The organism is Segniliparus rotundus DSM 44985 (assembly GCF_000092825.1).
In the GTDB taxonomy this organism is placed as follows: Bacteria; Actinomycetota; Actinomycetes; order Mycobacteriales; family Mycobacteriaceae; genus Segniliparus; species Segniliparus rotundus.
In genome coordinates, this window is record NC_014168.1 from 1,737,056 (window position 1) to 1,851,208 (window position 114,153).

Annotated in this window: 101 protein-coding genes, 4 tRNA genes and 1 other RNA gene (2 of these 106 only partly in view); 36 read left to right on the forward strand and 70 right to left on the reverse strand. The window is 66.8% G+C overall.

The window, feature by feature from the left end; all coding sequences use genetic code 11:
- On the reverse strand, positions 1 to 3,786 hold the 5' portion of the coding sequence (locus SROT_RS08680; RefSeq protein WP_013138650.1) for a DEAD/DEAH box helicase. Its footprint begins 1,125 nt before the window's first position; 3,786 of the gene's 4,911 nt are visible here — the first part of the coding sequence; the start codon lies at positions 3,784 to 3,786; its stop codon lies beyond the left edge, outside the window.
- 42 nt (positions 3,787 to 3,828) lie between these two features.
- Complete coding sequence (locus SROT_RS15660) at positions 3,829 to 4,605, reverse strand: helix-turn-helix domain-containing protein (protein ID WP_013138651.1); 777 nt, start codon at positions 4,603 to 4,605, stop codon at positions 3,829 to 3,831.
- Positions 4,606 to 5,021: 416 nt separating this feature from the next.
- Between SROT_RS15660 and SROT_RS16490 the strand changes: the two genes are divergently transcribed.
- Positions 5,022 to 5,954: a hypothetical protein gene (locus SROT_RS16490; protein ID WP_013138652.1), complete on the forward strand. Its 933-nt coding sequence runs from the start codon at positions 5,022 to 5,024 to the stop codon at positions 5,952 to 5,954.
- The gene (locus SROT_RS08695) at positions 5,951 to 7,753 is read left to right on the forward strand and encodes a hypothetical protein (protein ID WP_013138653.1); all 1,803 of its coding nucleotides are present in this window, start codon (positions 5,951 to 5,953) and stop codon (positions 7,751 to 7,753) included. Before SROT_RS16490 ends, SROT_RS08695 begins: the two co-directional genes overlap by 4 nt.
- A gap of 206 nt (positions 7,754 to 7,959) precedes the next feature.
- Here SROT_RS08695 and ssrA read toward each other — a convergent pair.
- The 6 genes from ssrA to SROT_RS15665 all read right to left on the reverse strand — a co-directional run bounded on the left by ssrA (position 7,960) and on the right by SROT_RS15665 (position 12,224).
- Positions 7,960 to 8,331: a transfer-messenger RNA gene (gene ssrA / locus SROT_RS16090) on the reverse strand.
- A 55-nt stretch (positions 8,332 to 8,386) separates the two neighbouring features.
- Positions 8,387 to 8,875, reverse strand: coding sequence for an SsrA-binding protein SmpB (gene smpB, locus SROT_RS08700; RefSeq protein WP_013138654.1), 489 nt, complete (start codon positions 8,873 to 8,875; stop codon positions 8,387 to 8,389).
- A gap of 99 nt (positions 8,876 to 8,974) precedes the next feature.
- Positions 8,975 to 9,901, reverse strand: coding sequence for a permease-like cell division protein FtsX (gene ftsX, locus SROT_RS08705; protein WP_013138655.1), 927 nt, complete (start codon positions 9,899 to 9,901; stop codon positions 8,975 to 8,977).
- Between the two features lie 10 nt (positions 9,902 to 9,911).
- Positions 9,912 to 10,604, reverse strand: coding sequence for a cell division ATP-binding protein FtsE (ftsE, locus tag SROT_RS08710; RefSeq protein WP_013138656.1), 693 nt, complete (start codon positions 10,602 to 10,604; stop codon positions 9,912 to 9,914).
- A 59-nt stretch (positions 10,605 to 10,663) separates the two neighbouring features.
- Positions 10,664 to 11,782, reverse strand: a complete 1,119-nt coding sequence (prfB, locus tag SROT_RS08715; protein WP_013138657.1) for a peptide chain release factor 2 — start codon at positions 11,780 to 11,782, stop codon at positions 10,664 to 10,666.
- Between the two features lie 76 nt (positions 11,783 to 11,858).
- Positions 11,859 to 12,224 carry a hypothetical protein gene (locus SROT_RS15665; protein WP_013138658.1) on the reverse strand — a complete coding sequence of 122 codons (366 nt, stop codon included), beginning with the start codon at positions 12,222 to 12,224 and terminating at the stop codon, positions 11,859 to 11,861.
- A 24-nt stretch (positions 12,225 to 12,248) separates the two neighbouring features.
- On the opposite strand from SROT_RS15665, the gene SROT_RS08725 reads away from it, so the two are divergent.
- The 5 genes from SROT_RS08725 to SROT_RS08745 all read left to right on the forward strand — a co-directional run bounded on the left by SROT_RS08725 (position 12,249) and on the right by SROT_RS08745 (position 17,447).
- On the forward strand, positions 12,249 to 13,043 hold the full coding sequence (locus tag SROT_RS08725) for an inositol monophosphatase family protein (protein ID WP_013138659.1): 795 nt from the start codon (positions 12,249 to 12,251) through the stop codon (positions 13,041 to 13,043).
- 102 nt (positions 13,044 to 13,145) lie between these two features.
- A complete protein-coding gene (locus SROT_RS08730) occupies positions 13,146 to 14,513 on the forward strand; it encodes an acyl-CoA dehydrogenase family protein (RefSeq protein WP_013138660.1) in 1,368 nt (455 codons plus the stop codon).
- A gap of 33 nt (positions 14,514 to 14,546) precedes the next feature.
- Positions 14,547 to 15,695, forward strand: a complete 1,149-nt coding sequence (locus tag SROT_RS08735) for an acyl-CoA dehydrogenase family protein (protein WP_013138661.1) — start codon at positions 14,547 to 14,549, stop codon at positions 15,693 to 15,695.
- Positions 15,696 to 15,724: 29 nt separating this feature from the next.
- Positions 15,725 to 16,954 carry an acyl-CoA dehydrogenase family protein gene (locus tag SROT_RS08740; RefSeq protein ID WP_013138662.1) on the forward strand — a complete coding sequence of 410 codons (1,230 nt, stop codon included), beginning with the start codon at positions 15,725 to 15,727 and terminating at the stop codon, positions 16,952 to 16,954.
- 160 nt (positions 16,955 to 17,114) lie between these two features.
- Positions 17,115 to 17,447 (forward strand): GlsB/YeaQ/YmgE family stress response membrane protein, encoded by a 333-nt coding sequence (locus SROT_RS08745; protein WP_013138663.1) that lies wholly within the window; start codon positions 17,115 to 17,117, stop codon positions 17,445 to 17,447.
- Between the two features lie 122 nt (positions 17,448 to 17,569).
- Here the strand turns inward: SROT_RS08745 and proB are convergent, their stop codons facing one another.
- From proB to rplU, 4 genes are read right to left on the reverse strand one after another with little or no spacing between them, the layout of a single operon-like run.
- A complete protein-coding gene (gene proB / locus SROT_RS08750; protein WP_013138664.1) occupies positions 17,570 to 18,682 on the reverse strand; it encodes a glutamate 5-kinase in 1,113 nt (370 codons plus the stop codon).
- Complete coding sequence (gene obgE / locus SROT_RS08755; RefSeq protein WP_013138665.1) at positions 18,679 to 20,187, reverse strand: GTPase ObgE; 1,509 nt, start codon at positions 20,185 to 20,187, stop codon at positions 18,679 to 18,681. The genes proB and obgE overlap by 4 nt, the downstream gene beginning before the upstream one ends.
- A gap of 9 nt (positions 20,188 to 20,196) precedes the next feature.
- Positions 20,197 to 20,463 carry a 50S ribosomal protein L27 gene (gene rpmA, locus SROT_RS08760; protein ID WP_013138666.1) on the reverse strand — a complete coding sequence of 89 codons (267 nt, stop codon included), beginning with the start codon at positions 20,461 to 20,463 and terminating at the stop codon, positions 20,197 to 20,199.
- A gap of 51 nt (positions 20,464 to 20,514) precedes the next feature.
- A complete protein-coding gene (rplU, locus tag SROT_RS08765; RefSeq protein ID WP_013138667.1) occupies positions 20,515 to 20,826 on the reverse strand; it encodes a 50S ribosomal protein L21 in 312 nt (103 codons plus the stop codon).
- 168 nt (positions 20,827 to 20,994) lie between these two features.
- Between rplU and SROT_RS08770 the strand changes: the two genes are divergently transcribed.
- Entirely contained in the window at positions 20,995 to 22,083 is a 1,089-nt protein-coding gene (locus SROT_RS08770) for an NAD(P)-binding domain-containing protein (protein WP_041407122.1), read from the forward strand.
- A gap of 20 nt (positions 22,084 to 22,103) precedes the next feature.
- On the opposite strand, the gene SROT_RS08775 is transcribed toward SROT_RS08770, so the two are convergent.
- The 5 genes from SROT_RS08775 to SROT_RS08795 all read right to left on the reverse strand — a co-directional run bounded on the left by SROT_RS08775 (position 22,104) and on the right by SROT_RS08795 (position 29,838).
- The gene (locus SROT_RS08775; protein ID WP_013138669.1) at positions 22,104 to 24,587 is read right to left on the reverse strand and encodes a translation initiation factor IF-2 N-terminal domain-containing protein; all 2,484 of its coding nucleotides are present in this window, start codon (positions 24,585 to 24,587) and stop codon (positions 22,104 to 22,106) included.
- A 300-nt stretch (positions 24,588 to 24,887) separates the two neighbouring features.
- Positions 24,888 to 25,316 (reverse strand): nucleoside-diphosphate kinase, encoded by a 429-nt coding sequence (gene ndk, locus SROT_RS08780; RefSeq protein WP_013138670.1) that lies wholly within the window; start codon positions 25,314 to 25,316, stop codon positions 24,888 to 24,890.
- A gap of 24 nt (positions 25,317 to 25,340) precedes the next feature.
- A complete protein-coding gene (locus SROT_RS08785; protein WP_013138671.1) occupies positions 25,341 to 25,745 on the reverse strand; it encodes a DUF4233 domain-containing protein in 405 nt (134 codons plus the stop codon).
- Complete coding sequence (locus SROT_RS08790; RefSeq protein ID WP_013138672.1) at positions 25,742 to 27,133, reverse strand: bifunctional folylpolyglutamate synthase/dihydrofolate synthase; 1,392 nt, start codon at positions 27,131 to 27,133, stop codon at positions 25,742 to 25,744. Before SROT_RS08790 ends, SROT_RS08785 begins: the two co-directional genes overlap by 4 nt.
- Entirely contained in the window at positions 27,130 to 29,838 is a 2,709-nt protein-coding gene (locus SROT_RS08795; protein WP_013138673.1) for a valine--tRNA ligase, read from the reverse strand. Before SROT_RS08795 ends, SROT_RS08790 begins: the two co-directional genes overlap by 4 nt.
- A 185-nt stretch (positions 29,839 to 30,023) precedes the next feature.
- Here SROT_RS08795 and SROT_RS08800 point away from each other — a divergent pair, with 185 nt between their 5' ends.
- Complete coding sequence (locus SROT_RS08800; protein ID WP_013138674.1) at positions 30,024 to 30,632, forward strand: hypothetical protein; 609 nt, start codon at positions 30,024 to 30,026, stop codon at positions 30,630 to 30,632.
- A gap of 7 nt (positions 30,633 to 30,639) precedes the next feature.
- Here SROT_RS08800 and SROT_RS08805 read toward each other — a convergent pair whose 3' ends face one another.
- Complete coding sequence (locus SROT_RS08805; RefSeq protein ID WP_013138675.1) at positions 30,640 to 32,697, reverse strand: prolyl oligopeptidase family serine peptidase; 2,058 nt, start codon at positions 32,695 to 32,697, stop codon at positions 30,640 to 30,642.
- Positions 32,694 to 33,344, reverse strand: coding sequence for a molybdenum cofactor guanylyltransferase (gene mobA, locus SROT_RS08810; protein ID WP_013138676.1), 651 nt, complete (start codon positions 33,342 to 33,344; stop codon positions 32,694 to 32,696). Before mobA ends, SROT_RS08805 begins: the two co-directional genes overlap by 4 nt.
- A gap of 171 nt (positions 33,345 to 33,515) precedes the next feature.
- Between mobA and SROT_RS08815 the strand changes: the two genes are divergently transcribed.
- Positions 33,516 to 33,860 carry an RNA polymerase-binding protein RbpA gene (locus SROT_RS08815; RefSeq protein ID WP_013138677.1) on the forward strand — a complete coding sequence of 115 codons (345 nt, stop codon included), beginning with the start codon at positions 33,516 to 33,518 and terminating at the stop codon, positions 33,858 to 33,860.
- A 160-nt stretch (positions 33,861 to 34,020) separates the two neighbouring features.
- Here SROT_RS08815 and lnt read toward each other — a convergent pair whose 3' ends face one another.
- Both lnt and SROT_RS08825 read right to left on the reverse strand, forming a co-directional pair.
- A complete protein-coding gene (gene lnt, locus SROT_RS15670) occupies positions 34,021 to 36,435 on the reverse strand; it encodes an apolipoprotein N-acyltransferase (RefSeq protein WP_013138678.1) in 2,415 nt (804 codons plus the stop codon).
- Positions 36,422 to 38,053, reverse strand: coding sequence for an amidohydrolase (locus tag SROT_RS08825; RefSeq protein ID WP_013138679.1), 1,632 nt, complete (start codon positions 38,051 to 38,053; stop codon positions 36,422 to 36,424). Before SROT_RS08825 ends, lnt begins: the two co-directional genes overlap by 14 nt.
- Before the next feature lie 7 nt (positions 38,054 to 38,060).
- On the opposite strand from SROT_RS08825, the gene SROT_RS08830 reads away from it, so the two are divergent.
- Positions 38,061 to 38,990, forward strand: a complete 930-nt coding sequence (locus SROT_RS08830) for a 5'-3' exonuclease (RefSeq protein ID WP_013138680.1) — start codon at positions 38,061 to 38,063, stop codon at positions 38,988 to 38,990.
- Here SROT_RS08830 and SROT_RS08835 read toward each other — a convergent pair.
- Positions 38,981 to 39,607: a DUF4333 domain-containing protein gene (locus SROT_RS08835; RefSeq protein WP_013138681.1), complete on the reverse strand. Its 627-nt coding sequence runs from the start codon at positions 39,605 to 39,607 to the stop codon at positions 38,981 to 38,983. The genes SROT_RS08830 and SROT_RS08835 overlap by 10 nt on opposite strands.
- Positions 39,608 to 39,844: 237 nt before the next feature.
- On the opposite strand from SROT_RS08835, the gene SROT_RS08840 reads away from it, so the two are divergent.
- The 4 genes from SROT_RS08840 (at position 39,845) to SROT_RS08855 (ending at position 44,626) form a co-directional block, all read left to right on the forward strand.
- Positions 39,845 to 40,192 carry a hypothetical protein gene (locus SROT_RS08840; RefSeq protein WP_013138682.1) on the forward strand — a complete coding sequence of 116 codons (348 nt, stop codon included), beginning with the start codon at positions 39,845 to 39,847 and terminating at the stop codon, positions 40,190 to 40,192.
- 1 nt (position 40,193) lies between these two features.
- Positions 40,194 to 42,713, forward strand: a complete 2,520-nt coding sequence (nirB, locus tag SROT_RS08845) for a nitrite reductase large subunit NirB (protein ID WP_013138683.1) — start codon at positions 40,194 to 40,196, stop codon at positions 42,711 to 42,713.
- Positions 42,710 to 43,042, forward strand: coding sequence for a Rieske (2Fe-2S) protein (locus tag SROT_RS08850; RefSeq protein ID WP_013138684.1), 333 nt, complete (start codon positions 42,710 to 42,712; stop codon positions 43,040 to 43,042). Before nirB ends, SROT_RS08850 begins: the two co-directional genes overlap by 4 nt.
- A gap of 141 nt (positions 43,043 to 43,183) precedes the next feature.
- The gene (locus tag SROT_RS08855; protein WP_013138685.1) at positions 43,184 to 44,626 is read left to right on the forward strand and encodes an NAD(P)/FAD-dependent oxidoreductase; all 1,443 of its coding nucleotides are present in this window, start codon (positions 43,184 to 43,186) and stop codon (positions 44,624 to 44,626) included.
- On the opposite strand, the gene SROT_RS16095 is transcribed toward SROT_RS08855, so the two are convergent.
- The 3 genes from SROT_RS16095 to SROT_RS08870 all read right to left on the reverse strand — a co-directional run bounded on the left by SROT_RS16095 (position 44,623) and on the right by SROT_RS08870 (position 46,133).
- Positions 44,623 to 45,081, reverse strand: a complete 459-nt coding sequence (locus tag SROT_RS16095) for an arylamine N-acetyltransferase (protein ID WP_187288023.1) — start codon at positions 45,079 to 45,081, stop codon at positions 44,623 to 44,625. The genes SROT_RS08855 and SROT_RS16095 overlap by 4 nt on opposite strands.
- A complete protein-coding gene (locus tag SROT_RS16770; protein WP_041407131.1) occupies positions 44,988 to 45,239 on the reverse strand; it encodes an arylamine N-acetyltransferase family protein in 252 nt (83 codons plus the stop codon). The genes SROT_RS16095 and SROT_RS16770 overlap by 94 nt, the downstream gene beginning before the upstream one ends.
- 66 nt (positions 45,240 to 45,305) lie before the next feature.
- A complete protein-coding gene (locus SROT_RS08870; protein ID WP_013138688.1) occupies positions 45,306 to 46,133 on the reverse strand; it encodes a site-2 protease family protein in 828 nt (275 codons plus the stop codon).
- A gap of 161 nt (positions 46,134 to 46,294) precedes the next feature.
- Here SROT_RS08870 and SROT_RS08875 point away from each other — a divergent pair, with 161 nt between their 5' ends.
- Positions 46,295 to 46,723 (forward strand): DUF4189 domain-containing protein, encoded by a 429-nt coding sequence (locus SROT_RS08875; RefSeq protein WP_148223400.1) that lies wholly within the window; start codon positions 46,295 to 46,297, stop codon positions 46,721 to 46,723.
- 56 nt (positions 46,724 to 46,779) lie between these two features.
- Here SROT_RS08875 and SROT_RS08880 read toward each other — a convergent pair whose 3' ends face one another.
- The 5 genes from SROT_RS08880 to SROT_RS08900 all read right to left on the reverse strand — a co-directional run bounded on the left by SROT_RS08880 (position 46,780) and on the right by SROT_RS08900 (position 50,369).
- A complete protein-coding gene (locus tag SROT_RS08880; RefSeq protein ID WP_013138690.1) occupies positions 46,780 to 47,418 on the reverse strand; it encodes an urease accessory protein UreF in 639 nt (212 codons plus the stop codon).
- 11 nt (positions 47,419 to 47,429) lie between these two features.
- Complete coding sequence (locus SROT_RS08885; protein ID WP_013138691.1) at positions 47,430 to 49,151, reverse strand: urease subunit alpha; 1,722 nt, start codon at positions 49,149 to 49,151, stop codon at positions 47,430 to 47,432.
- Positions 49,148 to 49,507, reverse strand: coding sequence for an urease subunit beta (gene ureB / locus SROT_RS08890; RefSeq protein WP_013138692.1), 360 nt, complete (start codon positions 49,505 to 49,507; stop codon positions 49,148 to 49,150). The genes SROT_RS08885 and ureB overlap by 4 nt, the downstream gene beginning before the upstream one ends.
- 125 nt (positions 49,508 to 49,632) lie before the next feature.
- On the reverse strand, positions 49,633 to 49,935 hold the full coding sequence (locus SROT_RS08895; protein ID WP_013138693.1) for an urease subunit gamma: 303 nt from the start codon (positions 49,933 to 49,935) through the stop codon (positions 49,633 to 49,635).
- Positions 49,926 to 50,369: a PaaI family thioesterase gene (locus SROT_RS08900; RefSeq protein WP_148223401.1), complete on the reverse strand. Its 444-nt coding sequence runs from the start codon at positions 50,367 to 50,369 to the stop codon at positions 49,926 to 49,928. The genes SROT_RS08895 and SROT_RS08900 overlap by 10 nt, the downstream gene beginning before the upstream one ends.
- Before the next feature lie 198 nt (positions 50,370 to 50,567).
- On the opposite strand from SROT_RS08900, the gene SROT_RS08905 reads away from it, so the two are divergent.
- From SROT_RS08905 to SROT_RS08935, 7 genes are all read left to right on the forward strand, one after another.
- Complete coding sequence (locus SROT_RS08905; protein ID WP_013138695.1) at positions 50,568 to 50,969, forward strand: BlaI/MecI/CopY family transcriptional regulator; 402 nt, start codon at positions 50,568 to 50,570, stop codon at positions 50,967 to 50,969.
- Positions 50,966 to 51,901: a M56 family metallopeptidase gene (locus SROT_RS08910; RefSeq protein WP_013138696.1), complete on the forward strand. Its 936-nt coding sequence runs from the start codon at positions 50,966 to 50,968 to the stop codon at positions 51,899 to 51,901. Before SROT_RS08905 ends, SROT_RS08910 begins: the two co-directional genes overlap by 4 nt.
- Before the next feature lie 61 nt (positions 51,902 to 51,962).
- Positions 51,963 to 53,402, forward strand: coding sequence for an NADP-dependent phosphogluconate dehydrogenase (gene gndA, locus SROT_RS08915; RefSeq protein WP_013138697.1), 1,440 nt, complete (start codon positions 51,963 to 51,965; stop codon positions 53,400 to 53,402).
- A gap of 186 nt (positions 53,403 to 53,588) precedes the next feature.
- Positions 53,589 to 55,019 carry a hemolysin family protein gene (locus tag SROT_RS08920; RefSeq protein WP_245535275.1) on the forward strand — a complete coding sequence of 477 codons (1,431 nt, stop codon included), beginning with the start codon at positions 53,589 to 53,591 and terminating at the stop codon, positions 55,017 to 55,019.
- A complete protein-coding gene (locus tag SROT_RS15675; protein WP_013138699.1) occupies positions 55,016 to 56,224 on the forward strand; it encodes a hemolysin family protein in 1,209 nt (402 codons plus the stop codon). Before SROT_RS08920 ends, SROT_RS15675 begins: the two co-directional genes overlap by 4 nt.
- Positions 56,225 to 56,281: 57 nt before the next feature.
- A complete protein-coding gene (locus SROT_RS08930; protein ID WP_013138700.1) occupies positions 56,282 to 58,462 on the forward strand; it encodes a malate synthase G in 2,181 nt (726 codons plus the stop codon).
- The gene (locus SROT_RS08935; RefSeq protein ID WP_013138701.1) at positions 58,459 to 59,598 is read left to right on the forward strand and encodes a hypothetical protein; all 1,140 of its coding nucleotides are present in this window, start codon (positions 58,459 to 58,461) and stop codon (positions 59,596 to 59,598) included. The genes SROT_RS08930 and SROT_RS08935 overlap by 4 nt, the downstream gene beginning before the upstream one ends.
- 118 nt (positions 59,599 to 59,716) lie before the next feature.
- On the opposite strand, the gene SROT_RS08940 is transcribed toward SROT_RS08935, so the two are convergent.
- Positions 59,717 to 60,841, reverse strand: a complete 1,125-nt coding sequence (locus SROT_RS08940; protein ID WP_148223403.1) for a glycerophosphodiester phosphodiesterase family protein — start codon at positions 60,839 to 60,841, stop codon at positions 59,717 to 59,719.
- Positions 60,842 to 60,882: 41 nt separating this feature from the next.
- Here SROT_RS08940 and SROT_RS08945 point away from each other — a divergent pair, with 41 nt between their 5' ends.
- Complete coding sequence (locus SROT_RS08945; RefSeq protein ID WP_013138703.1) at positions 60,883 to 61,734, forward strand: alpha/beta hydrolase; 852 nt, start codon at positions 60,883 to 60,885, stop codon at positions 61,732 to 61,734.
- Positions 61,735 to 61,836: 102 nt separating this feature from the next.
- Here the strand turns inward: SROT_RS08945 and SROT_RS08950 are convergent, their stop codons facing one another.
- The 9 genes from SROT_RS08950 to infC form a co-directional block, all read right to left on the reverse strand.
- Entirely contained in the window at positions 61,837 to 63,606 is a 1,770-nt protein-coding gene (locus SROT_RS08950; RefSeq protein WP_013138704.1) for a family 2A encapsulin nanocompartment cargo protein cysteine desulfurase, read from the reverse strand.
- A complete protein-coding gene (locus SROT_RS08955) occupies positions 63,575 to 64,504 on the reverse strand; it encodes a family 2A encapsulin nanocompartment shell protein (RefSeq protein ID WP_013138705.1) in 930 nt (309 codons plus the stop codon). The genes SROT_RS08950 and SROT_RS08955 overlap by 32 nt, the downstream gene beginning before the upstream one ends.
- Positions 64,505 to 64,942: 438 nt before the next feature.
- The gene (locus SROT_RS08960; RefSeq protein ID WP_187288024.1) at positions 64,943 to 65,704 is read right to left on the reverse strand and encodes a phosphoglyceromutase; all 762 of its coding nucleotides are present in this window, start codon (positions 65,702 to 65,704) and stop codon (positions 64,943 to 64,945) included.
- A 70-nt stretch (positions 65,705 to 65,774) separates the two neighbouring features.
- Positions 65,775 to 68,264, reverse strand: coding sequence for a phenylalanine--tRNA ligase subunit beta (pheT, locus tag SROT_RS08965; protein ID WP_013138707.1), 2,490 nt, complete (start codon positions 68,262 to 68,264; stop codon positions 65,775 to 65,777).
- A gap of 4 nt (positions 68,265 to 68,268) precedes the next feature.
- Entirely contained in the window at positions 68,269 to 69,309 is a 1,041-nt protein-coding gene (locus SROT_RS08970) for a phenylalanine--tRNA ligase subunit alpha (RefSeq protein ID WP_013138708.1), read from the reverse strand.
- 38 nt (positions 69,310 to 69,347) lie between these two features.
- Positions 69,348 to 70,178 carry a TrmH family RNA methyltransferase gene (locus tag SROT_RS08975; protein ID WP_245535276.1) on the reverse strand — a complete coding sequence of 277 codons (831 nt, stop codon included), beginning with the start codon at positions 70,176 to 70,178 and terminating at the stop codon, positions 69,348 to 69,350.
- 53 nt (positions 70,179 to 70,231) lie between these two features.
- Positions 70,232 to 70,615, reverse strand: coding sequence for a 50S ribosomal protein L20 (rplT, locus tag SROT_RS08980; RefSeq protein WP_013138710.1), 384 nt, complete (start codon positions 70,613 to 70,615; stop codon positions 70,232 to 70,234).
- A 60-nt stretch (positions 70,616 to 70,675) separates the two neighbouring features.
- Positions 70,676 to 70,870: a 50S ribosomal protein L35 gene (rpmI, locus tag SROT_RS08985; RefSeq protein WP_013138711.1), complete on the reverse strand. Its 195-nt coding sequence runs from the start codon at positions 70,868 to 70,870 to the stop codon at positions 70,676 to 70,678.
- Positions 70,871 to 70,929: 59 nt separating this feature from the next.
- The gene (infC, locus tag SROT_RS08990) at positions 70,930 to 71,607 is read right to left on the reverse strand and encodes a translation initiation factor IF-3 (protein ID WP_013138712.1); all 678 of its coding nucleotides are present in this window, start codon (positions 71,605 to 71,607) and stop codon (positions 70,930 to 70,932) included.
- 224 nt (positions 71,608 to 71,831) lie between these two features.
- Here infC and SROT_RS08995 point away from each other — a divergent pair, with 224 nt between their 5' ends.
- Positions 71,832 to 72,185: a DUF1844 domain-containing protein gene (locus tag SROT_RS08995; protein ID WP_013138713.1), complete on the forward strand. Its 354-nt coding sequence runs from the start codon at positions 71,832 to 71,834 to the stop codon at positions 72,183 to 72,185.
- Between the two features lie 11 nt (positions 72,186 to 72,196).
- On the opposite strand, the gene pdxS is transcribed toward SROT_RS08995, so the two are convergent.
- The 16 genes from pdxS to SROT_RS09075 form a co-directional block, all read right to left on the reverse strand.
- Positions 72,197 to 73,096 (reverse strand): pyridoxal 5'-phosphate synthase lyase subunit PdxS, encoded by a 900-nt coding sequence (pdxS, locus tag SROT_RS09000; protein WP_013138714.1) that lies wholly within the window; start codon positions 73,094 to 73,096, stop codon positions 72,197 to 72,199.
- A gap of 98 nt (positions 73,097 to 73,194) precedes the next feature.
- Positions 73,195 to 73,965, reverse strand: coding sequence for a sensor domain-containing protein (locus SROT_RS09005; RefSeq protein ID WP_245535277.1), 771 nt, complete (start codon positions 73,963 to 73,965; stop codon positions 73,195 to 73,197).
- A 167-nt stretch (positions 73,966 to 74,132) separates the two neighbouring features.
- Positions 74,133 to 74,639 carry a LemA family protein gene (locus tag SROT_RS09010; protein ID WP_013138716.1) on the reverse strand — a complete coding sequence of 169 codons (507 nt, stop codon included), beginning with the start codon at positions 74,637 to 74,639 and terminating at the stop codon, positions 74,133 to 74,135.
- Positions 74,639 to 75,766, reverse strand: coding sequence for a glycosyltransferase family 4 protein (locus SROT_RS09015; protein ID WP_013138717.1), 1,128 nt, complete (start codon positions 75,764 to 75,766; stop codon positions 74,639 to 74,641). Before SROT_RS09015 ends, SROT_RS09010 begins: the two co-directional genes overlap by 1 nt.
- Positions 75,763 to 76,713 (reverse strand): phosphatidylinositol mannoside acyltransferase, encoded by a 951-nt coding sequence (locus SROT_RS09020; RefSeq protein ID WP_013138718.1) that lies wholly within the window; start codon positions 76,711 to 76,713, stop codon positions 75,763 to 75,765. The genes SROT_RS09015 and SROT_RS09020 overlap by 4 nt, the downstream gene beginning before the upstream one ends.
- A complete protein-coding gene (locus SROT_RS09025) occupies positions 76,710 to 77,456 on the reverse strand; it encodes a CDP-alcohol phosphatidyltransferase family protein (RefSeq protein ID WP_013138719.1) in 747 nt (248 codons plus the stop codon). Before SROT_RS09025 ends, SROT_RS09020 begins: the two co-directional genes overlap by 4 nt.
- Positions 77,456 to 77,908 carry a YbjQ family protein gene (locus SROT_RS09030; RefSeq protein ID WP_013138720.1) on the reverse strand — a complete coding sequence of 151 codons (453 nt, stop codon included), beginning with the start codon at positions 77,906 to 77,908 and terminating at the stop codon, positions 77,456 to 77,458. Before SROT_RS09030 ends, SROT_RS09025 begins: the two co-directional genes overlap by 1 nt.
- A gap of 48 nt (positions 77,909 to 77,956) precedes the next feature.
- The gene (locus tag SROT_RS09035) at positions 77,957 to 78,508 is read right to left on the reverse strand and encodes an ATP adenylyltransferase (RefSeq protein WP_013138721.1); all 552 of its coding nucleotides are present in this window, start codon (positions 78,506 to 78,508) and stop codon (positions 77,957 to 77,959) included.
- A 6-nt stretch (positions 78,509 to 78,514) separates the two neighbouring features.
- Positions 78,515 to 80,566 carry a threonine--tRNA ligase gene (thrS, locus tag SROT_RS09040; RefSeq protein WP_013138722.1) on the reverse strand — a complete coding sequence of 684 codons (2,052 nt, stop codon included), beginning with the start codon at positions 80,564 to 80,566 and terminating at the stop codon, positions 78,515 to 78,517.
- A gap of 231 nt (positions 80,567 to 80,797) precedes the next feature.
- Positions 80,798 to 80,869, reverse strand: a tRNA-Val gene (locus SROT_RS09045).
- A gap of 264 nt (positions 80,870 to 81,133) precedes the next feature.
- A complete protein-coding gene (locus SROT_RS09050) occupies positions 81,134 to 81,775 on the reverse strand; it encodes a hypothetical protein (RefSeq protein ID WP_013138723.1) in 642 nt (213 codons plus the stop codon).
- On the reverse strand, positions 81,772 to 83,214 hold the full coding sequence (locus tag SROT_RS09055; RefSeq protein ID WP_013138724.1) for a hypothetical protein: 1,443 nt from the start codon (positions 83,212 to 83,214) through the stop codon (positions 81,772 to 81,774). Before SROT_RS09055 ends, SROT_RS09050 begins: the two co-directional genes overlap by 4 nt.
- 165 nt (positions 83,215 to 83,379) lie before the next feature.
- Complete coding sequence (locus SROT_RS09060) at positions 83,380 to 83,799, reverse strand: YbaB/EbfC family nucleoid-associated protein (RefSeq protein WP_013138726.1); 420 nt, start codon at positions 83,797 to 83,799, stop codon at positions 83,380 to 83,382.
- A gap of 205 nt (positions 83,800 to 84,004) precedes the next feature.
- Positions 84,005 to 84,076: transfer RNA gene (locus tag SROT_RS09065), tRNA-Val, on the reverse strand.
- A gap of 84 nt (positions 84,077 to 84,160) precedes the next feature.
- A tRNA-Cys gene (locus SROT_RS09070) sits at positions 84,161 to 84,231 on the reverse strand.
- A gap of 176 nt (positions 84,232 to 84,407) precedes the next feature.
- Positions 84,408 to 84,480, reverse strand: a tRNA-Gly gene (locus SROT_RS09075).
- A gap of 499 nt (positions 84,481 to 84,979) precedes the next feature.
- Here SROT_RS09075 and SROT_RS09085 point away from each other — a divergent pair.
- Positions 84,980 to 85,183 (forward strand): hypothetical protein, encoded by a 204-nt coding sequence (locus SROT_RS09085; protein WP_013138727.1) that lies wholly within the window; start codon positions 84,980 to 84,982, stop codon positions 85,181 to 85,183.
- On the opposite strand, the gene dnaG is transcribed toward SROT_RS09085, so the two are convergent.
- The 4 genes from dnaG to SROT_RS09105 all read right to left on the reverse strand — a co-directional run bounded on the left by dnaG (position 85,180) and on the right by SROT_RS09105 (position 90,404).
- Entirely contained in the window at positions 85,180 to 87,039 is a 1,860-nt protein-coding gene (gene dnaG / locus SROT_RS09090) for a DNA primase (protein ID WP_013138728.1), read from the reverse strand. The two genes, SROT_RS09085 and dnaG, sit on opposite strands and share 4 nt — an antisense overlap.
- The gene (locus SROT_RS09095; RefSeq protein WP_013138729.1) at positions 87,036 to 88,346 is read right to left on the reverse strand and encodes a deoxyguanosinetriphosphate triphosphohydrolase; all 1,311 of its coding nucleotides are present in this window, start codon (positions 88,344 to 88,346) and stop codon (positions 87,036 to 87,038) included. The genes dnaG and SROT_RS09095 overlap by 4 nt, the downstream gene beginning before the upstream one ends.
- 6 nt (positions 88,347 to 88,352) lie before the next feature.
- Positions 88,353 to 88,856 carry a cold shock domain-containing protein gene (locus SROT_RS09100; RefSeq protein ID WP_013138730.1) on the reverse strand — a complete coding sequence of 168 codons (504 nt, stop codon included), beginning with the start codon at positions 88,854 to 88,856 and terminating at the stop codon, positions 88,353 to 88,355.
- A 150-nt stretch (positions 88,857 to 89,006) separates the two neighbouring features.
- A complete protein-coding gene (locus SROT_RS09105) occupies positions 89,007 to 90,404 on the reverse strand; it encodes a glycine--tRNA ligase (RefSeq protein WP_013138731.1) in 1,398 nt (465 codons plus the stop codon).
- A 124-nt stretch (positions 90,405 to 90,528) separates the two neighbouring features.
- Between SROT_RS09105 and SROT_RS09110 the strand changes: the two genes are divergently transcribed.
- Both SROT_RS09110 and SROT_RS09115 read left to right on the forward strand, forming a co-directional pair.
- Positions 90,529 to 90,936, forward strand: a complete 408-nt coding sequence (locus SROT_RS09110; RefSeq protein ID WP_013138732.1) for an ArsR/SmtB family transcription factor — start codon at positions 90,529 to 90,531, stop codon at positions 90,934 to 90,936.
- Entirely contained in the window at positions 90,933 to 91,346 is a 414-nt protein-coding gene (locus tag SROT_RS09115; RefSeq protein WP_013138733.1) for a Fur family transcriptional regulator, read from the forward strand. Before SROT_RS09110 ends, SROT_RS09115 begins: the two co-directional genes overlap by 4 nt.
- A gap of 75 nt (positions 91,347 to 91,421) precedes the next feature.
- Here the strand turns inward: SROT_RS09115 and SROT_RS09120 are convergent, their stop codons facing one another.
- Both SROT_RS09120 and recO read right to left on the reverse strand, forming a co-directional pair.
- On the reverse strand, positions 91,422 to 92,195 hold the full coding sequence (locus SROT_RS09120) for an isoprenyl transferase (RefSeq protein WP_013138734.1): 774 nt from the start codon (positions 92,193 to 92,195) through the stop codon (positions 91,422 to 91,424).
- Complete coding sequence (recO, locus tag SROT_RS09125; protein ID WP_013138735.1) at positions 92,192 to 92,935, reverse strand: DNA repair protein RecO; 744 nt, start codon at positions 92,933 to 92,935, stop codon at positions 92,192 to 92,194. Before recO ends, SROT_RS09120 begins: the two co-directional genes overlap by 4 nt.
- Positions 92,936 to 93,046: 111 nt before the next feature.
- On the opposite strand from recO, the gene SROT_RS09130 reads away from it, so the two are divergent.
- The 6 genes from SROT_RS09130 (at position 93,047) to SROT_RS09155 (ending at position 103,394) form a co-directional block, all read left to right on the forward strand.
- Positions 93,047 to 93,607, forward strand: coding sequence for an isochorismatase family protein (locus tag SROT_RS09130; protein ID WP_013138736.1), 561 nt, complete (start codon positions 93,047 to 93,049; stop codon positions 93,605 to 93,607).
- 41 nt (positions 93,608 to 93,648) lie between these two features.
- Positions 93,649 to 95,721 carry an ATP-dependent DNA helicase gene (locus SROT_RS09135; protein WP_041407137.1) on the forward strand — a complete coding sequence of 691 codons (2,073 nt, stop codon included), beginning with the start codon at positions 93,649 to 93,651 and terminating at the stop codon, positions 95,719 to 95,721.
- A gap of 611 nt (positions 95,722 to 96,332) precedes the next feature.
- Positions 96,333 to 97,517: a phthiocerol/phthiodiolone dimycocerosyl transferase family protein gene (locus SROT_RS09140; RefSeq protein WP_245535278.1), complete on the forward strand. Its 1,185-nt coding sequence runs from the start codon at positions 96,333 to 96,335 to the stop codon at positions 97,515 to 97,517.
- An 89-nt stretch (positions 97,518 to 97,606) separates the two neighbouring features.
- On the forward strand, positions 97,607 to 99,613 hold the full coding sequence (locus tag SROT_RS09145) for an alpha-1,4-glucan--maltose-1-phosphate maltosyltransferase (RefSeq protein WP_013138739.1): 2,007 nt from the start codon (positions 97,607 to 97,609) through the stop codon (positions 99,611 to 99,613).
- Positions 99,610 to 101,829, forward strand: a complete 2,220-nt coding sequence (glgB, locus tag SROT_RS09150; protein WP_013138740.1) for a 1,4-alpha-glucan branching protein GlgB — start codon at positions 99,610 to 99,612, stop codon at positions 101,827 to 101,829. Before SROT_RS09145 ends, glgB begins: the two co-directional genes overlap by 4 nt.
- Before the next feature lie 110 nt (positions 101,830 to 101,939).
- On the forward strand, positions 101,940 to 103,394 hold the full coding sequence (locus SROT_RS09155) for a neutral zinc metallopeptidase (protein ID WP_013138741.1): 1,455 nt from the start codon (positions 101,940 to 101,942) through the stop codon (positions 103,392 to 103,394).
- A 28-nt stretch (positions 103,395 to 103,422) separates the two neighbouring features.
- Here the strand turns inward: SROT_RS09155 and SROT_RS09160 are convergent, their stop codons facing one another.
- The 6 genes from SROT_RS09160 to SROT_RS09185 all read right to left on the reverse strand — a co-directional run bounded on the left by SROT_RS09160 (position 103,423) and on the right by SROT_RS09185 (position 109,614).
- Positions 103,423 to 104,358 (reverse strand): tetratricopeptide repeat protein, encoded by a 936-nt coding sequence (locus SROT_RS09160; protein ID WP_013138742.1) that lies wholly within the window; start codon positions 104,356 to 104,358, stop codon positions 103,423 to 103,425.
- Between the two features lie 29 nt (positions 104,359 to 104,387).
- The gene (gene hisH, locus SROT_RS09165) at positions 104,388 to 105,038 is read right to left on the reverse strand and encodes an imidazole glycerol phosphate synthase subunit HisH (protein ID WP_013138743.1); all 651 of its coding nucleotides are present in this window, start codon (positions 105,036 to 105,038) and stop codon (positions 104,388 to 104,390) included.
- Positions 105,035 to 105,652, reverse strand: a complete 618-nt coding sequence (hisB, locus tag SROT_RS09170; RefSeq protein WP_013138744.1) for an imidazoleglycerol-phosphate dehydratase HisB — start codon at positions 105,650 to 105,652, stop codon at positions 105,035 to 105,037. Before hisB ends, hisH begins: the two co-directional genes overlap by 4 nt.
- Entirely contained in the window at positions 105,649 to 106,776 is a 1,128-nt protein-coding gene (locus tag SROT_RS09175; protein ID WP_013138745.1) for a histidinol-phosphate transaminase, read from the reverse strand. The genes hisB and SROT_RS09175 overlap by 4 nt, the downstream gene beginning before the upstream one ends.
- A complete protein-coding gene (hisD, locus tag SROT_RS09180) occupies positions 106,773 to 108,104 on the reverse strand; it encodes a histidinol dehydrogenase (protein ID WP_013138746.1) in 1,332 nt (443 codons plus the stop codon). Before hisD ends, SROT_RS09175 begins: the two co-directional genes overlap by 4 nt.
- Before the next feature lie 457 nt (positions 108,105 to 108,561).
- The gene (locus SROT_RS09185; RefSeq protein ID WP_013138748.1) at positions 108,562 to 109,614 is read right to left on the reverse strand and encodes an NAD(P)-dependent alcohol dehydrogenase; all 1,053 of its coding nucleotides are present in this window, start codon (positions 109,612 to 109,614) and stop codon (positions 108,562 to 108,564) included.
- A gap of 159 nt (positions 109,615 to 109,773) precedes the next feature.
- On the opposite strand from SROT_RS09185, the gene SROT_RS09190 reads away from it, so the two are divergent.
- The gene (locus tag SROT_RS09190; protein WP_013138749.1) at positions 109,774 to 110,772 is read left to right on the forward strand and encodes a hypothetical protein; all 999 of its coding nucleotides are present in this window, start codon (positions 109,774 to 109,776) and stop codon (positions 110,770 to 110,772) included.
- Positions 110,769 to 112,088: a hypothetical protein gene (locus SROT_RS09195; RefSeq protein WP_013138750.1), complete on the forward strand. Its 1,320-nt coding sequence runs from the start codon at positions 110,769 to 110,771 to the stop codon at positions 112,086 to 112,088. The genes SROT_RS09190 and SROT_RS09195 overlap by 4 nt, the downstream gene beginning before the upstream one ends.
- A 6-nt stretch (positions 112,089 to 112,094) precedes the next feature.
- Here the strand turns inward: SROT_RS09195 and SROT_RS09200 are convergent, their stop codons facing one another.
- On the reverse strand, positions 112,095 to 113,258 hold the full coding sequence (locus SROT_RS09200; RefSeq protein WP_013138751.1) for a WXG100 family type VII secretion target: 1,164 nt from the start codon (positions 113,256 to 113,258) through the stop codon (positions 112,095 to 112,097).
- On the reverse strand, positions 113,258 to 114,153 hold the 3' portion of the coding sequence (locus SROT_RS09205; RefSeq protein WP_013138752.1) for a hypothetical protein. The gene runs 487 nt beyond the window's last position; only the last 896 of its 1,383 coding nucleotides appear in the window; its start codon lies beyond the right edge, outside the window; the stop codon is at positions 113,258 to 113,260. The genes SROT_RS09200 and SROT_RS09205 overlap by 1 nt, the downstream gene beginning before the upstream one ends.

The following is a 114,153-nucleotide window of genomic DNA, read 5'->3' on the forward strand; positions in this document are numbered from 1 at the left end:
GACTGATTTCCGGACCGTGGGGCTCGAGTAGTTATACACCCAGGCATCTCGTGCGGTCTCAAGTCCGCGGGAGAAGGTCTTGAAGACGGTGATCTGCCCAGGGCTTGGTTTCTTATCTCCGATCACCGGGTAGGAACCGAATTGGTCGTCGCGTTGGTTGGTCCAGTCGCCGTGTTGGTTCGGTGTGATCGATTGCCAGTCGATGGCCGTGAGAGAGTCGGTGTCGAGGATGCGGAGTTTGTCGTCGCGGCCGAGGTAGTCGCCGATGTCGCGATAGTTGATGACGCATGGACCGTTCGCTGTTGGGTCTTTGACTCCGATGAAGATGGCGACGGTGTTACGGCTGCCACCACCGAATATTTTGCCGCCCTCTTTGCGTGAGAGCTCTCCTGCTGTGCGCTGGTTTCCGCGTAGATTGTAGACGTATATGTGGGAGTATTCGTCGGCGAGGGTGAGGCGCATACCGTCTGCGGTGTTGCCGTCGATCCAGCCGCCGTTGGAGACGAAGGCGACGATGCCTTTGTCCCCGATGCGGTTCGTCGCCCATCTGAAGGCTCGGATGTAGGAGTCATAGAGGCTATTTTTGTTCGTCGCCGTCGAGCGTTTGGCGTAGGTGTTCTCGATGTGTTTGTCGAGGGTGGGGTATTTGACGTTGGCGTTGTTGTCGTTGGCGCTGTCCTGTCCCACGGAGTAGGGCGGATTGCCGACAACGACGTTGATCTTCGTGGCGAGTTGGCGGGTGATGCGGTCGTTGTTCTGCGGGAACATATCCGCGTCCATGGTGTCGTCGGACTCGCTTATCTGGAATGTGTCAGTCAGCACGATGCCTGGGAAGGGCTCGTACTCGTCGCCTGAGGTCTTGCCGGCGAGGGCGTGATAGGTGGATTCGATGTTGACCGCCGCGACGTAGTAGGCGAGCAGCATGATCTCGTTGGCGTGCAGCTCGCTCGTGTATTTCCGCGCCAGGTCGTGGGGTGTGACGAGTCCGGTCTGCATAAGCCGTGTGATGAACGTCCCGGTGCCGGTGAAGGGGTCGAGGACATGCACGTCCTCGCCGGTCAGTCCTTTTCCGAAATGCTCGCGGGACACGGCGTCCGCAGCGCGCAGTATCCAGTCTACGACCTGCACGGGGGTGTAGACGATGCCGAGCGCGTCGGCTTGTTTCGCGAACCCGATCTTGAAGAACCGCTCGTAGAGTTCGGCGATGACTTGCTGTTTGCCTTCCGCGCTGGTGACCTCCGAGGCGCGCACTCGCACGGAGTCGTAGAACTTCTCCAGCTCGTTTGTCTCGGATTCAAGCCCGCTGCCGCCGAGGGTGTCTACCATGCGTTGCATGACCCGCGACACGGGGTTGTGGGAGGCGAAGTCGTGTCCGGTGAACAGGGCATCGAAGACGGGTTTGGTGATCAGGTGCTGGGCGAGCATGCTGATCGCGTCATCGCTGCTGATCGATTCGTTGAGGTTGTCGCGCAGGCCTTTTAAGAATCGGTCGAACTCCTCAGAGATCTCTACGCTGCCGATGTCAAGGGCGGCTTTGATGCGGGTGATCAGGGCGGCGGAAATGTCAGCGACGTCGTGCGCCCAGTCTTCCCAGTAGGTGCGGGTGCCGACCTTGTCGACGATGCGGGCGAAGACCGCCTCGCGCCACTCGGAGAGCGAGAACAACGCGATCTGCGACGCGAAATCGCTGCTCCCGGTATTCGTGCCCGGTGTTTGGTCAGCGGATTTGAGCGATTCCACTTCGCCATGCGCATCCACAGGACCGATGTGCCCGCCAAGCAATGAGTCGCTGCCCTTGCCGCTCTTGGTCGCGTCTTTGCCCATGTTGAGGGCGATGGAGTTCACATGCGCGTCGAAGCGCTCGTCGTGGGCGCGCAGGGCGTTGAGCACCTGCCAGACGATCTTGAACCGCCTGTTGTCCGCCAATGCCTGAGACGGGCTGACCTCAGCGGGCACGGCAACAGGCAGGATGATGTATCCATAGTTCTTGCCCTCGGATGTCCGCATGACCCGTCCCACCGACTGAACCACGTCGACGACCGAGTTGCGCGGGTGCAGGAACAGGACCGCGTCGAGCGCCGGAACGTCCACGCCCTCGGAGAGGCAGCGGGCGTTGGTCAGAATGCGGCATTCATTCTCCGCGAGCGGAGCTTGTAACCACCCGAGCCGGGCGTTGCGCTTCAAGGCGTTGAAGGTGCCGTCCACATGCTCGACAGAGCAATACAGGTCAGGGTTGTTCGCAGCGGCGTTCTCGTCACTTTCGCCATGCTCGTCGTCGAGTGTGTCCCGGTAGGCGTCCACGACACGGGGGAACATCTCAGCGACCATCTTCGAGGAGTCGATGTCTCTGGCGAACGCGACGGCGCGGCGCATCGGGACCTCGCCGGGGGCGAACCCGGTGCCGTCCACAGCGGCTCCGGCTCGTTTCGCCAAACCGTTCCAGCAACCCACTATGCGGGTCGCGTCATCGAGGTTGAGCTCATGGTTCTGCCCCGCGAGCTGGGTCTGCATCGGCCCCGCGACCAAGGATTGATCGACGGTCAACACCAGCACCTTGTAATCGGTCAGAAGACCTTTGTCCACCGCTTCGCCGAACGGGAGGTGGTAGAATTCCGGGCCGAAGATTGTCTCGTCGTCCATCGACGCGATCTCAGCGGAGTGCTCGTCCGCCTTGCCCTTGGCCTTCTCGTCATAGATACGGGGAGTGGCAGTCATATACAGACGCCGCTTCGCTCGCAGATAGTCTCCGTCGTGGATCCGGACGAAGTTCGACTCGTCCTCCCCGAACAACGTGACCCCGGTGGTGCGGTGCGCCTCGTCGCACAACACCAGATCGAACTCCGGGACACCAAGCTTCTGCGCATCAGCGACCACAGGCAGCGACTGGTAGGTGGTGAAGACAACCGTCAGCCCAGGCGACTCCCCGTGAGCAGCTATTGCTGCAGCGAGCTGATCGGGTTTCGTCGTCACCGGGATCGCCACGTCATGGGCCTTCGAATCCTCCGCTGCGCGCGACACTTTGCTGTCCGAGCACACAGCGAACGCCCGCAGAGGCGTCGCGGTCTGGGCAGTCCATTCTCGCAGCGTCTGCGACAGCAACGAGATCGACGGGACGCAGAACAGAATACGAACGTATCCGCTGTTCTCGGCGGCTGCACGTTCCGCGATGCGCAGCGATGTGAAAGTTTTGCCAGTGCCGCACGCCATGACCAGTTTGCCGCGCTCATTGCCCAGCCCGAACCCCTCGAAAACCTTCTCGACGGCACATTCCTGATGCGGACGGGCGTTATGGCGTGCCGCCTCCCTTATCGCGACTTCAAAATCCTCGCCTGCCCACTCGACCCGCCAATCGATAGGAGATCCATCGAGTTCTGCTAACGACAACCTGCCCACCGGCTTCGACTGCCCGACCAAAGCGTCTTCGGCGTTTTTCCCCCACTTGTCCGTGGTGGAAATAATGATGCCCTTGACGAAAGGCTCCTTGCCCAGTTCCGTGAAGAAGGAGTCGATGTCCTCCTTGCGGAGTGTGTGCTCAGGCTCGTAAAACTTGCACTGCACCCCCGTCAACTCCCCCGTGTCGCGCGAGCGAGCAACCAGGTCGATGCCCATGTCCGCTTTGCTTGCACGATCCGGCCAGTCGATCCACCGCCACACCGCGTCGTACTCCTGCGACAACATCGGGTCGAGCGCGAAGTAACGGACCATGAGCTTCTCGAACTTCGTCCCCCGCTCCGAGTTCGACGGTGCTTGGCGGAACGCCTCGATGACCTCATGAATCGAACCCATACCTAACCTCCGCGTATCTCTAGCCGTGCCAATAGCCTGCAGCTATTCTGGCTCAGGTCTCTTCCGCGCTTGCAAGCGCGCTCTAGCCATTTCCCCTCGGGTCGGCCACTTCCTGCTCAGACCGCCTTCTGCGGGTTCGTCGCCGAGCAGCTCTCGCAACTCCTCCAAGCGTGCATGCGCAGCTTCTTCCTGGGCGCGCAGCGCAAGGACGGTCATATGGCGCGAAACAGTCGGGGCATCTACAGCATCCGCTCCGAGCTTCAAGTTCGTCATCCCTCCCCAATAATCCACCTGGACTTCGTAGCGAGAGTCCGGGGATGCGGCGTAAAAGTATCGATTCCCTCCCACCAGTAGCTCGCCGATGCGGACCTCGTCGTTTGTGAAACCTACGAACTCGGCGGGGACCACCGCAGCTATCGCGTCGAAAACATCGCCGACTGACACGCCGAGAGCGGTCGCGTACTGCACAACCTTCTCGTTCGGCACAGCAGACTTCCCGCGCTCCCAAACGGAGATCATGGACTTGTTCGTCCCAAGCTTCTCGGCGAGGTCGATCTGGGTGAGCCCTGCTGCTAGGCGTAGGTCCGCGAGGGTTGTCGCACGGTCCGGGTTCCCGCAGAGGTCCGCGATGCTGCTGTTCACAGCCGCCGCGACTTTGGGCAAATTCTTCGCTGACGGCTGGGTGATCCCGGTCTCCCAGTGGTAGACGGCTTCGACGCTGACATGCAATTTGTGTGCAAGCTCAGCTGTGGTGAGGCCAGAGGCGATCCGAGCGCGCCGAAGAGCCACGCCGTCGAGCTGTCGTTTAGTGGTCGCCATGTCTTTTCACCTCCATCCAACCTCGGTCAGCGCGGAAGAACTGATCCGGGCAGTGGTCTAACAACCGCGCACAGATGTGTGCATAGAACATGATTGTCTAGAAAAAAGGACGGATATCATTTAATCGTCCAGAATTCTGGACGATTAAATGTCGAACTATCTATGAGGAGACGGATGAAGTAATCCCAGAACGAGAAAAGGCACCCGCTTCCACACAGGTGCCTAACTCGTGAACGTATCTACCGACAGTCATTTTTGCTCTGGGTTCTCCGACTGTTGGATTTTGAACCGCTCAGACCTCTAGGAGGGCTTTCGCATGTTCATTTTAGCACGCAGCCTCATTCTGGGACAGCAGCTACCACCCGCCTCGCATCAAATCGCTGTCCACCGCTCGATCTCAGCGCCAGAGGCAGCAGATGGCCTCTGACCAGGACAGGACGAGAGGCACTGCTCTTGGGGCAGCCCGACGGTACGTCCCGCATCTCCCCGCCGAGGAGTGGGCCGCCGTTGAAGGTTTCGTCACGGCGGCGGTCGAGGACTGCTCCGGTCAAACCGCGCATTCAGACCGAGTGCTGTTGGGAACAGCAGTGCGGCTGGTGCATTGGGCGTGGCGGACCGGCTTGCCTCTAGAGCGCCCGGTGGTGTTCCACCGTTCCACAATCGTCCGGTTCATCGCGGTACGGTGCGGCTGCTGGACGAAAACGACACGCAACACGTACCGGTCCCGTCTGCTACGCATGGGCGAAGTGCTTGCCCCAGAATGCCAGACGACGACACTTCCTGGCCTGTCCGATAGTTCTGCTGTTCTCCCGTACTCCTCCGCCGAGCAGGCCGCTCTTCGTTCTTGGGCCACCGGTCAACGGACCGCAGGGCGTCGGGCCGACGCGAAGGTCTTGCTCGCGCTCGGTATGGGCGCGGGTCTCATGGGCGGAGAAATCGTGCCCATTCGGCGCAAGGACATTGTCTCGGACCAGCGGGGAATCCTCGTTCAGGTCGTGGGACGGCGGCAGCGGCTAGTGCCTGTGCTCGCAGCGTGGGAGGAGATGCTGCTCGACATTCTGTCTTCCCGCACAGATCCTGAGGCGTTCGTGTTCCGACCCGATGCCGCACGACCCAACCCGAACGTCATCGCACACTTCACGAGAGGCGACGGCGGCGAGCCGTCAACCTCCCGGATGCGCACGACCTGGATCGTCGGGCATCTCACGACAGGAGTTCCGGCGCGCGCGTTGATCGCTGCCGCAGGCGTGGACGGTTTCACCGCGTTCCAGCGATGCATCCCGTATCTCCCCGAGCCGGATAGCGAGCAAGCCGGGAAATTGCTTCGACGTCCGATGCCCTCCTCATGACCGCTGAGCTTCCACCCGACGAAGCATTGGAACGCCGTTGCGCGTCCCTGTTCCCAGCGAGATCAGGAAAGAAGGCGGGAACGTTCAAGGGCAAGCACAGCACTGACACGGTCCAGCTCGCCGCCGAGCTCGTCGACGAGTCCGGCATCGTGGAACTGTTGAACGTATGGCGGCGCGAGGATGATCCCGGCCACGGGACTCGCGGAGGTAGGCCCGCGATATTCTCGGACCGGCACGTCCTGATCCTGCAGATGCTCCACGCCATCACCGACGATCCCCTGCTGTTCACCGAGCTGGCGAACACCGTGCACAGGCGCTTGGATCCGAAAAGCTACGAGATTCTCGCCTTGCCCCCGATGCCGGATGCGGACTACGGCAGCATCTACACGAACCTGCGCCGAGCGGCAGGACGCTTTCTCGATGTGATCGACTCCGCTCCGTTCAACTCAGGCAAGCGACTCACCTACTCGCAGGTGCAAGAGATCCGCCGCCGACGTGCAGAGATCACCGACCATCTCGCGAAGAAGCACCAACGCGCCAGCTGGGTCACCAACCAACTCCTCCACATGACCCATCGGCTCCTGCCCACCGAGATCCGAGCCAACTGGAAGGGCACGATCTGCGTGGACGGCACAGCGATGCCAGTCTGGGGAGCCCGGGGCTCTCCCCGCAAAGCCGACTTGAGGCCAGACTCGATATGCAGCCCCGAATTCGACGCGGGCTGGCACGTGCGCAGCGCAGAAGACCACAAGGACGACAAGCGGTTCAAACGCAAGCGCGACAAGTTCGTCTGGGCCTACGAGGCCACCATCGCCGTCATGGCTGACGACCCCGACACCACCGGCCAGTTCCCCAAGCTCGCCCTCGCCGTGTCCCTGGAGAAACCCGCCGGACAAGTCTCCGAGAACGCGATGATCTGTGTCAATGAGATCGTGAACAGGGGTCTGCCGGTCAACTACTTCGTCGGCGACCGCGCTTACCTGCCCAACGCCAAGATCGAGAAACTCCAAGAGCCCCTCAAAGCACTCGGTTACAAACTCGTCGCCGACTACAACCGCGACCAACTCGGCATCCAAGACCAGCATGCCGGGGCGATCATGGTAGAGGGAGTCTGGTATTGCAAGGCCATGCCAGAAGCCCAGGTCAACGCGAGCATCGACTACCGCGACGGGAAGATCAGCAAGCAGGTGCACTACGAGAGGATCGATGCCCGCCGCCCCTATCAGCTCCAGGTCAAGAGCAATGCCGACCACAACGGTGTCGTGCAGGTACGCTGCCCTTGCGCTGGACCTTCGCCTACAGTGAACTGTTCACTCAAACCCCCGAAAAACGGCAAACCAAACCTCGGCATCCCGACCATCCTCAAACCACCCGAACACCCCGACCGGATCTGCACCAACCGCGAATCCGTCGCCTTCGGCCCCAAAACCGGACTGAAATACGGCCAAGCCGTTCCATACCACAGCAAAGAATGGCACCAGCTCTACGGCACACCTAGAAACACGGTCGAAAGCGGCAACAACAGGATCAAAGACGAAGCCAAAGCCGCGCTAAAGCTGCCAGGACGACGACGAGGACGTGGATACACCTTACAAATGCTCTACGCCGCGTTTCTCATCGCCGGAACCAACATCCAACTCATCAACAGCTTCCGCGCCAAAACAACCACGACAAGAACAACAGAGAAGATCGTGGTCAGAACCGACAGACGACGCAGGAAGACAACCCCCGACTCCTACCGTCAACGAGCGAACGCCCCACCGCTGGTCGGACCCGCAGCGGAAGCCGCCGCCAACTAGCCGCACCCGCTGGTGCGGCTACAAGTCGTTGGCCAACCTCGAAAACTCAGCCGCTCGGCGGTGAATGACAAGAGCTGAGAACCAGAAATCCCCTCCCGAAGTGAGTTCGGGAGGGGATTTTCCGTTGAGGCGATCCATTCAGATCGCTCTCCGTTTGAACTTGTGGGTTCTGCAACTAACCGCAGGTCAGTAATGCAAATAGCCCCCAGTGGAGCTGCCGAGAATCGAACTCGGGTCCTTCGTCGCTTCAAAAGGCCTTCTCCGTGCGCAGTCCGTCAGGTCATTGCTCGGGCCTCCTGGTCACACGGACAAGCCAGGAAGACGGCCCCAGTCACTGTGAGATGTCACCGCCAACCCCGTGACCGGGCTGGAAGTTGCATCCCTCTTGCTGATGCCAGGCTCCGGGCCGAGGGCTCTCCCGGTCTGACAGACACGCTATCGCTTAGGCAGCGAGGGCGTAGTCGCGCTGAGTAGTGTCGGCGCTTATATTTTTTACAACGACGCTTATACGGTGGTCAGTTGCCTGCACCGGCACGCTTCTCCTTCATCGACGTTCGAAGTCGAAACCTGTCAGCCCCTAACGCCGCCAGCCGCGGAGAACGGCTGACAGGACGAGTATACCATTTGCGCGGTTCAGGACATCCCTTTTCGGGCTCTTCCGATTGCCCTGACGACTTCGCGGTCCGCGTCTCGTTTGGCGAGGTCTTGACGCTTGTCGTGCAGCTGCTTTCCTCGGGCGAGGGCGATTTCCACCTTGACTTTGCCCGCTTTGAAGTACATCGACAGGGGCACCAGGGTGGTGTTTCCTTCTCTGGTCTTGCCGACGAGGTTCTCGATCTCCCGCCGGTGCAGCAGCAGTTTGCGGGTCCGCGTGGGCGTGTGGTTGGTCCAGCTGCCGTTGCGGTATTCGGGTATGTGGACCCCGCGCAACCACACTTCGTCGCCGTCCACGGTGGCGTAGGCGTCGGAGAGGTTGGCGTGGCCCTCGCGCAGGCTTTTGACCTCGGTGCCCTGCAGCACCACCCCGGCCTCGTACACGTCCAGGATGGAATAGTCATGCCTGGCTTTGCGGTTGCGCGCGATCAACGCCTCGTTCGGGTCGTTTTTCTTCACGCTCTTCATAACTCAAAGAGGTTACCAGCCTGCGCACATGCTTTTCGCGCCTCAGCTGGGGGCTTTTTCTTCCGGGCTCGGGTTCCTTCGGGCTCCGGCCTTTTGGGCTCAGGTGCGCACGTACCAGCGCAAGGTCACGTACGCGGTCGAGGCCGCGAGCACAGCGCCGATGACTGTGACGAAGGGGGCGAGCTGCCACACGTCTGCGACGGAGACAGGGGCGATGAGGCCGGCGAGTTGGAAGTCTTGCAGGGAGTTCTGGAAGAAGACTTTGCGGGAGACGAAGAGCCCGATGACGGCGAGGAAGGAGCCGAAGAGCGAGGCGATGACGGCTTCGACGAGGAAGGGCAGCTGGGTGTACCAGCGGGTCGCGCCGACCAGGCGCATGATGGCGATCTCGTTGCGCCGGGTGAACGCGGCGATCTGCACCATGTTCGCGATGAGGAAGACCGCGATGACGGCGGTGATGACGGCCATGGCGAAGGCGACGTCTCTCGCCCCGTCGAAGACGTGGAACACGCGTTTGACCAGTTCTCGCTGGTCGATGATGCTTTGGACTTTGCCTTTCAGCGCCGGGTCGTCGCGGAATTTCTCCACGAGCTGCCCGAAGGTCGCCTGATCGGCGGCGGTGACTTTGAAGTAGGCGAGAAGCGCCTCTTTGCCGTGCTGGGCGGTGAGCTCCTGAAGGTCGGGCTGGTCGGCGAAGACGCGGTGGATGGCGTCGTCGTACACCTGGTCCGGGGAGAGGTAGCGGACCGACGCGACGCCGGGTGTGGCTTTGAGCTTTGCTTCGAGGGCTTTGCAGTCGTGTTGCTCGCATGCGGGGTCCGGGTTGGTGAAGTCTTTGGACAGGTTCACCCGGATCTCCAGTTCGGAGAGGAACTGCTGCTTGCTGCGGTCGGTGAGGCCGACGACCAGGATGCCGGTGCCGAGCATGGTGAGGGCGATCGCGGAGGTCAGAATCATGGCGACGGCGATGGTGATGTTTTTCCGGAAGCCGGTGAGCACCTCGCCGATAAGGAACTTCAAACGCATATTTCTTGAATTACCTTCCGACTCCGTAAACGCCTTTGGCCTCGTCGCGCAGGACTTTTCCCAGCGACAGCTCGATCACCCGCTTGCGCATGGAGTCGACGATGTGATGGTCGTGGGTGGCCATGAGCAGCGTTGTCCCGCCGTGCCGGTTGATCCGCTCTAACAGGCTCATGATTTCGCCGGAGGTCTCCGGGTCGAGGTTGCCGGTGGGCTCGTCCGCGATGAGGACGAGCGGCTTGTTCGCGAAGGCGCGGGCGATGGCGACGCGCTGCTGCTCGCCGCCGGAGAGCTCGTGCGGCAGCCGGTCGGCTTTGCTCGCGAGGCCGACGAGTTCGAGCACCTCGGGCACTGTCTTTTCGATGATGGCGTGGGGCTTGCCGATCACTTCCAGCGCGAACGCGACATTCTGGGCGACTGTCTTCTGTTGGAGGAGGCGGAAATCCTGGAAGACGCAGCCGACGGTTTGCCGCAGCCGGGAAATGCGCCTCGCGGGCAGCTTGTTGACGTGGAAGTTCGCCAAATGGATGTCGCCCGAGTCGGGGATGTCATCTCGGATGAGCATGCGCAGGAGGGTGGACTTCCCGGAGCCGGAGGGCCCGATCAGAAACACGAACTCGCCGTCGTCGACTTCGATGCTCACCTTGGACAACGCCGGTCGGGTGGACTTCGAGTACGTCTTGGAGACGTTCTGGAGACTGATCACAGGGTGCAAGTGTAACGGCTGCGCCGCGCGGACCGGCCAGGCGCGGCGCGATCGGAGCGCTAGGAGACCGAGGCCCCGGATCGCCGCCAGCGGATTCCCGACTCCAGGAAGCCGTCGATGGCGCCGTCGAGGACGGCGCCCGGATTGCTCTCCTCGTATTCGGTGCGCAGGTCTTTCACCATCTGGTACGGGGCGAGGACATAGGAGCGCATCTGCGTGCCCCAGGAGGTGCCGCCGTCGCCTTTGAGCGCGTTGAGCTGCTCTTGTTCCTCGTGACGGCGGCGCTCCAGGAGCTTGGCCTGCAAGACCCGCATCGCCGAGAGCTTGTTCTGCAGCTGCGATTTCTCGTTCTGGCAGGTGACGACGATGCCGGTGGGCAGGTGGGTGATCCGCACAGCGGAGTCGGTGGTGTTCACCGATTGCCCGCCGGGGCCGGAGGAGCGGTAGACGTCGACGCGGATCTCGGCCTCGGGCACATCGATGTGGTCGGTGGTCCCGACGACCGGCAGCACCTCCACGTCGGCGAAGGAGGTCTGCCGCCTGCCTTGGTTGTCGAAAGGGCTGATCCGCACGAGACGGTGGGTGCCCTGTTCGACGGAGAGCGTGCCGTAGGCGTAGGCGCTTTTGACCGCGAACGTCGCGCTTTTGATGCCTGCCTCTTCCGCGTAGGAGATGTCGTACACCTCCACCGGATGTTTGTGGCGCTCGGCCCAACGGATGTACATGCGCATGAGCATCTGCGCCCAGTCGGCCGCGTCGATGCCGCCCGCGCCGGAGCGGATGGTGACCAAGGCTTCGCGCTCGTCGTACTCGCCGTTGAGCAGCGTGCGCACTTCGAGCGATTCGATTTCCGCGCGCAGCGTTTTGCGCTCCGTGTCGGCTTCCTCCAAAGCTTCCTGCCCTTGCGCGCCCTCCTCGTCCTCGGCGAGCTCGTAGAGCACATGCAAGTCGTCGAGCCGGGAGCGCAAGCCCGTGACGGCGCGCAGCGTGGCCTGTTTGCGGGCGAGCCCGCTGGTGACCTCTTGGCCCCGTTCCTGGTCTTCCCAGAGCGACGGGTCGGCGGCTTGGGTTTCGAGGTCGGCGATTTCGGCCCTGAGCTTGTCGAGGTCGAGCGCCGACTCCACTGTGCAGAGCGTTGTCGCAAGCCCAGCCAGATCTGCTGTGACGTCTGGATGCATAGGAAATGAGCTTACCGTGCTCGGCGCGAGCCGAATCCCACAAGCGCCAGGCTCGCGCGCGGCCTGGGGTCGGGGGTCACGGGCGCTCGTCGCGCCAAGGCTCCGCCGATGCGTCGCCGGCGATCTGCCAATGGGTCGCAGCCTTGCCGGGCAGATACGCGGCTTGGCATGCCTGCCCCACGGACGGCCACGGGGTTTGAGGCCCTATGACCAGGCGCTGGTAGACCTCGGTCGGCGGCAGCTCGGGGCCGCTGAGAATCCCGCTGATGGCGCAAAAAGCCTCGTCCGAACCCGCTGGCCGGTTCACTGGGCTCACCCCGGTGAACGTGAGCGTGGCTGGCCGGGCGTGTGCGCCAACACCACCGCTCGTTGTTGCGGCGAACCGCCGCCACAACAAAAAGCCGAGGAGCGCCAAGAGGACGATTGCGAAAAGCTCGACCATATGTCCAGGCTACGCTCGACAGCCATGAGCACTCCGACCCCATGGCGCGATGACCTCGGCGCCGCACTGCGCCTCGCGGAGGCCGCCGACGCCATCACGATGAGCCGTTTTCTCGCTTCAGACCTGGTCGTCAACGCGAAACCCGACCTCACGCCGGTGACCGAGGCGGACTTGGCGGTCGAGACTCGAATCCGCGAGCTTCTGGCCGAGGAGCGGCCTGAGGACGCCGTGCTGGGCGAGGAGTTCGGCGGGACGGCGGTTTTCGCCGGAAGGCAGTGGGCCGTCGACCCGATCGACGGGACGAAGAACTATGTGCGCGGCGTGCCGATCTGGGCGACGCTCATCGCCTTGCTCGTGGACGGCGAGCCGGTGGTGGGCGTGGTGAGCGCCCCGGCGTTGCACCGGCGGTGGTGGGCCGCGTCGGGCTCCGGCGCGTTTGTCTCGAGCGCGGGGGGCGCCCCTCGGCGCGTCCGCGTCTCGCAGGTGCGCGATCTTCACGACGCGAGCCTTTCGGTCTCCGACTGGCGTGAGGGGCGTTTCGGCGAGAGCATCCGCGCGCTCGAGGCTTCGGTCTGGAGGCTGCGCGGCTACGGTGACTTCTATCACTATTGCCTGCTCGCCGAAGGGGCTCTCGACCTCGCCGCAGAACCCGAGGTGTCGCTCTGGGACATCGCCGCCCCCGACGTGATCGTCCGCGAGGCAGGAGGCTTTTTCAGCTCGTTGGAGGGCCAAGCGGGGCCCCATGGCGGGAGCGCTCTGGCCAGCAACGGTATATTGCACGACGCGGCCCTCGGGGCCATGAGAGGAGCGGGGGCATAGCCGCTCGACGCCCCCGGACCACCCCCCCGGACGGGCATTGCTACTGCCGAGTAACATTACCTTCGAACCAAGGCAACTTCGGCGATAGGAACCTCGACGGACATGTCCACCAAACCCGCTTCTTCAGACGCTTCCCCCAAACCGCTCTCCACCAAAAAAACCAGCCCGGTCGGCTTGGGGCTGCGCGCCCTTTCTGCGATCACCGGCTCGGACCTGGTCAACAAGTACGACCTCAACAAGCAGCTCTCCTGGACCGCGTACAACGCGGGCAAGACCGGCTTCAAAGCCCTCGGCGTGGCCAACCGCGTCTTCAAACAGGTCGGCGGCAGCAGCAAAGGCTCCCGCCCCGCCCGCACCTCGAGCGACCTGTTCGACCTCACCCCCGAGGACGACCAGAAGCTGATCGTCGAGACCGTCAAGGAATTCGCCGACGAGGTGCTGCGCCCGGCCGCCCTGGCCGCCGACGGCGCGGCCGCCGCGCCGCAGTCCATCCTGGACCGCTCCACAGAACTCGGCGTCACGCTCATCAACGTGCCTGAGGAGTTCGACGGCGCGGCCAGCGAGCGCAACGCGATCACCAACGCCCTCGTGGCAGAGGCGCTCGCGCACGGCGATCTCGGACTCGCGCTGCCGATCCTCGCGCCGAGCGCGGTCGCCATCGCCCTCGGCGAATGGGGCACCGACGGCCAGCAGAAGACCTACTTGCCTTCCTTCGCCGAAGAAAAAGCCCCGCAGTCCGCGTTCGTCATCGCGGAGCCGCAGCCGCTCTTCAACCCCTTCGAACTGAAAACCAAAGCGGTGCGCACCCCGAGCGGCTTCAAGCTCAACGGCGTGAAGGCCCTGGTGCCCGCCGCCGGGTCCTCGGAGCTGTTCATCGTCGGCGCGCAGTTCGAAGGCAGCCCCGCGCTCTTCATCGTGGAGTCCGGCAGCAAGGGCCTCACCGTCGAGGGCGACCCCAGCATGGGCCTTCGGGCCGCGGGGATCGGCCGCCTGAACCTCGACAACGTCGTTCTGCCCTCGAGCGCTCTGCTGGGCGATCCCGAGCCGCAGGTCCGCGAGAACAACTACACCGAGTCGGTGCGCCTGGCCCGCATCGCTTGGGCCTCAGTGGCCGCCGGCGTCGGACAGGCAGTCTTGGACTACGTCATCCCCTACGTGAACGGGCGCGAGGCGTTCGGCGAGCCGATCAGCCACCGCCAAGCGGTCGCGTTCATGGTCGCCAACATCGCCATCGAGCTCGACGGCATCCGTTTGGTCGCCCTGCGCGGGGCCTCTCGCGCGGCGCAAGGCCTGCCGTTCGCCCGCGAGGCGGCGCTCGCCCGCCGCCTCGCCGCCGAGAAAGGCATGCAGATCGGTTTGGACGGCGTCCAACTGCTCGGCGGACACGGCTTCACCAAGGAGCATCCGGTCGAGCGCTGGTACCGCGACTTGCGGGCCGTCGGCGTCGCCGAAGGCGTCATCCTCGTCTAATTCCCCCACTGCTGATAGAGAGGATTTCGCGTTATGCCTATCAACCTCGAACTTTCCAAAGATCTCGAAGCCGCTGTGCAGAAGGCCCACAAAGTCGCCACGGATGTCTTCCGGCCGATCTCGCGCAAGTACGACATCGCCGAGCACGAGTACCCCTCGGAGCTCGACGCCTTCGGAGCGGATCCGGTGGCGAAGGAATTGCTCTACCCCGACAGCAACGTCGAGGCCGTGCTGAACATTCTCGAGCTGTGCTGGGGGGATCTCGGCCTGACGCTGACCATCCCCGGCAACGGGCTCGGCAACGCGGCGATCGCCGCCGTGGCAACCCCGGAGCAGCTGGAGAAATTCGGCGGCGAGTGGGCCGCGATGGCGATCACCGAGCCAGAAGCCGGTTCGGACTCCGCGGCGATCAAGACCACCGCGACGCTCGACGGCGACGAGTACGTCATCAACGGCGAGAAGATCTTCGCCACGGCGGGGGCTCGCGCGAAGAACATCGTCGTGTGGGCCTCGGTCGACCCGAGCGCAGGGCGCGCGGCGATCAAATCCTTCGTGGTCCCGCGCGACACCCCCGGCGTGAAGCTGGTCCGCGTCGAGCACAAACTCGGCATCAAAGCCTCTGACACAGCCGCGATCCTCTTCGAGAACGTCCGAGTCCCCAAAGAGAACCTCCTCGGCTCCCCCGAAGTGAACGTCGAAAAAGGCTTCGCCGGGGTCATGCAGACCTTCGACAACACCCGGCCCATCGTCGCCGCGCAGGCGCTCGGCGTCGCACGGGCCGCGTTGGAGCAGCTGCGGGAGATCCTGGAAAAGGAAGGCGTCGAGATCAGCTACGACAAGGGCGCGTACAACCAGCAGTCCGCCGCGGCGGACTTCCTGGCGCTCGAGGCGGACTGGGAAGCGGCGTACCTGCTCACGCTCAAATCGGCATGGCTGATCGACGCGAAGAAGCCCAACTCCAAAGAGGCTTCCATCGCCAAGGCCAAGGCAGGACGCACCGCGACGGCGGTCACCCTCAAAGCCGTCGAGCTCGCGGGCCTCTACGGCTACTCGCAACAGGCCCTGCTCGAAAAATGGGCCCGCGACGCGAAGATCACCGACATTTACGAGGGCACCCAGCAAATCCAGCAGCTCATCATTGCGCGGCGCACCCTGAACCTCACTTCCGCGCAGCTCAAGTGACCCGACGCTCCGAGAAAAGGCTCTAAATCATGGCGATCAACCTCGAACTTCCCAAGAAGTACGAACAATTCCTCACCCTCGCCCACGACTTCGCGGGCAACTATCTTCGGCCCATCGCGCGCAAATACGACCTCAACGAGCACGCCTACCCTGTCGAGATGGACGTCATCGGCGCCGCGTACGACGCGATGAACGAGACCAGCAACATGGGCGAGTCGGTGAACACGCAAGCCAAAGACGACGCGGAGGAAACCAAGTCCCCTGACGGCAAAGCGGCGAACAAGAACGGCGCGAACCTCAACTCCGTTCTCGCCATGGCCGAGAGCTGCTGGGGCTGCCCAGGGCTGACCTTGACCATTCCCGGCCAGGGCCTGGGCAACTCCGCCATCGCCGCCGTCGCGGACGCGGACCAATACCGCCGGTTCGGCAAGAAGTGGGCGGCCATGGCGATCACCGAGCCGGGATGCGGCTCGGACTCCGCTGCGATCCGGACCACCGCGACGCTCGACGGCGACGAGTACGTCATCAACGGCGAGAAGATCTACGCCACTGCGGGCTCACGGGCCAGCCACATCGTCGTGTGGGCCACCGTGGACAAAAGCCTCGGTCGCGCGGCGATCAAATCCTTCGTGGTCCCGCGCGACACCCCGGGGGTGAACCTGATCCGGGTCGAGCACAAACTCGGCATCAGGGCCTCCGACACCGCCGCCTTGATCTTCGACAATGTCCGAGTGCCGAAAGAGAACCTGCTCGGCTCCCCCGAAGTGAACGTCGAAAAAGGCTTCGCCGGGGTCATGCAGACTTTCGACAATACCCGCCCGGTGGTCGCCTCCATGGCGATCGGCGTCGCACGAGGCGCCTTGGAGGACCTTCTGGAAATCCTGACCGAGGCTGGTGTGGAGATCAGCTACGACAAACCGCCGCATGTGCAGCACGCAGCGGCTGCGGAGTATTTGCGCCTTGAGGCCGAGTACGAGGCCGCCTACCTGCTGACGCTGAAATCCGCGTGGATGGCGGACAACAAGATGCCGAACTCGCGCGAAGCTTCCATGGCCAAAGCCAAAGCCGGGCGCATGGGCTCGGACGTGACGCTCAAAGCCATTGAGCTCGCGGGCCTGTACGGCTACTCGCAGCGCGCCTTGCTGGAGAAGTACGGCCGCGACACGAAGATCTTCGACATTTACGAGGGCACCCAGCAGATCCAACAGTTGATTGTCGCCAGACGCACCCTGAACCTCACGTCCGCAGAGCTGAAATGAGGCGCCGGAAAAACCTGCCGCTTTGATTTTCGGCAACAACCGCAGGAGCATCGACACGACATTTTTCCAGTTCACATTCATATCAATGCAGTGATCCATACGATATAATCGATCTTGCAGCTCGTGGGAAACACGAGTTCTCAACAAGAAGGAGTCGACCATGTACACCCTTGCCACCGCTCCCCTCGCGAACACGACCCTGCTGGCGAACGAGGTGCTCGCGTCCGCGACAGAGTACACGAAGTACGGTTGGATCGGTTACATCATTATCGGCGGCCTCGCTGGTTGGATCGCCAGCAAGTTCCTCGGCACCGACGCCCAGCAAGGTGTCCTGCTCAACGTCGTTTTCGGTGTGGTCGGCGGCCTCCTCGGCGGCTGGTTGTTGAGCCTGCTCAGCATCGGTGGGACCGGCGGTCTCATTTTCACGTTCGTCACCGCTCTGATCGGCGCGGTGATCCTCATCTGGATCTGGAAGCTGATTAGCAAGAAATGATTTTTCGGCTTGGTGAAAGACGCTCTCGAAGCCTCTCTCACCAGAGCTGAGAACGAGTCCGGCCGGGTGGTCTGCGCGCAGACCACCCGGCCGGACTCGTTTTTGCGACAAGAAATTTAAATTTAAAAGGGGACCACGTCGTCCACATGGACCACGGGCTTGGCGAGTTCGGCGCGTCCGGCAAGAGCTTCGCTGAGGTCGACTGCGCCATACGCCGCCACCCCGCGGGCGACCTGCTGACCGTGCTGATCGGCGAACACGACCACGTCTCCTGCCCGGAACTCCCCCACCGCCCTTTTGACGCCGGCGATGAGCAGGGATCTTCGGTCGGTTGCGACAGCGCGGACCGCGCCGTCGTCCAGGAACAGCGATCCTGCTGGCTCGGCGGCGTGCCGGATCCAGAACTTGCGCGCCGACAATCTCTGCGCGCGCGGCGCGAAAGCTGTGCCGCTGCGCCCTTCGAGCAATGCCTCCGCGGCCCGCTCCGCCGAAGTGACGAGCACCGGGACCCCGGCGTCCGCGGCCATTCGGGCCGCGCGAAGCTTGCTGGCCATCCCGCCGGTGCCCAAGCCGCTGCCGCCTTTGGCAGTCACTCCGTCAAGGTCGGCCTCGGACGCGACCACGTCGAGCCGCACAGCTCCTTGCTCTTGCGGATTGCGGTCGTACACCCCGTCCACGTCGGAGAGCAGCACCAGCGCCTCAGCCCCGACCAGATGCGCGACCAACGCCGCGACGCGGTCGTTGTCGCCGAGCCGCACTGTCGCCGTGGAAACAACGTCGTTCTCATTGATCACCGGGACCGCGCCGAGCGCGATCAGCCGGTGCAATGTGCGCTGCGCGTTCGCGTTGTGCTCACGGATCGAGAAGTCGTGCACCGAGAGCAGCACCTGGCCGACGACTTTCCCGTAGCGGGCGAACGAAGCGCCCCAGGCAAGGGCCAATGCGGATTGCCCCACGCTCGCGGCGGCGCGCTGGGTGAGATGGTCCTGCGGGCGGCGAGGCAGCCCGAGCGGCGCGAGTCCTGCTGCCACTGCCCCAGAGCTGACGACGAGAACTTTTCCTCCGGCTTCGATCCGTCCGGCGATCACGTCGACCAGGGAGTCGAGCTTCACGGTGTCCACCCCGACCCCGGCCCCGGTGAAGGCGGAGGAACCGATCTTCACAACCAGGATCCGAGCGCTGCGAACCTGCTCGCGAACAGCGGCGGAGGCTGCCGCCGCGTCCAGCGTGTTCACTCTGGCAGCTCCTCGTCGTCTTCCTCAATGTCGTCGGGCAGCTCGTCGATCCACAGCTCGTCCTCTGGCGCTTCCAAACTCCGCTGCGCTTCGCCGACCCTGGTGTCCATGCCGCGCGACCCGTGTCTGCGCGAGGAAAGCCGTGGCTCCCACCCGAAGACGACTTGGCCAATGCGCACATCCGCGCCTGGTTCCGCGCCGAGCTTGGCGAGCTTTTCCTCGACGCCGAGCTTGGCGAGCCGGTCGGCGAGGTAGCCGATAGCTTCTTCGTTGTCGAATTGGGTCTGCCGGACCCAACGTTCGGGCCGCGCCCCGGTGACGAGGAAACCGCCGGCGTTCTCGGGGTCGGGTCGGACCTCGAACTTGGACTCGTCGATTGGTTTCGGCCGAATGATCTGACGTTTGGGCTCCACGTCCGCCATGCGCGCCCGATGCCGCTCGACCAAGTCGGCCAAAGCGAAGGTCAAGGCGCGCAACCCTTCGCCGCTCACGGCGGAAACCTTGAAAACCTTCGGCGCCCGCGGCTCGGCCCAAGGCTCGGGCTCGGCTTCCTCGCCGTCGCGCAGCTTCAGAGCGAGCTCGTCGGACACCATGTCAGCGAGATCGGCCCCGTCCGGAACGTCGACCTTGTTGAGCACCGCGATGCGCGGGCGGCGCAACAGATCCCCCAGGCCGAGGTCGGCGGCCAACGCGGGCTGATACGCGGCGAGCTCTTTCTCCACCGCCTCGAAATCTGACACCGGGTCTCGCCCCGAGTCCAGCGTCGCGCAGTCCAGAACATGCACTAACACAGCGCAGCGGTCCACATGGCGCAAGAAGTCGAGACCAAGGCCTTTGCCCTGCGCAGCACCAGGGATCAAGCCCGGCACGTCGGCGACCGTGAACGTGGTGTCCCCGGAGGACACCACGCCGAGGTTCGGGGCCAACGTGGTGAACGGGTAGTCGGCGATCTTGGGCTTTGCGGCCGAGAGCGCCCCGATCAGAGAGGATTTGCCAGCGTTGGGGTAGCCGATCAGACCGACATCGGCCACCGAACGCAGCTCGAGCGTCAGATCTTTGGTTTCGCCTTCTTCCCCGAGGAGGGCGAAACCGGGCGCTTTGCGCGCTTTCGAGACCAACGCCGCGTTGCCGAGACCGCCGCGCCCGCCTTGCGCCACAACGAACCTGGTTCCCTCGCCGGTGAGGTCGGCGAGGAGTTCGCCTTGCTCGTCGAAAACAACTGTGCCCGAAGGAACGGACAAAACGAGGTCTTCGCCTCGGGCTCCGTTGCGGTTCGCCCCCATGCCCATCTTGCCGTCGGAGGCTTTGATGTGCGGATGGAAGTGGAAATCGAGCAGTGTGTGGGCCTGAGAGGAGACCTCGAACACCACCGAACCGCCGTGGCCGCCGTTCCCGCCGTCCGGGCCGCCGAGCGGTTTGAACTTCTCGCGATGGACCGAGCAGCAACCGTGGCCGCCTGATCCGGCGCTCACATGCACCACGACGCGGTCGACAAAACGCGCCATGGGGGAGCCTTACGCTTCGACTGCCTCGGCGGATTCGATGTTCACTGTCTTGCGGCCACGCTTGGAGCCGAACAAGACTTTGCCCGCGACAAGGGCGAACAATGTGTCGTCGCCGCCGCGGCCGACGCCGTCGCCAGGGTGGAAATGGGTGCCGCGCTGGCGGACGATGATCTCGCCCGCGTTCACGAGCTGGCCGCCGAACCGCTTCACACCAAGCCGCTGGGCGTTGGAGTCGCGGCCGTTGCGCGAGCTGGACGCGCCTTTCTTATGTGCCATGAGCCTTCTGTCCTCTCGTCAGTCTTCTGCCTGCGCCCTGCTCAGCGCAGTTCAGGCGATGCCGGTCACCTTGAGCACCGTCAGCGGCTGACGGTGTCCCTGCCGCCGATGGTATCCGGTCTTGTTCTTGAAGTGGTGGATGCGGATCTTCGGGCCCTTGGTGTGCTCCACGAGCTCGGCGGTCACTTTCGCCTTGGCCAGCGCGTCCGCCTTCGTGGTGACGGTGGAGCCGCTGGCGATGAGCACCGGGGTGAGCGCGATGGCGTCGCCCGGCTCGCCGTCGAGCTTCTCCACGCTCACCACGTCGCCAACAGCGACTTTGTACTGCTTGCCGCCAGTCTTCACAACCGCGTAAGTGCCCATGTTCTCACATTCCTCAAAGCTTGCCCAGGTTTTGCCTGCGGGGTTTTCGACCCAGAGAGCAGGTCAGAAACAACTGATCGATTCTACGGGAGGTCCGCGCCGAGAGTCAACTTGGCGCGCTGGGGCCGCGCCCAGCGCGCCAAGAGCCTCGTCTGTTCCAATGTTCTCATGGGCGCCACCCCGGAACACACCAAGGTCGTCGTCATCGGCGCGGGCCAGGCTGGCCTGTCCGCGGGATACTTCCTCCGCAAGAAGGGCCTCGAACCTGGCTCCGGGTTCGTCATCCTCGACCACGCGCCCCGGCCCGGGGGCGCGTGGCAGCACCGCTGGCCGAGCCTGACGTTGCGCACCGCCAACGCGGTGCACGACCTGCCTGGCTTCCCGTTCGACCATTCGCAGCAAGAAAGACAGGCGGCCACTGCGGTCCCGGCGTACTACGCGGCATACGAACGCCGGTTCGAGCTGGACGTGCGCAGGCCCGCCCACGTCCGGGCAGTGGCGCGCGAAGGCAGCGGCTTCCTGGTCCGCGCCGACGTGGGCGAGTTCGCCTGTGCGGGAGTCGTCAACGCGACCGGGACGTGGGAGAAACCGTTCTGGCCGCGCTACCCGGGCGCGGACCTGTTCCACGGCAGGCAGCTGCACGCCCACGACTACCGCGCGCCCGACGAGTTCGCCGGACAGCATGTCCTGGTGGTCGGCGCGGGCGTGTCCGGCGTGAACATCCTCGTCGAAGTCTCGCGCCTCGCCCGCACGACGTGGGCCACACGCCGCGCCCCGGTCTTCCGGGACGGCCCTTTCACGCCGGAGCTCGGCCGGGCCGCCGTCGCATTGGTCGAGGACCGAGTGCGCCGCGGGCTGGTTCCTGGGTCGGTCGTCGGCTTCACCGGCCTCGTGTGGACTCCGCAACTGCGGGAGGCCGAAGCGCGCGGCGTCCTGGAACGTCTGCCCATGTTCCAGCGCCTCACGCCGTCTGGCGCGCAATGGGAGGACTGCACAAGGGTGGATGTGGACGTGATCCTCTGGTGCACGGGCTTCCGCGCCAACCTCGGCCACCTCGCGCCGCTGGGGCTGCGCTCCCCTGGCGGCGGGATTGCTCTGACCGGCAGGCTCGCGACACAGGTGGCGGCGGAACCGAGGGTGCACCTGATCGGCTACGGCCCGTCCGCGAGCACGATCGGAGCCAACCGCGCCGGTCGGGCCGCCGTCGCCGAACTGTTGGAAACGATCAATGCCGCGGACGCGCGGCCGAGCTCATAAGCCGCGACGCGCGGCGAGGCTCACACAGCCGCGTCTTCAGACACCGTCGCGCCGTCAGACGCCGTCGCGCCGTCAGACGCCGCGGCTTCATCGGACTGGGGGGTCTCCGACTGCGCCGCCATGGCGCGGAACATCGGATGCTCACCGTGATGGGCGAGGACCTTCGGCACGGGAACCTGCGATTGGGCGGCGTTGTTGTTCGAGCCGCCGCCTCGGGAGCGCCGCCCGCGGCCCGATCCGGAATCGTGGCGGTTCTCGTCGGGAAGTTCCGTGCCCAGAGGATCGGAGTGCACGACAACGCCTCGGCCCTCGCAATGCGAGCACTTGTTGGAGAACGCCTCCAGCAGCCCGGTGCCGATACGCTTGCGGGTCATCTGGACAAGGCCGAGAGAGGTGACCTCGGAGACTTGATGGCGCGTGCGGTCCCGCGCGAGGCATTCGGTGAGCCTGCGCAGCACGAGCTCGCGATTGGACTCCAGCACCATGTCGATGAAGTCGACGACGATGATCCCGCCGATGTCGCGCAGCCGGAGCTGGCGCACAATCTCCTCAGCGGCTTCAAGGTTGTTCCGGGTGACGGTCTCCTCGAGGTTGCCGCCGGAGCCGACGAACTTGCCGGTGTTCACGTCGACCACGGTCATCGCCTCAGTGCGGTCGATGACCAGGGTGCCGCCCGAGGGCAACCAGACCTTGCGGCCCAGCGCCTTGGCCAACTGCTCGTCCACGCGGTACGCGGAGAAGACGTCCTGGCCGTCTTCGGCCGGCTCGAAACGCTCAAGGCGCTCCCCGAGCTCGGGCGCAATGGCCGAAAGGTACTCCTGCACCACCTCGTACGGGCCTTCGCCCTGGACGACGAGTCTGGCGAAATCCTCGTTGAACACGTCGCGGATCAGTTTGACCAGCAGGTCCGGCTCCCGATACAACGAGCGAGGGCCGCCGCCTTGGGCTTTGGCCTCCTCGGCAAGCTGCTGGATGCGCTGCCACTGCTCGGCGAGGCGGGTGACGTCCTCCGTGAGATGCTCGGCGGACACGCCCTCAGAGGCGGTGCGGACGATGACGCCCGCGTCCTCGGGGACGATGCCGGAAAGTATTTCGCGCAAGCGGTTGCGCTCGGTGTCCGGCAGCTTTCGGCTGATCCCCTTGGCCGAGGCCCCCGGCACGAACACCAGATACCTGCCCGCAAGGGCGATCTGGGTTGTCAGACGCGCGCCCTTATGGCCCACGGGGTCCTTGTTCACCTGCACGAGCAGGTAGTCGCCTGGTTTGATCGCGTGCTCGATCTTGCGGGCGTCGCCGCCGAGGCCGACGCCTTCCCAGTTCACTTCGCCCGCGTACAAAACGGCGTTGTTGCCCCGGCCGATGTCGACGAACGCGGCTTCCATCGAGGGCAGCACGTTCTGGACCCGGCCCAGGTAGATGTTGCCGACCATGGAGGCCGACGCGGAGGTGGTCACGAAGTGCTCGACGAGGATGTTGTCCTCCAACACGCCGATCTGCGTGTACTTCCCGCCGGGGCTGCCGTCGGGGTTGACTTGGCGCTCGCGGACCACCATGACTCTTTCCACGGCCTCGCGGCGGGCGAGGAATTCGGATTCGGAAAGAATGACTGATCGGCGCCTGCCCCAGTCGCGGCCTTCGCGGCGGCGCTGGCGCTTCGCCTCAAGCCGGGTCGAGCCGGAGATGCCTTGGACCTCGTCCCTGTCCTTGTCTTTGGAGCGGCCGGAGCGCTCGCGCACGACGGTGTTCGGCGGGTCGTCCTCGTTCTCGCCTCCGCCTCGCCGCCTGCGCCGACGACGCTTCGCGGACGACGACAGCTCGCCCGCCTCCCCGTCCTCCGCGGCTGGCTCGGCTTCGGCCTGGTGCTCGGCTTCGGGCTCCGACTCGGCGGGCTCGCCGCTCTGGTCGTCATGGTCCTGCGCTTCCGAGCCGCGGCCTCGGCCTCGGCCTCGTCTGCCCCGACGACGGCGGCGGCTGCTCTTGTCATCGGCGTCGTCGTCCGAATCGCTTTCGGCTTCTTCTTTCGCCTTGGCCTCTTCGGCTTTGGCTTCTTTCGCCTTGGCTTCTTTCACCTTGGCGGAATGAGGGGCCTTGGCCTCTTTTGCCGTCACCGGATCGGGCTCTTGCGCCAAGTCCGGCAAGGCGTTGTTCGGCTCGAGGAAAAGCGGTGTCGAACCAGCCAGCTCCAGTTGGGCGACGGGCGGCTCCACGTCGCGCTCCTGCGCCTTGGGCGGCGTCGGCTCGAGGGTCTGCTGCGCGGCGGGCCCCGCGGCAAGAGCGGGGGGCTCGGCGGGTTCCGCAGTCTCCTGCGGGTTGGCCAATGCCTCCCGGACCTGGGTCGCGACAGTCTCGTCAATGCTCGACTGAGGACCGCGGACGGTGACGCCGAATTCAGAAAGTTTGGTCAGAACTTGTCGGGAAGTCACCCCGAGCAGGCGTCCAAGGGCATGGACCCTAATTTTTCCCTGCGGCGCAGATTCGTCAATGGGCGGCAGCTCTTCAGCCACGTGGCACTCCTTATACCAGCCCCCGGGCGCGCACAGGATGTCTTCTCACACCATAAGCACTGCCACGCGGGGGATCTTGTTTGTCTATCGCGCTTCGCCCGATCCAGAAGGACCGCCCGAGGCGGCATAGTCGCGTTTGCGTGGTCGTCGCGCACCGCCAGGCATCTGCCGCCAGCCGCGCGCCGACGACATCCACTATCGCACATCTTTCGCGCAGCGCGCGCCATCCCCCGCCGCAACGATCGACGAAAGGGCTTGAGCGCCAGGTCAACGGGGCGCAGAGAATTTCGGGATACCGGGTCAGTGCTGCGGGAAGAGGGTGAACTCTGGGAACCACAGCGCGATCTCCCGCTGGGCGGATTCCGGAGAGTCGGAGCCGTGCACCAAGTTGTTCTGCACAGTGAGCCCGAAGTCGCCTCGGATCGTGCCGGGCGCAGCGCTCTTCACGGGGTCTGTGCCGCCGATGATCTGCCGCATCGCCGCGATGGAGCCCTCCCCCTCGACCACTGCGGCCACCATCGGGCCGGAGGTGATGAACTCGACGAGCGAGTCGAAAAACGGCCGCTCGGCGTGCTCGGCGTAATGCTCGCGGGCAATTTCCACTTGCGCCACAAGCCGCTGCAGCGAAAGGATCTGCAGACCCTTGCGCTCGATGCGCCCCAGCACTTCGCCAATAAGGCCGCGGCGCACCGCGTCAGGTTTTATCAACACCAAAGTCCGCTCAGTCACGGATGACAGCTTAAAGCACGGCGCTCAGGTGTTGCCACGAGATCCCTGCGCCTTGCGCACGCCCCGCCGCATCCACCACACGAGGGACCAGACCACCACGAAAACCAGGCCTGTGACGCCGATGGCCGGATGCAGGAGCCACCCCGCGACAAGGACGAACTGCAACCCGAAGTCCAGCGCGAACGCCCACGGCTTGGACTGCACCGCGCACGCCCAAAACAGCAGCGCCGCCGCGCACAGCACGAACACGGTCGGCAACCAGCTCGGCCCCGGAATGTCGGAGAAGTTCACCGCCACGGGTATGGCGAGCAGCACAACGATCATTTCCAAGATCAGAATGCCGCTGCACACCCCCCGGAAACCCTTCCACGGGTCCGCTGGAGGGCTCGCGTCGTGGTCTGTTCCTCCGCTCTGGCCTGTTTCGCTCATGCCGGGGCCAACCCGTGCAGGTCGCGTGCCGCCCCGGCAGTGACGACGGACCCCGTGACGAGGACGCCCTCGCCTTTGAGCGCGGCAAGCTCTTTCGCAGTGCTCACCGCCTCGGCGAAGTCCGGCTGCACCACGACCCGTTTGGGCTCGAACACGGTGCGCGCCACTTCGGCGAGCGCATCTGCCGCAAGTGCTCTCGGCGAGCCGTTGTGCGTGATCACAACAGAAGACAGCGCCGGTTTGAGCGCTTCGAGCACCCCCCGCACGTCTTTGTCGCCCATGACGCTCAGGACTGCGTGGAAAGGCGTGTTCGGGAAATCCTCGGCGAGCGCGCCGGCGAGTGCTTGTGCGCCGTGGGGGTTGTGCGCGGCGTCCACCAGCACAAGGGGGTCCTGCGGCGCCGCGGGCATGCGTTCCAGCCTGCCTGGGGAGCGGGCGTTCGCGAAGCCTTCGAGCACGATGCTCTCGGCGAGGCCCCGATCAGGCCCGGCGCCGAAGAACGCCTCCACTGCCGCGAGTGCGAGCGACGCGTTCGCCGCCTGGTGCGGGCCGTAGAGAGGCAGGAAGACCTCCGGGTACACCGCGCCGAGGCCGCGCAGCCCGATCTGTTGGCCGCCGACCGCGAGCGCGCGTTCCGCGACGGCGAACTCGTGGCCCGCTCGGGCGAGCACTGCGCCCTCTTTCTCCACTTGGGCGAGAATCGAGCGCAGAGCGGCGGGGTGCTGCTCCGCCATGACCACGATCTGATCCTGGTCGCCCCCGCCCATCGGGTTCTTCGGAAGCCGTTTGATGATGCCCGCCTTCTCCCCCGCGATCACCGACAGGTCCGATCCGAGGTGCTCGACGTGGTCGATCGAGACTGGCGCGATGACGGCGACCTGGCCGTTCACCACGTTCGTCGCGTCCCAGCGCCCGCCCATCCCCACTTCGACCACCGCGACGTCCACCGGAGCTTCGGCGAAGACCGTGTACGCCATCGCGACCAGGACTTCGAACTTGCTCATCGCCGGGCCGCCCTGGGCCTTGGAGCTCTCATCGACGCGGAGCACGAAGGGCTCGATCTCCCGCCAGGCCGAGACGTACTGCTCCTCGGTGATCGGCTGATTGCCGAGGGAGATGCGCTCGACCGGGGATTGCAGGTGCGGGCTCAAAATACGGCCCGTGCGCAGCCCCGTCGTGCTCAGCAGGGCGTCGGCCATCCGTGTGGTCGACGTCTTGCCGTTGGTCCCCGCGATGTGGATCGACGGGTAGGCGTGCTGCGGCGAGCCCAACAAGTCCATGAGCGCGGCGATGCGGCTCAAGCTCGGCTCGATCTTCGTTTCCGGCCAGCGGGCGTCGAGTTCGGCTTCGACCTGCTCGAACTCGGCGTGATCGGGTAGGCCCGTCATGCGGGGCCTGCCTCGTGCTCGGCGAGCAAGGCCGGGGCCTGTCCGCCTCCGACAGACCGCAGCTTCGCCTCAAGCCGCTCGATCTCGGCCTTCGCCGTCTCATGCCGCGCGCGGATCTTCTCAACGATCTGCTCGGGGGCTTTGGCGAGGAAGGACTCGTCGGCGAGCTTCGCGCCCGTGCTGTCGAACTCTTTGCGTTGGGCGGCGACGTCCTTCGTCAAACGAGCCCGCAGCGCGTCCTCGTCCACAGTGCCCGAGAGGTCCAACCGGACGACGACCACGCCCGCCGCGAGCGACGACTCCACGGCCGCGGTCTGGTTGAAGCCTGCCTGGGGCGCCGAGACCCGCGCGAAGGAGCGGATCTGCTCCTCCCAGTCCGCCAGTCCCGCCTCGGAGAGGCCGTCAAGGCGGGCAGGTATGCGCTGGCCAGGCGGCAAGCCCTGCTCGGACCGGAAACGGCGGATATCGGTGATGAGCGCCTGCACGTCCGCGACGCGGGAAAGCACCGGGGCCTCCGTCGCATAGGGCAGCTGCTCGGGCCAGGCCTGCGTCGCCAAAGTCTCCCCTGAGGCGAGGGAGCGCCACAGCATGTCGGTGACGAACGGCATGATCGGGTGCAGCAGGCGCAACAGCGTGTCGAGGACGCGCGCGAGCACCGCCCTGGTGCCGTGCGCGTTGTCCCCGGCCCCGACGGCTCCGGAGAGCTGGAGCTTCGCGATCTCCAAGTACCAGTCGCAGAACTCGTCCCAGGTGAATTGGTACAGAGCTTGGGCGGCCTTGGCGAACTCCCCGGCTTCCAGGGCGCTGTCCGTCTCGGCCCGCACCGCTTCCAGCCGGCCCAAGATCCAGCGGTCGGCCTCAGTGAGCGAGGCGTGGGCGGGATCGGAGCCGAAGCCGTCCGAGGCGCCGCTGAGCAAGGCGAACCGGGTCGCGTTGAAGAGCTTCGTGACGAAGTTGCGGGCCGCGATCGCGTTGGACTCGCCCAACGGCACATCGGAGCCGGGAACAACGCCGCGCAGCAAGGCGAACCGGGTCGCGTCCGCCCCGAACCGGTCGAGCCAATCCAGGGGGTTGATCACATTCCCCTTGGTCTTGCTCATCTTCTGGCCTTTTTCGTCGCGGACCAGCCCGTGGAACCAAAGTTGGCGGAACGGCGCCTGCGCGAGGGGGCGCTGCGCCTGCGCCGCCGACTGGCCCGCGCGGCTCGCCCAGCCGCCGAACATGGCCATCCGCACTGCCCAGAAAAAGAGGATGTCATACCCGGTGACCAGCAAGCTCACCGGGTAGAAGGCCGCAAGCTCCGGCGTTTCCTCGGGCCAGCCGAGCGTCGCGAAAGCCCAGAGGCCGGAGGAGAACCAGGTGTCGAGCACGTCTTCCTCTTGCGTCCAGCCCTCGGGTATCTCCTCGTCGTGGCCGAAACAGCGGACCTCGCCCGCAGGGCCGTACCAGACCGGGATCCGGTGCCCCCACCACAGTTGGCGCGAGACGCACCAGTCACGCATGTTGTCGGTCCATTCGAACCAGCGCGCGGCGAGCCCCTCCGGGACGATCGGCATGGCCCCGGAGCGAACTTGCTCGCCCGCCGCCTTCGCGAGAGACTCGGTTTTCACGAACCATTGCAGCGAAAGCCTCGGCTCGACCGGCTCCCCGCCGCGCTCGGAATGCCCGACGCTGTGCTTGTAGGGGCGCACCTCGGCGACCACGCGCCCTTGCTCCGCGAGTTCGAGGCGAATGGCTTTGCGGGCTTGGAAACGGTCCATCCCGTCGAACCGGGTGCCGGTGCCGTCGATCCTGCCGTCCTCGTCCATGATCGTGAGCATTGCGAGGCCGTGGCGCTGCGCGAGCTCGAAGTCGTTGGGATCGTGCGCCGGTGTGATCTTCACCGCGCCGGTGCCGAACTCGGGATCGACATGCGAGTCCGCGACGATGGACAACGCCCGGTCGACCAGCGGGTGCGGCAGAGTCGTGCCGACCAAGTGGCGGTAGCGCTCGTCGTCGGGATGCACGGCCACCGCGATGTCGCCGAGCATCGTCTCGACGCGAGTGGTCGCGACGACGATGTGCGGCTCGTCGTCGCGCAGCGAGCCGTAGCGCAGCGAGACGAGTTCGCCGTCCACCTCTTTGTGGACCACCTCAGCGTCGGAGATCGCGGTGCGCTGTTTGGGCGACCAGTTCACAAGCCGCTCGGCCTGATAGACCAGGCCCGCGTCGAACAGCTGCTTGAAGATGGTGCGCACGGCCTTGACCATGCCGTCGTCCATGGTGAAGCGCTCCCGGCTCCAGTCCACGGAGTCCCCGAGACGGCGCATCTGCGCAGAGATATTCCCCCGGACTTCTTCTTTCCACGCGAAAGCCCGCGCCAGGAACGCCTCGCGTCCAAGCTCGTGCCGATTCGTGCCCTCGTCGGCGAGCTGGCGCTCGATCGCGGCTTGTGTGGCGATCGAGGCATGGTCGAACCCAGGCAAGTACAGGACCTCGAATCCCTGCATGCGCTTGCGTCTGCACACCGCGTCCATGACCGCGTGTTCCATCGCGTGGCCGACGTGGAGATTGCCGGTGACGTTCGGCGGCGGGACGACAATGGAGAACTTGGGCTTCTCGCTCGCAGGGTCGGCGGTGAAAAGGCCAGCCTCCTGCCAGCGCAGAGAGATTTCTTCTTCGTGGGCCGACGGCTCCCAGGCGGCAGGCAGATCAGTGTTGGGCACCGGAGGATTCTACTCGCCGCCGCCGCGAGCAGGAAGCGCTCGTGGGGCACACATCGTCTCTCCAGCCCCGCGCGAGTTTCCAACCCCGCGGAGCCTCTCACGGCAAGGTCATGGGCCGGGCTCGAATGCGTAACAGTCCCAGAAACCCCTCGCGCCGCAGCAGCCCCAGAGGTTTCACTCGTTCTATGAGTCAACATTCGTCTTTTCTCGCGCTGTTCGCCGTGTGCGCGGCAAGCGCGTCATTCGCCGCTCCGCAGGCCGAGGCCGCCCCGGCCGACCCCGGGTGCGCGTCGCTGCAACAGTTGGGCCCGGACCTGACCGACGCGATGACCAAGCTCAACTCGTTCACCAGCACTGTGAGCCAGCTGCCAGGGCAATACCAGCAGACCAACCTCTTGGGCATGGTCCAGAACGTGGGGGCGGCGGGCCAACAAGCCACGGAAGTGACGGACTCGCTGCACCGTGTCAGCGACGACCTCCAAGACGCCGAGGACAGCACCCAAGACTCCGGGTTGCGCGATTCCCTCGAACAAATGTCCGGCACCGTCAACCAGGCCGCCGAGGACGTGGGGGCCTACGCGAACCCGTTCGCGCAACGACCGGACACCAGCAAGCTGACCTCGCTCGCCGTGCAAGCCGGGGCGCAGATGGTGGGCTACCAGATCAACTACACCCGCGTCTGCGGCATCAGTTTCGGCAACCAGACCCTCGTCCCCGGCAACCAGACGCCAGCCGCCCCGAGCCAAAACTCTGCGCCCCCCGCTCCGCAACCGGAGTCGCAGCCAGAGCCCTGACCTGCAGCTACCGGCATAAAACCGCGGGGATCGGACTTGGGCCGCCGCGACGAACATGCTCGTCAAGAAAAGCGAGCACGACCTGGTACCAGAGCTTCGCGTGCTGCGGTGAGAGCACCCAGTGGTTCTCGTTCGGGAAAGAGAGGAAGCGGTGCGGGGTGAGCCCGTCTTTCCCGGGGCCCAGCGGGGAACGCGACATGAGGTCCCACCACAGCCGCAATCCCTCGCCGACTGGCACCCGGTAGTCCTTGTCGCCGTGGATCACGAGCATCGGGGTGCGGATGTTTTCGGCGTGCAGGTGCGGCGAGTTCGCCAGGGCCATCTGCGGTGTCATTTCCCGCAGCCAGTAGGAGCTGTCGTCGGTGGTCGCCCCGAACTGGTCGAGAGCCCACAAAGAGGCATGGGTGACGACGGCGCGGAACCGGTCGGTGTGCCCCGCGATCCAATTGGCCATATAGCCGCCGAAGGACCCGCCCATCGCCGCGGCGCGTGTCGCGTCGACACGAGGGTGCTCCAGCGCGGTGTCGACCGCGGCCATGAGGTCCGTGTACGGCGCGCCGCCCCAATCGCCCCAACCGCGCTGGAGGAACGACTGCCCGTATCCAGTGGAGAGCGCGGGGTCGGGAAGCAGCAGCGCATAGCCCTTCGCGGCCAAAAGCCACGGGTTCCACCGCCACGACCATGCGTTCCAGCTGGACAGCGGGCCGCCGTGCACCCACAGCACCAACGGGGCCTTGTCCGCACCCGCGGGCAGCACCAGCCACGACCGCACACGCTCCCCCGTCGGCAGAACGGTTGTGAGTTCCTCCAAAGTCCCCGGCAACGCGCGTTCCGGCGAAGGCGAGGGCAATTCGGCGACCGACCCGTCCGCCGCGACGCGCACCGGGTGCGGGGCGCGCAAAAACGAGGAGCGCAGCGCGAAGACAGATCCGTCCTGAGTCGGCGCGATGCAGCTGTACGCGAAATCGTCGCTGGTGATCCGCGTCGGCTCTGCCCCGTCTCCAGCGCTGTCCAACACCACCCGGAACAACGGGGCCCGGCCCTGTTCGTCCGCGCCGACGAACAACGCCTCGCCGTCGGGCGACCAGGCGATGGCGTTGGGCCACAGATCCCATCGCGGCGCGAGCTGGCGCGTCTTGCCGTCTCGGAGCGACAACAGATGGAGGGTGCGGCGCGGGGCTCGCTGCGGGCTGGCGAGGCTTTCGCGCACATACGCCACCTGCGTGCGGTCGGGAGAAATCTTCGGCGAAACGAGGTCGCCCTCGGGATCGTCGAGCAGCACACGGGTCTGCCCGGTCGCGACATCGACGTGCGCCAGCACCGACCGGCTCGACCCGCGTTCGCCGGGGACGACGAAGCCGGTGACCAGAAAACTCCCGTCACCAGCGAGGTCCGCGCTCGTCTCGCGCAGGCCGCCGCCGGTGATGTGCGAGCCGACCGGGGGCGGAGTGCGGTCGAGAGGCGCGGCGCCGATGCGGCGAATCGCCCACAGGCGGGGCGCTTCTGGCCCGAGTTCGTGGTCCCAGAACCTGACCGGGTAGCCCGTGTGCAGCACTGCCGAGACCTTGCTCTCCCTGCGCAACGCGCGGAGCCTTTCGTCCTCAGCGAGATCGCCCGCGCCGGAAAGCGTCGCGGCGGTCACGACGAAGGTCTCCGCCGCGGCGGCCGGGAGGACGGCGCTCGCCGATCCGGGAAATTTCGCGACCTCGCTCGCCTCGCCGCCTTCGGCAGGAAGGCGCCACACCGACACGGGCGGGTCCTGGCCTCCCTCCGCGGAACCGCGCGAGCTGAGGAACAGCAACGAGCCGTCCGCCGCGAACACGGGGGCGGACTCGCCCCGCTCAGAGAAAGAGATCCGCCTCGAGCTGCGTTCTCCCGCTGGATCTGCCTCCCACAGGGCGCAGACGAATGCCGTTTTCTTCTCATCGAGTTGGGACACCGCGAGCACCACTCGTGAGCCGTCGCGGGACACGGCCAGAGCGGACACCCGGGGAAGGGCGAGATATGCGTCGAGTTCGTGCCACGGCGTGGGATTCTGCGACGCCGCGTCCTGCGTGTCCGTCATAGCTGCGAGCGTAGCCGCGCGATCGCGTCCCATTCTTGCGGGGTGTTGACATTGCTGAGCGCGAATGGTTCTTTGACCATTATTTTCCTGGTGTCGCGCGCGTCGAGGAACCGCATCATCCCGCGTTCTCCCCGATCCAACGCGCGCGTGGCCGGTTCGGCCAGCGCCGTCGAATACACGCCGACGAGCGGATGCGTCCTCGTCTCGTCGGCTGCGATGACTGCTTCGACGGGGTCGGCGTCGAAAGCCGCCAGCAGCTCGCGGACCACTGCGGCGGTGATGAGCGGCAGGTCCGCGGAAAGCACCGCCGCGCGCGCGGCTCCATGACCGCGCGCGGCGGCAAGACCTGTGGCCACGCCCCGCAGCGGACCTTGCCCCGCAACATCGTCGGAGAGCACGAGAACGCCCTCCGGAACCGGGCGCGTGGTCTCGCCGAGGACGGCGAACACCATCTGGCACGACGCTCTGAGCGCATCGCACGAGCGCGCCAGCAGCGTCTTCCCGCCGAGGACAAACTGTGTTTTGTCCGATCCCATGCGGCGGGACTCGCCGCCCGCGAGGACGATCCCAGCAGTGCTGGTCGCAGCCTTGGCGCTGTCCGGCGCGCGTGCGCGCGCAAACGCGGAGGAGTCCCTCGGACTGCTCATTGCAGGACTATAGCAAACTTCGACACGGTTCTAGGCTGAAGCCGCCTCACCGGAGCAACACGTCCGGAACTGGGAATTTCCCCCTCCGCGGGCGCGTTCGCGTATCATTGGGGGACAGGGACCCGGGCGGTGCGCCGTCCCGCCCCAGATTCGACCTCAAGGAGCAGGAACATGGCTGATCGAGTATTGCGCGGGTCGAGGCTCGGAGCGGTGAGCTACGAGACCGACCGCAACCACGACTTGGCGCCGAGGCGGATGGCGAAGTACCGCACGGAGAACGGCGAGGAGTTCGTCGTGCCGTTCGCCGACGAGGCCGAGATCCCCCCGACCTGGTTGTGCAAGAACGGCCAAGAGGGCTACCTGGTCGAAGGCGACAATGTCGAAGTCAAGAAGCAGAAGCCGCCCCGCACCCACTGGGACATGCTGTTGGAGCGCCGCACGACCGAGGAGCTCGAGGAGCTTTTGAAGGAGCGGCTCGACTTCCTGAAGCAGAAGCGCCGCGTCACCGGGGTGTGAGCGGCCGCGCGCCTGCGCATTCGTCCTCCACCGTTCGCATTGCGGCGCAACGGGCGGCTGTGGGAAACGCGCGCAGGAACGGGGCTTTTTCCGGATCAGAGCTGTTGCCGTCGGCCCTGCCCTGTTGTCTTGCCCGAATCGGCAGTTGCGCCCGACCCCGTCAGCCGCGGCGCAGAATCCGTTTGTCGAAACCCCAGCGGGCCACTTTGAAGAATGCCTCGAAGATGATGTCCTTGCTCATCTTCGAGTAGCCGATCTCGCGCTCGGTGAACGTGATCGGCACTTCGGCCACCGCGAACCCGGCTCGTTGCGCCCGCCACGCGAGGTCGATCTGAAAACAGTAGCCGCGCGACTCGACAGCGTCGAGGTCGATCGCGCGAAGCACCTGCGCCCGATACGCGCGGAAACCGCCGGTGATGTCTTGCACATGCGTGCCAAGCGCGAGCTTCGCGTACACGTTCGCCCCCCGAGAGAGCACTTCGCGCTGCTTGGGCCAGTTCACCACTGTCCCCCCAGGCACATACCGGGAACCGATGACCAGATCAGCGCCCGCGTCGACCCGCTCCAGCAAGCGCGGAAGCTGCTCCGGCGCATGGCTTCCGTCCGCGTCCATCTCCACCAGCACCGCGAAGCCCCGCTCCAGCCCCCAGCGGAAACCAGCGATGTACGCGGACCCGAGCCCGCCTTTGCCGGTGCGGTGCATGACATGCAGCCGGGGCTCGTCCTGGGCCAGCTCGTCCACGATCGCGCCGGTCCCGTCCGGGCTCCCGTCGTCCACCACCAACGCTTCGACATGAGGATTCGCCGTGAACAGGCGCGGCAGGATGCGAACGATGTTCTCCCGCTCGTTGTAGGTGGGAACGATCACCAACGTCCGGCCAGTTGGCCGTGTTCCGCCTTCCCCGCCCGTCGGCGAGAAAGACCCAGCAACCTCGTCGGGCTTGGAGTCTGACATGTTCTCCCTATTTCTCGGCGAGCGCTCGCCGCTCGCCGTCAGCTTGGTCTGCGGGCTGGGCCAGCCTCGCATGGACTGAGCCAGCCTACCGTGCCGCGCGCTCAGGATGAAACCCGCGAAGGTGGACACAAGCAGCACGACGTCCGTCCACGGCAACATCTCGCTGGCCGGGGTGCGCCCCGAGCGCAAAGGCACGTCGGCGACGAGCCACGCTGGTGTGATCTTGCCGGACTGGGCGAGCACGCGACCGTCCGGACCGATGATGGCGGAGACTCCGGTGGTGGCGGACACAACCACCGAACGGCCGAGCTCCACCGCCCGAATCCGCGAAGCGGCCAACTGCTGGTAAGTCATGTCGCTGTCCCCGAAGGTGGCGTTGTTCGACGGCACGGCGAGGATCTGCGCCCCGTCGCGCACCGCGCCGACAAGAGCACGGTCGAAGATCACCTCGTAGCAGGTCGCGACGCCGACAGGGACCGTGCGGCCGTCGGCGAGCGGAGCCCGCACCACACCGTCTCCGGCTCCGGGCACGAAGCTGCCCGCCCGGTCGGCGTAGCTGGAGAACAACCGGAAGAAACTGCGCATCGGCAAGTACTCCCCGAACGGTTGCAGAATACTTTTGTCGTGCCGGTCCACCGGCCCGGAGCCGGGCTCCCACACCAGCACCGTGTTGCGCGGAGCCTGCGGGTCCTTGGTGTCGAGCGTGCCGACCAAGATCGGGGCTCCTAACGCCCGCGCCGCGCCGGTGATCTGATCGCCCGCCCACGGGTACAGCACGGGGTCGATGTCGGAGGCGTTCTCCGGCCAGACCACGAGCGCAGCCCTCGGCCCGCCCCGCGACTGCTCCTCGCGGGCGAAGTCCAATGACTCCTGCACATGCATCATGAGCACGGCCGCTGGCCGGTCGTTGAAGTCCAAACCCAGCTTGGGCACCCCGCCTTGCACCGCCGCGACCCGCAACCGCTGCCCGCCGTCCGGGTCCGGCAGCGCCGCCCTGCCGGCGAGGACACAGCCCGAGAGCACGGCGGCTGCTGCCGCGAAGGCCGCCCATCCCCTGCCCGCCCGCTCCCTCGGCACGCCCCTGGCGACGCCTGCGGCGATGAAGGCGACCACGAACGAGAGGAAGCTCGCCCCGCCGAGGGCTGCCGCAGGAGCCAGCAAGCCCCCTGCCTGGCCGAACGCGAGCCGACCCCATGGGAAGCCGCCGAACGGCCAGCTGCCGCGAAACCACTCGCAGGCGGTCCAAGCGCTCGCGATGAAAAACGGGGCGAACCTGAGCGGCCAAAGACGAACCGCGATCCAGCCGAACACGCCTGTGTACAGCGACAGGAAAGCGCTCAGGGCGAGCCACGGCCCGCTGCCGACGAAAATCCCAGTCCACGACAAGAGCGGCAAAAAGAACCCGAGGCCGAAAGCGTAACCAGGCCACAGGCCGGTTCGCCGCCGTCTTGGGCCGACCAGCTCCGGGCGGAGCAGGACGAGCAAACCCGCGAGGAACAACGGCGCCGCGAACCAGAGCTCGCGCGGGGGGAACGTGAAAGACAGACAGAAACCGCACAACGCGCAGGCCGCTGTCCGCGCCGCCCACGGCCCGAACCCCCGGATCTCACAAGCTTTCATACACCGGCTGTCCGTCCACGACGACCATCTTGCACGACGGCGACCCAGCGGCGAGATCAGGAAGCGGCGGCTGATGCGTGCGCTGATCCGTGGACCAGCTGTTCGCACGCCCCGGCTCTGCAGCCGCGTACTGCGGCACCTCCCACACGACGAACGTCGCGGCCGAGCCGGGGACAAGCGACCCGGCGAGCGGGTCGCGGCTGCCAGCGGCGCGTCGACCGCCCCGCGTCGCCGCCAGAAACGCCGCCCGCGCCGAAATCCTCGACTCAGGCCGGTGGTGGTTCGCCGCCGCGCGCGCCCACGCCCACGGGTCGATGTCGGTGACGGGCGCGTCCGAGCCGAACGCCAACACCACCCCCGCGGCCGCGAACTGCGCGAAATTGTTCAGCTGCGCCGCGCGCCGCGCGCCGAGCCGTTGCTCGTACATGCCGCCAGGCCCGCCCCACAACGCGTCGAACAGCGGCTGCACGCTCGCGGCAACCCCCCATTGGCCGAGCTGGCGGGCCTGCTCTGGCGTGGTCATCTCCATGTGCTCCAGGCGGTGGCCGCACTTGGCGACCGAGGGAACCCCGAACTCGGCCACCGCGGAGCCGAAGGCGCCGACGAGTTCGGCCACCGCCGCGTCGCCGATGGCGTGAAAACCCGCCGGAACGCCCGCCGCCGTGCTCGCCCGCACATGCGCCCGGACGGCCTCGGGACTGAGGTAGGCATTGCCGCACGCGCCCGTCGAGAGGAAAGGCTCGTGCAGCCATGCGGTGCTGGAGCCGATCGAGCCGTCGATGAAAAGATCCCCGGCCAAACCAGCCGCCCCGGTCTGCGCGATCAGCTCTCGGGCCTGTTCCGGGCTCTCGACGGCCTCGCCCCAGTAGCCGACCCGTTCGACCGGGTGCTCGGCTCCGAGCAGCAACGCGAGGTCTTCCCGGCTGGATATCCGCGGCCCTGCGCACTCGTGGACCTGCACCACGCCTCGGGAGAGCGCATGCTCCAGCGCGGTTCGTTGCGCGCTCGCGCGCTGCTGCGCCGAGAGCAACGCCTTCGCCGCCTCGCGGACCAGGTGGTGCGCCTCACCGGTCAGCGGAGCCTGCGGGTGAAAGCCTCTCGCCTCGGCGAGACCGGGGACAGCGGCGCGAAGAGCGGTGGAGGCAGCAGCGGCGTGCACGTCCACCCTGGGGCTGTATACCATCGCCCCAGGCGCTCGGGCGTCGAGCTCATCGGTCGTCGGGGGCTGCGGCACATCCCATTTGGACTCGTCCCAAGTCCCGAACCACAACAGCTGCCCTTCGTTTCGCGCGGCGGCGCAGGCATAGGCGCGCAAGGCTGCGTCCCGCGAAACCGCCCCGCCGAGCTCTCGCGCGGCGAGGCCCAGGCCCGCGTCCGTGAGGTGGACGTGGGCGTCCACGAATCCGGGCGCGACGAGCGCGCCGTCGAGCGGGACACGGCTCGCCTGCGGGAACAGCTCCCGCGCCGCGCGATCGCCGCCGAGCCAGACCACCCGGCCGTCTTGGACGGCGAGCGCGGTCGCCTCCGGGGCTGTCTGGCTGTGGATTCGTCCGCCGCAGAAGACGGTGGCAGCGGGTTCGGTGGACACGGAAGTCCAGTGTGCCAGACTCAGAGCCATGTCGTTGATGCTGGTTGACGCCGCTGGTCTTTGGTTCCGCGCGTTTTACGCGTTGCCCGAATCCATCACGGCCCCGGACGGGAGCCCGGTCAACGCGGTCCGCGGCTTTTGCGACATGCTCGCCGCGCTGCTCGAACGCGACCGGCCGAAACGGTTGGCCGTGTGCCTGGACCTGGATTGGCGGCCGAAGTTCCGGGTGGATCTCTTGCCCGAGTACAAGGCGCAGCGCGTCGCGCCCGGCGAAGATCTGGCCGCGCCGGGGGCCGCGGCGTCGGAACCAGCGTCTCTCGCGCCTCAGGTCGACATGATCCTCGCGCTGCTCGGCGCCGCCGGCGTCGCGACCGTTGGCGCAGAAGGGTTCGAAGCGGACGACGTGATCGGGACGCTCGCGGCTCGCGAACGCCGGGACGACGTCGTCGTCGTGACTGGGGATCGAGATCTTCTCCAAGTCGTCGCCGACGAACCGGTGCCCGTCCGAGTGCGCTACATCGGGCGCGGGGTCGCGAAGTCGGAGCTTTTGGGGCCCGCTGAGGTGGCCGAACGCTACGGCCTGCCGCCCGAGCGGGCCGGCGCTGCCTACGCGGAGCTCGCTGTGCTGCGGGGCGATCCCTCAGACGGACTGCCGGGCGTCGCTGGCGTCGGGGAGAAAACAGCGGCGAAGCTCATCAGCGCGTTCGGCAGCCTCGCCGGGACGCTCGAAGCAGCCAAAAACGGGGACGTCGCACCGCCCAAAGCCCAAAAGGCCCTACTCGCCGCAGAGGACTACATCCGCAGGGCGGCGCGAGTGGTGTTCATCCGTGACGACGTGCCGGTCCAGTGGGACCGGGACGACGCAATAACCCCGCGGACGGCGGATCTGGCGCGGTGCGCCAGGCTCGCCGAGCAGTTCGGCACGGCCTCTTCGGCGCAACGGCTGCTCACAGCGCTTTACGGCTGATCCGCCGGACCCACTTTGTAGTCGCCCTTGTCATTGCTGAACTTGGCTTTGACCGTGGTCGGCTTGCCGTCTTTCTTCAACGAGCAGGTGAACGTGGCGTCCTTCTCGACCTTGATGTCAGAACCCGTGTCCGGGCATTTGACATCCGTGATGTTGGTTTCGCCGTACCCGTTCGGGGCCGCCGCGGTCAGGACGCTTTTCACGTCTTTCGCCGCTTGCTCGGTGTCGAGGACCTTCTGCCTGCCGAAGAGCCAGAAACCGGCAAAGCCCGCGATCCCGGCCACGAGGAGGACGACCGGGACGATAATCAGGGCCTTGGTGGCGCCATTGCCCTGTTTGGGCGGCGCGCCGTAACCGGGAGGCGCGACGGGCTGCCCGTACGGCGGCGGTTGCTGCGGAGCGCCGTACGGGGACGGCGGCTGCCCGTACGCAGACGGCTGCTGCGGTTGCCCATACGGGGACGGCTGCGGAGCGCCATAGGGGGAGGGCGGTTGCGCAGGCGGCGGGCCGCCGTACGGGCTCGCCCCATACGGCGAGGGAGGCTGCTGCGGCGGCGGCCCGTAGGGGCTGCCCCCTGGCGCCCCGTACGGGTTTGGCGGGCCGTACGGTCCGGTCATACGATCAAGCTCCTTCACCCTCTTTGACCAGGCGTGTCGTCCTAGTCGACAGAACTGCGCCCATTATTGCACAGAGGCGGCGCGCAGTCATCGAGGCAGCGCCTGGGGCGGCAGCTGGCGCCCAGGCGCGCGCACATGTGCCCGCACAACTGCGAGCAGGAGGCGCTGAGGTCTTGTTGACGACTCGCTAACACAGGCGTAGTGGTCGCGTCACCAGCGACGACGACCCTCGAAAACATGGCGAGCACCCCGAAATTCTTCCAGGGCGTCTTCCCGTTCACCGGGGAAGGCCTCACGAAGCCGGCCCTCATCGACCCCGCCCTGGCCTACACGGTGCCGCAGGGCGTCACCGCCCAACCGCTCTATTTCCGCGGCGGCAACTCCGCCGACGAACTCGTGGTCGTCTCCCTCCTGCGCGACGGGGCTCCGATGCGGCTTTTCCCGATGGGCGCCCGTTCGGGGGTGAATGTGCCGTTGCGCGTCGTGGAGGACGTGGAACCGGACTCCCGGCTCGAATTGGTGATCGCGGCCCCCGCCGGCGCGGTCGGCGAAGTCGTCGTCGATTTCGGAATCATGGAGATCTGAGATGGCCGAGGCGCAGGAGCAATCCGCGGGAAAACGCAGGCTCGTCATCGTCGGCAACGGCATGGCGGGAGCCCGCGCCGCAGAGGAGATCATCGCCCGAGGCGGCCATGGCCTTTTCGACATCACCATGATCGGAGACGAGCCGTACGGCAACTACAACCGGATCATGCTCTCCCATGTGCTCTCCGGCGAGGCGAGCTTGGACAGCGAGGACTTCTTCCTCAACCCGATGAGCTGGTACCGCGAGCACGGCGTGCGCCTCTACGCCGGGGACCGCGCCGCGCGAATCGACCGTTTCGCCAAGACCGTCACCTGCGAGAGCGACCGCGAGATCCCCTACGACGCGTTGATTATCGCCACCGGCAGCAACACGCACTTCCCGAACATGGACGGGCTGCGCGGACCGGACGGGCAGCTCGCGCGCAACGTCTTCGGCTTCCGCACGATCAAGGACACCACCGGCATGCTCGAACTCGCCGCCGCCCGCGACCACACGACTGCCGTCGTCGTCGGCGGCGGCCTGTTGGGATTGGAGGCCGCATACGGCCTGCAGACCCAGGGGCTGGATGTGACCGTTGTCCACTCCCCCGGACACCTGATGAACCAGCAACTGGACGAACGCGGCGGCCGGATACTGCGGTCTCGGATCGAAAACCTCGGCATCGGCGTGCGCACCTCGGCCCGCACCACCGCGGTCCTGCGCGACGCGAACGGCGAGATCACCGGCGTCCAGTTCCAAGACGGCGAAGTGATCCCCGCCGACATGGTGGTGGTCGCGGCGGGAATCCGCCCGAACACCGACCTGGCCCGCTCGGCGGGTCTCGTGGTGGAACGCGGCGTCGTCGTGGACGACCAACTCCGGTGCGAGGACGAAAGCTCGATCTACGCCATCGGCGAGTGCTGCCAGCACCGAGGCGAGACCTTCGGGCTGGTCGCTCCGGTCTGGGAGCAAGCCGCAGTCCTCGCGGACCACCTCACCGGAGCAAATCCGAAAGCGGCGTACCACGGCTCGCGGCTGACCACGAAGCTCAAAGTGGCGGGAGTCGACGTCGCGGCGATGGGCGTGAAGGGCCCGGAGCGCCCGGATGACGAGTTCGTCCAGTTCTACGAGCCCAAGAGCGGGACGTACAAGTCCGTCGTGGTGCGCGACGGGAAGCTCATCGGAGCGATGCTCCTGGGCGACGTGAGCAAAGTGGGCTTCCTCTCGCAAGCCTTCGACGACAAAGTGCCCCTGCCCGAGGAACGCATCAGCATGCTCTTCGACATAGGCACGCCCTCCGCCGCCACCGGGGCCGAGGAGCTCGCCGACGACGCGCAGGTCTGCAACTGCAACGGCGTCACGAAAGGCCAGATCGTCGCCTGCGTCGAAGCAGGCACGACCTCGCTCGGCGAAGTCGTCGCGAAAACCCGCGCCGGAAAAGGCTGCGGCTCCTGCAAGGGGCTGGTCGCCGACATCGTGTCCTGCGCGGCGGGCGGCGCCCTTGCCGCAGACCCAGCCGCGGACTACTACGTGCCCTGCATCCCGCTGACCAAGGCGCAGCTCATCGAGCAGGTCAAAGCCCGAGGCCTGCGCGCCGTCTCGCAGGTCTTCGCCGAACTCGCCCCCAACGGCGAGGACGCCGGGGCCAAGATGGCGCTCGCCTCGCTGCTGCGGGTCGTGTGGGGCCCGGACTGGGTGGACGAGCGCGGGGCCCTGTTCATCAACGACCGGGTCCACGCGAACATCCAGAAGGACGGCACGTTCTCCGTGGTGCCGCAGATGAAAGGCGGCGTGACCACGCCGGAGCAGCTGCGCAAAATCGCCGACGTCGCAGACAAGTACAACGTCCCGATGGTCAAGGTGACCGGGGGACAGCGCATCGACCTCTTGGGCGTCAAAAAAGAAGACCTGCCCAAAGTCTGGGGCGACCTCGGCATGCCTTCCGGATACGCCTACGGCAAGAGCTTCCGCACCGTGAAGACCTGCGTCGGGCGGGACTTCTGCCGATACGGGCTCGACGACTCCACCGGGCTCGGGATCAGAATCGAGGAGCGCTTCCAAGGCTTGGAGACCCCCGCGAAACTCAAACTCGCCGTCGCCGGGTGCCCCCGCAACTGCTCGGAAGCGCTCTGCAAGGACTTCGGCGTGGTCGCCATCGGCGACGGCACATGGGAGATCTACGTCGGCGGAGCCGCTGGCGCCCATATCCGCAAGGGCGACCTGTTGGCCACGGTCCATTCGCCCGAGGAAGTGCTCGTCGTGGCGAGCCGGTTCATCCAGCACTACCGCGAGGACGCGAAATGGCTGGAGAGGACCTACGCCTGGGTGCCGAGAGTCGGGATCGACGAGCTCAAGCGCCGCTTGATCGAGGACGCCGACGGGATCTGCGACGGGCTCGAAGCGCGTCTGCAGAAGTCCGTGGAAGGCTACCGCGACCCGTGGCTGGAGCGCGCCGAGCCCAAATCTCCGGCCCAGTTCCAGTCCGCCCTGCCGCTGGTGCCGCTGCCGCTGGTCCCGGTGCGAGCAGGAGGGAACTCATGACGAGACCGCTGCAAGTGGAAGAGGTGCACGATGTCGGAGCGCTCGAGGACCTCACCCCTGGGGAGGGCCGCACCTACATCGTGGACGGGGCGCAGATCGCAGTGTTCCTGCTGGACAACGGCGAGCTGCGGGCGACTGCGGCGACATGCCCGCACAAGGGGGGGCCCATCGCGGACGGGCAGGTCGATTTGGGCGTGGTCGTGTGCCCGCTGCACCAATACTCCTTCAGCCTCGCGAGCGGGTTGTGCACCAGCGAGGGCGTGGGCAGGCTTGCCGTCTACAGCGCGTGGGCGCACGGCGACAGGATCCTCGTCTCGCTCGGCGCATGAGGCGCGCCGTTCGGGGCCAAAGCGCTGTCGTCCCAGATCGAAGCCCTGTTTGACCCCCTGCCGAGGAGCCGCTGGCGGACATGTGCTCTCCTCTTGTGGTAAGCAATGAGGAGAGCAGCGGACAAACAGGAGGCGCACCGCATGGCCCAGGCCGCCCAACAGACCCCACATCGCGTCGTCGTGATCGGATCCGGCTTCGGCGGGATCAACGTGACCCAGGCCCTCGACGGGGCCCCCGTCGAGGTCACGCTTATCGCCAAAACGACCCACCACCTCTTCCAGCCGTTGCTCTACCAAGTCGCGACCGGCATCCTCTCGGAGGGCGAAATCGCCCCGCCGACCCGGCTCATCCTCGCCAAGCAGAAGAACGCAAAGGTCCTGCTCGGCGACGTGGAGCAGATCGACACCGAGGCGAAGACGGTGGTGTCCCGCATCGCCGGGTCGCGCCGGCGCCCCGCGACGGTCGTCACCACCCCGTACGACACGCTGGTGGTCGCCGCGGGCGCGGACCAGTCGTACTTCGGCAACGACCATTTCTCCGAGTTCGCCCCCGGCATGAAGACCATCGACGACGCGCTGGAGCTGCGCGGCCGCATCGTCGGAGCCTTCGAGCTCGCCGAGGCGACCAGCGACCCGGTCGAGCAAGAACGCGCGCTCACGTTCGTCGTCGTCGGAGCCGGTCCGACCGGCGTCGAGGTCGCCGGGCAGATCGCCGAGCTCGCCAGCCGCACCTTCAAGGGCGCGTTCAAAAACATCAACGCCCTCGACGCCCGCATCATCCTCCTCGACGGCGCGCCCGCCGTGCTCCCCCCCATGGGCAAGAAACTCGGCCTCAAGGCGCAGCAGCATCTGGAAAAGATCGGCGTGGACGTCCGGCTCGACGCGATTGTCGTGGACGTGGACCAGGACGGCGTGACGTACAAAGACAAAGAAGGCAACCTGCACACCATCGCCACGAAATGCAAAGTGTGGTCGGCCGGTGTGGCCGCGAGCCCGCTCGGCAAGCAGCTCGCCGCGCAGACCGGCGTCGAACTGGACCGCGCGGGCCGGGTCGTCGTGGACAAGGATTTGTCCCTCCCCGGCCACCCGGAGATTTTCGTCATCGGCGACATGGCCTCCGTGCCGGGAGTCCCCGGTATGGCCCAAGGCGCGATCCAGGGCGGCAAGCACGCCGCGAAAATGATCAAAGGCGATTTCAAAGGCGCGCCCCGCACGCCGTTCAAGTACTTGGACAAAGGCTCGATGTCCACGATTTCCCGCTTTTCCGCAGTGGCGAAAGTGTGGAAGTTCGAGTTCGCCGGGTTCATCGCCTGGGCGCTCTGGCTCTTCATCCACCTGTATTACCTGGTGGGGTTCAAGAACCGGGTGACGACGACGCTGTCCTGGCTCGTCTCCTTCATCACGCCGAGCCGCACCCAGCTCACGATCACCCATCAACAGATCCAGGCCCGCATCGCGCTCCTGGAGCGCAACACGATCCTGCGCCAGCAGGCGGAGGCGGCGGCGAAAGAAAAGGACCCGGCGGGCAACAGCGCCCCTGCCCCGGCGCCCGAGCACTCCCCGCCGAACGCCGCGTCGAGCTAAGGCTCACGACCCGGAGTTTTCGCGCTCCGAACCTTCGAGCCTCTCGCGGATTGCGGCCACAGGCAGTTCCCGGTCCTCAGCCAGCACGGCAGGAGTCTCCTGCGGCGTGATCGCCCCGCGCTCAGCACCTCGTCCGAGGACTCGGCTTTCAACACGTCGTTGTGCAGCTCGGTCATGTGCGCCAATGTCGCCTTGCAGACGCGAAGGCTCTTTCGGAACACCGAGCGCGGACGCGTCGAGAGGAAATGATTCGAAGAGAGGATGTGCTTCGCGCCCATCCTCACCCTCGCCGAGCGGCATTCGACGTGGAATCCAAGCGCGCTGAGCGCGGCAGCGAGCACAGTGGCGTGCTCCTCGCACGTCAAACCTCGGCGCCCGGCCGTGATCCTGTTGAAGACCTTCCGGGCTTCGAAAGAGTTGCGAGCCTGCCGAGGAACATGTCGACGTTCTTCCACGGGACGCTCGTCGCATACGCCGATTGGAGGGGGCGCGGCGTGCTGAGCGTCGGCTCCGCGTTCGGGGTGTGGCCGATCCTTTCCAGGAACGCGCCGAGGTCGAATTCCTCGCTGCGACACACGGAAGAAGCCGCGCAGGAAAGCCTGAGGCTGCTCATCCGCCCAGCAGAATCATCGCACGCCGACGCGGGCCCCGCCTTTGGCCCAAAGCTGGCGGGCGCCGCTCAGCGTTGCCAGGGCAATGCGAAGCTCTGCCCGAGCACGGCGAGGAGCTGATTGCCGCCCAACAGGCCGAACACCGACCACACCAGCTCTCGGATGAGCGATCCCAACGGGTTCGGCATGAGCAAGACCAGGAAGAGGACGAGAAACGCCCATTGCCGGACGGGGTACAGCTTTCGCTGCGTCTCATACGAGAGCCACGGCTCGATCGCGCCGTAACCGTCGAGTCCGGGGATCGGGAGGAGATTGATGACCAAAGCGAAGACCTGCAAAAGCCCGAGGAACTCCACAGCGCCCCAAAACACCAGATGCCCCGAGCCGAACACAAGCTCGCCGTCCGCTCCCCCGAGCGTTTGGCGGAACAGAGGCACGCCGCCGCCGAGAGCGCCCGCCCCCAAAAGCACCACGGCGGCCAGCAGATTCGCCCCAGGACCCGCCAAGGAGACGATGGTGCGCTTTTTCTTCTGCATCCATTGGGTGTCCAAATACACCGCAGCCCCAGGAAGCCCGATGCCGCCGATCAGAATAATCACCAACGGGATCACGAGCGAGTTGAGCGGATCGGTGTAACGGCGGATGTCAAGGTCGAGGTAGCCCTTGATCGCCACATCGTGGTCGCCGAAGCGCCACGCGGCGAACGCGTGGCCGAACTCGTGCAGGCACAGCGTGACGAGCCATCCGGCGAGGACGAAGACGAAGGCCCCGAGTTTCGACAGCGGTTCGCCAGGGTCGCCGAACCACGCGAGCGCCCCGCCGAGCGCTGTGGCGGCGAGGACGCCGAGAAAGACAGGACTGGGTCGGATTCCCTGGAAGGCCGAAGCGTAGCTCACCCGATCACGGTACCCGCTGCGGCTGTGCCTGCGTGGACGCGGACCCGGTCGGAGAAATTTTTCGCGGGAAAAGAGCTCGTTTGTTGAAAATATGTTGCATTCTCTCGGGCGGAACACAGTTCGGTTCGCACAAGCGCGTCTGCGCCCTTATTATCCTCGCTATGAGACTGTTGAACACCGCCATCGCCGCCGCCGTTCTCGCTTTCGCCCCGTTCGCGACGGCCGCTGCGAACGCTTCAGATCACGACAACTGGAGCGCGGCCATCGCTGTTTCGCCCAGCACTGGCAGCATCGGCACCATCAGCGGTCCTGCCACCCGCAGAATCGAAGAGGGCTTCGCCAAGGAGATCTGCGCCCGAAACGGCGCTGCGGACTGCATGATCGTCACGAGCTTCACCGACACCTGCGCGACTGTCGCCAAGGGCATGAAAGCCGCCAAAGGCGACGACGGCAAAGAGGTCCGCGAAGCGCAGTTCTTCACAGAGCTCGGCGGCGACGACGAAACCGACGAACGCGAAATCCGCGTGCTCGACGCCTGCAAGGCCGGTGCTCAGGACTGCGCCCTGGTGACCACCTACTGCGCTGGCTGAGCACTGCGCCAGCGCAGGGTTGCGATTCGTCCCCGCTGTCAGGTTCTGCAAGAGCCTCACGAGCGGAAAAGCGCCTGATCTCTGAGCTCGTGGCGCTCGGCGAGGATGTCGCCGAGCGGGTCGGAGAGCTCGTGCAAGGCTTCCGCCGCGCGCTCGGCCGTCTCGTCGCACAGCGCCGAGAGGCGCAATGTGGCCGCCGCCATGAGCGAGGGGTCCAGGGCGAGCAGGCGTTGGGCCGCTGTCGCGGCTGCGCTCATCGCCGTGTACACGAAGAGCCCGGCCACGTCGCCTGGCGCCAACCCGAGATGACGCCCGAGCGCCCCGAGCACCGTGGTGAGGTGCGGTCGGTGCGGCAGCTCTGTTGTGTCAAAGCCCGGCCAACTCGTCTTGGCCAAGCGGGCCAGGCCTCGGCCCTGTTCCCGAGAGGCGTCCCGCGCGGCGGGCGAAGGCGTCCGCGCGTCCGCGATGCGTTCGGCCCCCGGCAGATCGCAATGCCCGGCCACAAGATGCGCGGCGATGGACGCGCCGGTCAGGCTCGTCGTCTTCGTCTTGCGCACAAGGAACGCCTCAGCGCTGTCCAGATCGACGACCACGCCCGAGGCGATGGCCTCTTCCATCGAACCGGAGTGCGCGTGCGCGCCGGTCGGCAGGCGCGAGTCCGCGAGCGCGAGCAGAAGGGCGGAAACAGATTTCATGGGCGCCCAGTTCAGAACAAGAAATACCGCTGCGCCATGGGCAGCACGGCTGCGGGCTGTTCCTCGAAGACCTCGCCGTCCACCCGCACCGTGAAGGTGTCCGGGTCCACCTGGATGTCTGGCATCGCCTCGTTGAGCTTGAGGTCTTCCTTGCGCACCGCGCGCACGTCCTTCGCCGCGACCAACCGCCGCCGCACCGCGAGCCGGTCGGCGAGTCCCGCCTGAACGGCGGCCTCCGCGACGAAGTGCGCCGAAGTCGCGGCCGCAGCGGCGGCGGAGGCTCCGAACATCGGCCTGGGCAACACGGGCTGCGGGGTCGGGATAGAGGCGTTCGCGTCTCCCATCTGCGCCAAAGCGATCGCTCCCCCTTTGAGCACCAGATGCGGGCGCACGCCGAAGAACGCCGTGTCCCAGAGCACCAGGTCGGCGAGCTTGCCCACTTCGACGCTGCCGATCTCATGGTCGAGTCCGTGCGCGATGGCCGGGCAGATCGTGTACTTGGCGATGTACCGGCGGGCGCGGTTGTTGTCGGCCATCCCGTCGCCGGGGAGCGCGCCGCGCCGCAATTTCATCATGTGCGCGCTCTGCCAGGTTCGGATGATGACTTCCCCGACTCTGCCCATGGCCTGCGCGTCGCTTCCGATCATGGAGATCGCGCCAAGATCGTGCAGCAGGTCCTCGGCGGCGATGGTGGACGGCCGGATGCGGCTTTCGGCGAACGCGAGGTCCTCGGGGATCGCCGGGTTGAGGTGGTGGCAGACCATGAGCATGTCCAGGTGCTCGTCAATCGTGTTGACCGTGTGGGGCCGGGTGGGGTTCGTCGAACTCGGCAGCACATTCGGTTGCGAGGCGACAGTGATGATGTCCGGCGCGTGCCCGCCTCCCGCGCCCTCGGTGTGATAGGTGTGGATGCACCGGCCTCGGATCGCGGCGAGGGTGTCCGCGATGTAGCCGAGCTCGTTGAGGGTGTCGGTGTGCAAAGCCACCTGCACGCCCGACTGGTCCGCGACGCGCAGGCACGCGTCAATCGCGGCCGGGGTCGCGCCCCAGTCCTCGTGGATTTTGAATCCGCAGGCCCCGGCGCGCAGCTGCTCCCACATGCCCTCTTCAGAAACGGTCGAACCTTTGCCGAGGAGGACGAAGTTCATCGGCTCCCCGTCCAACGCCTCCAGCATCCGCGCGAGATGCCATTCGCCGGGGGTCACCGTGGTCGCCTTCGAGCCCTCCGCGGGGCCCGTGCCGCCGCCGATGAGGGTCGTCAGTCCTGAGCCGAGGGCTTCGGGGATGATCTGGGGGCAGATGAAATGCACATGGCAGTCGATCCCGCCCGCCGTGAGGATCTTGCCGTTCCCAGAGATCACCTCGGTGCTCGGGCCGACGACGAGGTCCGGGTGCACACCGTGCATCGTGTCCGGATTGCCGGCTTTGCCCAGGGCGGCAATACGCCCGTCCCGGATGCCGACGTCGGCTTTGACCACTCCCCACCAGTCCAACACCACCGCGCCGGTGATGACCGTGTCCGGGGCGCCTTCGGCTCGGGTGGCGCGCCCTTGCCCCATCGACTCGCGCAAGACTTTCCCGCCGCCGAACACCGCCTCGTCGCCCGCTTTGCCGGGGCCGCCGCACAGGTCCTCGGTGACTTCGACGAACAGGTCCGTGTCCGCGAGCCGGATGCGGTCCCCGACGGTCGGACCGTAGAGCCCAACGTAACGAAGGCGCTCGATACGGCTCACTGGACGCTCCCGTTTTTGACCTGGACCGGCACTTCCGGGCCAAGGTCGCCCGGCGGCGCGAGGCTCAGGCCCGGCACATGCCGAGCGCCGCCGAGCGGGGTCAGGAAAACTTGCTTGACCAGTCCTGGCTCGAAGCGCACCGCGGTTCCGGCGGGGATGTCCAGCCGCAGCCCATGCGCGAGCTCGCGGTCGAACTGCAGGGCAGCGTTGGCTTGGGAAAAATGCACATGGCTGCCGACCTGGACGGGCCGGTCGCCGGTGTTGCACACATCGAACGGAATCGACGGGCGGCCCTCGTTCAGCTCGATGTAACTGGGGGTGTAGCCGCCAGTGCCGCGTATTTCGCCTGGGATCATGCGAATGACTGTACTGAACAGGGCGTTCCTCTGTTTCAGGTGGATTCGGTTCCTGCTGGGGAGACCTGCCCGCGCCGGGCGGGCGGCCCCGCCTCGTGGTCGGGGAACCTGCCTTCGCCGAGCGCCTACCCTATGGGGTGGTGCACCGTCACGAGCTTGGTCCCATCCGGGAATGTGGCCTCGACCTGCACGTCGTGCAGCATCTCCGGCACCCCTTCCATGACGTCCTCCGGGGCGAGCACGCCTCGGCCGGAGTCCATGAGTTCGGCGACGGTGCGGCCGTCGCGAGCGCCCTCGAGGACGTGGTCCGTGATGAGCGCGACCGCTTCAGGATAGTTGAGCTTGAGGCCGCGAGCCTGTCTGCGCCGGGCCAATTCGGCGGCGTAGGAGAGCAGCAGGCGCTCCTGTTCGTGGGGAGTCAGGCGCACGGGTTCTCGTTCTCCGGGAAATAGACGTTGTGCACGCGCAGCTCGCCGGCCGCTGTGAGCTTGTCCTGCTGGCCGAAGATCTCCACCCGCCACACCTGTTGGCTTTTGCCCTGATGCACCGGGACCGCTTTGGCCAGCAAAGTCGCCCCCGTCCGGGTCGGGCGAAAGAAGTCGGTGGCGTTGTGAACTCCGACACAATACCCTTTGCCCGCGAGCCAGTAGGTCCCGCCCACGCTGGGCAGCTCCTCCACAATCGCGGCGTAGACCCCGCCGTGCACGATGCCGTGCGGCTGGAGGTGGTCCTCCGTCACAGCGAGTTCCGCGCTCACCCGCGCCCCGGTCGCTTCGAGATAGCGCAACCCGAGAATCTTGTTGAACCCCGTCGGGGCGTCCAGCTTCAGCGCTGACAACATATCCGGGTCGAGTTCGGCCATGCGGATCATGGTAGCGGGAGCGCCGGGAAAAGAGGGGTCGGGCTGGAGAAAAGAAAAAAGTTGGTGGCCCACCGACCACCAGCGCGGTGGGCCACCAACTTGAGTCCGAACCTTGCCGCAGCCCTCGGCTCCGTCCGGCGAGATCTACTATAGGTAAGGCTAACCTTGGTTGTCAAGTAGGTAGGATATACTGCAGTTATGAACGGTCTCGGCGAACTGGAACGCGCGGTCATGGAGCAATTGTGGGCTTCCCCCTCGCCTCTCACAGTGCGTCAGGTGCATGAGAACCTCGCGGCAGATCGCGACCTGGCGTACACCACGGTGATGACCGTGCTGCAACGCCTCGCCCGCAAACGCCTCGTGATCCAGCGGCGGGAAGACCGCGCGCACCGGTACTCCCCCGCCCAACCCCGCGAAGACCTGGTGGCGGCGCTGCTGGTGGACGCGCTCGGCCAAGCTCCGGATTCCAGCGTGCGCACCGCCGCGCTGGTCCGGTTCATCGGGCAAGTGAGCCCTGTCGAGGCCCGCGCCATGCGCGAGGCGCTGCGCTTGGAGCAGGAGCCGGACCCGCCGTTCGCCAACGGAGTGGCCGGACGGTGACAGCCTTCGCCTTCGGGGTTCTCGCCCTCGTGCTCGCCGGACCGATCCCGGCGTGGCTCGCGGTGTCGCGTTGGCCCCAGCGAGCCCCGCGCGCGGGGCTCGTGCTCTGGCAAGCAGTGGCCATTGCCGCCGTGTTCTCAGCTTTCAGCTGCGGGCTCGCCATCGCGAGCCGACTGCTCCTGCCTGGGCCCGACGGGCGGCCGACCCAAGACGTCGACGCCCAGATCAGGGCTTTGGGCTGGCCGATGTGGGCGTTCTGCGTGGCTGTGTTCGCGCTGACGGTGCTGATCGGGGGCAGGCTCATCTACGCCGCGGTCCGGCTCTCAGTCACCTTGCGCGCCCGCCGGTCCCGCCATCGCATGCTTGTGGACCTGCTCACCAGCGACCGCCGCATCCCCCAGCACGCAGAAGAAGACCTGCGGCTGCTCGCCGCCGAGGAACGGTTCGCGTATTGCCTGCCGGGCATCCGGCATCGCCTGGTGCTCAGCCACGGGACGGTCGACTCGCTCGAACCGCACGAGCTCGAAGCGGTGATCAGTCATGAGCGGGCGCATCTGCGGGCCCGGCACGACCTCCTGCTGGAGGCGTTCACCGCTATCTACCAGGCCTTTCCCCGATTCGTCCGCTCCGGGGCGGCGCTCACCAGCGTCCGCATGCTCGTCGAAATGCTGGCCGACGACCATGCCCGCGCGGTGGTCGGCGCGGCCCCGGTGGCCAGAGCGCTCGTCGCCCTCGCCGACACCGCCGCCCCCGCCGGGGCAATCGCCGCTGGCGGCGAGTTCACGCTGGCAAGGGTGAACCGGCTCTGCAGCTCGAACCGCGCCCCGTTGGTTTCGGCCACCGCCTATCTGGCGGCGTTCGTCGTCCTTGTCTTCCCGACAATCGCCTTGGCAGTGCCGTGGCTGGAAGAGCTCTCCCGCCTGCTGCGCTGAGCCGTCGGAAAAAGATCCCCTGGCAAAACCGCGCAAAAGAAAACACGCTAGGGTGGACAAGGTGAGCATCCCCCCAGGCAAAGCACAAATCGGCGTCACCGGACTCGGCGTGATGGGCGCCAACCTCGCCCGAAACCTCGCTCGGCACGGCCACACCGTGGCCCTGCACAACCGCAGCCCCGGACGCACCGACGCGCTTTTGCAGGCCCACGGGTCGGAAGGCTCTTTCGTGCGCACCGAGACCATCCGCGAATTCCTGGACGCGCTCGAGCGTCCGCGCCGGGCGCTCATCATGGTCCAAGCCGGGGCGGCCACCGACGCCGTCATCGAACAGCTCGCCGAGGAGATGGAGCAAGGCGACATCATCATCGACGGCGGCAACTCCTTGTTCACCGACACGGTCCGGCGCGAAGCGGCGCTGCGCGAGCGCGGCCTGCACTTTGTCGGAATGGGTGTTTCCGGCGGCGAAGTCGGCGCCCTGGAAGGGCCGTCGATCATGCCGGGCGGGCCCGCGGAGTCGTACAAGTCGCTCGGCCCGCTCCTTGAGTCGATCTCCGCGCACGTCGACGGCGTCCCCTGCTGCACCCACATCGGGCCGGACGGGGCAGGGCACTTTGTGAAGATGGTGCACAACGGCATCGAGTATTCGGACATGCAGGTCATCGCAGAGGCCTACCAACTGCTCAAGGACGTCCTGGACCTCTCGGCCGACCAGATCGCCGACATCTTCCGCGAGTGGAACACCACCGACCTCGAGAGCTATCTCATCGAGATCACCGCCGAGGTGCTCAGCCACAAAGACCCTCGGACCGGCAAGCCGCTCGTCGACGTGATCGTGGACGAGGCCGAGCAAAAAGGCACCGGCCGCTGGACCGTGCAATCCGCGTTGGACCTCGGCATCCCCGTCACCGGCATCGCCGAAGCCGTGTTCGCCCGCGCGCTCTCGGGCTCCCGGGCGCAGCGCAAGGCCGCCGTGCGCCTGACTTCGGGCCCGCTCGCCGAGAAGCCGGACACCGAGGGATTCGTCGAGGATGTGCGCCAAGCGCTTTTCGCCTCCAAGATCGTCGCCTACGCCCAGGGCTTCGACCAGATCAAAGCAGGCAGCGACGAGCACGGCTGGGGCGTCAAGCCCGGCGACCTCGCCACGATCTGGCGCGGCGGCTGCATCATCCGGGCGCGCTTCCTCAACAAGATCAAAGAGGCCTACGACACCGATCCTGACCTGCCGAACCTGCTGCTCGCCCCGTACTTCACCGACGCCGTGGAGAAAGCGCTCGGCTCTTGGCGCAAGGTGGTCTCGACCGCTGTCGGACTCGGCATCCCCGCGCCGTCGTTCTCCAGCACGCTCGCCTACTACGACGGCCTGCGCGCGAAACGCCTGCCCGCCTCGCTCATCCAGGGCCTGCGCGACTACTTCGGTTCCCACACCTACGCCCGCGTCGACGACGAGGGCAAGTGGCACACCCTTTGGAGCGCGGACGGCTCAGAAGTCAAGGGCTGACCGCCGCGCCTTTGCTAGTATCCTCCGTGTGAGTGACCCGTACCGAAGTACGGGCGTGCGCGAGAGGCTTTCCGCACGCCCGATGAAGCACGCGGAGGACGCCCAACGCGCGCCGCGACAACACCGAGGCGCGGGCGAAGGACGGGCAGACTGCGCTAGGAGCGCAGCGCCGCCGCAGATCGCGGCTTGAGCGCCGGGCTGACCACGATGCCGCATTTCTTGACGCAGGTTCTCAGCATCCTCGGATTCCTCGCCCTCACCGCGGGCACCGCGTTGTTCGTCGCGGCCGAGTACGCCCTCACGACGTTGGAACGGGGCAGGGTCGAGACTGATTTCCGGCTGCGCAAGGACCGACGGGCCAAAGCTTTGCTCCGGGCGCACCGCCACCTGTCGTTCCAACTCTCCGGCGCGCAGCTCGGCATCACCCTCACCACCCTCGCCACCGGCTATCTCGCCGAGCCGGTGCTCGCGGCGGTGCTGGGCCCCGCGATCAGGACGATCGTCCCCGCGTCCGCCGAGGCGGCGGTGCTCTCAGCGGCTGCCCTTGTCATGGCCACATGTCTGTCCATGGTCCTCGGCGAACTCGTGCCGAAGTATTTGGCCATAGCGAAACCTTTGACCCTCGGACGCACGACCGCGCCGTTCCAAGTCCAATTCTCCTTGCTCTTCGCCCCGGTGATCCGAGGGCTCAACCACGCCGCGAACACCGTGGTGCGCAGCTTCGGTGTCGAGCCAGCCGAGGAGCTGCGCTCGGCGCGCACGCCGAGCGAGTTGGTGGTCCTCGTGCGCAACTCAGCCGACCACGGCGCGCTGGAGCGGGACGAGGCCCAGCTCATCGACCGTTCGCTGCGATTCGGGGAACGCCGGGCAGAGGAGGTGATGACCCCGCGCTCGCGGATTGTCGCGCTCTTGGCCGACAACACCGTGGACGATCTTTTGCTCACCTCGGCAGCCACCGGGCACTCCCGATTCCCCATTCTTCCCGCAGGCAGCAGCGAACAGGCCGCGGACCTTGACGACGCATTGGGTTTCGCGCACGTCCGCCAGGCGGTCGACATCCCGAAGGAGCGACGCGGCGCGCAGCTCCTGGGGGGCCTGGCCCGCCCGGTCTCCTCTGTCCCCGCGACCCTGGACGGCGACGCCCTGATGACACAGTTGCGACGGGAGAGCATGCAGGTGGTGTGGGTGGTCGACGAATACGGCGGCACCGCTGGCATCGTCACCCTGGAAGACGTGATCGAGGAGATCGTCGGCGAAGTCACCGACGAGCACGACGCCGATGAAGAGCTCCCGATCCAACCGGTCGATCCCCATGACGGCGCAGCGGGTTGGATCTGTTCGGGCCTTCTGCGGCCCGACGAGCTCGACGAGGCGACGGGCTACCGCTGCCCGCCTGGGGACTTCGAGACCATAGCGGGCCTCATGCTGCATGTCCTCGGGCGCATCCCCGAAGTCGGCGACGAGGCGCAGCTGCCCCGCATCCATTCCGACGAGGAGGACGAGAGCCTTCTCGCGCCTTCTTCCTGGTGTGCCCGGGTGCTGGAAATGGACGGCAGGCGCATCGCCCGGCTTTGGGTCGGCGAACGCCGGACCGAGGGGGAAGGCGCAGCGCCATGATCCTCGGTCTCATCGGCTTCGTCACGCTCATCGCGGTCAACGGGTTGTTCGTCGCCGCGGAGTTCGCGTTGATCTCCGCGCGCAAAGACCGGCTGCAAACCCTCGCCGCCCAAGGCAGCCGCGCCGCCGAGGAAGTGATCGCCATCGGAGCCAGGCTCCCCGCGCTCATCACCGGGGCGCAGCTCGGCGTCACACTCGCCTCGCTGGTCCTCGGCTGGATCGCAGAGCCCATGTTCGCCGCGGCCTTCGACAAGATCGCCGTGCTGACCCGCGCCCCGGAATTCATCGCCCACCCGGTCGCGCTGCTGCTTTCTTTGGCGCTGGTCGCCTCGGTCCATGTCCTGTTCGGCGAGATGGTGCCCAAGAACCTCGCCCTCTCCGGGCCGGAGCGGGCGGCGATGCTCCTTTCCGGGCTGCTTTCCGCCTGGGTGCGGATAACAGCCCCTGTGACGTGGGCGTTCCAAAAGACCGCCTCCTTGATTGTGCGCATGCTCGGCGTCGAGCCGAAAGCGGAGTTCGACAGCGCGGTCTCGGTGGCCGAACTCGGCGCGATGATTCGCGAATCCCGCAAGGTGGGCCTTTTGGACGAAGAGGAGCACCGCAGGCTCACCCGTCTGCTGTCCATCGGCGAGCGCGTGCTCGCCGAAGTCGCCATCCCGCTGGACCGTGTTGTGAGCCTCGCCGCCCGTCCGGTCCCTGGGGGCGGTGTGGCAGGGCCCACGGCGGCGCAGATCGAGGAAGCCGTCGCCCGAACCGGGTTTTCCCGATTCCCGGTTCGACGGGCAGAAGCCTCCGGACTCCACGCGCCCGCCCACCACCAGGAGAAGCCGGGAACACACCAACACGGCCCGGTTCGACGAGCAGAAACCTCCGAACTCCACGCGGCCGCCCACCACCAGGAGAACCCGGGAACACACCAACACAGCTCGCACCAGTTCGTCGGCTATGTGCATCTGAAAGACGCGTTGCCGCTCATGACGAGCGACGCTGGCTCGGCGGACGATCTCGGCCCCCAATTGCGCCCCCTGCCTCGGGTGTCCGGGTCCTTAGGCGTCGATGACGCGCTCACCGTGATGATGGCGAAATCGACCCAGTTGGCTCTCGTGGTGAACGAGCAGAACCAGGTCGTCGGCCTCGCGTCGCTCGAGGACCTCGTGCGGGGTTTGATGGACGGCCCGAAGAACTCGCTCGGCCGGTCGGAATGATCGCAACAGGTCGGACTAACATGGACACGTTCTGAAGAAACAAGAGGAAGGTCGTCCATGTCTGAACGGGTCAATGTCCACGGTTTCCAGGTCGCCAAAGAGCTCTACGACTTTGTGAACGACGAGGCGATCCCGGGCACAGGCGTGGACCCGGCGGCCTACTGGTCCGGCTTCGCCGAGATCCTGACCGAGCTCAGTCCCCGCAACAAGGAGCTCCTGGCCCGCCGCGACGAGCTGCAGAGCGCCATTGACGAATGGCACCGCGCGCGGCGCGGCGACTTCCAAACAGCCGAATACATCGAATTCCTCCGTGAGATCGGCTACCTTGACGCGGAGCCCGAGGATTTCTCCGTGACCACGGAGAACGTGGACTCGGAGATCGCGCACACCAACGGCCCGCAGCTCGTGGTGCCCTTGCTCAACGCCCGATACGCGCTCAACGCCGCGAACGCGCGGTGGGGCTCTCTCTATGACGCGCTCTACGGCACCGACGTGATCAGCGAGGACGACGGCGCGACCAAGGGCAAGGCGTACAACCCGGCGCGCGGCGCGAAGGTGATCGCCTACGCGCGCAAGGCGCTCGACACCATCGCCCCGCTCGAAGAGGGCAGCCACATCGGCTCCACCCGGTACACGATCCAGGGCGGCAAGCTGATCGTGACCACGGCGGACGGGCACGAGGCCGGCCTCGCAGAGCCTGAGAGCCTCGCCGGCTGGGTCGGCGAGGCCGCTTCTCCGACAGCGGTGCTGCTGGCCCACAACGGCCTGCACGCCGAAATCCAGATCGACCCGCAAAGCCCGGTCGGCCAGTCCGACCCGGCAGGCGTGAAGGACGTGCTGCTCGAATCGGCCATCACCACCATCGTGGACCTTGAGGACTCGGTGGCCGCCGTGGACGCCGAGGACAAAGTCCTCGGCTACCGGAACTGGCTGGGCCTGAACAACGGCACGCTGACCGAAACCGTCGTCAAAGGAGACAGCTCGTTCACGCGCGCCTTGAACCCGGACCGCTCCTACACGGGCCCGGACGGGGGGCAGCTGGTTCTGCCTGGCCGCTCGCTCCTGTTCATCCGCAACGTCGGGCACCTGATGACCATTGACGCGGTGCTGGACCCGCAGGGCCGGGAAGTGCCGGAGGGCATCCTCGACGCGCTGGTCACTTCGCTGGTCGGCCTGCACGGCATCAAAGCGGACAACCCGTGGCGCAATTCGCGGGCCGGGTCGATCTACATCGTGAAGCCGAAGATGCACGGCCCAGCCGAAGTCGCCTTCGCCGTCCAGCTGTTCGAAAAGGTCGAAGCCCTTTTGGGCTTGCCGAAGAACACCATCAAGGTCGGTGTGATGGATGAGGAGCGCCGCACCTCGGCGAACCTCAAAGCCGCCCTCCACGCCGCCCGTGAGCGGCTCGCGTTCGTGAACACCGGCTTCCTCGACCGCACCGGCGACGAGATCCACACCAGCATTGAAGCTGGCCCCGTGGTCCCCAAAGGCCAGCAGAAGGCCCAGAAGTGGTACAACGCCTACGAGGACCACAACGTCGACGTCTCCTTGCACGCCGGGCTCGCGCACCACGCGCAGATCGGCAAGGGCATGTGGGCGATGCCGGATCTGATGGCCGCGATGGTCGAGCAAAAGATCGCGCATCCGCGCGCCGGCGCGACCACCGCATGGGTTCCCTCGCCGACCGCGGCGACCTTGCACGCGCTGCACTACCACGAGGTGGACGTGTTCCGCCGCCAAGACGAGATCGCCAAGCGCGCCCCTGGTCCGATCGAGGATTTGCTCACCTTGCCGCTGGGCGACCCGGCGAAGCTCGGCGAGGCCGCGCTGCAGGAGCAGGTCGATGAGAACTGCCAGTCCATCCTCGGATACGTGGTCCGCTGGATCGACCACGGCGTCGGCTGCTCGAAGGTGCCTGACATCCACAACATCGGCCTCATGGAGGACCGCGCGACGCTGCGCATTTCGAGCCAGACGCTGGCGAACTGGCTGCACCACGGGGTGATCACCGAGGAGCAGGTCGACCAGAGCCTCAAACGGATGGCCGCCGTGGTGGACAGCCAGAACGCGAACGACCCCGCCTACCGGCCGTTGGCAGCGGACTTCGACTCCAACATCGCCTTCCAAGCAGCGCGGGAGCTGATCCTCAAAGGCCGGGAGCAGCCGAGCGGCTACACCGAACCGATCCTGCACCGGCGGCGCAAAGAGTTCAAAGCGCGCCAAACACCGCGGGCATGAACAAAAGCTGGCGCATCCTGCCCGTCGTCATACTGCTCGCGGCGTGCGGATCCGACCCTGCCGGACCGACCACATCGAGCCGGACGAGGACGGACCCCTCAGCCTTGTTCGCGGGCGGCGTGCCCGCGTACGCGAAGGACCTTGACGGCATCGCGCAGTCAAGGCTCCTCATGCTTCGGGCCATCCGCAGGGTCGATCCGTGCGCCCTGGCGCCCAAGGACGAGCTCGGCGCGGCGCAGCCGCCACTCGTGGGCGCGGAGCCGAGCGATGCTCTCGCCTCGTGCGCGCTCTCGTTCGCCGACGACGGCCCTGGGGAGCGTGTGACGGTCAGCCTGGTCCCCGACGCCGACCGTAGCGCTGGGGAGGAATACTTCCAAATCCACGGGCTCACCGTCTACCAGGGCCGTTCCGGCGACTCGGCGACGTGCTCCTTCTTCTTCGACTCTGGGCTCGCCAAGTATCCGGGCGCTCCCAGAGATATCCCCGACGCGAAGATCCAGGTCCGCGCCGAACGGCACGATCATCCTTGCGGGCTGGCGAACTCCGTGGCCACCGCCATCGCGCAAACGAAACCCGCCAGCCTCCCGGTGCGCGCCGCTTCGGCGAAGATCTTGGACGCGGACCCGTGCGCCGTCGTCGCCGACGCGCACAAGGCCGTGGTGGATTTCGCGGACACCGAGGCGTACCGCTGCGGCTTGGTGACCTTGCCGGAAGAACGCTCGTTATGGGTGGAGTTCCACCGGCTCCCCGAGAACGCGGTCAGCAAGTTCCCGGCGAGCACGCAGGGCGACGCCCAGGTGTGGGCGGACCCGGCGGCGCTTCCCCTCGCCCAACTGATCGCCGCGTCGCAGCCGTCGCCGACGCGGCCCAAGGCTTCGGGCGCTGTGAGCAAGCGGGCGCCCGCGCCGACCAGTTCCTCGGCGAAAGCCAAGTCTTCCTCCGGTCCGCGCTGCACGGCCTATGTGAAAGCGCCCGACGCAGGAGCCTCGCCCGCCCCTTCGTCTCCTGCCGCATCGGCCGCAGCCACGGCCCGAAACGCCGAACAACCCGTGTACATCGTCGTCGGCGGCCAGATCGACTGCCCGGAAGCGAAGCGCCTCGCCGGCGACGCCGCACAGCGCCTTGGCATTTCATGAAAATTTTCACGCGCCCCGCACGACCGGGGCTCTCGCCGACTGGTCGCGCGGCACAGATTTCCTGGAGCCCGCCTGTCCTCAAGCACGCCTGTGATGTGTCAGCGCGCCGAGGAGCGCGTCAGTTGTCCAGGCCCGGCGGGTTTTTCTGCAATGTCTGATGGAACGGCGGCTTGTACGCCTGCGGAACGTCGAGCCCCTTCGACCGCAGCACGTCGCGAAGGCGGTCCGGGTAGTCGGTGACGATGCCGTCGACGCCCATGTCGATGAGGTCCGACATGGCTTTTTTGTCGTTGACCGTCCACGGGAAGACCTTGAGGCCAGCCGCGTGCGCCCGATCGACAAGAGCCTTGTCCATCAGCGGCGAGCCGGGGCCTGGTTCGTCCTCTCCCGCGCACCCCGCCGTGGTGTAGCAGGGTGATATCCCCATGGCGCCGAGCTGCTGCGCGGCTTTGACCGGGTCGCCGCCCACAGTGTTGTAGTCCACTGTGCCCATCCAGGGGCTGCCGGCGAAGAACGTCCGCTCGTCGTACATGGCGACCAGCTGAATCTTCGAGTTCTGTTGTCTGGCGATCTCAAGGTTGCGCCAGTCGAAACTCTTGATCCGCACTTGTCCTTCCCGGTGGCGGTTGAACGCCTCAGACACGACTGCGCTCGTCGCCTGTTCCGGAGTGGGCGACGCGCTGTCGTTCGGCACGGTGCGGACCTGCACGTCGAAGGCGAATTTCGATGTGCGGTCGACGAGGTCGAAGACCTGGCCGAGGAGGGCGATTTTATTGCCGGCGTCCGCCTTTTGCCCGGGGAAGCGAGAAGAGGCTTTATCGCAATGCAGAAGGAAGACTTGGGCGAAGGTGAGATCCTTGAGCGGTTGCCCGACGCCCGGTCCGGAGCATTTGGCGGCATCGGCCGCAAAGGCGTTCCACACGAGCGGCGCCGGGCGGTTGTACCCCGGCTCCCCTTGCTCACCCTGGGCTTTCGCGGTGACCACGTCGAGGTCGAGCGCGTCCACGCCCACGTCCAACGCGTTCTGGAAGGCGCCGAGGGACTCCTCGTAGTACAGCCCCCGGCCTCCCTCGTGCGCGATGACTTCCACGCGCTTTCCCATGTCCGCGTGCGGCAGGTCTGGCTGGCACCCAGCCAGCAGGAAACCTGCTGCCACGAGCGGCAAAAACCGCATGCGGCCCGTCCCGCGCAGGTGCGCGCTCGCGCCGTTCTCCGACCCACCGACTACGCTGTGTTGATCCATCCCCAGCATCGTACTCGACCCGATCACAGAAACTTGATCCTATGCCGCACACCACTTTCCACAACCAGAAACCGGGGCGGTTTTCGCGTCGCCAACTCTTCGCCACCGGCGCGGCCGCGGCTGCGGCCGGTGTGCTCGGATGGGCCGGCTGCCACGCCGTCGCCGACCCCGCCGACGTGGAAACTGGCAGTTTCCCGTCGAAGTTCCGCAACGGCAGGAACACCGGTTGGGCGATCTTGCGCCCGCAAGGCGCGAGCGGCCCGGTGCGCCCGGTGATCCACTTGCACGGTCTGGGCGGGGACCACACCGAGGTCTTCGCCTTCGATTTCGCCGGCGCCGCGGCCACAGCCGCTGCCGCGGGTGACCGCCCCTTCGCCGTGGTGGGCGTTGACGGCGGCAAGATGGGCGAGGGCACGTACTTCCATCCTCGGGCCACCGGCGAAGACGCGGCCCAGATGGTCATCCAGGAGCTGATCCCGCTGCTCGGCGAACGCGGGCTCGACACCTCGAAGGTGGCCTTGCACGGCATTTCCATGGGCGGCTTCGGGGCGCTGCGGATCGGGGCGCTCCTCGGGCCGGAACGCGCCGCCGCGATCTGCGCGGCCAGCCCCGCGCTCTGGCTTCCAGGTTCCGCAACCGCGCCGGGAGCATTCGACTCGGCCGAGGACCACGAACGCAACAGCGGCTTCGAACTGCGCCCAGCGCTGTCGCGGATCCCGCTGCGGATCGACATCGGCGAGTCCGATCCGTTCGCGTCGGCCACCCGCTCGTTCATCTCCGGTTTGGAGAGCAAACCAGAGGGGGGCTTTTCCCCAGGGGGGCACGACGGGGCTTTCTGGGGGGCGCATCTGCCCGACGAGCTTGTGTGGTTGGGAAAACACCTGGCCGCGTGAACCGGAACGGCCAGGCGCTACCGCTTGCCCGAATCCGCGGCCAACCGGCGCAACGCCGCGACGAAACGGCGCTCCCCCGTTCGCCACGGAGGCATTTCGACGCTACCGCTTGCCCGAATCAGCGGCCAACCGGCGCAACGCCGCGACGAAATAGTCCACCTCGTCCAGAGTGTTGTAGAAAGCGAGCGAGGCCCGAACCGTGGTCTCCACACCGAAGCGGCGCAGAATCGGCTGCGCGCAGTGGTGCCCGGCCCGCACCGCGATCCCGAGATCGTTGAGCGCCTGGCCGACCTGGACGGGGGTGTACCCCGCAAGAGTGAACGAGAGGACGCTGGCCTTCTCTGGCGCGGTGCCGAAAAGCCGCAAACCAGGGATCTGCAGCATCTCGGCGGTCGCCCGCTCCAGCAGCTCGTGCTCGTAAGCCGCGATGGCGCGAAGCCCGATCCGCTCCACATACTCCAACGCCTCGCCAAGGCCGACCGCGTCGGCGATATTGCCGGTGCCCGCTTCGAAGCGGCCCGGCGGCGGCTGGAAGACGCTGCGCTCGAACGTCACGTCCGCGATCATGTTGCCGCCGCCCTGGTACGGGGGCATGTCCTCCAGAACCTCGCGTTTGCCGTACAGCACGCCGATCCCGGTCGGGCCGTAGATTTTGTGCCCGGAGAACACGAAGAAGTCAGCGTCGAGCGAGGACACGTCCACCGAAGCGTGCGCGACCGACTGGGCGCCGTCGATCAGCACTTTCGCGCCTGCTCGGTGGGCGGCGTCCACGATGGCAGCGATCGGCGTCACCGTGCCGAGCGCGTTGGACACATGTGTGACCGAGACGAGTTTGGTGCGGTCGGAAAGAAGATTCTGGTATTCGCCGAGCAGGAGCTCGCCGCGCTCGTCCACCGGGATCACTTTGATGAGCGCGCCGGTCTGCTGCGCGACCAGCTGCCACGGGACGATGTTCGCGTGGTGCTCGAGATTCGAAAGGATGATCTCGTCGCCTTCGCGCAAGTGCTTGCGGCCCCAGGAGGCCGCGACCAGGTTGATCGCCTCCGTGGTCCCGCGCGCGAACACGATTTGCTCTGTGGAGCCCGCTCCGATGAACCGGGCGACGGTCTGCCGGGCCTTCTCGTACGCGTCCGTCGACCGGGCCGCGAGCGTGTGCGCGCTGCGGTGGATGTTCGAGTTCTCGTGCGCGTAGTAGTACGCGAGCCGGTCGATCACCGCTTGCGGCTTCTGCGTGGTGGCCGCGTTGTCGAACCAAATGAGCGGATGCCCGTTGACACGCTCGGCGAGAATCGGGAAATCCGCGCGGACGCCCCGAACGTCGAAGCCGGCGGGCGACGGGGGCAGGACGCCGCCAGGCGGGCCGCCCCAGGCCGGACTCCCCTCGCCTGGCGCCGGCTCGCCAAAACCTTTGGCGAGGTCCACGAAATGCGGCGAGACGGGAACGGCTGGAGCTATCGGGGCGAGCGGCGGCAACGCGCGGGAGATCTCTTCGATGAAGTAGAACTGCGGCGCCGAAGCGGAGGGGACGTCGACCGGCCCGTACGACGCGGGAAGGGCCTGCGCGGGCGGGGTGACCGGCGCGGTGGCGCGGGCAGGCGAGAAGCCCAGCGCGCCGAGCGCCGGCTCAGGAAGTTCCGGCGAGAATGCAGGCGCCGGGAATGCGGGCGCCGAGAACCCAGGCGCGCCGCCCGGCGCGGTCGGAGCCGCTGCGGGAACATGCGGAACCGCCGCGTCGGTGACAGAGAGCTCCCCTGGCGCCGCCGCGGGACTGGCGCCCGGCAGCGCCGTGAAGAACTCAGCCGCCAGACGGTTCAGCGTCGCCTCGTCCGGAAGCCAGCCGTCAGAGCTTGAGGTACTTGGGGGCGTAGTCATGGAACTTTCCGACCTCCACATCGTCGAGCACCGCGAGCGCGTCATCGGTCAAGACGGCGAGCGAGCAGTACAGGGAAACCAGGTACGAGGCGATCGCGCTGCGGTCGATCCCCATGAAGCGGACGGACAGGCCCATGCCCTGCTCCCCCGTCAGCCCCGGCTGGAACAGGCCCACGACGCCCTGGCGGGCTTCGCCGGTGCGCAGAAGCAGGATCTTCGACTTGCCGTTGCGCACCGGCACCTTGTCGGACGGGATGATCGGAAGGCCGCGCCAAGTGATGAATTGAGAGCCGAAGAGGCTCACCGTTGCGGGCGGCACGCCTCGTCGGGTGCACTCCCTGCCGAACGCGCCGATCGCCTCGGGGTGGGCCAGGAAGAAGCCGGGCTCCTTCCAGACCTTGGCGATGAGCCGGTCGAGGTCGTCCGGGGTGGGCGGGCCGCTGAGCGTGGAGATCTTCTGGTCGGGCGCGGTGTTCGCGATCAGGCCGTACTCCGGGCTGTTGATGAGCTCGCCCTCTTGATGCTCCTTGATCGCCTCGATGGTCAGCCGCAGCTGCTGGGTGATCTGATCGTGCGGGCTGGAGTACAGGTCCGAGATGCGGGTGTGCACGTCGAGGATGGTCTGCACCGCTTTGAGCCGGTACTCCCTCGGGTTCGTCTCGTAGTCGACAAAGGTGTGCGGGAGCGGCGACTCGTCGTGGTTGTCGCACTGCACGGTGACCGTCTGCGGGTTCGCGACCTTGTTCACCCGGTAGATGCCCGCTTCCACCGGAGTCCAGGCCAAGAGGCGCACCAGCCATCGCGGGGTGACGCTTGCCTGCTGGGGGACGGTCTTGGTCGCGTTCGCGAGGACGCGGGCGGCGTCGTCGCTCAGCGACACGGCGTGCGGTGTGGTCACAGCCTTCTCCTCTGTAGAGATCAGATGTTCGATTTCAATCACGCCAAGAAAAACACTTGACAAAATGATGGAACAAAGACAAATCCTAACAGGAACCGAACTTGCCCGTGCGACCGGCCTCGGTCGCGGAACACATGCTCAGCTGGGGCCCGAGGGGCGAACACCGCCCTCCTCGGGGGCGATTCGGGACGAGGCGACCGGGCCGCCGCCGAGGAATTCCGGCCTCGACCAGCTCAAGCGACAGCGAATTTTTCCGGAGGAACGGCGAACCGGATGAGCCTGTCACCAAGCGCGGCCACCGCTCAGCGGCGGCGGGGCCAGCCAAACTCGGCGTGAGCTGAACCCGTTGGTTGCGCGATGCGGCACAGCCTCGGCTTCACATATTTCCCCGTCGCCGCCCTGGGCTTCCTCATGATTTCAGGCTTGGCGTTCGGCCTCTCAGTGGTTCTTCGCGCCCTGGGCCGCGACTGCCGCCGCGCCCGCCGCCGCCGCCTCCGGGTCCAGGTAGACCCCGCCCGGAGTCGTCGGCTTCAGACTGGCGTCGAGGTCGTAGCGCAGCGGAATGCCCGTGGGTATGTTGAGCTCGGCGATGTCCGAATCAGAAATCCCGTCGAGATGCTTGACCAAGGCGCGCAACGAGTTGCCGTGGGCCACAACGAGCACATTCAGACCCGCCCGCAGCTGCGGGGCGATCTCGTGGTCGAAATACGGGACGATCCGGGCAACCACATCAGCGAGGCATTCCGTGAGCGGACCGCCGTCAACGCTGTCATAACGGGGGTCGAGATCTTGGGAGAACTCGCTGCCCGGCTCGATCGGCGGAGGCGGGGTGTCATAGCTGCGCCGCCACTGCATGAACTGCTCGTCGCCGTACTTCTCCCGGATCTCGGCTTTGTTGAGGCCTTGCAGCGCGCCGTAGTGCCGCTCGTTGAGCCGCCAATCCCGATCCACGGGGATCCACAGCCGGTCTGCGACGTCCAAAGCCAGGTTCGCGGTGTTGATCGCCCGGCGCAAAAGCGACGTCAGCACAATATCCGGCGCAACGCCCGAGGCGGCGATGAGCGTTCCCGCGCGCTTCGCCTCCGCGACGCCTTTCTCGGACAACGCGACATCCACCCAGCCGGTGAACAGGTTCTTCGCGTTCCACTCGCTCTCGCCGTGCCGCAACAGGATCAGGGTGCCAATGCTCATGGGCAACATTGTCCCATACGGGGAACAGGGCCGCCGCAACAGCGGCGGGACCAGTTCGACGCGCCGTTTCGCGGGCGACTCACGCCCGCAGCTCAGCCCCGCACCGCTTGACAGCTTCTGCCAGCGCCGCTTCGCGCGCCGCGCTCGCGTCGTCCTCGGTCAAGGTCCGGTCCGGGGCGCGGAACGTCAACGCGTAGGCGAGGGACTTGCGCCCCTCCCCTGCTTGCGGCCCCGAGTACACGTCGAAGAGCCGAATGCCTTCAAGAAGCTCGCCCGCGCCCTCGCGCAAAGCGCGCTCCACGCTCGAAGCGGGCACGGACTTGGCCACGGTCACCGCGATGTCCTGGCGCACCGGCGGATAGGTGGAGATCGGCGGGATCGGCCTGCGCTGCTCTTCGAAGCCGCCCGAGCCCAACGCGCTGATATTCAACTCCAGGAAACAGGTCCCCGGCGGCAAACCCGCCTTCTCCAGCATCCCAGGGTGCAGCTCGCCAGCAATGCCCACCGTCCACGGCCCCGCCTGCAAGTACGCGCACCGGCCTGGGTGCCAGGGCGCGTGATGCGCGGTCTTGCGGGTCATCTTGACCCCGGCCGCCCTGGCGAGGATGTCCCCGACCATGAAAATGTCCGAGGGCTCCACCGCTCTGCCCTTGCCCCACGGGCCGGGCGGGATGCGGTTGCCGCACAACGCGACCGCGAGGTGGACAGGCTGCACCGGGACGCGCTCGGACAAAGCCCGCAACGCTTCCACCGAGGGGGGCCGGTCGGCGCGGATCGGCGGTATCGGCGCAGGTTTGAGCGCCGCGCCCACGACCTGGGCGATGCTGAAGACGGCGAGGTCGGACATGCCTCGGGAGATGTTGCGGGCCATCACGTCCAACAATCCCGGCATCAGCGTCGTCGCCAGCTCAGGCTTCGCGGAGTCCTGCGGATTGGCCAGACGCACAGTCTTGCGCCTGCCCGCGCTCTCGGGCAGATTCCAATCGTCGAAGACCGCGCTGGAGAAGAACGGGCTCACCGGGACTTGCAGAAAGCCCTCCTCGGCGAGCGCCGAGCCGATCTTGCGGCGCAGCCGTTGCGCCACATGCAAGCCCTTCCCCGCCGTCGCCTTCGGCAACAGCGACGGGATGCGGTCAATGCCCTCCAAGCGGAGCACTTCTTCGACCAGATCGGCCTTCTGTTTGAGGTCCGGGCGCCAGCTCGGCGGGAACACGACGAGTTCTCGATCCCCCCACACCGTGCAGCCGAGCTGGGTGAGACGGCGGTGCGCGGCGCCGGGCGGATAAGACAAGCCCGCGGTGCGGTCTGGCAGGTCCGTCGGCATGATGATCGGCGTGGGCTCGGACTTGCGCAGCACCTCGCTGCGGAACGGGGACGCCTCCCCGCCCGCGAGCTTGACGATCAGCTGGGCGGCGCGGGCGAGGGCGACCGGAGCGAGCAAGGGGTCCACCCCCCTCTCGAACCGTCGCGAAGCCTCGCTGACCAAGCCCAATCGGCGGGAGGTGTGCGTGGTGCGGCTCGGATCGAAACTCGCCGCCTCAAGGAGCACCCTCGTCGTCGAGGAGCTGACTTCCGTGCTCTCGCCGCCCATCACCCCGGCCAGGGCTATCGGCCCGGAGTCGTCGGCGACGACCAGGTCTTTCGCGTCCAAAACCCGCTTCACCCCGTCAAGGGTGACCAAAGTCTCGCCGTCCCGCGCCTCGCGCACCTGGACCGTTCCGCAGAGTTTGTCCGCGTCGAACGCGTGCAGGGGCTGGCCCAGCTCGATCATCACCAGGTTCGTGATGTCCACGACGAGCCCGAGCGAGCGGAAGCCGGATTTCGCGAGCAGCGACGTGATCCACCAGGGCGAGGCCGCCGAGGGGTCGATCCCATGCAGTTCGAGCACGCTGTAGCCGGTGAGGGGAGCCGTCGCCGACACAGCGATCGGCCAGCCTTCGCTTGCGGACGGGACCGCCTGCGGGTGGGCGGCTCGCGCGGCGAGGTCGGTGTGGGCGAGGCCCAATCCGATCGCGAGATCCCTGGCGAGCCCCCGGATGGAGAGCGCGTAGCCCCGGTCCGGGGTGATGTCGAGGTCGAAAACCGCATCGGCGAGGCCGAGAGCGGGGACAGCGTCCGTCCCCGGCCGGGCTGTGCCGTCCGGCAGCACCAGAATCCCCGAGTGCTCGCCGCTGAGGCCAAGCTCGGCTGCCGAGCAAATCATGCCGTCCGACACGCGACCGTACGTCTTGCGCGACGCGATGGCGAAATCGCCGGGGAGCACCGCCCCGGGCAAAGCGACCACGACGAGTTCGCCCGGGGCGAAGTTCGTCGCCCCGCACACGATCCCCCGCGGGGAATCCTCGCCGACGTCGACCGTGCAGAAACGGATCGGCTTTTTGAACTCGGCCAGCTCCTCGACGTCGAGCACCTTGCCGACGACGATCGGCCCGGCCAATGCCGGCTCGTGGATGTCTTCCACTTCGAACCCGAGCCGCACCAGGGCCTCGGAGAGCTGCTTCGGGCTCGCCGAGAATCCTGGGTTGTCCTCGGACAGCGCTTTGACGAGCCATGAGTACGGGGCTTTCATGCGGCTACTCCTCCCCTTCGGAACGGCCGATGAACGCGGCGGTGAACCGCACGTCGCCCTCCCAAATGTCGCGCAAGTCGGAAAGGCCCTCGCGCAGCATGAGCGTGCGGTCCAGCCCCATGCCGAAGGCGAAGCCGCTGTAGACCTCTGGGTCGACGCCACCGGCGCGCAACACGTTCGGATGCACCATGCCGCAGCCGCCCCACTCGATCCAGCCGGGGCCGCCCTTTTTGCGCTCGAACCAGATGTCGTACTCGGCGGACGGCTCGGTGAACGGGAAATAATGCGGCCGGAACCGGGAGCGCACCCGGTCGCCGAACATCGCCTGCGCGAACGCGTCGAGCGTGCCGCGCAGGTGGGCCATGGTGAGCCCCTTGTCCACCGCGAGGCCTTCGATCTGATGGAAGACCGGGGCGTGCGTCGCGTCGATCTCGTCATTGCGGTACACCCGGCCGGGCCCGATCACATAGATCGGCACTTGGCGCGAAAGCATCTCGCGCACCTGCACCGGAGAGGTGTGCGTGCGCAGCACGAGGCCGGAACGTCCGCCGTCCGGCCCCAGCGCGTAGAACGTGTCGCGGGGGGTCCGGGTGGGATGCTCTTGCGGGAAGTTGAGGGCGTCGAAGTTGTAGTGCTCCGCCTCCAGCTCCGGGCCTTCCGCGACTTCCCAGCCCAAACCCACGAAGACATCGCAGGCCCGGTCCACAAGCATGTCGATGGGGTGCCTGCCGCCGGGGGTGATCTGGCTCGCGGGCAGTGTGACGTCGATGGCCTGCTCCGCGAGCACAAAACGCTCGCGCTCCGCTTCCAGTTGCGTCTGACGCGCGTTGTGGGCGGCCTTGATCTCGGCCTGCGCGGCGTTCACAGCCTTGCCGGATTCGGCCCGCTCCTCGGGCGGGAGGGAGCCGAGGGATCTGCGCGCCAGCGCCAGCGCGCTGCGCTCCCCCAGGTGTTCCGCTTTGGCCGCGGCGAGCGCGGGCAGGTCCTCGGCTTGGTCGAAAGCTGTTTTGGCGGCAGCCACCGCCGCCGCCAACTCGTCGCTCACACGCCCTCCTCTTTCACTTTCTGGTTCTGAATCTGACTCTACCGGATCCCGACCGGCCTCGGAGCCTGGCGTGAGCGCTGGCGCGCAGTCTCGTACAGGCAGATCCCGGCGGCGACCGCGAGGTTCAGGCTTTCTATCGGGGCGAAGCCCGGTGTCGGACGCATCGGCACTGCGATCCGACGGTCCGCGGCCTGCGCCGCCGGCTCGGGCAAACCGGACGCCTCGTTCCCGAAGAGCCATGCGCACGGGCGTTGCAGGAGCGATTCCGCCTCGTCGAGCGGGAGGTCCGCGTCCGCCGTGGTGGCGAACAACAGGAGCCCTGCGTCGCGCAACTGGCCGAGCGCCGCGGCGACGTCGCGCTCCCGCACGACGGGGACCGCGAAAAGGCTGCCTGCGCTCGACCGCGCGGCCTTGGGGTTGTGCGGGTCGACGCCGTCCCCGAGGACGAGGAACGCGCTGGCCCCGAAAGCGTGCGCCGCGCGCAGCGCCGTGCCGACATTGCCCGGGTCCCTCGGCTCGACCAAGACGACAACCAGAGGGGCATGGCCGGGTTTCTCCCAGTCGTCCTGGGGCCCCAAGGCTTGAGGCAGCGAGCAGTCGAGCAAAGCGCAACGCGCGACAAGCCCGACCGGGGTCACCGCGTCGGTGAGTTTGCGCGCTGCCCGATCGTCCACACAGCAGACCGGGATCCCCGCCTCCCCCGCAGCAGCGATGAGCTCGCTGTGCTCATGGGCGGCGGCTTCGCTCGCGAAAATCTCCAACGCTTTGCCGGTCGTGATCGCGGCCCGCACATTGTTGGGCCCTTCGGCGAGGAATTCGCCAGCTTTGCGCCGTCCTGGCGAGGACAAAAGCTTCGCGGCCTCCACCACACGCCTGGATTGGGCGGTGAGGAGGCCGCGAGCGCCCTGCGGCTCGGACAGAGTCAGGAGGCTTGCGCCGAGACCAAGTGGTCGGCCACAGCTTCCTTCGCCGCTTCGACAAGCTGGGCGAAGACCTGGGGCTCGTTCACCGCGAGCTCGGCGAGGATCTTGCGGTCCACCTCGACGCCCGCCAAGGCGAGGCCCTGGATGAAGCGGTTGTAGGTGAGGCCGTTCGCCCGTGCGGCGGCGTTGATGCGAGTGATCCACAACTGGCGGAACTCGCCCTTGCGCGCGCGGCGGTCGCGGAAGGCGTAGACGAGCGAGCGGAGTTGCTGCTCCTTGGCCTTGCGGTACATCCGGGAGCGCTGGCCCCGGTAGCCCTTGGAAGCTTCGAGGATGGTGCGACGCTTTTTATGAGCGTTGACTGCGCGTTTCACGCGTGCCATGAGGTGTTCCTATTCCGTGAGAAGTTGATGGTGGTGAGAAGCCCGTCGGCCGGGCAGGGCTCAGCGGCCCAGCAGGCGCTTGACGCGCTTGACGTCGGGGGCTGCGACATCGACGACCCCGTCCAGGCGACGGGTCAGCGTCGTCGGCTTGACCTCCAGGTTGTGGCGCTTGCCAGCCTGCTGGCGGACCAGCTTGCCGGAGCCGGTCACTTTGAAACGCTTGGACGCTCCCGAGTGGGTTTTGTTCTTGGGCATGTTCTCTCCTTTTGCGCGGTCGCCCGCCTGTGTTGTTTCGTTTTTCCGAAGGCTTGGCGTCACTCCGCTGCGGTGTTGCCCTCTGGCGCGGAAGGGGCTTCTGCGCCTTTCTGCGGCGCGTTCGCCTGGTCGGGCTCGGCATGGGCGGGCTCTGTGCGGGCGGCGGAAGACGTCGCTGCGGAACTCGCCTCCGCTGCTTGCTGCGCGGCCTTCGCCCGGGTCTTGGCGCCTCGGTGCGGAGCCAGGATCATCGTCATGTTGCGCCCGTCGAGACGGGGAACGGTCTCCACGAAGCCGTGCTCGCTCACATCCGCGCCGAGACGCTGCAGCAGGCGATGCCCGAGTTCTGGCCGGGACTGCTCGCGGCCGCGGAACATGATCGTCACCTTGACCTTGGCGCCGGCGTCCAAGAACCTGACAACGTGGCCTTTTTTGGTCTCGTAGTCGTGGTCGTCGATCTTCGGCCGCAGCTTCTGCTCTTTGATGACGGTGTTCTGCTGGTGCTTGCGCGACTCTCGGGCTTTCTGGGCCGTCTCGTAGCGGAACTTGCCATAGTCCATGATCTTGCAGACCGGGGGGCGGGCCTCAGGGGCCACTTCCACAAGGTCCAGGTCCGCTTCCACCGCGAGCCGCAAAGCCTCCTCCACGCGAACGATCCCCACTTGCTCGCCGCCAGCTCCGACCAAACGGACCTCGGGCACGCGAATGCGATCATTGATGCGGGTCTCTGTACTGATGGGGCCTCCTCTAGGTGTGGACACATTCGCGACCAGAGCACGAAGGTCCCACGCCAAGAAAGCCCCACAGACCGGCGCAAACGCCAGCCCTCGTGGGACCATTCAGACGAACCGCGGCGAACTGGACAGCTGGGCTGCCGGACAATGTCCACGCGGTGGGAGCGGACTCCTCTTGCTCGCCCCGAAAGCTCCGGGGCAGGTCTCGATGTGAGAGTCTAACAGATATGAGCCCCGAGACACCAGCAGGCGACGGCGACGTTCCCGCACAGGTCATCAGAGAACTCGCGACCATCCCCGCCGCGGAAGTGGTCAGCAACGCCATCATCCTACTGATGAGCGCCGCCGCGGAAAAGCTCGGCCTCGCCGAAGCCGAACCCGGCGCGAGCGAGCACGTGGACCTCGACGAGGCGCGCAAGCTCATCACCGCGCTCGCCGGGCTCGTGCAAGCCGCCACGCCCGACCTGGGACTGCACGCCAAACCGATCCGCGACGGACTGCGCGGGCTGCAAGCCGCGTTCCGCGAGGCGAGCGCGTTTCCCGACCCGCCAGGCGAAGGCCCTGGGGAAAAGCTCGTCTGAGCGGACGGGGGCTACCAGCCGCGCTCGGCGAGCCGGTGTGACACGGGAAGGCTGTCCACGGTGATGCCCACCATGGCCTCGCCGAGGCCTCGGGAAATCTTGGCGAGCATGTCGGGGTCGTCATAGTACGTGCTCGCCGCGACGATGGCCTTCGCCCGCGCCGACGGGTCGCCGGATTTGAAGATGCCCGAGCCGACGAACACGCCCTCGGCCCCGAGCTGGCGCATGAGCGCTGCGTCCGCGGGCGTGGCGATCCCGCCCGCTGTGAAAAGCACCACGGGCAGCCGCCCTGCGGCCGCGACCTCTTTGACCAGATCGACCGGCGCCTGCAATTCCTTCGCGGCGACGTAGAGCTCGGACTCATCCAGAGCGGCCAGCCTCCGGATCTCACCGCCGATCGAGCGCATATGCGTCGTGGCGTTCGAGACGTCGCCCGTGCCAGCCTCGCCCTTGGAGCGAATCATCGCCGCGCCCTCGGCGATCCGGCGCAGGGCCTCGCCGAGATTGGTCGCCCCGCACACGAACGGGACGGTGAACTGCCACTTGTCGATGTGGTGGGTGTAGTCCGCAGGGGTCAGCACCTCGGACTCGTCGATGTAGTCCACCCCGAGGCTTTGCAAGATCTGCGCCTCCACGAAATGGCCGATCCGCGCCTTGGCCATGACCGGGACGCTCACCGCGTCGATGATCCCGGCGATCATCTCCGGGTCGCTCATCCTGGCCACGCCGCCCTGGGCGCGGATGTCGGCGGGGACGCGCTCCAGCGCCATGACGGCCACAGCGCCCGCGTCTTCGGCGATTTTCGCCTGCTCGGGCGTGACCACGTCCATGATCACACCGCCCTTGAGCATTTCGGCCATGCCGCGTTTGACGTTGGCGGTGCCAGTCTGATGGGTCTGCTGCGCTGTCATCTCTCCATCGTATGGCTCGGCCCGATTCGAAAGGACGTTTTCCAACGCGGGCAGGCCAGTGGTTTCCCACTGGCCTGCCTGCGTGCCCGCCTGTGCGCTCAGGCGGGGATTTGCGAGAGCATCTTGTTCGCGATGGCCGAGGTCAGCGAGCCGTTCTCGTCAAGGTCGCAGGTTTCGACCTCGAACACGACGGCAGCGTGCTGGTGCGCCTCCCGGTAACAGTGGTACGGCATACCGGAGACTTGGCTGAACCCCACGTAATCGTCCCATTTGGCGATGTCCGCGCCGGAGGCGGAAACGGTGAAGCTCTGCGCGGCCGGCTGCTGAGCAGGGGCTGCGGGAGCCTGCGAAGCCTGGCTCTGCTCGGCTGGCTGCGCGGCGTTGGGCGAAGCAGGGGATGCGCTGGTCGCTGGGGCCTCGCTCACGGGAGCCTGGCTGGCCGGCGCCGCAGGAACGGCGGACTTGCAGCTGGCGAGTTGCGCGGTCAGCTTGCTGAACGCCTTCGCCGCGGTGGCCGCGTCGGCGTAGATCGCGACGCGCTGCGTCGGACCGAGGTTGTTGTAGGTGCTGTAGTGCACCGAACGGTACGAGGTCCACGGGTCGGCGAACGCGGCTGCTTGAGCGTTGCCGCAGTTCCCGAGGGCCTTCTCCGCGTCGGACGGGGCGGAATTCACGGGCGAGGAGGTGAAATCGTGGGAGAACACAGTGTTCGCGTCGGCGACGGAGACGAGGATCGAGTCGATCGGATCGCCCGCAGGAGCAGCCGAGGCCGGGGCGAACCCGAAAGCGGCCTGCGACACGCATGCGAAGAGCAGCGCGGCGGGCACGTTCCGTGCCGCAGTTTTGGTGCCGGGTTTGGTTTTCATCATTGCCTCACTTATTTCCGTGTGACTCGTACATTTCGGCGCGAGTCACAAACTGGTGACTCACACGCGTGTTATTTCCTGGAAATTCTCCACCGCCGACGCGCCCGCAAGCGCTGATCGAGGCCCCCTGTTACCAGATCGTGAGTGACTGGTGGGGCTTATGTGACAAACTATTCGGCTGTGGACGGGGCCGCTTCAACGATCTCGAAGTACTCCGGAAGCGGGGCGCCGCCCGCGAGTTTGAAGACGCGCACCGCAGGTCTGGCGCGCAGCTCACGGGTGTCCCTGACCGCGTCGTTGTAAAAACACCTGGCGAAACGCACTCTGGCCTCCGCGTCCGAGCGCTCCTCGACGAGCTGGGCCGTGAGCGTGTCCGCCTCCACCTCGGCAAGGCAGACCGACAGCCTGCTCTCCCATTGCTCCCGGCCAGGCCCCGCCACCGCAGACGACTCCACGGCGCGGGCCAAACCGGCGAGCTCGGCGCCCGCCGGGCCGAGCGTCGCCGCGATCGTCCGCGCCACCAGCGCCCGGCGGTCGAGCGCCGCGAGGAGCCCCTGCCATGCGAGGTCGCGCCGCACGTGCAGACGGTCCAACCGCCGCGCGGTTCTGACCATCCAGCCGACGAACAGGGCCAGACCCGCGAGGAGCACCCCGATCAGGACTGCGAACAGGAGCATCACGCGCGCGCAACCCGGACTTTCGGGGCGCCGACCGTGACCGTCTCATACACCCGCAGGATTTGTTTGGCGATCACGCCCCAGTCGTACGCGGCGACCACCTCGAAGCCTGTCGCGACGTACCGCTCGCGCGTGGACGGGTCCGAGAGCAGCGCGCTGACGCCCTGTGCCCACGCGGCCGCGTCCCCCACTGGCAACAACACCCCGGCGCGGCCCCCGTCCAGCACCCTGCGGAACGCCTCCAAATCGCTCGCGGCGACTGCCGCTCCAGCGGCCATCGCCTCCAAAAGCACAATGCCTTGGCTCTCCCCTCCCGTGTTGGGGGCGCAGAAGACGTCCGCCGAACGCAGCGCGGACGCTTTCTCGTCCTTGTCCACCCTGCCCAAAAAACGCAGCCGGTCGGCGTGCGCCCCCGCTTTCGCCTTCGCTCGGCGCTTGTCGCCGGGCCCGACGACAAGCACCTGCACATCCGGATGCTTCGCCACCAGCTCCGGCAACGCCCGCAACAACGTCACAAAACCTTTGCGCGGCTCGTCATAACGGCCCAGGAAGAGCACCGTCCCGCCCTGCCGGGGGTAGCCCGCGAGCGGCTCGGCCCCGCGGAACTCGCGCACATGCAAACCGTTGGGGATCTCCACCGAGCCCGCGCCGACAGCCTCCATCTGCAGCCGCCTCGAGAGCGGCGAGACCGCGATCCTGCCGACGATCTTCTCGTAGTAGGGCGTAATCACCGGGCGCATGGTCGAGAGGATGAAGGACTGTTCCGCAGCCGCGTGGAAAGTCGCGACAAGCGGCCCCTCGGCCGCATGCACCGCGAGGAAGGACAAGCTCGGCGCGCTCGGCTCGTGCACATGCAGGACGTCGAAATCCCCTTCGGCGATCCAGCGCCGCAATTTCGCCAGCGCGCCAGGGCCGAACTGCAACCGCACCTTGGAGCCGTTGTACGGCACGGCGACAGTGCGTCCGCTGGAAAACACGTACGCGGGCAGCTGCGCGCCGTCGCTCGCCGGGGCGATGACCTGGACTTCGTGCCCTTGGTCGATGAGCACCTGGGCGAGTTCGAGAACATGCGCTTGCACGCCGCCCGGCACGTCCAGCGAGTAGGGGCACACAATGCCGACTCTCATGCCGCGCCCACGGAGCCCCGGTCGGCGTCCCAAAGCGGTTGCAGCATGTGCCAGTCCTCGGGCCGGGCGGCGATGGCGGCCTCGAACGCGGCGGCGACGCGCCCGGTGGCGGCCTCGACCCCATCCTCGACGTTGATCGCAGGTCCGACCTCGGCACGCCAACGCCCCTCAGGCGAGCCTTCGGGCTCATACCAGGTGTGCGCGGTGACGAGCGCCGCTCCGGTCGCGGCGGCGAGCCGGGCCGGGCCGGGCGGGAACCGGGCCGTCTCGCCGAAGAACCGCACCGGGACGCTTCCCCGGCTCATGCCCCGATCCGCGAGCAGGCACACGACCTTGCCTTCCCTCAGGCGCTGGGCGAGGATTCGGTACGGTCCGCCCCCTGCGGCCTCGGCCACGGCGCCGTGTTCTGCCTCCGCGGCCGACAGACTGGCGTGCGGCAGGATTTCGAATCCCAACGACTCGCGGTAGGCGAGGAATTTCTGATAGAGCGATTCGGGTTTGAGCCGTTCCGCGACGGTGGTGAATTGCCCGTGCTTGACCGCCAGCCACACGCCCGCGAGGTCCCAATTCCCCATATGCGGCAAAACGATCACCACGCCCCGCCCCGCCTTCAGCGGCTCGTCCAAATGGTGCTGCTGCGCCACTGCGGCGTTCACCTCCCGAGCCAGGCGGGCGTGGTCCATGGCGGGGAGGCGGAACGCCTCGCGCCAGTACCGGGCGTAGGAGCGCAAGCTGCGTCGGACCAGGCTGTCCGGCACCTGATCGGCGGGAACGGCGAGCACGCGCGCGAGATTCTTGCGCAACTGGGCCCCGGCTCCGCGGTGGAACGCCAGGTCGGCCCCTCTGCGGAACACGCCTCGGGCAAGGGGTTCCGGCGCGAGGCGCACAAGCCCCCAACCCGCGCTGTAGCCCAAGGCGACGGCCTTGTCCTTGTAGCTCTCGCTCATGGGGTCCCGTCGTCGGCGCGGCGGGCTTCGCGCCAGACATGCAGGAACCGCTGCCCGACCGTGACCAGGCTCGTGAGCGCCAGGAAGGCGACAGCAAGCGGCAAGGCGAACCAGAGGCCGAGGCCGCTGAGCCCGGCTCCCACCAGCACAATGACGAGCCGTTCCGGCCGCTCGATCCAACCGCTGTCCGCGCTCAGGCCGCTCGCCTCCGCCCGTGCCTTGATGTAGGAGATGGTGAGCGCCGCGACAAGGCAGACCAACAGGCCGACGAAGAGCAGATGGAAACCTGTGATGGCCGCTGATACCGGGTACCGCGCCAAAAACTCGAGCCCGGGCCGGCCTTCCTCCCGAGAGAAAATGTCGGCGAAGCGGCGTGTCTCAGAGTACATGAGCCACCCGGAGCCCCGCGTGTAGGGGGCCAACGCCGCCCAGTAGGCCAACGCGCCGAAGATCGCGCCGTCCGCGATCCGGTCGCAGCTGGCGTCGAGCACCGCGCCGAACCTCGTCCCGCCGCCCGCAGCACGCGCGACGGCCCCGTCGAGCATGTCGAAAACCGCGAACGCCCCGCACAGGACAGCCCCCAAGAAAAGGCGCCCGTTCGGGAAGAACACCAGCGCCGAGAGGACCGTGCCCGACGTGCCGACCACGGTCACCACGTTCGGCGTCACCCCGAACCGGACCAAACCGCCGCCAAGGGGTGCGATGGCCTTCGCGACGGCAGGTTTGACGAGCGACGAGAGCACTAGTGCGGACCTGGGAGCTGCGGCGGCTGCTGTTGCTGCAGCGCTGGTTGCGACCCGGGGAGCTGATTGCCCTGCGAGCCGGGCGGGAGCGGCGGATACCCCAGTTGCGCCGCAGTCTGCCGAGCGCCCTCAGTGACGGGGATCGCCACCACGGCCGTGCCGTACGCGCACATCTCGGTGAACACCTCGCCCATCTCCGAGGTGTCGAACCGCATGGCGACGATGGCGTTGCCCCCTCGGGCGCGCGCCTCTTCGATCATCCTGCCCATCACTTGGTTGCGGCTTTCCGTCAAGTTCTTCGTCATGCCCTGCAGCTCGCCGCCGAACATCGACTTGAAGCCAGATCCCATCTGCGAAAACGCGTTCCGGGAGCGGACGGTGAGGCCGAACACCTCGCCGACCACGCGCTGAATCTCCCAACCAGGTATGTCGTTGGTCGTCACGACCAGCATGAATTTCTCCTCTCGCACCAGTGTGATTGCCGCTCTCAGCGTACGCGATCACGTCGGCGGGTCCTGCCCCCACGCGCTGGCGAGCAAAGCCCGAGTGTCCCGCAAAAGCTGCGGCATCACTTTGCTCGAACCGATGACCGTGATGAAATTCGCGTCGCCGCCCCATCGCGGCACGACATGCAAATGCAGGTGCGCGGCGACCGAGCCCCCGGCGGCCGCGCCGAGGTTGAACCCGACGTTGAACCCGTGCGGGCGGGAGACCCGCTTGACAGTCCGCAGCGCCTCCTGGGTGAACAGCACGAGCTCGGCGCTCTCCGCGCCGGTGAGCTCCTCGAACTCCGAGACGGTCCGATACGGGACGATCATCAGATGCCCCGGATTGTAAGGGTAGAGGTTCAACACCGCGTACACCAGTTCGCCCCGTGCCACGATGAGGCTTTCCTCGTCGGTGAGGCTCGGCAGATCCGCGAACGGGTTGGCCGCCTGGCCCGTCTTGGGCCCCGTCGCGATGTACTGCATGCGGAACGGCGACCAGAGACGAGCCAAATGGTCCGGCTCCCCAGGTCCTTGGTCGCGCATCGCCTCTGGCTGTTCGCTCATCTCGCGCTACCCCTGCGAACCGAAGCTCTCCGCTGTGGGAGAGGCGTTCTCGCGCCGGGCGGACCAGTCCAGGACCAACCGTCGCGCCTCGGCCACAGGCACCGCGTTGCGTTGGCTGCCGTCGCGGAACCGGAAGCTGACCGTCTGAGCCTCGACGTCGCGCCCGCCCGCGAGGACGAGGAACGGGATCTTCTGCGCGGTGTGGGTGAAGATTTTCTTCTGCATCCGGTCGTCGCTGGAGTCGATATGCGCCCGGACCCCTCCTGCGCGCAACGAGTCGACGAACTCGCGCAGATGCGGGACATGGTCTTCGCTCACCGGAATCCCCATGACCTGGACCGGCGCGAGCCACATGGGGAACGCGCCCGCGTAATGCTCCACGAGCACGCCGATGAACCGCTCGATGGACCCGAACAGCGCGCGGTGGATCATGACCGGGCGCTCTTTGTGGCCGGACGGGCCGGTGTACTCCAGATCGAACCGTTCGGGCAGATTGAAGTCGAGCTGGATCGTGGACATCTGCCAGGTGCGCCCGAGCGCGTCTTTCGCCTGCACCGAGATTTTCGGCCCGTAGAACGCGGCGCCGCCGGGGTCCGGGACGAGCGTGAGGCCGGAAGCTTCGGCGACCTCGGACAACGTCCGGGTGGCTTCCGCCCAGATCTCGTCCGCACCGACGAACTTCTGCTCGTCTTTGGTGGAAAGCTCCAGATAGAAGTCGTCCAATCCGTAGTCGCGCAACAGGTCCAGCACGAACTGGAGCGTTGTGGACAGCTCGTCCTTCATCTGGGCCCTGGTGCAGTAGATGTGCGCGTCGTCTTGCGTCATGCCCCGCACCCGCGTGAGGCCGTGGACCACACCGGACTTCTCATACCGGTACACGGAGCCGAACTCGAACAGGCGCAACGGCAGCTCGCGGTAGGAGCGGCCCCGCGAGCGGAAGATCAGATTGTGCATCGGGCAGTTCATCGGCTTGAGGTAGTAGTCCTGCCCCGGTTTGCGCACCGAGCCGTCCTCGTGCAGCTCCTCGTCGACGTGCATCGGGGGGAACATCCCGTCCGCGTACCAATCCAAGTGCCCCGAGACCTCGTACAGGTGCGACTTGGTGATGTGCGGGGTGTTCACGAACTCGTAGCCAGCCTCGATGTGCTTGGCGCGGGAGTAGTCTTCGAGCTCTTTGCGCAGAACGCCGCCCTTGGGGTGGAAGACCGGCAGGCCCGAGCCGAGTTCGTCGGGGAAGCTGAACAAGTCCAGCTCCGCGCCGAGTTTGCGGTGGTCGCGCCGCTCGGCCTCCGCGATCAGCGCAAGATGGCGCTCCAGCGCCTCTGCGGATTCCCATGCCGTGCCGTAGATCCGTTGCAGGCTGTCGCGGGACTGGTCCCCGCGCCAATACGCCGCCGAGCTGCGGGTGAGCTTGAACGCGGGGATGTGCTTGGTCGTCGGGATGTGCGGCCCTCGGCACAGGTCGCCCCACTCGCGCTCCCCCGTGCGCGGGTTGAGGTTGTCGTAGACCGTCAGCTCCGTCCCGCCGACCTCCATGACTTCCGGGTCGTCCACGCCCGATTTGTCGCCGATCAGTTCGAGCTTGAACGGCTCGTTCGCGAGTTCGGCCTTGGCCTCCTCGACTTCCACGACCCTGCGCGAGAAACGCTGCGAAGCCTTGATGATCTTGCGCATCCGGGTTTCGAGCCGCGCCAGATCCTCCGGCGTGAACGCGCGGTCCACCCGGAAGTCGTAGTAGAAGCCGTCTTTGATCGGCGGCCCGATCCCGAGCTTCGCCTCGGGGAATTCCTGCTGCACCGCTTGGGCCAGCACATGCGCGGCGGAGTGCCGGATGACCGACCGGCCGTCTTCGGTGTTCGCCAACACGGGCTCGACCTCGGCGTCGGCCTCTGGTGCCCACGAGAGGTCGCGGAGCGCGCCGTCCGCGTCGCGCACCACCACGACGGCCTCTGGCCCCGAGGTCGGAAGCCCCGCTTCGCGCACGGCGGCGCTCGCGGTCGTCCCGGCCAGGACCTTCAGCGCGGATGCTGAGGCTGGCGGGGCGATCAGGTCGACCATGTGTCTGCTCCATTCGAGAGGCGGTTTCGGATCCGACCATGGTAACGCGCCTGGCCGATGGAATTTTCAGCTCCCCAACGGTCCGCGCGAACACTGCCCGCCGGACCCGATGAGCAGCCCGCCGCACTCGAACGCCCCGAACAGCCACAATCCCAGCACGGCGAACACCGCATCCAGAGCCGACCGCAACGATGAGGGCTGACGACACAGGCACACTGCACGCCTTGAATGTGGTCCCGGCTGGGATCGAACCAGCGACCTTCCGCGTGTGAGGCGGACGCTCTTCCACTGAGCCACGAGACCTCTTGCCGACTTGCCAGCCGCAAGGCGGGCGAGCCGAGCACGACAGACGCGGCAGCGTCTGCGCGCGAACTGGCGTGCAACCAGTGGCCTCTTCCGTGTCAGCGTCCCCTTTGCCAGGTCACGCCATCTCTCTGGCCTGCGCTTTTCGTGCGAGTGTTCATTCTAACTGGGATGTCTCGCGATGTCGAATCGCTCTCGTGACCAGCTCAGGAACAAGGGAAGGAGCTGGACAGGCACACAGCGCGCCCCCAAGTCAGGGCTCTGTCAGATATTGACACCGCGATTCCTGGCATCCTCACGCAACCTCTCGGCGATGGACGCCAGGGAGCGCCCAGCCTCTGCGAGCTGGCTGTAGTAAACAGCGACCGCGTCCAGTGTGACGTCCATGTTCTCCAACGTCTGAACCATGTCGGCGACGACCTGGCGCGCCTGAACCACGATCGGCTCACGCTCGATGCTTGCGAGCGGGGTGTTGAGTCCACTTGTGGACTGCGCGATATAGTCAGCGGCTTCAATGTAATGCGAAAGCGGGAAGCCTGCCTCCCCATCGCCCGCCACAACGCCTAGGGTGTAGTACACGCTGATCCCCACATTCTGCCACAGTGGAGTGGCCCAGCTCCATCCGGGAGCGTCATCGTCAGGGATCAGTGAGTCGACTGCGTCACGGGCCTGCAACACCACAGCCTCAGGCTGTGGATCGCCCTGGGCCACCAGGCGGATCACATCGAGCCCCTGACGATACGCTGCGAGTCTGGGCGGGTTCTCGTCCTCGGCGAGGACCACAACAAGGGTGTACAGCACCTCGCACAGCCCAGCTTCGAAGAGGAGCTGCTTGCCAGCGGGGAACGTGTCGACTTTCTCGTAGACCTGCGAACCGTACTCCAACAGGTCGAAATTGGTGCTCATGGCCAGGTGGCTCCCATTCTGTCGGGGTGTACTGTCCCGCCGCTCTGTTGGATGGCGTCCTGGCAATTGTCGCAGATGGGGCGGGACACCGCAATCTGCGAGGGGGTGAGTCCTGCAGCTCTCGCGCCGTTAATCGCGGTGACCTCCGCGTGCGCCCCGGGCTGCGTCGCGACCACATCGTTCGGGCCCGCCGCCTGACGTTGAGAAGGATTGAGGTCCCTGCCGCCGCCAGCGAGCACATCCCGGCCCTCCCTCGTGCTCATCGCCACCGAAGTACGGCTGTTCTGCGCCCGGGTGTCGGGCTCTCCAGTTCTCGCGTTCACCAGGCGGCTGTGTAGGTCGCGCGCCCTAGCGTCAAGCCTGGCCTGCTCAGCCTGCGCGTTCGCGTTCGAGCTCTGCGCGCGTTCTGCTGCGGTTTGGCTACGGGTGACTGGTCCCCTCGTGCCAGAGTCGGGGCTCAGCGAACGTGTGCTGGCGTTGACGGCGCCGCCCTGAGGGTGAGTTCCTGAGGAGGCGCTGGGCGTCGCTCCCGTTTGGCTGCCCAGACCCCTTGTGCTCGTGCCAGCGCTCTGCGCGTGCGCGCTGCCCCCGGGGCTTTTGCTTCGGCGCGGGACCACGGAACGGATGACGGCGCCGTGGCTGCCTGTCAGACCGCTCTGCCGCACGGAACCGACACGGCCGAGCGCCCGCAGCGGGGAGGCTCCCAATCCTTGCGGCACCTCCCCCAGGGCCGAACCCAACTGCTGCACCTGCTGCGTCGAGCCGCCCAACACCTGCGCCACGGACGAAACCTCGCCGAGAATGCCCTCGACCCGGGTGATCAACGAGGTGATCCGCTCGATTGTTTCAACAACCCGGGCGACTCCTTCGAAAATGAACGCCGCCTCGTTGATTTCCCCGACGATGGGTATCCAGAATGTCGCCACGACGCTGATCAACCGCCTCATCAGCATCGACACCAGCTGGGCGATCCATTCGATGATCTGCTCGCGCACCCCCACCATCAATTCGTTCACAGCGGAGGTGAGGAACCCGGCGCCCTCGCACGCCGCCGCGAGCGAATCGGCCAAATCCTCCAACTCGCGCTGCCGGTCCTGGTACGTCTTCGACGCGCCTTCGCCCTCCCAATTTTGGGAGATGCTCTCCCGCGTCGAAACCAGGGCGTCGCGCTGCTCCCGCAATGCCGCCGGGAACTCGTCGCTCCACTGCTGGGCCAGCGCCATCGCCGCCCCCTCGTCCAGGGTCACCTTGTCGAGAACGTGCTTGATCGGCGGCACCCTGTTGATCACCAAGTGCACTAAGAGCGAACTCGCCTCCGCGAAAGGGTCTCGTGTCGCCGCTCGCACCCCGGCGACACCGGCGTCCTCAGCAGGACGCTGCCCTTTCGCCGAAGATGTCGCGCTGTCGATCGTCGACCGCAGCTGGCTCGGCCGGCTCATGCGAGCACCCCGCTGAGATTCGAGCCGCCGCAGGGCTTGGCGAAGCCGCCCGATTCCCCAGCTGGGAATCCCTGCGAGCCATGCTCGTGCGGCTTGGACGCAATTTCTGTCATTTCTGCTCCTCGTTGCATGTCTCGTCGAAGACTGACCAGCCCAGCACGCCGCCTAACGGCCAAGCGTCTTGTAGTGCACCGCGTTCTTCTCGTCTGCCTTCTGCGCAGCACGCTCTTTCGGGGCTTGGAGGCTCTCGCCGAGCCCGGCCGAGATCCCCGAACCGCCCATCTCCGCGATCGCAGCACGGTATTTCTCAAGATTGGCCTGTTGAGCCCTGCTGATCGCGGCGACGATGGCCTGCGCCATCTCGGTCGGCCCGAGCTTCTGGTACGCCTCGTCGCTGATGCGCAGAGCCTCGATCACCCCTCCGGCCCCGACAATGGCTTTCACCCCGCCGTCTGCGGACTGACCACCGGATCTCGGATTATCGATCAGGCTTTTGGCTTTGTCCAACTTGCGGCGCAACCCTGCAAGCTCGTCCTGCAATCCGTCGAGCCAGCCAGAGACGGCGTCGGAAGGAACACTCTCCACAAAAACCTCCTGACGACACCGTCAGCATCAGTAGCAGTTGACAACTGCCACTCGCCGTTCGGCGAAAAGCAGCGGCAATACGGTTGCTCTTTTTGGATCGTACCACCGGACAGCCGAACGCATCCACGGGCCTCAGGGGAGAAAAGTGTCGCCCAAAACAAGGAAGCCCCGGCGAGAAACATGTCTCTGCCTGGGCTTTCGCCGGTGCGCGATACTGGGATTGAACCAGTGACCTCTTCCGTGTCAGGGAAGCGCTCTCCCGCTGAGCTAATCGCGCGGGTTTCGGGCTTCAGCAACCCGAGTCGGGCGCCCGATGTGCTCAGGCATAGTACCGCACTGTGCCCGCAATACCGAAATACCGAGGTGGAGACGGGATTCGAACCCGTGTATACGGCTTTGCAGGCCGCTGCCTCGCCTCTCGGCCACTCCACCAAAGCTGCCGCCACCCTGGCGGCCCCACAACTCTACCGTGTCCGAATCGAAGAAGTTTTCGATTCGCCCTTCTGTCGCCAATTGGCGCACCCGCGACCTGGCCAAACACGGACAATGATCTCGGATCAGGCTGAAAATATCAGCCAAAGGCGGAAAGCGGAACATTCCGTGGACCGAGCGGATGACGAGATTCGAACTCGCGACCCTCACCTTGGCAAGGTGATGCGCTACCAGCTGCGCTACATCCGCATGTCCACTCGATCTCCGTGCACTGCCGGGGAACGTGTGGCGCGAGGAGAAACCTTAGCGCATGGTTGATCCGCCCCGCAAGTGAGCAGGTGGGGCTGCGTGCCGCGCGGTCATCAAAGCCGCCCTCCCCAATGCGGGGCTTTTCGGCGCGGCTCAAAAGACGCGCCGTTCGCGCGTGTGGTCGGACGAGCGCCCATGCGTGACCTCTTGGCCGACGAAGGCCAGAACCGCGAGAACAACGTCGTGGACCCGGACTCTGCGCGTCCCACCGCCTCTATGCGCCTCGTTGCACGCGCCGCGCGGTCGAGTCTGCCGCGGAGAGCGCATTGGACTTGTCCATGGCAACGGCTCGGGTGGGGCAGACGGCCTCGAAACCCGGCTCGGCAACGCCGAAACCAAACTCGACACGATCATCGGCCTCCTCGGCGACCGTTGAAAGCTGTGCTCGGCCCTCGGCGAACATGGCATGTCAAAGCGCGCCTCGTGTAATCTTTGCGCCATGATCCGCCTTTTGATTGCCGCTGGAATCGGCTACGTCTTCGGGGCCCGCGCTGGTCGGGAACGTTACGCGCAGCTGGTGCGTTTCACGAAGAGCCTTCAATCCAATCCGCTTGTCGCCGAGGCGATTGCCACCGCTCGCAAACAAGCTGCTGGCGCGCTGAGCGGCAAGCCTGCAACTGGAAGCGACGGCTCGGCCAACTAGCCCAGCCCGAGGCTGTCTTCCCCGTTCGCCTGCTTCTGCAGCGCGCGGCGGAACGACTCCAAGGCCACGAGCTCGCCGAAAACTTCGGTGATTCGCCCTCCGTCGGCTGAGCCCTCGTTTCTGCTGAGCTCAGATTTCAACTCGGCGATCTGGTCCTCGATGTCGAAGAGTTCGAGCCGCGCCAAGACGGCGCCGACATATTTGGCCATCTGCGACTGCGAGGTGGCGATCGGCTCCACGGCGAGTTCAGCGACCAGCTTTTGCAGCCGCTCGTCATCGGCCTGGTCGCGAACCGCCTGCACCCAGCTCTGCCCTTCGAGGCCCGCAGCGGCGTCCATCGCGCGCAGCGCTGCGTCACGAATCGCCCGGTAATCCTCGCGGGCGAAGACCTCGGGGGACACTCCGGCGAATTGCTCGGCGATGAGTTTGGGATGTTGCAACAACGCCTTGAGCGACTCCCGTTGCGACCAGTCCCGTGTGGACGAAGGACGGCGGCGAGACGGGGCGGGCGCCCCTCCTGCTCGTCGCGCGGGAGCTTCGCCAGCCTCCTCCCGGACCCGGCTGAGCACTTGGGCGGTGTCGTCCCAGCCGACCCAGCCGGCGAGCTGGCGGGCGTACTCGTCGCGCAACGCCACGTCCTTGATCTTCGCCACCATCGGCACTGTCCGGCGCAATGCGCCGACCCGGCCTTCGGCGTTGGCGAGGTCGAACTCCGCGAGCGCGGCGCGCGTGGCGAACTCCAAGAGGGGCACCCGTTGGGCGACAAGCCCGCGCAATGCGTCATCGCCCTGTTGCAGGCGAGTGTCGCAAGGGTCCAGACCAGCAGGCATGAGCGCCACGAAGGTCCGAGCGACCAGGCTCTGATCCCCTTCCCACGCCTTCAAGGCGGCGGCTTTGCCCGCCTCGTCCCCGTCGAAGGTGTAAATCACCTCGCCGCGCGAATGCTCGTCATCGAGGAGCAGGCGCCGGATCACCGCGATGTGATCCGCGCCGAATGCCGTGCCGCAGGAGGCGACGGCCGTGGGCACGCCTGCGGCGTGCATGGCCATCACGTCGGTGTATCCCTCCACCACCACGACTTGATGTTTGGTGGCTATCTCACGTTTCGCCTGGTCGAGTCCGAAAAGGACATGCGACTTCTTATAGAGCTTCGTCTCTGGGGTGTTGAGGTATTTCGGGCCGTCGTCGTCTTCGAAAATGCGTCTTGCCCCAAAGCCGATGACTTCCCGCGAGGCGTTGCGGATCGGCCACAGAAGCCTGCCCCGGAATCTGTCCACCATCCCCCGTTGCCCTTTGCGAGCGAGTCCCGCTTCTTCGAGCTCGGATTCCGCGAAACCCTTCGCGCGCATATGCCGCACGAGGTGGTCCCAACCGCGCGGGGCGAAACCGCAACCGAACCGTTCGGAGATTTCCCGGTCAAAACCGCGGCCTTTGAGGAAGTCGCGGGCAGGAGCGGCTTCTTCGCCCATCAACCGGGAGGCGTAGAATTCGGCGGCTGCTTGGTTCGCGCTGATCAGCCTGCGCTTGGTCCCCCTGTCTTGCGCGCGGTCGACGCTGTCGTCAGTGCGGGTGAGCTGGTATTTGATCCGGTCGGCGAGAATTTCGACCGCGTCCACGAAGCTGACGTGCTCGATGTTCTGCAGAAAGCGGTAAATGTCCCCGCCTTCGCCGCAGCCGAAGCAATGGTAAAAACCTCTGCTGGGAGTAACCTGGAACGAGGGGGTGCGCTCGTCGTGGAATGGGCACAGGCCCACCATCCGGTCGTGGCCCGACGGACGCAATGAGACGTAGTCGCCGACGACTTCGGCGATTGAGGCGCGCTCGCGAATGGCCTCAATATCCGCGGGGGCGATCACGTCCGGATTGTACCTCGCTCTGGGTCCAACCGCTCTAACTGTGTTTCCGTCATCGTTGCCAGCTGGTCGACAACAACCCGTTCTTTGGCCGCGTCGTCCCCCGCCGCGCGCCACATGGCGGCGAACATCGGCTCCAAAGAATCCGGAGCCCGATCAGCGACGAGCTGCGCCACCCGGCTGACCCGTTCGCGCTGCAGCGCTCGCTCGCGGAGACGGTTGGCGTCCTGCATGACGAAGCGCAGCGCGGCGACTTTGAGCACCGCGACTTCCGCCCGGATTCCGCGCGCCACCACGAGGCCGCCTTGGAACCTGCCGAACGGCCCGTCGCCGTACGCTCCTTTGGTCCCGGAGACCGCCTCGGAGGCGAAACGGGACACGAGCTCGGTGGTGAGCTGTTTCAAGGCGACGGACGCGGCGAGCGAGCCGTCGTATCCGACGCAGGCGCGCACCGCGTCGAGATCCCACAGACGGGCTCCTGCCTCGGCGAGCTCTGTTGCGTCAAGGCCTGGGGCGAAGGCGTCGTCTCGCGACCATTGCTGCGGGTCGGCCAGCTCCCTCAGGTCGAAACGCCCGGCGAGCACTGCGTCTTCCATGTCGTGCACCGAGTACGCGACATCGTCCGCCCAATCCATGATCTGCGCCTCCACGCAGCGCTCAGCGGTTTCCGCCGCGTCGCGACCGGACCCGCCAGCGTCGGAGCGGACCCAGTGGAACACAGCCGCGTCCTCGCGGAAGGCGCCGTACTTCCTGAGCTTCTCTTCGCCTTCGCCCGCCGCGAGCCAAGGGTATTTGAGGACGGCGTCGAGCGCGGCGCGGGTCAAGTTGAGCCCGACGCTGCGGCCGAGGGAGTCCAGACGTTTGGGTTCGAGCAGAGTCAGGACGCGGAAGCTCTGCGCGTTCCCCTCGAATCCCCCGCACCGCTCGGCGAACTCGTCGAGCGCCCGCTCGCCGTTGTGGCCGTACGGGGGGTGGCCGATGTCGTGGGCGAGGCCGGCGAGGTCCACAAGATCGGGGTCCGCCCCGAGACCGAGCGCGATGGCGCGGCCGATCTGTCCGACTTCCAGGGAATGCGTGAGGCGCGTTCTCGGGGTGTGCCCCTCTTTCGGGCCGACGACCTGGGTCTTGTCCGCGAGCCGGCGCAATGCGGCAGAATGCAGCACCCTGGCCCGGTCTCGGGCGAAGTCCGAACGGGCGTCATGCGAGCCGCGCCACCGGTCCGCATGTTTGACCGGCTCTGGCGCGAGGCGCTCACACGCGGACTGGTCGTACGCGCCATGCTGGCCGCAGGCCGCGCGAAGCGGGCTCACCGGACGTCACGCATCACGGATCCACCCTCGGGCCCCGGCGAACTCCGCGAAGCGACGACGAATCGTCAGCACCTGGCGCGATGTGAGGCTGCTGGACGCGTCCAGCAGAATCTCGGTGATCTCCAGCGCGAACTCGTCCGCGCTGAGCGTCGTGACCTCGTCCGCGGGCGGGGCCAGCGAAGGAAACGCGAAAGCGGGCGGCGGCTCCGCCCCGCGACCGGCGACGGCTTCACCGGCAGAGCCCACTGGCCTGGCGAGGGCGAGCGCTTTCGCCGAAGGCGGCTCGAACTTGGCGCGATGCGCCAAACGGACATGCACCGCTTTCAAGCCTCGCCCGCCACGCTCCACATCGAACTCGAGAACTGCGCCGGGACGCAGCAAACGCTCGTCGGCAACCGCCTCCTCGAAATCGTTGACGTGGATGAACACGTCTTCGCCGCCTGCGTCGGGAGCCACAAACCCGAATCCCCGCACTGCGTCGAAATGCACCAACTTTCCACTAGACGTCATGACCACCAATCTCCCGCCCCGCGCTTGCGGAGCAGCCAACCTCATCTTCATGCCCGGCAAGGGGCGTTGCGATGATTCTATTCGGAGGCTGGCGAAACCGCGCGCCAAACATCGCGAGGGCCGGCGGGGCCACACCGCGACCGCGGACGGCTACGCCCCAGGGTCCAGCCTCTCGAAGAGGAACGCCGCCACCTGGTCGAGCGCGACGCGTTGCTGCGACATGGTGTCTCTTTCACGGATGGTGACAGCCTGGTCCTCCAGGCTCTCGAAGTCCACTGTGACGCAGAACGGGGTGCCGATCTCGTCCTGGCGGCGGTAGCGCCGACCGATGGCCTGCGTCTCGTCGTAGTCGATGTTCCACCGCTTGCGCAGCCGGGCGGCGAGGTCTTTGGCGGCGGCGACAAGACCGCCGTCTTTTTGCAGGGGCAGCACTGCCGCTTTCACCGGGGCCAGGCGCGGATCCAGGCGCAGCACTGTCCGCTTGTCCACCCCGCCCTTGGTGTTCGGGGCCTCGTCCTCGGCGTACGCGTCCACGAGGAATGCCATGAGCGAGCGGGTCAGGCCTGCGGCGGGCTCGATGACGTACGGGACATAGCGCCGGTCCTGCGCCTGGTCGTAGTACGACAGGTCCGCGCCCGAGTGCTTCGCGTGCGTCGAGAGGTCGAAGTCCGTGCGGTTCGCGACTCCTTCCAGCTCGCCCCACTCCGATCCTTGGAAGCGGAACCGGTATTCGATGTCCACGGTGCGGTCCGAGTAATGCGAGAGCTTCTCTTTCGGGTGCTCGTACAGGCGCAGGTTCTCCGGGTCGATCCCGAGGTCGACGTACCATTGCAGGCGGGTGTCGATCCAATGCTGATGCCATTCCCGCGCCGTCTGCGGCTCGACGAAGAATTCCATCTCCATCTGCTCGAACTCGCGGGTGCGGAAGATGAAGTTGCCTGGGGTGATCTCGTTGCGGAAGCTCTTGCCGATCTGCGCGATGCCGAACGGGGGCTTGCGCCGCGCGGTGGTGACGACGTTCGCGAAGTTCACAAAAATGCCCTGCGCGGTCTCCGGGCGCAGGTAGTGCAGGCCGTCCTCGGACTCAATGGGCCCCAGGTACGTTTTGAGCATCATGTTGAAGTCGCGCGGCTCGGTCCACTGGCCGGGCTCGCCGGTCTCGGGGTCGCGGATGTCGGCGAGGCCATTGGGCGGCGGATGGCCGTGCTTGGCCTCGTACGCCTCGACGAGGTGGTCGGCCCGATAGCGCTTGTGCGTGATGAGCGATTCCACCAAGGGGTCGTTGAAGACCTCGACGTGCCCGGAAGCGACCCAGACCTGCCTGGGCAGCACGATGGAAGAGTCCAGGCCGACCACATCGTCGCGCGAGGTGACGACGGACTGCCACCATTGCCGCTTGATGTTCTCCTTGAGCTCGACCCCGAGCGGGCCGTAATCCCAGGCCGATTTCGTGCCGCCGTAGATCTCGCCGCAGGGATAGACCAACCCGCGCCGCTTCGCGAGGTTTGCGACCGCGTCGATGACACTGCCCTTCTGGGAAGAAGCCACTCTCGTCCTACTCCTTTAGACTCTCGCACGCCCCGCCGTTCGGAGAATTCTGCCACATGCGCCCCGAGCCGCTAAGCTGAAGGCGTATTTGCCGAACCGGCAGAACAGGAGGAGTGTACTGGGCATGCGTGTGGACGATCAGGCATTGGCCGAATCCGACCTTCTCGCCCCCATCGCCGATCCTGTCGACGACGCGGAGCCCCACGTCGGGAATCGGACGGCTCCAGAGCCGGCTCCGCTCCCCGAAAAAGCGGTGCTCAACAATGCGGGCGACATCCTTCGGGCGCTGGCGGCCCCGGTGCGCATCGCCATCGTGCTGCGCCTGCGCGGGGCGCCGCACTGCGTCCACGAGCTCGTCGACATGCTCGGCCTGCCCCAACCGCTGGTCAGCCAGCATCTGCGGGTGCTGCGCGAACAGCGCGTCGTCGCAGTCGAGCGGTCTGGGCGCGAGGCCATGTACCGGCTGGCGGACCAGCACCTCGCCGAGATCGTCGTCGCAGCTATCAGCCACGCCGAAGAAGTCCGGCCATGACCGCGGCGGCCGAATCCTCGACCCGCCAGGGCCGGTCCACCTCCCAACGGATGGCAGTGGCGGCCCTGCTTGAGGAGCTGGACGAGTTCAGCTCTGCCCAGAACCTGCACAACAAACTGGTGCAACGAGGCGCGCAGGTCAGCCTGACCACGGTGTATCGGACGCTCGCGAACCTCGCCGCCGAGGAGGCCGTCGACGTCGTCCTCACCGCCAACGGCGAGAACTTGTACCGAAAATGCTCCACAGGGCACCACCACCATCTCGTCTGCCGTGGCTGCGGGCGGACAGTCGAAGTCTCCGGCGAAGGCGTCGAGGCATGGGCCGCTCAGATCGCCGACCAGAACGGCTTCTCGAACGTGAGCCATGTGGTGGAGATCTTCGGCGACTGCTCGAACTGCCCGTCGTCCTGACCCGCGCCCGGCCAACCGCTGCCCCATGGCGCGCCGCAGCGGACCCGCCCACGGGCCGCCGCTTGAGGGCCGCGCTCAGGCTTTGCCGAAGCGGCGGTTCCTGCTCGCGTACTCCTCGCACGCGGCCCAAAGGTCGCGCCGGTCGATGTCCGGGAACAATTTGTCTTGGAAGACGAGTTCCGCGTACGCCCCCTGCCAGAGCAAGAAATTCGACACCCGCATCTCGCCGGACGGGCGCAGCATAAGATCCACGTCCGGCATGTCCGGGACATAGAGGAACGCGCGCAGGGCCGCTTCGGTGATTTTGTCGGGGTTGGCCTTGCCCGCCTTGGCGAGCGCCGCGATCTGCGCGGCGGCGTCGGCGAGCTCCGCCCGCCCGCCGTAGTTCACGCACATCACCAAGTTCATCTTCGTGTTGTCCTTGGTGAGCTCCATGGCCGCCTCCAGCTCGGCGATGACACTGCGCCAGAGCCGGGGCCGCCTGCCCGCCCATCGCACGCGCACGCCCAGCTCGTGCATCTCGTCGCGCCGACGGCGGATCACATCCCGGTTGAAGCCCATGAGGAACGCGACCTCGCTCGGGCTGCGCGACCAGTTCTCTGTGGAGAACGCGTACGCGGAGAGCCACGGGACGCCGAGCTCCAAACAACCGTGGACGAGGTCCATCAGCACCGCCTCGCCCCGTTTGTGCCCTTCGGTGCGGGGAAGGCCGCGTTGCTGCGCCCAACGTCCGTTGCCGTCCATGATGAGCGCGACATGCTTGGGCGCCTCGTCGGGCGCCAGCCGCGGGGCGAGGGCCCCTGACGGATGGGGGTCTGGCGGACGCTCGCCAGGGGACCAGCCGGTCATGAAGCCTCCGCCAATCCTTCCACGAGGGACAGGGTCCGCAACTGGTATTCCATGTGGCATTGCAAGTGCGCGGCGGTCAGACCGCCCGCCTGGGCCCGCGCCGCCGTCGCGGCGCCCATCGCGTCGTCCCAGCGCCCTTCGGCCAGCGCGGACATGAGTTCGAGCACCCCCGGACCGGGCGTTCCCGAACCAGGAGGGCGGCACAACGGGCACACCGCCCCGCCAGCGCGGGGGTTGAAGGCCCGGTGCGGGCCTTGCGCCCCGCACCGGGCGCAATCCACAAGGGCGGGCATCCATCCCGCATGGCCCATCGCGCGCAGGAAAAACGCCGAGAGGATCAGATCACGCGGTTTCTCGCCCTTGCGCAGCGCGACCAGAGCGCCCCGAGTCAACGTGTGCAGCTGCTGCGCCGGGGCGCCTTGTGGACCCGCGAGCAGGGTCGCCGTCTCCAGGATCGCGCAGCCCGTGGTGTATTTCCCGTAATCGGCGGTGATCTCTTCGCTGTTCGCGTCGAGCGTCATCGCCTGCGTGATCACATCAAGACTGCGGCCCTGGTAGAGCTGCACGTCGACGCAACTGAACGGTTCGAGGCGAGCGCCGAATTTCGACCGGGTCCGGCGAACCCCTTTCGCCACCGCCCGGACGACGCCATGCTCGCGGGTGAGCAGGGCGACGATCCGGTCTGCCTCGCCGAGCTGATGGTTGCGCAAGACCACGCCGACATCCCGGTACGACTTCATCAGGCGATTGTCACACTCCGGCCGCAAAAAACCTCGCAGGCGCGGGGCTGGTCGCGCGATTGGCCCCGCAGTGCGCGACCAGCCCCGTGGCGTCCACCGTATTATCCGGATATGGCAACCGCCCTGATCGTCGTCGACGTGCAGAACGACTTCTGCGAGGGCGGCGCGTTGGCGGTGGCTGGCGGGAGCGCCGTCGCCGCAGGCCTTGCCGAGCTGCTGAGAAGTCCGGGCAGAGGCGGGCACGACCTCGTCGTCGCAACGCGGGATTGGCATATCGACCCCGGAGCGCATTTCTCCGCGACGCCGGACTACGTCCACTCGTGGCCGCCGCACTGCCGGGCAGGCAGCCCTGGCGCCGAGCTGCGCCCCGAGCTCGCCGACGCGCGGTTCGACGCGGTTTTCGACAAGGGCCACCACAGCGCGGCGTATTCGGGCTTCGAAGGCTCGGACCAGTCCGGCACGGCGCTCGAAGCCTGGCTGCGCGAGCGGGACGTCGGCGGTGTGGACGTGGTCGGCGTCGCCACCGACTTTTGCGTCGCCGCGACCGCGCTCGACGCGGCGAAGGCCGGATTCGCGACGCGGGTGTTGCTTGACCGCTGCGCGGCGGTGCGCCCGCAAGCCGTCCCGCGGACACGTCAAAAACTGGCTCGACACGGGGTTGTTCTCCTGTGACCTGACCCGCGATCCGCCCGGCTGTGGCGTACACTTGTTCGGTGCCTCATGCCGCGCTCAAGCTTCTCGACGTCGCGGTGGCCCATGTGGGCGGGGCGAAGCGCGAGCCGCAGGCCGTCATGGCGAAAGCGGTCGCGGAGACATTCAACGCCAAACGCAGCCCCGCTCCCGGCGGCGGGCGCGTCCTCGCCGTCCAAGCCGGCCCCGGCACCGGGAAATCGCTCGCATACCTCGTTCCAGCCGTCGAGCACGCGGTGCGGGCGGGCGAGCCGGTTGTGGTCTCCACCGCCACCATCGCCCTGCAGCGCCAACTGGTGGACCGGGACCTGCCCGCGCTGAGCGCGGCATTGGCCAAAACGCTCGGCAGAGCGCCGACATTCTCATTGCTCAAAGGGCGGGGGAACTACCTCTGCCTGCACAAGCTCACCGCGCCGCTGGCCGACGAGCCGGATTCTGGGGCTGCGCCCGCAGGCTCTGCGAGCGGGAGCCTGTTCGATCCGCCTCGGCCGACAGGCAAAAAAGCCCCTGCGCAATCCGACCTCGGAGCCGAAGTCGCCCGCATCGCCGAATGGGCGGACGGAACCACGACCGGGGACCGCGAGGAACTGCGCCCCGGCGTGAGCGATCGGGCCTGGCGGCAATTCTCAGTCACCCAAGGCGAGTGCCTGGGCATGAGCCGCTGCCCCAAAGGGACCTCCTGCTGGGCGGAAAAGGCAAAGACAGCGTCGGCGAAAGTCGATGTGGTGGTCACGAACCACGCCATGCTCGCGATCGACCTGATCGGCGAGAACTCGTTGCTGCCGGAGCACACGTCCGTCGTTGTGGACGAGGCGCACGAGCTCGTGGACAATGTGACCGGGGCCGCGACAGGGGCGACCGGGCCAGGCCCGGTCGCCATTGCCGTGCGGCGCTGCGGGAAGCTGCTCACCGACGAGCTGCGCGCGCGCCTGGAAAGCGCGGCCGACACGCTGGGCAGGATCATCGGCGAGGCCCCCGAAGGGTTCTGGCGACAGGCCCCCGATGGCGCGCCGGAAGCAGTGGCCGTGCTGCAGAGCGCCGCGGCGGCGGCCCTGGCCGGCGTCAGCGCCCTGCCAAAGGCGGAAAACCCGGCAGAGACCGCCTCCCGGCTCTCCGCCATGACAAGCCTTGAGGACGTCGTCGCGGTCTGCGGCCGAGTCAAGCGCGTCTTCGCCGAACGCGACCTCGCCGCGCGGACCGAAGCGGTGTGGACCACCGCCCCGCCCGGCAAAGACTGGCGGGACAAGGAGCCGCCCAGCCTGCTCCACGTCGCGCCGGTGACCGTGGGGGCCCTGTTGCGCGAGCGCCTCTTCGGCGAGAAGACTGTGGTGCTCACCTCCGCGACATTGACGCCCGGCGGCCATTTCGACGATCTCGCGGGCGACTGGGGGCTCGACGACGCGAACGCTCCCCCCTGGTCCTCGCTCGACGTCGGCTCGCCATTCGCGCACAAAGCGGCAGGCATCTGCTACATCGCCAAGCACCTCCCCCCGCCGGGCCGCGACGGCGCGGACCCCGCGCAGCACGATGTGCTGCGCGAGCTGGTCGAAGCCGCGGGCGGGCGCACCCTCGGCTTGTTCTCCTCGCTGCGCGCGGCGCAAGCTGCCGCGGAAGCGATGCGCGCGACGCTCGACACGCCTGTGCTCTGTCAAGGCGAAGACACCACTGGCGCGTTGATCGAGACCTTCGCGGGCGATGCGCAAACCTCGCTGTTCGGCACTCTCTCGCTCTGGCAAGGGGTGGATGTGCCGGGGCCGTCGCTCTCCTTAGTGGTGATCGACCGAATCCCTTTCCCGCGCCCTGACGACCCGCTCACCATCGCGCGCACCCACGCGGCGCAGGCCAAGGGGCGCAACGGCTTCCTTTCGGTGTCGGCAAGCCATGCCGCGGTGCTGCTCGCCCAGGGCTTCGGGCGCCTTTTGCGCTCGGTCTCGGACCGAGGCGTGGTCGCCGTGCTCGACTCCCGACTGGCCACCGCGCGGTATGCTGACTATCTCAAAGCCAGTCTTCCCCCGTTCTGGGAGACCACGGATCTTGCGGTGACGAAGGCGGCCTTGCGCCGCTTGCGCGAACAGGACGACAAGCCAAAGCTCTGAGACACGCCAAAGCCGCGTCACTGTTCCCCTTTTTTTGGCAAACAAGCGGAACACGCGCTCCGCTGGCAGGCAAACGTTGACGGAGACAAGCTTCGAACTCGTCATTGCGGACAAGCCAGCCCCGGCGGAGCTGGTCGCAGAGCGAGGCGTGCGGCGCACCCAGCCCGGGACGGGCCGCGCCGAGCAGGCCGCCCCTGTCGAGCTGCCCGAGGCTGCGCAAGAGGACATGCTCCGCGAGCGTGTGCAGCTGTCGCCGGAAAGCCACCGAGCGCTTGTGCGCCTCTGCGCAGAATACCGGCTGCACTGCGCACGGCCTCGTGACCGCAGTCCCCCAGGCCTCGATCACCAATATCGGCGCGAAGCCCGCGCGCAGAGTCCGCAGGCTCCTGCTCGACATCGTCGCGCGGATCCACACGGGGCAATAAATACTTCACAAACGTCACTTTTGCGCCTACACTTCAGACAGGCCCGAGAAACCAGGCCCGAGAAACAAGGCCCAAGAAACAAAGGAGGCGAGCTCAACGATGAAGCTCATAACGGCAGAGCCTGTTCACCTCGGAGCGCTCCGCCGCCCGTTGTCGCCCTTGGAATCCTGGTTCGCACTGTCCAGGATGACGATTTGGTACACGATCGAGGCGGACGGCCCGGTGGATCGTGAGGCGCTGCGCGAGAGCATGCGCCTTTTGCGCCTTGAGCATCCTGTGCTCGACGGCAGATTCGTCCCTGGCTCGGGAGGAGAAAAAGCCGGGTTGCCGGATCTGGACCTGGTGGCGCCCGCAGGCTCTGAGATCGTCATCCGCGAGAACCGCGAAGGATCGGTCTTTGCGGATCACAACGAAGCGCTCTCGTTCCTCGACATCACCCACCAGGACGGGCACACGCTGGTCTCGTTCGCGGTGCACCACGCGATCGCCGACGGCAGGCTCGGAGCCTATTGGCACCGCAGGCTGTGGTCCCTCTACACCGACCTCGTCGAAGGGGTCCGCCCGACAGTCGAACCGCACCCTCTGCCGAGCGCGCCCGAAACCGCCCTGGCTGAACGAAACGTCGCGCGGGCGTCCTCCGGGTCGGACCGGCTGGGCTGCGCCGAGCCGACCGATCTTCCCCAACCCGCGAACGTCGTTTTCGCTCGGGAACGCATCAAATTGTCGGGGGCGCAGACGAAGCGGCTGCACGAGCGCGCACGGGCGTTGGGCATCAGCGTGCACGCGCTGCTGTGCGGCATATGCTCGGTCGTCGAACGGCGCAGGATGCGCCTGCCTGAGCACTTCGCCGTCCCGTTGTGCATAGACACGCCGGTGGATCTGCGCGAGCGGCTGGACCCGCCCGCGCAAGCCTGGGACATCACCAACGCCCTCGGCACCTCTGCGGGGCTGGTCTGCGTCCTGCCCGGCAGCGATCCTTTCACCCTGGGCAAGCAATTGCTCGAACAGCTGCGTGAGGACCTGAAATCCGGCGCCGTGTACGAAAGCCTCCTGCGCTTCGCAGAATTGCTTGTCGCCGATCAGCCAAACATCCCCCGGATCACCGCGACGAACATGGGAGTGATGGAGTCGGTGCGGACCCCGCAGTGCCTGCGCGTGCACGACTTCAAAGGCTGGGTGGAGTTCGACTCGAGCGCCATCGCGAACTACATGTCCGCTCTCGGCTCGAGCACCTCCAACCGGTCCAGCTCGATCTACCTCATCTACACCTACGAAGGCAGGCTCGCCATCGAGTTCGGCCTGCAGCGCGGCGAGGAAACCGCGCGCGCGCACGCCGCCGAGCTCGAAGCGCTGATCCTCGACGCCATCTGAAGGAACCGGCCGCCTGCGCCCGTCCGCAGCGCCTCGCGCCGACCGGCCTGCACCAGCCACGCCGCGCGCTCATCCGGTAGCGTGAGAGCATGACCGCACGACTGGTGATCGACGACATCGCTCCAGCGGTCGGCGAGGAGCCGTACCCCGCCAAAGCCGTCCTCGGCGAGTTGTTCCCCGTGCGCGCCGTGGTGTGGGGGGACGGGCACGACGCGCTCGGCGCGACGGTCGTCGCGACGGCCCCTGGCTCGAGGAACGCCCTCGCCCTGCATATGCGCCCGGGGTCCGAGCCGGACACATTTCACGCGCTGCTGCCGCTCGAAACGCAAGGGCTCTGGCAGTTCCGCGTCGACGCCTGGCGAGATCCCTACACGACCTGGCGCGGACATATCGAGGCGTTCCTGGCGACCAGCTCTGGCGACGTCGAGCCGACGCCGCACGCCAACGAAGCCGAAGAGGGCGCTCGGATACTCGCCCGGGCGCAGGAGCTGGCCCGCGGCAGCGAGCGCAAGACGCTCGCGGCGGCGACGCGGCGCCTGCGTTGCCCAGGTTCGCTGCGCGCCCGCGCCGAACTCGCGGTCAGCGCGGACGTCGTGGCGATCATGCGCCGCCACCCCGTGCGCGAACTCGTGACCCGAGGCCGCACGCACCGGGTCTTCGTGGAGCGCGGCCGAGCCGCCCGGGGAGCGTGGTACGAGTTCTTCCCCCGCTCCACCGGCGGTTGGAGCGAGAACGGCTCCCCCAAGCACGGGACTTTCGCCACCGCCGAAGCGCAGCTCGAACGCGCCGCCGCGATGGGCTTCGACGTGGTGTACCTCCCCCCTGTCCACCCCATCGGCACAACTGCCCGCAAGGGCCGCAACAACGCGCTCGTCGCCGACGCCGACGATGTGGGCTCGCCGTGGGCGATCGGCGCGGCCGAAGGCGGCCACGACGCGATCCACCCGCAGCTGGGCGATGAAAAAGACTTCCAGCGGTTCGTCTCGCGAGCCGGTGAGCTCGGCTTGGAGGTCGCGCTCGACCTCGCCCTGCAGTGCAGCCCCGACCACCCGTGGGTCCAGCAGCATCCGCAGTGGTTCACCACCCGCCCGGACGGCACCATCGCCTGCGCGGAGAACCCGCCGAAGAAATACCAAGACATCTACCCCCTGAACTTCGACAACGATCCGGGCGGACTGCGCCAAGCCGTGCTTGCGGTGGTGCTCAAGTGGATCGGGCTCGGCGTGCAGATTTTCCGGGTCGACAACCCGCACACGAAGCCTCCGGACTTCTGGAGCTGGCTCATCGCGCGGATCTGGCAGGAGCACCCAGACGTGGTGTTCCTCTCCGAGGCGTTCACCCGCCCGGCCCGGCTCTACGGGCTTGCGAAGCTCGGCTTCAGCCAGTCCTACACCTACTTCACGTGGCGCGGCGCGAAGCGCGAGCTGACCGAGTTCATGGCCGACCTTGTCGAGCACGCCGACGTGTGCAGGCCCAATCTGTTCGTGAACACGCCGGACATCCTGACCGACCAGCTCGTCCGGGGCGGCGAGGCGACCTTCGCCTCACGCGCCGCGCTCGCCGCGACCCTTGGCCCGTCCTGGGGCATGTACAGCGGGTACGAACTGTACGAGCACCTCCCGGTGCGCCCAGGCAGCGAAGAGTACCTGGATTCGGAGAAATACGAGCTGCGCCCGAGGGACTTCGCGGGTGCGCTGCGCGCGGGGCGTTCGCTGGAGCCGTGGATCGCCAAGCTCAACGCGATACGCAAAGCGCATCCCGCCCTCGGGCAGTTGCGCACACTTCGTTTCCACTACCCCGAAGACGACGCCGTCATCGCCTACTCGAAGCACGACCCGGCGAGCGGGGACGCAGTGCTGGTCGTGGTCACTCTCGACCCGCAGGCCCCTCGGGAGACCACGCTCTGGCTGGACCTCGAAGGGATCGGCCAGGAGCCCGGCGCGCGTTTCCCCGTCCGCGACGAGGTGACCGGCCAAGAGTGGGAATGGGGACACGGCAACTACGTGCGCCTGGACCCTGCTTTCTTCGTCGCTCACATCATCGCCCTGCCGACCATTCCCGCCCCGACCCGAGAGGTGCTGGCGTACCGCAGATGAGCACTGAATTCACCCACAGCGAGCCCGAGGACCAGGCGGCGGAGCGCAACTGGGCGCAGATTCCCGCAGCCGACCTGGAACTGCTGCTCGCAGGAGCCCACTTCGACCCGCATCGCGTCTACGGGGCGCACCCGACCGGCTCAGGCTGGACCGTTCGCGCCGCGCGGCCCCTCGCGAAGAGCGTGACGGCGGTCTTCGCGGACGGCTCCAACGTCCCGCTCGAACACCTCGGCCACGGCATATTCGGCACGCACATCCCCCTTTTCAACCTGCCCAGCTACGAACTGCGCACAGAGTACGAGGACGGCAACATTGTCCTCGAGGCCGACGGCTACAGCTTCGGCCCCACGCTCGGGGAACTGGACCTGCACTTGATCGGCGAAGGCCGCCACGAGCGGCTTTGGGAGGCGCTGGGCGCGCACCCGGCCACAATCGGCTCGACCGAGGGGACCGCGTTCCGCGTGTGGGCTCCGAACGCGAAAGGCGTCGCGGTCGTCGGCGAGTTCAACAGCTGGAACCCGAATGCCGCCCCGATGCGCTCACTCGGTTCGAGCGGCGTGTGGGAGATCTTCCTCCCCGATGTGGGCGCCGGCGCGAAATACAAGTTCAACGTCCTCGGCTCGGACGGCGTCGCCCGGTTGAAGGCGGACCCGTTCGCCTTCCAGGCCGAGCATCCGCCGCAGACCGCGTCCGTGGTGGCCGAAAGCGACTTCACATGGTCCGACCAGGCATGGCTCGAACGCCGCGCGAAGAGCGCCCCCTACGACGAGCCGATGGCCGTGTACGAGGTCCACCTCGGCTCCTTCGCGCCAGGACTGGGCTACCGCGAACTCGCGGAGCAGATCGCGCGACACGCGGCAGACCTCGGCTTCACCCATGTGGAGCTGCTGCCGGTCGCCGAGCACCCGTTCGGCGGATCATGGGGATACCAGGTCACCTCGTACTTCGCCCCCACCTCGCGTTATGGCTCCCCCGACGACTTCCGCGCCTTCGTCGACCATCTGCACAACCAGGGTCTCGGGGTGCTCTTGGACTGGGTGCCCGCGCATTTCCCCAAGGACGAGTGGGCGCTCGCGCGATTCGACGGCAGCCCGCTGTACGAACATCCGGACCCGCGCCGGGGCGAGCAGCCGGACTGGGGCACCTATGTCTTCGACTTCGGCCGCCACGAGGTGCGCAACTTCCTCGTCGCCAACGCGCTCTACTGGTTCGAAGAGTTCCACATCGACGGGCTTCGAGTGGACGCGGTGGCGTCCATGCTCTACCTCGACTACTCCCGGCCCGAGGGGCAATGGGCTCCGAACGCGTACGGCGGACGGGAGAACCTCGACGCGGTGCAGTTCCTGCAAGAGCTCAACGCGACCGTGCACAAACACCACCAGGGCGTGGTCACCATCGCCGAAGAGTCCACCGCCTGGCCCGGTGTGACCCGGCTGACCTCGCTCGGCGGCCTCGGCTTCGGCATGAAGTGGAACATGGGCTGGATGCACGACTCGTTGCGCTATTTCGGCCACGACCCGATCCACCGGATGTACCACCACAACGAGATCACGTTCTCGCTCATGTACGCGTGGAGCGAGAACTACGTCTTGCCCATCAGCCACGACGAGGTCGTGCACGGCAAAGGGACGTTGTGGTCGCGCATGCCAGGGCCGAGCCGCGACAAAGCCGCGGGCGTTCGCTCCTACCTCGCCTACATGTGGGCGCACCCTGGGAAGAAGCTGCTCTTCATGGGCCAAGAGTTCGGCCAAACCGCCGAATGGTCCGCGGAAAAAGGCCTCGACTGGTGGCAGCTGGACGGCTGGGAGGGCGAACTGCACCGGGGTGTGCTCGACCTCGTCCGCGACATGGGCCGGATGTACCGCGAACACCCGGCGCTGTGGAGCATGGACGCCTCTCCCTCGGGCTTCGAGTGGATCGACGCGAGCGACGCGCAAAACAATGTGCTCTCTTTCCTGCGGATATCAGCAGACGGACAAAAGCTCGCGTGCCTGGTGAACCTGTCCGGGTCGGACCTGTCGAGCTACCGGGTGGGGCTCCCGGAGGCGGGCGAGTGGACCGAAATCCTCAACACGGACGCCGAACTGTACGCGGGCTCGGGCAAAGGCAACCTGGGGTCGGTCATCGCGGAGCCGCGGCCGTACCACGGAAGACCCGCTTCGGCGCAGATCCGCATGGCAAGGCTCTCGGTGCTCTGGCTCGTTCCCAAACGCTAGGACACGTGCCGCCCGCGGCCGTCATGCGGCCTTCGCGAACGGCAGGTTCTATCATCATTCCCATGCGCCATCGTGGGATAGCGACCCTCCTTCTTCTCGCCATGTGCCTTATGACGGCGAGCTGTGTCGAAGTCGTCAGCGGCAAACCTTCCCGCACGCCACCGAGCTACCGCGACGTGGTGCCCGGCCTGCCCGCGGCCGCAGGCCCGAACGGCCTGAAAGCAGGTGTGCCTGTCCAAGCCCGCCCGCTGCGGGGAACCCAGGGCGAAGACGAGACGGGGAGGAAGACCGACCAGCTCGCCATGGCCGCCCTGGAGGACATCGAGGCGTTCTGGAAAGAGAAACTGCCGAAATATTTCACGCGCGCCGCCCCGTTCCAGCCGGTGGGCACGCTCTACTCGTACGATTCGCGCGACCGCGACGCCATGGCCTGCGGCCACACCACCTACAACGAGCCCAATGCCATGTACTGCCCGAGGGAGGACGCCATCGCCTGGGACCGGGGGCTGCTGATGCCGCTCTTGGACAACGAATTCCCGCCGATAGCGATCGTGGCGGTCTTCGCCCACGAATACGGGCACCGAATCCAACACCTCGCCAAAACCGCCGACGAGACCGACCCGACGATCGTCCTCGAACAGCAAGCCGACTGCTTCGCGGGCTTCTTCATCCACCACGTCGTGCAAGGCCGCGCGAAACACTTCCAGCTGAACTCGTCGAACGGGCTCAACACCATTTTGGCCGCGATGCTGGCGTTGCGGGACACCCCGAAAGCCGCCACCGAGGACGATTACGAGGAGAACGAGCACGGGAGCGGCTTCGACCGGGTCAGCGCCTTCCGCATGGGATTCGCCGAGGGCGCGGACGCGTGCGCGAAGATTGACAAAAAAGAGATCGACAAGCGCCGTAAGGGGCTGCCGATCGTCCCCGACCCCCGGCTCGGCCAGGACAACGTGCCGATCGACCGATCGCATATCGAGCACTACGTCATTGCGTCGATCAACAATTTCTACAAAGACATGCTGCCCACGCCGCCCAAGGTGACCTACGGCGGGATCGACAAGACCTGCCCGAACCAAAAACTCGACCCAGACCCGCACAAGGCGCCGCCCGCGCTGTACTGCGAGGCGACTGACACCGTCAGCCTCGACATACCCGCCCTCGCCAAGATCGGAGTCCCGACGCAAGAGGGAGGGGTGCCGCTGCAGATCACCGGGGACACGGCGGCGTTCTCCATCATCGCCTCACGCTTCGCCCTCGCGTACCTCAAGCACATCGGCCAACCCCGCAGCGGCCTTGGCGCGGGACTGGTCGGGGCTTGCCTCGCCGGGGCCTGGTTGCGCAGCATCGTCGGCGTGCCCGGCGTCGACGTGCAGAACAAACCCATTATTCTCACCCCAGGCGACCTGGACAAACCCACGAGCGAACTGCTCCAGCACGGCTATATCGCCCAAGACGTCAACAACCAGGCGGCGCCGAGCGCGCTCACCCGGTTCAACGCGTTCCGCGTGGGCGTCGTCGGCCCGAAAGAGGTGTGCGTGAAGCAGTACCCGCCGCTGGCCTAGCACAGGGCTGGACTGGCACAGAGTTGGACTAGTACAGGGCGCTCGCCAGCTTCCGCCGCGCAGCGATGACCGTCGGGTCTGCGGGGTCGAAGAGCTCGAACAGCTCCAGGAGCCGCACGCGCGCAGTGGTCTTGCCCGGATCGGGGCTGGTCCGCACCAGAGCGATCAGCCGGTCGAAGGCCTGCTCCGCCCGCCCTGCCGCGACCTCGAGGTCGGCCATGTCCAGTTGCGCGGCAGTGTCGCCCGGCTCCTCCTGAGCCGCGCGCACCGTGTTCTCCGGAGAGAGAGCGCTCACACGTTCGAGGAAAGCCACTTCCCGCAAACCAGCTTCCGCAGTGGCTTTGCGGGCAGCGGCCTTCTGGGAACCCTCGGTCTCATCAGTCCCACGCGCTTTGATGTCTTCGAACAACGCCTTCGCCTCGGCGAAGTCGCCTGCGGAAAGGGCCTCCGAAGCGGCGACGAGCCGAGGGTCCACAGGCTCGTCGCCGCTTTCCTCCTGTCCGTACAACGGCGCGGCCTGTTCGAGCACATCAGCGAGCCACTGCTTCACCGTGGCTTCGGGCTGCGCCCCTTGGAAGGCGCTCACCGGACGCCCGCCCGCGATGGCCACGACCATGGGGATCGAACGCGCTCCGAAGACCTGGGCGATCCTCTGGTTCGCGTCCACATCCACCTTCGCGAGCGCCCAACGTCCGCCCGACTGCGCCGCCAAGCCTTCGAGCACCGGGGAGAGCTGCTTGCACGGCTGGCACCACGGCGCCCACAAATCGACGACGACGACCTGGCGGGTCGAGCGCTCCAGCACCTGGCTCTCGAAATCTGCCTCGTCCACGTCGAAAACATGCTCGGATTCGGCGGCGGGGCCTGCCGCTGTGCCGGCAGCAGAACCTTCGGGCGATTGCGCGGGTGGCGCCGGACGGTCAGCTTGGGCTTTGAGGGCGGACAAATCCACCGCTCCGTACATGGAAGCCGCGCGTGATGGCTGAGGTCTGGTCATGATGCCAGTTTCGCACAGTGCCGGACCCAGTTGCACAACAGCTGGTTGCCGACGGAGCCAGATTTCTCGGGATGGAACTGGGTCGCCCAAAGCGGCCCGTTCTCCACGGCGGCGACGAATCGGCTGCCGTGCTCGCCCCAGCTCAGGCGAGGAGCCGCGAAGGGCCCGTCCACCACGAGCGGAAACTCCCGCGCGGCGTAGGAGTGCGCGAAGTACACCCTGGCCCCCGGCTCGACGCCGGCGAAAAGCTCGCTGTCCGAGGGGAAATCCACTGTGTTCCAACCCATGTGCGGCAGCACCGGGGCTTCGAGGCGCCGCACCTGTCCCGGCCACTGCCCGAGACCGGGCTCGGGAGTCTGGTGGTGGCGCTCTTCGCTGCCGTCGAACAGGATCTGCATGCCGACGCAGATCCCCAGGACCGGCCTGGCGCCTGCGAGACGTTGGTCCACGAGCTTGTCCCCGCCAGCGTCTCGCAAACCCTTCGCGCACGCGTCGAACGCGCCGACTCCGGGGACGAGCAAGCCGTCTGCGGCAAGGGCTGCTTTCGCGTCTGCGGCGATCTGCACCTGCGCTCCGGTTTTCGCCACCGCCTTGGCGACCGAGTGGACATTGCCGTAGCCGTAGTCGAAGACGACGACCGAGGTCACAGGACGCCCTTCGTGCTGGGCACCCGCCCCTGCGTTCTCGGGTCGAGCGCCACCGCGTGGCGCAACGCCCGCGCCACGGCCTTGTACTGCGCCTCGGTGATGTGGTGCGGGTCCCTGCCGTGGACGACCCGCACATGCAGGGCGATCTGCGCGTTGCAGCTCAACGACTCGAAGACGTGCCGGTTCATCACGGTGTGGTACGGGACCGATGACCCGGCGATAGTGAACGTCTCCAGCCCTTGCGGCTCCCCGGCGTGCACGAAATACGGGCGCCCCGAGACGTCGACCGCCGCGTGCGCGAGGGATTCGTCCATCGGCACCCAGGCGTCCCCGAACCGGGTGATCCCGGCCTTGTCGCCGAGGGCCTGGCGGATCGCTTGGCCGAGGCAGATCGCGGTGTCTTCCACCGTGTGGTGCGCCTCGATCTCGACGTCGCCTTCGGCGTGGACGGTCAGGTCGAAGCCGCCGTGCGCGCCGAAGGCGGTGAGCATGTGGTCGTAGAAGGGCACGCCGGTGGCGACGTCTGTGGCCCCGGAGCCGTCAAGGCCGATCTCCACGAGCACCTTTGTCTCTTTGGTGGCCCGTTCAATTCGCGCCTGCCGTGTCGCGCTCATCTGGTCTCCTTCCGTTCCAGGCTTTGGCTGATCTCCAGGAACAGGTCGTTCTCCGCTTTGAGCCCCACGCTCATTCTGAGCAGATGCGGCAGGCCCATGTCTCGGACGAGCACCCCTCTGTCCAAGTACGCTTGCCACGCCTCGCCCTCCTGCGGGAAAAATCCGTAGAGCAGGAAGTTCGCGTCGGTCGGGTAGACGTGGTAGCCCATTGCCCGCAGCGCAAGGGCCACCCGGTCGCGCTCTGCCGACACGTCGGCCACCGACGCGAGCGTGAGATCCGCGTGGCGCAGCGCCGCCCGCGCGGCTGCCTGGGTCAGCACCGAAAGGTGGTACGGCAGACGCACCAGCAGCATCGCGTCGACCATCGCGGGCGAGGCCGCGAAGTAGCCGAGCCGCGCCCCGGCGAACGCGAACGCTTTGCTCATCGTCCGCGTCACCACCAACTTGGCGGGAAATTCGCCGAGCATCCGGATCGCGCTGGGTTGGCCGGTGAACTCCCCGTACGCCTCGTCCACGACCACGATGCCAGGGGCCGCCTCGACAATGGCGCGGATCTGATCGACGGGGAGGGCGGCGCCCGTCGGGTTGTTCGGGGTGGTCAGGAAGACAACGTCCGGGCGGTGTTCGGCAAGGGCGGCGAGGGCGCGGTCCGTGTCGATCGTGAAATCATCGCGCCTCGGGCACTCGGCCCAGTCCGTGTGCGTGCCCCTGGCGATGACGGGGTGCATGGAGTACGACGGGGTGAAGCCCAACGCGGTGCGGCCCGGCCCGCCGAAGGCTTGCAACAGCTGTTGCAGGATCTCGTTCGAGCCGTTCGCAGCCCACAAGTTGGCGGCGGTGAGCTGCGCTCCGGTGCGCTTGGCGAGATAGCGCGCGAGGTCTTCGCGCAACGCGGCCGCGTCCCGGTCCGGGTAGCGGTTCATCTCAGCGGCGGCGTGCGCGACGGACTTCTCCAGGTCTTCGATGAGCTCGGAAGCGGGCTGATGCGGGTTCTCGTTGGTGTTGAGCCGCGCGAACACCTCCAGTTGCGGAGCGCCGTACGGCTCTTTGCCGCGAAGCTCGGGGCGCAACGGCAAGTCCCAAAGGCGCACCGGCGGCGCCTCCTGCATGGGGGGGACGCTCATGCGAACCTCGCTTTGACGGCCTCGCCGTGCGCGGGCAATTGTTCGGCGGCCGCGAGTTCCTGAACATGGCCGGCGACTTCCTTGAGCGCGGCCTCGCTGTACTCGACGACTTGCATGCCGCGCAGGAACACGCCCACTTCCAAACCGGAGCTGTGCCGCGCGGTCGCGGCGGTGGGCAAGACGTGGTTCGACCCGGCGCAGTAGTCGCCCAGGCTGACCGGGGCCCAAGGGCCGACGAAAACCGCGCCCGCCGCGCGCACCCGCCCCGCGACCGCTGCCGCGTCCTCGGTGATGACCTCCAAGTGCTCCGGGGCGTGGGCGTTCACCACGGCGATCCCCTGCGCAAGATCGTCCACGAGGACCACCGCCGACTGCGAACCCGCTAGGGCGGCGTGGATCTGGGCCTGGCGGTCCGCGCGCGGGATCTGCCGCGCGAGTTCGGCCTCGACGGCGCCGACCAGCTGTTCGGAGGGGGTGACGAGGACGCTCGCCGCGTTCTCGTCGTGTTCGGCTTGGCTGATGAGATCCGCCGCGACGTGCGCGGGGTTCGCGGTGTCGTCCGCGAGGACGAGGATTTCGGTGGGCCCTGCTTCCGCGTCAATGCCCACCCGTGAGCGCACAAGGCGCTTCGCGGCGGCGACGAAGACATTCCCCGGACCGGTGATGACGTCCACCGGGTCGAGTTCGGCCCCGTCAGTGTCCGCGCCGCCGTGCGCCAGCAATGCCACTGCTTGCGCGCCGCCGACCGCCCACACTTCGTCCACGCCGAGCAACGCGGCGGCGGCGAGCACCAACGGATGCGGCAGGCCGTTGTTGCCGCGCTGCGGCGGGGAGGCGACGACAATCGACCGCACCCCGGCGACCTGCGCCGGGACCACATTCATCACGACGCTCGACGGGTACACGGCCTTGCCGCCGGGGACGTAGAGGCCGACTCGGTCCACCGGAACCCAGCGTTGCAGCACCGTCGCGCCGTCGGCGAGGACTGTGGTCGTCTCCGGCCGCAGTTGCGCCTCATGGCCGAGGCGGGCGCGGGCAATGGCTTCGAGCAGCGCGGCGCGGACCGCCGGGTCGAGTGCGGCTTGCGCCTCTTTGAGCACCCGCTCGGGCACCCGGACCCGATCGGGCCGAATGCCGTCGAAGCGTTCGCCGAACGCCAGGGCCGCCTCCGCGCCGCCCTCGGCGACACGGCGGACGATGTCCTCCACAATTCCGGCGACCGAGTCCACCGCCACCTCGCCCCGAGGAACGACGTCGCGCAACTCCCGCGCCGAAAGCCGCCGACCGCGCAAGTCGATACGGCGCAGCGAGAGCGTGGTTCCAGGCATACACGCAGTCTAGCCTGGGGCGGCAACGGCTTTTGAAATCTCTGGGCGAGTTGCGTTCTGGGCGAGGGCGAAACGGCAAGAGCCAGGCGAAGTCGCCGGTTGACCGCCGCCGAAGGGGAGGCCCGAACCGACGCTGCTCGGATTGCGAGCCCTTCGAGAACGAATGAGCGAATCCGCTCCCACCAGCGATTGCAGGATTCGCCATGCGCAGACAGGCTCTCGGGCTGAACCTGAACGGCCCTTTGCCGAGCTGCTCAGGCGCCTCGCGAACGGTCTGCGTGCCGCTGCGGGCTCCCGCGCGCGTCGGGATGTCGGCGACCAGTTCTCTGCGCCTGTCCCCATGCCAGTCCGCGTCAGCGGTGGCAAAAACCACCGACTGGCTCGATGGGAAAACAAAACGCCCACAACTGGGCGCGGCGTCCGCGATATCCTGCTGAGACGCGCCGCCCTGGGACAACTAGGCTGTGAAGGTGCTGCCGTCGATGACGAACCGGTACCGCACATCGCTCTTGAGGACGCGCTCGTAGGCCTCGTTGATCTGGCTGGACTCGATCCGCTCCACTTCGGAGCCAATGCCCTTCTCCCCGCAGAAGTCCAGCATCTCCTGCGTCTCGGCGATCCCGCCGATGAGCGAGCCCGCCCAGCGGCGGCGGCCCATGACCAAAGGCGAGGGGCTGAAGCTCAACGGGTGCTCCGGCAGGCCCAACTGCACCAGCGTGCCGTCACGGTCGAGCAGGTTCAACAGGCCAGCGATGTCGACGCCGTCCGAAACTGTGTTGAGGATGAGGTCGAAGGAGCGGGCGAGCTGCTGGAACGTCGCCTTGTCGCTGGTCGCGTAATAGTGGTCCGCGCCGAGCGTGAAACCGTCCTCCTGTTTGCGCAGCGACTGGCTGAGCACAGTCACCTCGGAGCCCATCGCGTCAGCCAGCTTCACAGCCATGTGGCCGAGACCGCCGAGGCCGACGACGCCGACGCGCGTGCCCGGACCCGCGCCCCAGTGGCGCAACGGCGAGTAGGTGGTGATTCCTGCGCACAACAGCGGAGCGACCTGGTCGAGCGGCAGGTTGGCCGGGACTTTGAGCGCGAAGCCCTCGTCGACGACAATGAGGTCGCTGTAGCCGCCGTAGGTCGCCAGGCCGTCTTTGCCCACCGCGTTGTACGTGCCGATCATGCCTGTCCCCGAGCAGTACTGCTCCTCCCCCGCCTTGCAGTCGGGGCACTCGCCGCAGGAGCCGACCATGCAGCCGACCCCGGCGTGGTCGCCCACGGCGAACTTCTCCACCTCGGAGCCGACCTGTGTGACGATCCCGGCGATCTCGTGCCCCGGCACCACGGGGAAGCTCGCGGGGCCCCAATGGTTGCGCACCGTGTGGATGTCGCTGTGGCAGATGCCAGCCCACACGATGTCGATGACAATGTCTTTGGGGCCGGGTTCCCGGCGCTGCACCACCGCCGGGCGCAACGGCTCAGTCGGAGAGAACGCGGCGTACGCGGGAACAGACAAAGTCACGAGAGTCTCCTTCTGGTTGTGGGGCAGATCGCGCATTCGTCGATGTGCATGTGTCCACCCTAGAACCTGGAGCACGCTCCAGGTCAACTCGCAGCGAGCCCGGCCTCTTGGCCGCTTGTGCCGAGGGGCTTGTGAACTGCGCATCCGGCAGATGCCACAATGCTTCGAGTGACGAAACTGACTTCTGGGTTACGAGCGTGGTCAGACCGTGTCCTGCTCACCCCGGTGCTCGTGGGCCTGGCGCAGCCTTTCCGGCTGCTGTGGGCAGGGTTCGTCGCCATCACCGCGCAGATCTGGCGATTCCTGCTGCGACCGATCTGGCGGTGGGCTATCCGGCCGGCGCTCTGGCTGCCGCTGCGCTGGACCGGGCTGCAAGCCTGGCGATTCCTGCTGCGACCGATCTGGCGGTGGGCCATCCGGCCGGCGCTCTGGCTGCCGCTGCGCTGGACCGGGCTGCAAATCTGGCGGCTCCTGCTGCGACCGATCTGGCGGTGGGCCATCCGGCCTCTCGGGCAGCTGCTGCGCTGGGCAGGGAGATTGCTGCTCGCCTCCCCCCGTGCCCTTGTGCGGATGCTGCCGAACACAGGCTGGCTCGCCGGCCCGCTCGTGCTCGCGCTCACCGCAGCGGTGCTGATCGCGCCTGGGGAAGCCAACAAAAGGACGCATGACCGGCTGGCTCCGCTCAAGGCAGGAGCCAGCGCGCAGAACCTCGGCGTGCTGCGCCCGGAAGTGACGGTGAACCTCGCCCCCTTCGCGGGTTGGGGCCTTGAGCCGTTCGAAGAGGATCGCCGCCAACTGGTCCTCAAACAAGGAGAAGCCGAGCTTCGCGTCCTGCGTGAAGACGGTGTGCAAAACGCCGAGGAACACTACCGCTGGTACGCGAAAGCCAAACTCGGCGTCAGCGACCCCGGCTTCCTCTATCCCCAACACGTCACCGTCCAAGACTCCCGGGGCAGACCACTTCGAGCGCTCAAGATCGACCAGACCTACCATGTCCAGAACCGGAGCAACCACGACCTGGACCGGTTCCACCAGTTCGTGCTCTTCAACTACGGCACAACCGTGTTGCTTTTGGTGCTCTCCACCAGCGGCAGAGAGCCCAAGCCGCTGTGGGAACAGCTGTACGATCTGGAAAACAGCGTGAGGATCACCCCGTGAACAACCGTGCTTTCCTGCGCCCGCGCAATGTTCTGTTCTGGGTGTACGCGACTGTCGCCGCCGCCGCGTTGTTCTGGCGCGGCCCGCACGAGCTCGCCGGATCCGGCGCTGCCTTGGCCATCGCCTGGGCGCTGCTCACCTGCACGGGGGCCGCGGTGATCGCTGTCTTCGGCTGGACGCTGGACCCGCACGGCGTCCTGCCGAGGTCTTTGCCCGCAGCAGGATTCGGCTGGGGCGCGGCCTGCGGCGTCCTTGTCGCCCGCACCGACCTGCAAACACACCAGCTCCTGGTGAAAACACTTGGTTTGGCCAAAGGCGGTATGGCAGCCCATTGGCTCGCCGAGCCTTTGGCGCACGACGCGCTGGCCGTTCTGGGCACATTCCTCCTCCTGTCTTTGGCGAAGGATCGCGCACTGCGTCCGACGGACGGTATGAAAATCGGCATGAGCTGCGGATTCGGCCTTTGGTCCGGCACCCTGCTGGTGGCTCTGTCGCATGGCGTCCTGGACGATCCAGCCGGCGGCGTCGCCGGGGCGCTCGCCAAAGGGCTCCCCCACTGGTTCGTCCTCGTCGCGGCTGCGTGGGCCGCTCCCGCCGCAGCGGGCTACGGGTTGGGCTCGGCACAGGTCGCCTTTGCGCACGGCAGGCTTCGCCGTTTCGCCGTCCGCGCTGGCGCTGTGCTCGGTTCTGCGGTTCTCGCATGCTTGCAGGGCGGGGCGAGCGCAACAGCGCTCAGCTCGGAACAGGGCGGCTGGTCATGGGTTTGGGCCGCGTCGGCGGGGTTTGGTTTTGCCTTCGCGGTGTTGCTCCCGGCCCGCGAACGTGCGTGGTGGACCGCGATCGGCGTGGGCGCTTTCGGCGTGTTCGCCCTCGTGCTCGCCCGTGGGCCTTGGCCAATCGCTGTGCTGGCGCTTTTCAGCCCGCTCGCTGTGCTCGCTGTCTGGCGCCGAGCGACGCGCCCCGAGGGGGCATGGCTTTCAGCGGCGCTCGCGGATGAGACAACAGACGAGGTGCGCACAGGATGTGTCGACGCTGGTGAAATCGTCGACCCGCGAGCGCGCCGGGCTGCCGCGAACTGCGCGCTCGATTCCTTCGGGCCTCGGGCCAAGCCGCTTGTCCGACGCCTGCGGGACGGGCAGATCCGACTCGCGAACAGCAAAGACCTCCTGGCCGCAGAGCGAAAAACCGCAGGGGCCGAACCGGACACGGCGTGGCGAACGTGGCTGGAGCACCTGGAGGACGAAGTCCGCACGCGCCGCGCCGCCATCGGCGCGACCATCGCCGAGATGCGTCTGGAAAAAGGGGTCTACCAGTAGCAAGCCCTACTGGCGCGCTGTTTCCTGGGTCATTTTCTCCCGGTTGGACTCAAGTTTCTTGATCTCGCTCTTGTCGAGTTCGCCGATGACTTCGGGGGACACGACGGGCAGCGCGTGGCCGACCAGGTCGAAACCATGGTCGTTGTTGATGAGGTAATCCGGCGTCTTGTGCTCCTTGCCGTCACCACCGCCAGCGCCATGCGCGCCGCCCATGCCGCCCATGCCCCCGCCCATGCCGCCGGCCATGCCTTGCTGGCCTTTGAGCCCTTCCAGCCCCGGGGTGTTCACATTCACCACCGGCTTGGACGATGCGTCGGCTTTCGCTGGGGCGGCGGAGAGCTTCCTGTCCTTGTCCCCCATGCCGCCGATGCCCCCGCCGCCCATGCCCCCGCCGATGCCGCCTCTGGCGTTCGCCGGGTCCATCGGCGCGAGCTCGGACGACATCGGGTCGGTCGAACCAAGGTCTGCCGGGCTCATACCCGCCCCAGCCGGACTCCCCGAGCCCGAAGGGGAACCCCCGGACCCTTCGCCGCCCCCGGAGCCAGAGCCAGAGCCACCGCCGGAGCCTTGGCCGCCGCCCTCGCCTTCCCCTTTGCCATCGCCCTTGCCTTCGTCAGAGCTGCTTTCGCCTTTGGCTTTCTTCTCATCGTCAGCGTCTCCCATGGCCTCGTCCGGTTTGGCGAAGACGAGCGGCGCGACTTTCTCGAACGCAGGGAGATTGCGCAGGGGGTGCTCGCCCACCGGCCCGTAGAACGCCTGCAGCGCGTCCGCGAGGGCCTTGCCGATGTCCTGGTAGTCCTGCGCTTTCAAGCCCTTCTTGTTGGCCTCTTCCTGCGCCCAGTCGGCCACGCTCTTGACCTGGTGCGCGTGTGCCGCCAACGCTTTGATCTTGTCGCACACGGTCCGCACACGGTCGATGTTGTTGTTCATGCCCGCGCACAGACGGTCGGACGCGTCCCTGGCCGCGTCTGCGGACTCTCCCGTCCATTCTGATCCGAACACGCTGTTCAACGTCGTTTTAAATCCCTGATAGGCCTCGGGGATGTCGTGAGAAAGCTGATTCCAGCTGTTCGCCAAAGCTTCGATCGCGCTCGGGTCGACCCCTTGCGCGAAGGAGAGCAGCTGCCGGTAGCCGTTGTCGGCCATGGAGCTGTAGTCGATGTCGCCCATTACCGATTGCCTCCTTGATCCTCAGATGGGGCGGCGGGAGGGGTGGTGTTCCCCTGAGGAGCCTCGGTTTGCGCCTGGAAATCCTGTCCCAACAGGAAGCCCCCGCCGGCTGGCGCCGAGGGCGCGTTCGCGGCGGAAGTCACGTTTGCCTGGTGCAGGCCCGAAGTCTCCATGTTGGCCTGTAACTGCTGCCCCACCACAGAAGCGTCGTCGTGGGAGCCGCCGCCGGGGCTGGAGGACGCCTCTGCGGCCCGCTCCCCGAAGGGGTGCGGCCGGTCTGCTGTGAAGACTTGTCCGCCAGCACGCCCGTCCTGGCTCGACGAGGCTCCCCCGTCGTCGAGGCGCTGCCCCATAATCCCTTGGGCGAAGTGCCCTTGCGGGTGTTGCCCGGCCCCAGCGGGCGCAGTTTCGGGCGACGGTCCCGCCGGGCCCGAAGGAGCCGCAGAGGCGCCGAACCCCGGCGGCTCGGTGTGCGATGTGGGAGGCTGCGGCGCTGCTGGCGCAGGGGCGGGCTCGGCCGCAACGCCCGGATGGGCGGAGGGCGCAGCCAAGTGGGAAGCGCCGACGGCGTGCTGCGGCGCCGGCCCCGCGCCGCTGCCCGCACCCGCGCCGCTGCCCGCACCTGCGCCGCTGTCGCGCCCAGGACCGCTGTCGTGCAGCCCCTCTGCGATATCTCCAGCACTGCCCGCGTCGTCTCGGTCCGCCTCGTCCGCAGCCCCGTTCCCGTGGTCCGAGTGGCTGCCGCCGTGCGAGCTGTCGTGGTCCGCGCCCCCGTGGCCCGCGTCGCCGTGCTCGCCCCCAGCTGCCTGCATACCGGCTTGCACAGCCTGCTGCGCCCCGCCCATGCCCGCCTGCATGGCCTGCTGGGCGCCTTGCATGCCCGCCTGCATGGCCT

Bases quoted from the DNA above. Each gene is read 5' to 3' on its own strand.
- SROT_RS15660 (WP_013138651.1), bottom strand. From the start codon at position 4,605: ATGGCGACCACTAAACGACAGCTCGACGGCGTGGCTCTTCGGCGCGCT.
- SROT_RS16490 (WP_013138652.1), top strand. From the start codon at position 5,022: ATGGCCTCTGACCAGGACAGGACGAGAGGCACTGCTCTTGGGGCAGCC.
- SROT_RS08695 (WP_013138653.1), top strand. From the start codon at position 5,951: ATGACCGCTGAGCTTCCACCCGACGAAGCATTGGAACGCCGTTGCGCG.
- smpB (WP_013138654.1), bottom strand. From the start codon at position 8,875: ATGAAGAGCGTGAAGAAAAACGACCCGAACGAGGCGTTGATCGCGCGC.
- ftsX (WP_013138655.1), bottom strand. From the start codon at position 9,901: ATGCGTTTGAAGTTCCTTATCGGCGAGGTGCTCACCGGCTTCCGGAAA.
- prfB (WP_013138657.1), bottom strand. From the start codon at position 11,782: ATGCATCCAGACGTCACAGCAGATCTGGCTGGGCTTGCGACAACGCTC.
- SROT_RS15665 (WP_013138658.1), bottom strand. From the start codon at position 12,224: ATGGTCGAGCTTTTCGCAATCGTCCTCTTGGCGCTCCTCGGCTTTTTG.
- SROT_RS08725 (WP_013138659.1), top strand. From the start codon at position 12,249: ATGAGCACTCCGACCCCATGGCGCGATGACCTCGGCGCCGCACTGCGC.
- SROT_RS08730 (WP_013138660.1), top strand. From the start codon at position 13,146: ATGTCCACCAAACCCGCTTCTTCAGACGCTTCCCCCAAACCGCTCTCC.
- SROT_RS08735 (WP_013138661.1), top strand. From the start codon at position 14,547: ATGCCTATCAACCTCGAACTTTCCAAAGATCTCGAAGCCGCTGTGCAG.
- SROT_RS08740 (WP_013138662.1), top strand. From the start codon at position 15,725: ATGGCGATCAACCTCGAACTTCCCAAGAAGTACGAACAATTCCTCACC.
- SROT_RS08745 (WP_013138663.1), top strand. From the start codon at position 17,115: ATGTACACCCTTGCCACCGCTCCCCTCGCGAACACGACCCTGCTGGCG.
- obgE (WP_013138665.1), bottom strand. From the start codon at position 20,187: ATGGCGCGTTTTGTCGACCGCGTCGTGGTGCATGTGAGCGCCGGATCA.
- rpmA (WP_013138666.1), bottom strand. From the start codon at position 20,463: ATGGCACATAAGAAAGGCGCGTCCAGCTCGCGCAACGGCCGCGACTCC.
- rplU (WP_013138667.1), bottom strand. From the start codon at position 20,826: ATGGGCACTTACGCGGTTGTGAAGACTGGCGGCAAGCAGTACAAAGTC.
- SROT_RS08770 (WP_041407122.1), top strand. From the start codon at position 20,995: ATGGGCGCCACCCCGGAACACACCAAGGTCGTCGTCATCGGCGCGGGC.
- SROT_RS08785 (WP_013138671.1), bottom strand. From the start codon at position 25,745: ATGAGCGAAACAGGCCAGAGCGGAGGAACAGACCACGACGCGAGCCCT.
- SROT_RS08790 (WP_013138672.1), bottom strand. From the start codon at position 27,133: ATGACGGGCCTACCCGATCACGCCGAGTTCGAGCAGGTCGAAGCCGAA.
- SROT_RS08800 (WP_013138674.1), top strand. From the start codon at position 30,024: ATGAGTCAACATTCGTCTTTTCTCGCGCTGTTCGCCGTGTGCGCGGCA.
- SROT_RS08805 (WP_013138675.1), bottom strand. From the start codon at position 32,697: ATGACGGACACGCAGGACGCGGCGTCGCAGAATCCCACGCCGTGGCAC.
- mobA (WP_013138676.1), bottom strand. From the start codon at position 33,344: ATGAGCAGTCCGAGGGACTCCTCCGCGTTTGCGCGCGCACGCGCGCCG.
- SROT_RS08815 (WP_013138677.1), top strand. From the start codon at position 33,516: ATGGCTGATCGAGTATTGCGCGGGTCGAGGCTCGGAGCGGTGAGCTAC.
- lnt (WP_013138678.1), bottom strand. From the start codon at position 36,435: ATGAAAGCTTGTGAGATCCGGGGGTTCGGGCCGTGGGCGGCGCGGACA.
- SROT_RS08825 (WP_013138679.1), bottom strand. From the start codon at position 38,053: ATGGCTCTGAGTCTGGCACACTGGACTTCCGTGTCCACCGAACCCGCT.
- SROT_RS08830 (WP_013138680.1), top strand. From the start codon at position 38,061: ATGCTGGTTGACGCCGCTGGTCTTTGGTTCCGCGCGTTTTACGCGTTG.
- SROT_RS08835 (WP_013138681.1), bottom strand. From the start codon at position 39,607: ATGACCGGACCGTACGGCCCGCCAAACCCGTACGGGGCGCCAGGGGGC.
- SROT_RS08840 (WP_013138682.1), top strand. From the start codon at position 39,845: ATGGCGAGCACCCCGAAATTCTTCCAGGGCGTCTTCCCGTTCACCGGG.
- nirB (WP_013138683.1), top strand. From the start codon at position 40,194: ATGGCCGAGGCGCAGGAGCAATCCGCGGGAAAACGCAGGCTCGTCATC.
- SROT_RS08850 (WP_013138684.1), top strand. From the start codon at position 42,710: ATGACGAGACCGCTGCAAGTGGAAGAGGTGCACGATGTCGGAGCGCTC.
- SROT_RS08855 (WP_013138685.1), top strand. From the start codon at position 43,184: ATGGCCCAGGCCGCCCAACAGACCCCACATCGCGTCGTCGTGATCGGA.
- SROT_RS16770 (WP_041407131.1), bottom strand. From the start codon at position 45,239: ATGAGCAGCCTCAGGCTTTCCTGCGCGGCTTCTTCCGTGTGTCGCAGC.
- SROT_RS08875 (WP_148223400.1), top strand. From the start codon at position 46,295: ATGAGACTGTTGAACACCGCCATCGCCGCCGCCGTTCTCGCTTTCGCC.
- SROT_RS08880 (WP_013138690.1), bottom strand. From the start codon at position 47,418: ATGAAATCTGTTTCCGCCCTTCTGCTCGCGCTCGCGGACTCGCGCCTG.
- ureB (WP_013138692.1), bottom strand. From the start codon at position 49,507: ATGATCCCAGGCGAAATACGCGGCACTGGCGGCTACACCCCCAGTTAC.
- SROT_RS08900 (WP_148223401.1), bottom strand. From the start codon at position 50,369: ATGGCCGAACTCGACCCGGATATGTTGTCAGCGCTGAAGCTGGACGCC.
- SROT_RS08905 (WP_013138695.1), top strand. From the start codon at position 50,568: ATGAACGGTCTCGGCGAACTGGAACGCGCGGTCATGGAGCAATTGTGG.
- SROT_RS15675 (WP_013138699.1), top strand. From the start codon at position 55,016: ATGATCCTCGGTCTCATCGGCTTCGTCACGCTCATCGCGGTCAACGGG.
- SROT_RS08930 (WP_013138700.1), top strand. From the start codon at position 56,282: ATGTCTGAACGGGTCAATGTCCACGGTTTCCAGGTCGCCAAAGAGCTC.
- SROT_RS08935 (WP_013138701.1), top strand. From the start codon at position 58,459: ATGAACAAAAGCTGGCGCATCCTGCCCGTCGTCATACTGCTCGCGGCG.
- SROT_RS08940 (WP_148223403.1), bottom strand. From the start codon at position 60,841: ATGGATCAACACAGCGTAGTCGGTGGGTCGGAGAACGGCGCGAGCGCG.
- SROT_RS08945 (WP_013138703.1), top strand. From the start codon at position 60,883: ATGCCGCACACCACTTTCCACAACCAGAAACCGGGGCGGTTTTCGCGT.
- SROT_RS08950 (WP_013138704.1), bottom strand. From the start codon at position 63,606: ATGACTACGCCCCCAAGTACCTCAAGCTCTGACGGCTGGCTTCCGGAC.
- SROT_RS08960 (WP_187288024.1), bottom strand. From the start codon at position 65,704: ATGTTGCCCATGAGCATTGGCACCCTGATCCTGTTGCGGCACGGCGAG.
- pheT (WP_013138707.1), bottom strand. From the start codon at position 68,264: ATGAAAGCCCCGTACTCATGGCTCGTCAAAGCGCTGTCCGAGGACAAC.
- rplT (WP_013138710.1), bottom strand. From the start codon at position 70,615: ATGGCACGCGTGAAACGCGCAGTCAACGCTCATAAAAAGCGTCGCACC.
- rpmI (WP_013138711.1), bottom strand. From the start codon at position 70,870: ATGCCCAAGAACAAAACCCACTCGGGAGCGTCCAAGCGTTTCAAAGTG.
- SROT_RS08995 (WP_013138713.1), top strand. From the start codon at position 71,832: ATGAGCCCCGAGACACCAGCAGGCGACGGCGACGTTCCCGCACAGGTC.
- pdxS (WP_013138714.1), bottom strand. From the start codon at position 73,096: ATGACAGCGCAGCAGACCCATCAGACTGGCACCGCCAACGTCAAACGC.
- SROT_RS09005 (WP_245535277.1), bottom strand. From the start codon at position 73,965: ATGATGAAAACCAAACCCGGCACCAAAACTGCGGCACGGAACGTGCCC.
- SROT_RS09010 (WP_013138716.1), bottom strand. From the start codon at position 74,639: ATGCTCCTGTTCGCAGTCCTGATCGGGGTGCTCCTCGCGGGTCTGGCC.
- SROT_RS09015 (WP_013138717.1), bottom strand. From the start codon at position 75,766: ATGAGAGTCGGCATTGTGTGCCCCTACTCGCTGGACGTGCCGGGCGGC.
- SROT_RS09020 (WP_013138718.1), bottom strand. From the start codon at position 76,713: ATGAGCGAGAGCTACAAGGACAAGGCCGTCGCCTTGGGCTACAGCGCG.
- SROT_RS09030 (WP_013138720.1), bottom strand. From the start codon at position 77,908: ATGCTGGTCGTGACGACCAACGACATACCTGGTTGGGAGATTCAGCGC.
- SROT_RS09035 (WP_013138721.1), bottom strand. From the start codon at position 78,508: ATGAGCGAACAGCCAGAGGCGATGCGCGACCAAGGACCTGGGGAGCCG.
- thrS (WP_013138722.1), bottom strand. From the start codon at position 80,566: ATGGTCGACCTGATCGCCCCGCCAGCCTCAGCATCCGCGCTGAAGGTC.
- SROT_RS09050 (WP_013138723.1), bottom strand. From the start codon at position 81,775: ATGAGCACCAATTTCGACCTGTTGGAGTACGGTTCGCAGGTCTACGAG.
- SROT_RS09055 (WP_013138724.1), bottom strand. From the start codon at position 83,214: ATGAGCCGGCCGAGCCAGCTGCGGTCGACGATCGACAGCGCGACATCT.
- SROT_RS09085 (WP_013138727.1), top strand. From the start codon at position 84,980: ATGATCCGCCTTTTGATTGCCGCTGGAATCGGCTACGTCTTCGGGGCC.
- SROT_RS09100 (WP_013138730.1), bottom strand. From the start codon at position 88,856: ATGACGTCTAGTGGAAAGTTGGTGCATTTCGACGCAGTGCGGGGATTC.
- SROT_RS09110 (WP_013138732.1), top strand. From the start codon at position 90,529: ATGCGTGTGGACGATCAGGCATTGGCCGAATCCGACCTTCTCGCCCCC.
- SROT_RS09115 (WP_013138733.1), top strand. From the start codon at position 90,933: ATGACCGCGGCGGCCGAATCCTCGACCCGCCAGGGCCGGTCCACCTCC.
- SROT_RS09120 (WP_013138734.1), bottom strand. From the start codon at position 92,195: ATGACCGGCTGGTCCCCTGGCGAGCGTCCGCCAGACCCCCATCCGTCA.
- recO (WP_013138735.1), bottom strand. From the start codon at position 92,935: ATGAAGTCGTACCGGGATGTCGGCGTGGTCTTGCGCAACCATCAGCTC.
- SROT_RS09130 (WP_013138736.1), top strand. From the start codon at position 93,047: ATGGCAACCGCCCTGATCGTCGTCGACGTGCAGAACGACTTCTGCGAG.
- SROT_RS09140 (WP_245535278.1), top strand. From the start codon at position 96,333: ATGACGATTTGGTACACGATCGAGGCGGACGGCCCGGTGGATCGTGAG.
- SROT_RS09145 (WP_013138739.1), top strand. From the start codon at position 97,607: ATGACCGCACGACTGGTGATCGACGACATCGCTCCAGCGGTCGGCGAG.
- glgB (WP_013138740.1), top strand. From the start codon at position 99,610: ATGAGCACTGAATTCACCCACAGCGAGCCCGAGGACCAGGCGGCGGAG.
- SROT_RS09155 (WP_013138741.1), top strand. From the start codon at position 101,940: ATGACGGCGAGCTGTGTCGAAGTCGTCAGCGGCAAACCTTCCCGCACG.
- SROT_RS09160 (WP_013138742.1), bottom strand. From the start codon at position 104,358: ATGTACGGAGCGGTGGATTTGTCCGCCCTCAAAGCCCAAGCTGACCGT.
- hisB (WP_013138744.1), bottom strand. From the start codon at position 105,652: ATGAGCGCGACACGGCAGGCGCGAATTGAACGGGCCACCAAAGAGACA.
- SROT_RS09175 (WP_013138745.1), bottom strand. From the start codon at position 106,776: ATGAGCGTCCCCCCCATGCAGGAGGCGCCGCCGGTGCGCCTTTGGGAC.
- hisD (WP_013138746.1), bottom strand. From the start codon at position 108,104: ATGCCTGGAACCACGCTCTCGCTGCGCCGTATCGACTTGCGCGGTCGG.
- SROT_RS09190 (WP_013138749.1), top strand. From the start codon at position 109,774: ATGCTTCGAGTGACGAAACTGACTTCTGGGTTACGAGCGTGGTCAGAC.
- SROT_RS09200 (WP_013138751.1), bottom strand. From the start codon at position 113,258: ATGGGCGACATCGACTACAGCTCCATGGCCGACAACGGCTACCGGCAG.